At 48.8% G+C, this 113,860-nt stretch carries 124 protein-coding genes, 1 tRNA gene, 1 rRNA gene and 2 pseudogenes (1 of these 128 cut by a window edge); 35 read left to right on the top strand and 93 right to left on the bottom strand.

The genetic code is table 11. From position 1 onward, the window contains the following. Positions 1–556 (bottom strand): 16S ribosomal RNA (locus tag WN59_RS07960); the annotation flags it as partial. A 451-nt stretch (positions 557–1,007) separates the two neighbouring features. Here WN59_RS07960 and WN59_RS07965 point away from each other — a divergent pair. Further along, positions 1,008–1,418 (top strand): DUF2614 family zinc ribbon-containing protein, encoded by a 411-nt coding sequence (locus tag WN59_RS07965; protein WP_046515426.1) that lies wholly within the window; start codon positions 1,008–1,010, stop codon positions 1,416–1,418. Positions 1,419–1,474: 56 nt separating this feature from the next. Here the strand turns inward: WN59_RS07965 and perR are convergent, their stop codons facing one another. The 3 genes from perR to bcp form a co-directional block, all read right to left on the bottom strand. After that, the gene (gene perR / locus WN59_RS07970) at positions 1,475–1,909 is read right to left on the bottom strand and encodes a peroxide-responsive transcriptional repressor PerR (RefSeq protein WP_046515792.1); all 435 of its coding nucleotides are present in this window, start codon (positions 1,907–1,909) and stop codon (positions 1,475–1,477) included. A 90-nt stretch (positions 1,910–1,999) separates the two neighbouring features. Continuing rightward, a complete protein-coding gene (locus WN59_RS07975; protein WP_046515429.1) occupies positions 2,000–2,944 on the bottom strand; it encodes a D-2-hydroxyacid dehydrogenase in 945 nt (314 codons plus the stop codon). Positions 2,945–2,948: 4 nt separating this feature from the next. Beyond that, positions 2,949–3,395 (bottom strand): thioredoxin-dependent thiol peroxidase, encoded by a 447-nt coding sequence (gene bcp / locus WN59_RS07980; RefSeq protein ID WP_046515434.1) that lies wholly within the window; start codon positions 3,393–3,395, stop codon positions 2,949–2,951. Positions 3,396–3,540: 145 nt separating this feature from the next. Here bcp and WN59_RS07985 point away from each other — a divergent pair, with 145 nt between their 5' ends. Continuing rightward, positions 3,541–4,833 carry a glutamate-1-semialdehyde 2,1-aminomutase gene (locus tag WN59_RS07985; protein WP_046515437.1) on the top strand — a complete coding sequence of 431 codons (1,293 nt, stop codon included), beginning with the start codon at positions 3,541–3,543 and terminating at the stop codon, positions 4,831–4,833. A gap of 11 nt (positions 4,834–4,844) precedes the next feature. Further along, entirely contained in the window at positions 4,845–5,957 is a 1,113-nt protein-coding gene (locus WN59_RS07990; protein WP_046515440.1) for an FUSC family protein, read from the top strand. Positions 5,958–5,989: 32 nt separating this feature from the next. Here WN59_RS07990 and WN59_RS07995 read toward each other — a convergent pair whose 3' ends face one another. The 4 genes from WN59_RS07995 to mutY form a co-directional block, all read right to left on the bottom strand. Next, the gene (locus WN59_RS07995) at positions 5,990–6,607 is read right to left on the bottom strand and encodes a DNA-3-methyladenine glycosylase (protein WP_046515444.1); all 618 of its coding nucleotides are present in this window, start codon (positions 6,605–6,607) and stop codon (positions 5,990–5,992) included. A 25-nt stretch (positions 6,608–6,632) separates the two neighbouring features. After that, on the bottom strand, positions 6,633–8,369 hold the full coding sequence (locus WN59_RS08000; protein WP_046515447.1) for an ABC transporter ATP-binding protein: 1,737 nt from the start codon (positions 8,367–8,369) through the stop codon (positions 6,633–6,635). Positions 8,370–8,421: 52 nt separating this feature from the next. Continuing rightward, positions 8,422–8,967, bottom strand: coding sequence for a nucleoside tri-diphosphate phosphatase (gene ntdP, locus WN59_RS08005; RefSeq protein WP_046515451.1), 546 nt, complete (start codon positions 8,965–8,967; stop codon positions 8,422–8,424). Positions 8,968–9,038: 71 nt separating this feature from the next. Continuing rightward, positions 9,039–10,058 carry an A/G-specific adenine glycosylase gene (mutY, locus tag WN59_RS08010; RefSeq protein WP_046515455.1) on the bottom strand — a complete coding sequence of 340 codons (1,020 nt, stop codon included), beginning with the start codon at positions 10,056–10,058 and terminating at the stop codon, positions 9,039–9,041. Between the two features lie 51 nt (positions 10,059–10,109). Between mutY and WN59_RS08015 the strand changes: the two genes are divergently transcribed. Continuing rightward, positions 10,110–11,087: a metal-dependent hydrolase gene (locus WN59_RS08015; RefSeq protein WP_046515458.1), complete on the top strand. Its 978-nt coding sequence runs from the start codon at positions 10,110–10,112 to the stop codon at positions 11,085–11,087. Positions 11,088–11,099: 12 nt separating this feature from the next. Here the strand turns inward: WN59_RS08015 and WN59_RS08020 are convergent, their stop codons facing one another. The 8 genes from WN59_RS08020 to WN59_RS08050 form a co-directional block, all read right to left on the bottom strand. After that, entirely contained in the window at positions 11,100–11,858 is a 759-nt protein-coding gene (locus tag WN59_RS08020) for a hypothetical protein (protein ID WP_046515462.1), read from the bottom strand. A gap of 10 nt (positions 11,859–11,868) precedes the next feature. Then, positions 11,869–13,365 carry a hypothetical protein gene (locus tag WN59_RS08025; protein ID WP_046515465.1) on the bottom strand — a complete coding sequence of 499 codons (1,497 nt, stop codon included), beginning with the start codon at positions 13,363–13,365 and terminating at the stop codon, positions 11,869–11,871. A gap of 4 nt (positions 13,366–13,369) precedes the next feature. Further along, on the bottom strand, positions 13,370–13,690 hold the full coding sequence (locus WN59_RS08030) for a YfhH family protein (protein ID WP_065232765.1): 321 nt from the start codon (positions 13,688–13,690) through the stop codon (positions 13,370–13,372). After that, positions 13,677–14,456 carry a regulatory protein RecX gene (locus WN59_RS08035; RefSeq protein WP_046515470.1) on the bottom strand — a complete coding sequence of 260 codons (780 nt, stop codon included), beginning with the start codon at positions 14,454–14,456 and terminating at the stop codon, positions 13,677–13,679. The genes WN59_RS08030 and WN59_RS08035 overlap by 14 nt, the downstream gene beginning before the upstream one ends. A gap of 10 nt (positions 14,457–14,466) precedes the next feature. Then, entirely contained in the window at positions 14,467–14,976 is a 510-nt protein-coding gene (locus WN59_RS08040; protein WP_046515473.1) for an acyl-CoA thioesterase, read from the bottom strand. 102 nt (positions 14,977–15,078) lie between these two features. Then, on the bottom strand, positions 15,079–15,234 hold the full coding sequence (locus WN59_RS13735) for a hypothetical protein (protein ID WP_197073401.1): 156 nt from the start codon (positions 15,232–15,234) through the stop codon (positions 15,079–15,081). Positions 15,235–15,304: 70 nt separating this feature from the next. Continuing rightward, positions 15,305–16,537: an aminopeptidase gene (locus WN59_RS08045; protein WP_046515478.1), complete on the bottom strand. Its 1,233-nt coding sequence runs from the start codon at positions 16,535–16,537 to the stop codon at positions 15,305–15,307. A 16-nt stretch (positions 16,538–16,553) separates the two neighbouring features. Beyond that, the gene (locus WN59_RS08050; protein ID WP_046515481.1) at positions 16,554–16,754 is read right to left on the bottom strand and encodes a DUF1128 family protein; all 201 of its coding nucleotides are present in this window, start codon (positions 16,752–16,754) and stop codon (positions 16,554–16,556) included. Positions 16,755–16,908: 154 nt separating this feature from the next. On the opposite strand from WN59_RS08050, the gene WN59_RS08055 reads away from it, so the two are divergent. From WN59_RS08055 to WN59_RS08070, 4 genes are all read left to right on the top strand, one after another. Continuing rightward, positions 16,909–17,229 carry a hypothetical protein gene (locus tag WN59_RS08055; protein ID WP_046515485.1) on the top strand — a complete coding sequence of 107 codons (321 nt, stop codon included), beginning with the start codon at positions 16,909–16,911 and terminating at the stop codon, positions 17,227–17,229. 62 nt (positions 17,230–17,291) lie between these two features. Next, positions 17,292–18,335 (top strand): YihY/virulence factor BrkB family protein, encoded by a 1,044-nt coding sequence (locus WN59_RS08060; protein ID WP_046515488.1) that lies wholly within the window; start codon positions 17,292–17,294, stop codon positions 18,333–18,335. Further along, complete coding sequence (locus tag WN59_RS08065; protein ID WP_046515493.1) at positions 18,319–18,885, top strand: beta-class carbonic anhydrase; 567 nt, start codon at positions 18,319–18,321, stop codon at positions 18,883–18,885. The genes WN59_RS08060 and WN59_RS08065 overlap by 17 nt, the downstream gene beginning before the upstream one ends. A 65-nt stretch (positions 18,886–18,950) precedes the next feature. Next, positions 18,951–19,145 carry a hypothetical protein gene (locus WN59_RS08070; protein ID WP_046515497.1) on the top strand — a complete coding sequence of 65 codons (195 nt, stop codon included), beginning with the start codon at positions 18,951–18,953 and terminating at the stop codon, positions 19,143–19,145. Between the two features lie 93 nt (positions 19,146–19,238). Here WN59_RS08070 and map read toward each other — a convergent pair whose 3' ends face one another. Then, complete coding sequence (gene map, locus WN59_RS08075) at positions 19,239–19,994, bottom strand: type I methionyl aminopeptidase (RefSeq protein WP_046515500.1); 756 nt, start codon at positions 19,992–19,994, stop codon at positions 19,239–19,241. Between the two features lie 106 nt (positions 19,995–20,100). On the opposite strand from map, the gene WN59_RS08080 reads away from it, so the two are divergent. Beyond that, positions 20,101–21,117 (top strand): FUSC family protein, encoded by a 1,017-nt coding sequence (locus tag WN59_RS08080; protein ID WP_046515503.1) that lies wholly within the window; start codon positions 20,101–20,103, stop codon positions 21,115–21,117. 5 nt (positions 21,118–21,122) lie between these two features. Here WN59_RS08080 and dinB read toward each other — a convergent pair whose 3' ends face one another. The 6 genes from dinB to WN59_RS08110 form a co-directional block, all read right to left on the bottom strand. After that, positions 21,123–22,190: a DNA polymerase IV gene (gene dinB / locus WN59_RS08085; RefSeq protein ID WP_046515506.1), complete on the bottom strand. Its 1,068-nt coding sequence runs from the start codon at positions 22,188–22,190 to the stop codon at positions 21,123–21,125. A gap of 69 nt (positions 22,191–22,259) precedes the next feature. Next, positions 22,260–22,766 carry a DUF3267 domain-containing protein gene (locus tag WN59_RS08090; RefSeq protein WP_231577181.1) on the bottom strand — a complete coding sequence of 169 codons (507 nt, stop codon included), beginning with the start codon at positions 22,764–22,766 and terminating at the stop codon, positions 22,260–22,262. Between the two features lie 49 nt (positions 22,767–22,815). Continuing rightward, entirely contained in the window at positions 22,816–23,343 is a 528-nt protein-coding gene (locus WN59_RS08095; RefSeq protein ID WP_046515514.1) for a DinB family protein, read from the bottom strand. 28 nt (positions 23,344–23,371) lie between these two features. Continuing rightward, positions 23,372–24,052, bottom strand: coding sequence for a response regulator transcription factor (locus WN59_RS08100; protein WP_046515517.1), 681 nt, complete (start codon positions 24,050–24,052; stop codon positions 23,372–23,374). Continuing rightward, complete coding sequence (locus WN59_RS08105; RefSeq protein WP_046515522.1) at positions 24,049–25,140, bottom strand: sensor histidine kinase; 1,092 nt, start codon at positions 25,138–25,140, stop codon at positions 24,049–24,051. Before WN59_RS08105 ends, WN59_RS08100 begins: the two co-directional genes overlap by 4 nt. A gap of 21 nt (positions 25,141–25,161) precedes the next feature. Further along, the gene (locus tag WN59_RS08110; RefSeq protein ID WP_052747347.1) at positions 25,162–25,587 is read right to left on the bottom strand and encodes a hypothetical protein; all 426 of its coding nucleotides are present in this window, start codon (positions 25,585–25,587) and stop codon (positions 25,162–25,164) included. A gap of 142 nt (positions 25,588–25,729) precedes the next feature. Here WN59_RS08110 and WN59_RS08115 point away from each other — a divergent pair, with 142 nt between their 5' ends. Beyond that, positions 25,730–26,770: an NAD(P)/FAD-dependent oxidoreductase gene (locus tag WN59_RS08115; RefSeq protein WP_046515528.1), complete on the top strand. Its 1,041-nt coding sequence runs from the start codon at positions 25,730–25,732 to the stop codon at positions 26,768–26,770. Between the two features lie 176 nt (positions 26,771–26,946). Here WN59_RS08115 and WN59_RS08120 read toward each other — a convergent pair whose 3' ends face one another. Continuing rightward, positions 26,947–27,174 (bottom strand): hypothetical protein, encoded by a 228-nt coding sequence (locus WN59_RS08120; protein WP_046515532.1) that lies wholly within the window; start codon positions 27,172–27,174, stop codon positions 26,947–26,949. An 11-nt stretch (positions 27,175–27,185) separates the two neighbouring features. Then, complete coding sequence (locus WN59_RS08125; RefSeq protein WP_046515535.1) at positions 27,186–27,392, bottom strand: hypothetical protein; 207 nt, start codon at positions 27,390–27,392, stop codon at positions 27,186–27,188. A 245-nt stretch (positions 27,393–27,637) separates the two neighbouring features. Here WN59_RS08125 and WN59_RS08130 point away from each other — a divergent pair, with 245 nt between their 5' ends. Beyond that, positions 27,638–29,014, top strand: coding sequence for a hypothetical protein (locus tag WN59_RS08130; protein WP_046515538.1), 1,377 nt, complete (start codon positions 27,638–27,640; stop codon positions 29,012–29,014). A gap of 49 nt (positions 29,015–29,063) precedes the next feature. Here the strand turns inward: WN59_RS08130 and WN59_RS08135 are convergent, their stop codons facing one another. From WN59_RS08135 to WN59_RS08160, 7 genes and pseudogenes are all read right to left on the bottom strand, one after another. Next, on the bottom strand, positions 29,064–29,429 hold the full coding sequence (locus WN59_RS08135) for a hypothetical protein (RefSeq protein WP_046515543.1): 366 nt from the start codon (positions 29,427–29,429) through the stop codon (positions 29,064–29,066). A gap of 223 nt (positions 29,430–29,652) precedes the next feature. Further along, positions 29,653–29,997 (bottom strand): annotated as a pseudogene (locus WN59_RS08140) (family 1 glycosylhydrolase); the annotation flags it as partial. Positions 29,998–30,045: 48 nt separating this feature from the next. After that, a complete protein-coding gene (locus tag WN59_RS13545; protein ID WP_082099222.1) occupies positions 30,046–30,177 on the bottom strand; it encodes a CAT RNA binding domain-containing protein in 132 nt (43 codons plus the stop codon). 147 nt (positions 30,178–30,324) lie between these two features. Next, a complete protein-coding gene (locus tag WN59_RS08145) occupies positions 30,325–30,747 on the bottom strand; it encodes an Ohr family peroxiredoxin (RefSeq protein ID WP_046515549.1) in 423 nt (140 codons plus the stop codon). Between the two features lie 238 nt (positions 30,748–30,985). After that, positions 30,986–31,314 (bottom strand): annotated as a pseudogene (locus WN59_RS13955) (AMP-binding enzyme); the annotation flags it as partial. After that, a complete protein-coding gene (locus tag WN59_RS08155; protein WP_408005400.1) occupies positions 31,301–32,071 on the bottom strand; it encodes an MFS transporter in 771 nt (256 codons plus the stop codon). The gene WN59_RS08155 and the pseudogene WN59_RS13955, both read right to left, overlap by 14 nt. 258 nt (positions 32,072–32,329) lie before the next feature. Continuing rightward, complete coding sequence (locus WN59_RS08160) at positions 32,330–32,911, bottom strand: TetR/AcrR family transcriptional regulator (RefSeq protein WP_197073402.1); 582 nt, start codon at positions 32,909–32,911, stop codon at positions 32,330–32,332. Between the two features lie 142 nt (positions 32,912–33,053). Here WN59_RS08160 and WN59_RS08165 point away from each other — a divergent pair, with 142 nt between their 5' ends. After that, a complete protein-coding gene (locus WN59_RS08165) occupies positions 33,054–36,347 on the top strand; it encodes an efflux RND transporter permease subunit (RefSeq protein WP_046515559.1) in 3,294 nt (1,097 codons plus the stop codon). Positions 36,348–36,532: 185 nt separating this feature from the next. Here WN59_RS08165 and uidA read toward each other — a convergent pair whose 3' ends face one another. Further along, complete coding sequence (gene uidA / locus WN59_RS08170; RefSeq protein ID WP_046515563.1) at positions 36,533–38,347, bottom strand: beta-glucuronidase; 1,815 nt, start codon at positions 38,345–38,347, stop codon at positions 36,533–36,535. A gap of 137 nt (positions 38,348–38,484) precedes the next feature. On the opposite strand from uidA, the gene WN59_RS08175 reads away from it, so the two are divergent. After that, a complete protein-coding gene (locus tag WN59_RS08175; protein ID WP_046515566.1) occupies positions 38,485–39,708 on the top strand; it encodes a helix-turn-helix domain-containing protein in 1,224 nt (407 codons plus the stop codon). Positions 39,709–39,751: 43 nt separating this feature from the next. On the opposite strand, the gene WN59_RS08180 is transcribed toward WN59_RS08175, so the two are convergent. After that, the gene (locus tag WN59_RS08180) at positions 39,752–40,525 is read right to left on the bottom strand and encodes an acetoin reductase (protein ID WP_046515569.1); all 774 of its coding nucleotides are present in this window, start codon (positions 40,523–40,525) and stop codon (positions 39,752–39,754) included. A 147-nt stretch (positions 40,526–40,672) separates the two neighbouring features. On the opposite strand from WN59_RS08180, the gene WN59_RS08185 reads away from it, so the two are divergent. Continuing rightward, a tRNA-Val gene (locus WN59_RS08185) sits at positions 40,673–40,744 on the top strand. 67 nt (positions 40,745–40,811) lie between these two features. On the opposite strand, the gene WN59_RS08190 is transcribed toward WN59_RS08185, so the two are convergent. From WN59_RS08190 to WN59_RS08225, 8 genes are all read right to left on the bottom strand, one after another. Then, positions 40,812–41,651: a YitT family protein gene (locus WN59_RS08190; RefSeq protein WP_046515795.1), complete on the bottom strand. Its 840-nt coding sequence runs from the start codon at positions 41,649–41,651 to the stop codon at positions 40,812–40,814. Between the two features lie 413 nt (positions 41,652–42,064). Continuing rightward, entirely contained in the window at positions 42,065–43,012 is a 948-nt protein-coding gene (locus WN59_RS08195; RefSeq protein WP_046515572.1) for an arsenic resistance protein, read from the bottom strand. 40 nt (positions 43,013–43,052) lie between these two features. Beyond that, on the bottom strand, positions 43,053–43,421 hold the full coding sequence (locus tag WN59_RS08200) for an iron chaperone (protein WP_046515576.1): 369 nt from the start codon (positions 43,419–43,421) through the stop codon (positions 43,053–43,055). A gap of 21 nt (positions 43,422–43,442) precedes the next feature. Further along, entirely contained in the window at positions 43,443–43,970 is a 528-nt protein-coding gene (locus WN59_RS08205) for a hypothetical protein (RefSeq protein WP_046515579.1), read from the bottom strand. A gap of 137 nt (positions 43,971–44,107) precedes the next feature. Continuing rightward, entirely contained in the window at positions 44,108–44,959 is an 852-nt protein-coding gene (locus WN59_RS08210) for an aldo/keto reductase (RefSeq protein WP_046515582.1), read from the bottom strand. An 87-nt stretch (positions 44,960–45,046) separates the two neighbouring features. Continuing rightward, on the bottom strand, positions 45,047–46,177 hold the full coding sequence (locus WN59_RS08215; RefSeq protein WP_046515585.1) for a DUF1722 domain-containing protein: 1,131 nt from the start codon (positions 46,175–46,177) through the stop codon (positions 45,047–45,049). Positions 46,178–46,326: 149 nt separating this feature from the next. Continuing rightward, entirely contained in the window at positions 46,327–47,721 is a 1,395-nt protein-coding gene (rlmD, locus tag WN59_RS08220) for a 23S rRNA (uracil(1939)-C(5))-methyltransferase RlmD (RefSeq protein WP_046515588.1), read from the bottom strand. A gap of 107 nt (positions 47,722–47,828) precedes the next feature. Then, positions 47,829–48,248 carry a hypothetical protein gene (locus WN59_RS08225; protein WP_046515591.1) on the bottom strand — a complete coding sequence of 140 codons (420 nt, stop codon included), beginning with the start codon at positions 48,246–48,248 and terminating at the stop codon, positions 47,829–47,831. A 128-nt stretch (positions 48,249–48,376) separates the two neighbouring features. Between WN59_RS08225 and WN59_RS08230 the strand changes: the two genes are divergently transcribed. After that, a complete protein-coding gene (locus WN59_RS08230) occupies positions 48,377–49,276 on the top strand; it encodes a protein-ADP-ribose hydrolase (RefSeq protein ID WP_052747350.1) in 900 nt (299 codons plus the stop codon). 28 nt (positions 49,277–49,304) lie between these two features. On the opposite strand, the gene WN59_RS08235 is transcribed toward WN59_RS08230, so the two are convergent. The 6 genes from WN59_RS08235 to WN59_RS08260 form a co-directional block, all read right to left on the bottom strand. Further along, on the bottom strand, positions 49,305–50,249 hold the full coding sequence (locus WN59_RS08235) for a VOC family protein (protein WP_046515594.1): 945 nt from the start codon (positions 50,247–50,249) through the stop codon (positions 49,305–49,307). Positions 50,250–50,272: 23 nt separating this feature from the next. Further along, positions 50,273–51,055, bottom strand: a complete 783-nt coding sequence (locus WN59_RS08240) for an ABC transporter ATP-binding protein (protein WP_046515597.1) — start codon at positions 51,053–51,055, stop codon at positions 50,273–50,275. A gap of 88 nt (positions 51,056–51,143) precedes the next feature. Beyond that, on the bottom strand, positions 51,144–52,064 hold the full coding sequence (cysK, locus tag WN59_RS08245; protein ID WP_046515600.1) for a cysteine synthase A: 921 nt from the start codon (positions 52,062–52,064) through the stop codon (positions 51,144–51,146). Positions 52,065–52,137: 73 nt separating this feature from the next. Next, positions 52,138–53,010, bottom strand: a complete 873-nt coding sequence (locus WN59_RS08250; protein ID WP_046515603.1) for an ROK family protein — start codon at positions 53,008–53,010, stop codon at positions 52,138–52,140. 9 nt (positions 53,011–53,019) lie between these two features. Beyond that, the gene (locus WN59_RS08255; protein ID WP_046515604.1) at positions 53,020–53,700 is read right to left on the bottom strand and encodes a FadR/GntR family transcriptional regulator; all 681 of its coding nucleotides are present in this window, start codon (positions 53,698–53,700) and stop codon (positions 53,020–53,022) included. Further along, positions 53,681–54,391 carry a FadR/GntR family transcriptional regulator gene (locus WN59_RS08260; RefSeq protein WP_046515607.1) on the bottom strand — a complete coding sequence of 237 codons (711 nt, stop codon included), beginning with the start codon at positions 54,389–54,391 and terminating at the stop codon, positions 53,681–53,683. The genes WN59_RS08255 and WN59_RS08260 overlap by 20 nt, the downstream gene beginning before the upstream one ends. A 184-nt stretch (positions 54,392–54,575) precedes the next feature. On the opposite strand from WN59_RS08260, the gene WN59_RS08265 reads away from it, so the two are divergent. The 3 genes from WN59_RS08265 (at position 54,576) to WN59_RS08275 (ending at position 57,764) form a co-directional block, all read left to right on the top strand. Continuing rightward, on the top strand, positions 54,576–55,445 hold the full coding sequence (locus tag WN59_RS08265; RefSeq protein ID WP_046515610.1) for an N-acetylneuraminate lyase: 870 nt from the start codon (positions 54,576–54,578) through the stop codon (positions 55,443–55,445). Positions 55,446–55,540: 95 nt separating this feature from the next. Continuing rightward, positions 55,541–57,085 carry a sodium:solute symporter gene (locus WN59_RS08270; RefSeq protein ID WP_046515613.1) on the top strand — a complete coding sequence of 515 codons (1,545 nt, stop codon included), beginning with the start codon at positions 55,541–55,543 and terminating at the stop codon, positions 57,083–57,085. Positions 57,086–57,230: 145 nt separating this feature from the next. Further along, positions 57,231–57,764 (top strand): dihydrofolate reductase family protein, encoded by a 534-nt coding sequence (locus WN59_RS08275; RefSeq protein ID WP_046515801.1) that lies wholly within the window; start codon positions 57,231–57,233, stop codon positions 57,762–57,764. A 35-nt stretch (positions 57,765–57,799) separates the two neighbouring features. On the opposite strand, the gene WN59_RS08280 is transcribed toward WN59_RS08275, so the two are convergent. The 4 genes from WN59_RS08280 to WN59_RS08295 all read right to left on the bottom strand — a co-directional run bounded on the left by WN59_RS08280 (position 57,800) and on the right by WN59_RS08295 (position 62,638). Then, positions 57,800–58,771, bottom strand: a complete 972-nt coding sequence (locus WN59_RS08280; RefSeq protein WP_046515615.1) for a tRNA dihydrouridine synthase — start codon at positions 58,769–58,771, stop codon at positions 57,800–57,802. A gap of 122 nt (positions 58,772–58,893) precedes the next feature. Next, positions 58,894–59,430: a DUF1697 domain-containing protein gene (locus WN59_RS08285; protein WP_046515618.1), complete on the bottom strand. Its 537-nt coding sequence runs from the start codon at positions 59,428–59,430 to the stop codon at positions 58,894–58,896. A 59-nt stretch (positions 59,431–59,489) separates the two neighbouring features. Next, positions 59,490–60,845, bottom strand: coding sequence for a 23S rRNA (uracil(1939)-C(5))-methyltransferase RlmD (rlmD, locus tag WN59_RS08290; RefSeq protein WP_046515805.1), 1,356 nt, complete (start codon positions 60,843–60,845; stop codon positions 59,490–59,492). An 11-nt stretch (positions 60,846–60,856) separates the two neighbouring features. After that, entirely contained in the window at positions 60,857–62,638 is a 1,782-nt protein-coding gene (locus WN59_RS08295) for a 5'-nucleotidase C-terminal domain-containing protein (RefSeq protein ID WP_046515621.1), read from the bottom strand. 114 nt (positions 62,639–62,752) lie between these two features. Here WN59_RS08295 and WN59_RS08300 point away from each other — a divergent pair, with 114 nt between their 5' ends. Then, the gene (locus WN59_RS08300) at positions 62,753–63,538 is read left to right on the top strand and encodes a glucose 1-dehydrogenase (RefSeq protein ID WP_046515622.1); all 786 of its coding nucleotides are present in this window, start codon (positions 62,753–62,755) and stop codon (positions 63,536–63,538) included. A gap of 91 nt (positions 63,539–63,629) precedes the next feature. Here the strand turns inward: WN59_RS08300 and WN59_RS08305 are convergent, their stop codons facing one another. The 5 genes from WN59_RS08305 to WN59_RS08315 form a co-directional block, all read right to left on the bottom strand. Then, positions 63,630–64,055 (bottom strand): hypothetical protein, encoded by a 426-nt coding sequence (locus tag WN59_RS08305; protein WP_231577183.1) that lies wholly within the window; start codon positions 64,053–64,055, stop codon positions 63,630–63,632. An 11-nt stretch (positions 64,056–64,066) separates the two neighbouring features. Continuing rightward, entirely contained in the window at positions 64,067–64,228 is a 162-nt protein-coding gene (locus tag WN59_RS13830; protein WP_231577185.1) for a hypothetical protein, read from the bottom strand. Between the two features lie 119 nt (positions 64,229–64,347). Next, a complete protein-coding gene (locus WN59_RS08310) occupies positions 64,348–65,274 on the bottom strand; it encodes a diacylglycerol kinase (protein WP_046515625.1) in 927 nt (308 codons plus the stop codon). Then, positions 65,271–65,438 carry a hypothetical protein gene (locus tag WN59_RS13745; RefSeq protein WP_197073403.1) on the bottom strand — a complete coding sequence of 56 codons (168 nt, stop codon included), beginning with the start codon at positions 65,436–65,438 and terminating at the stop codon, positions 65,271–65,273. The genes WN59_RS08310 and WN59_RS13745 overlap by 4 nt, the downstream gene beginning before the upstream one ends. Next, on the bottom strand, positions 65,431–65,937 hold the full coding sequence (locus WN59_RS08315) for a GrpB family protein (protein WP_046515629.1): 507 nt from the start codon (positions 65,935–65,937) through the stop codon (positions 65,431–65,433). Before WN59_RS08315 ends, WN59_RS13745 begins: the two co-directional genes overlap by 8 nt. 125 nt (positions 65,938–66,062) lie before the next feature. On the opposite strand from WN59_RS08315, the gene WN59_RS08320 reads away from it, so the two are divergent. After that, positions 66,063–66,809 carry a hypothetical protein gene (locus WN59_RS08320; protein WP_046515631.1) on the top strand — a complete coding sequence of 249 codons (747 nt, stop codon included), beginning with the start codon at positions 66,063–66,065 and terminating at the stop codon, positions 66,807–66,809. Positions 66,810–67,427: 618 nt separating this feature from the next. On the opposite strand, the gene gatB is transcribed toward WN59_RS08320, so the two are convergent. From gatB to gatC, 3 genes are read right to left on the bottom strand one after another with little or no spacing between them, the layout of a single operon-like run. Next, entirely contained in the window at positions 67,428–68,858 is a 1,431-nt protein-coding gene (gatB, locus tag WN59_RS08325; protein WP_046515633.1) for an Asp-tRNA(Asn)/Glu-tRNA(Gln) amidotransferase subunit GatB, read from the bottom strand. Further along, a complete protein-coding gene (gene gatA, locus WN59_RS08330; RefSeq protein ID WP_046515635.1) occupies positions 68,858–70,333 on the bottom strand; it encodes an Asp-tRNA(Asn)/Glu-tRNA(Gln) amidotransferase subunit GatA in 1,476 nt (491 codons plus the stop codon). The genes gatB and gatA overlap by 1 nt, the downstream gene beginning before the upstream one ends. A gap of 11 nt (positions 70,334–70,344) precedes the next feature. Further along, positions 70,345–70,635, bottom strand: coding sequence for an Asp-tRNA(Asn)/Glu-tRNA(Gln) amidotransferase subunit GatC (gene gatC / locus WN59_RS08335; RefSeq protein WP_046515636.1), 291 nt, complete (start codon positions 70,633–70,635; stop codon positions 70,345–70,347). A 295-nt stretch (positions 70,636–70,930) separates the two neighbouring features. Between gatC and putP the strand changes: the two genes are divergently transcribed. Beyond that, positions 70,931–72,499 carry a sodium/proline symporter PutP gene (gene putP / locus WN59_RS08340; RefSeq protein ID WP_046515638.1) on the top strand — a complete coding sequence of 523 codons (1,569 nt, stop codon included), beginning with the start codon at positions 70,931–70,933 and terminating at the stop codon, positions 72,497–72,499. Positions 72,500–72,559: 60 nt separating this feature from the next. Here putP and WN59_RS08345 read toward each other — a convergent pair whose 3' ends face one another. The 10 genes from WN59_RS08345 to WN59_RS08390 form a co-directional block, all read right to left on the bottom strand. Further along, on the bottom strand, positions 72,560–73,771 hold the full coding sequence (locus WN59_RS08345; protein WP_046515640.1) for a CamS family sex pheromone protein: 1,212 nt from the start codon (positions 73,769–73,771) through the stop codon (positions 72,560–72,562). A gap of 2 nt (positions 73,772–73,773) precedes the next feature. Continuing rightward, the gene (ligA, locus tag WN59_RS08350) at positions 73,774–75,744 is read right to left on the bottom strand and encodes an NAD-dependent DNA ligase LigA (protein ID WP_046515642.1); all 1,971 of its coding nucleotides are present in this window, start codon (positions 75,742–75,744) and stop codon (positions 73,774–73,776) included. Between the two features lie 9 nt (positions 75,745–75,753). Further along, positions 75,754–77,925 carry a DNA helicase PcrA gene (gene pcrA / locus WN59_RS08355; protein WP_046515644.1) on the bottom strand — a complete coding sequence of 724 codons (2,172 nt, stop codon included), beginning with the start codon at positions 77,923–77,925 and terminating at the stop codon, positions 75,754–75,756. Between the two features lie 15 nt (positions 77,926–77,940). Continuing rightward, positions 77,941–78,609 carry a heptaprenylglyceryl phosphate synthase gene (pcrB, locus tag WN59_RS08360; protein ID WP_082099228.1) on the bottom strand — a complete coding sequence of 223 codons (669 nt, stop codon included), beginning with the start codon at positions 78,607–78,609 and terminating at the stop codon, positions 77,941–77,943. 128 nt (positions 78,610–78,737) lie between these two features. Then, positions 78,738–79,424 (bottom strand): M15 family metallopeptidase, encoded by a 687-nt coding sequence (locus WN59_RS08365; RefSeq protein WP_046515649.1) that lies wholly within the window; start codon positions 79,422–79,424, stop codon positions 78,738–78,740. Between the two features lie 35 nt (positions 79,425–79,459). Next, positions 79,460–80,755, bottom strand: coding sequence for an adenylosuccinate lyase (gene purB, locus WN59_RS08370; RefSeq protein WP_046515651.1), 1,296 nt, complete (start codon positions 80,753–80,755; stop codon positions 79,460–79,462). Between the two features lie 115 nt (positions 80,756–80,870). Further along, on the bottom strand, positions 80,871–81,065 hold the full coding sequence (locus WN59_RS08375) for an NETI motif-containing protein (protein WP_046515809.1): 195 nt from the start codon (positions 81,063–81,065) through the stop codon (positions 80,871–80,873). Then, a complete protein-coding gene (locus tag WN59_RS08380) occupies positions 81,034–81,678 on the bottom strand; it encodes a DUF2179 domain-containing protein (RefSeq protein ID WP_156172418.1) in 645 nt (214 codons plus the stop codon). Before WN59_RS08380 ends, WN59_RS08375 begins: the two co-directional genes overlap by 32 nt. Positions 81,679–81,713: 35 nt before the next feature. Next, positions 81,714–82,553 carry an ammonia-dependent NAD(+) synthetase gene (nadE, locus tag WN59_RS08385; RefSeq protein ID WP_046515653.1) on the bottom strand — a complete coding sequence of 280 codons (840 nt, stop codon included), beginning with the start codon at positions 82,551–82,553 and terminating at the stop codon, positions 81,714–81,716. Between the two features lie 6 nt (positions 82,554–82,559). Then, positions 82,560–84,011 carry a nicotinate phosphoribosyltransferase gene (locus WN59_RS08390; RefSeq protein ID WP_046515656.1) on the bottom strand — a complete coding sequence of 484 codons (1,452 nt, stop codon included), beginning with the start codon at positions 84,009–84,011 and terminating at the stop codon, positions 82,560–82,562. 105 nt (positions 84,012–84,116) lie between these two features. Between WN59_RS08390 and WN59_RS08395 the strand changes: the two genes are divergently transcribed. From WN59_RS08395 to WN59_RS08410, 4 genes are all read left to right on the top strand, one after another. Beyond that, positions 84,117–85,298 (top strand): MFS transporter, encoded by a 1,182-nt coding sequence (locus tag WN59_RS08395; protein WP_046515658.1) that lies wholly within the window; start codon positions 84,117–84,119, stop codon positions 85,296–85,298. A 61-nt stretch (positions 85,299–85,359) separates the two neighbouring features. Continuing rightward, positions 85,360–85,911, top strand: a complete 552-nt coding sequence (locus tag WN59_RS08400) for a cysteine hydrolase family protein (protein WP_046515660.1) — start codon at positions 85,360–85,362, stop codon at positions 85,909–85,911. 62 nt (positions 85,912–85,973) lie between these two features. Beyond that, the gene (locus tag WN59_RS08405) at positions 85,974–86,897 is read left to right on the top strand and encodes a manganese-dependent inorganic pyrophosphatase (protein WP_046515662.1); all 924 of its coding nucleotides are present in this window, start codon (positions 85,974–85,976) and stop codon (positions 86,895–86,897) included. 15 nt (positions 86,898–86,912) lie between these two features. Next, entirely contained in the window at positions 86,913–87,176 is a 264-nt protein-coding gene (locus tag WN59_RS08410) for a GNAT family N-acetyltransferase (protein ID WP_046515665.1), read from the top strand. A 142-nt stretch (positions 87,177–87,318) separates the two neighbouring features. On the opposite strand, the gene WN59_RS08415 is transcribed toward WN59_RS08410, so the two are convergent. Further along, entirely contained in the window at positions 87,319–87,606 is a 288-nt protein-coding gene (locus WN59_RS08415) for a hypothetical protein (RefSeq protein ID WP_046515668.1), read from the bottom strand. 1 nt (position 87,607) lies between these two features. Then, positions 87,608–88,627, bottom strand: a complete 1,020-nt coding sequence (locus WN59_RS08420) for a lactonase family protein (protein ID WP_046515670.1) — start codon at positions 88,625–88,627, stop codon at positions 87,608–87,610. 149 nt (positions 88,628–88,776) lie between these two features. Between WN59_RS08420 and WN59_RS08425 the strand changes: the two genes are divergently transcribed. Next, on the top strand, positions 88,777–89,160 hold the full coding sequence (locus tag WN59_RS08425; protein WP_052747352.1) for a YolD-like family protein: 384 nt from the start codon (positions 88,777–88,779) through the stop codon (positions 89,158–89,160). A 51-nt stretch (positions 89,161–89,211) separates the two neighbouring features. Here WN59_RS08425 and WN59_RS08430 read toward each other — a convergent pair whose 3' ends face one another. Together WN59_RS08430 and rpmG are read right to left on the bottom strand one after the other, a co-directional pair. Continuing rightward, a complete protein-coding gene (locus WN59_RS08430; protein ID WP_046515672.1) occupies positions 89,212–90,084 on the bottom strand; it encodes a bifunctional 5,10-methylenetetrahydrofolate dehydrogenase/5,10-methenyltetrahydrofolate cyclohydrolase in 873 nt (290 codons plus the stop codon). A gap of 147 nt (positions 90,085–90,231) precedes the next feature. Beyond that, on the bottom strand, positions 90,232–90,381 hold the full coding sequence (gene rpmG, locus WN59_RS13550; RefSeq protein ID WP_046790732.1) for a 50S ribosomal protein L33: 150 nt from the start codon (positions 90,379–90,381) through the stop codon (positions 90,232–90,234). Positions 90,382–90,729: 348 nt separating this feature from the next. Between rpmG and WN59_RS08435 the strand changes: the two genes are divergently transcribed. Beyond that, complete coding sequence (locus tag WN59_RS08435; RefSeq protein ID WP_046515675.1) at positions 90,730–91,686, top strand: metal ABC transporter solute-binding protein, Zn/Mn family; 957 nt, start codon at positions 90,730–90,732, stop codon at positions 91,684–91,686. A 631-nt stretch (positions 91,687–92,317) separates the two neighbouring features. Here the strand turns inward: WN59_RS08435 and WN59_RS13750 are convergent. Beyond that, positions 92,318–92,488, bottom strand: a complete 171-nt coding sequence (locus tag WN59_RS13750) for a hypothetical protein (protein WP_197073404.1) — start codon at positions 92,486–92,488, stop codon at positions 92,318–92,320. A gap of 213 nt (positions 92,489–92,701) precedes the next feature. After that, positions 92,702–93,100, bottom strand: a complete 399-nt coding sequence (locus tag WN59_RS08440; RefSeq protein WP_046515678.1) for a secondary thiamine-phosphate synthase enzyme YjbQ — start codon at positions 93,098–93,100, stop codon at positions 92,702–92,704. 68 nt (positions 93,101–93,168) lie between these two features. Between WN59_RS08440 and WN59_RS08445 the strand changes: the two genes are divergently transcribed. Then, complete coding sequence (locus tag WN59_RS08445; RefSeq protein ID WP_046515681.1) at positions 93,169–93,585, top strand: DUF2188 domain-containing protein; 417 nt, start codon at positions 93,169–93,171, stop codon at positions 93,583–93,585. Between the two features lie 136 nt (positions 93,586–93,721). On the opposite strand, the gene WN59_RS08450 is transcribed toward WN59_RS08445, so the two are convergent. Further along, a complete protein-coding gene (locus WN59_RS08450; RefSeq protein WP_046515684.1) occupies positions 93,722–94,114 on the bottom strand; it encodes a (deoxy)nucleoside triphosphate pyrophosphohydrolase in 393 nt (130 codons plus the stop codon). Between the two features lie 277 nt (positions 94,115–94,391). Then, positions 94,392–94,568, bottom strand: a complete 177-nt coding sequence (locus WN59_RS13755; protein ID WP_197073405.1) for a hypothetical protein — start codon at positions 94,566–94,568, stop codon at positions 94,392–94,394. 102 nt (positions 94,569–94,670) lie between these two features. Here WN59_RS13755 and WN59_RS08455 point away from each other — a divergent pair, with 102 nt between their 5' ends. Further along, complete coding sequence (locus WN59_RS08455; protein ID WP_046515686.1) at positions 94,671–95,567, top strand: helix-turn-helix domain-containing protein; 897 nt, start codon at positions 94,671–94,673, stop codon at positions 95,565–95,567. 28 nt (positions 95,568–95,595) lie between these two features. On the opposite strand, the gene WN59_RS08460 is transcribed toward WN59_RS08455, so the two are convergent. The 4 genes from WN59_RS08460 to nagE form a co-directional block, all read right to left on the bottom strand. Next, positions 95,596–96,090 carry a GNAT family N-acetyltransferase gene (locus WN59_RS08460; protein ID WP_046515688.1) on the bottom strand — a complete coding sequence of 165 codons (495 nt, stop codon included), beginning with the start codon at positions 96,088–96,090 and terminating at the stop codon, positions 95,596–95,598. A 16-nt stretch (positions 96,091–96,106) separates the two neighbouring features. Next, positions 96,107–96,340 carry a protease inhibitor I9 family protein gene (locus WN59_RS08465; protein WP_046515691.1) on the bottom strand — a complete coding sequence of 78 codons (234 nt, stop codon included), beginning with the start codon at positions 96,338–96,340 and terminating at the stop codon, positions 96,107–96,109. 71 nt (positions 96,341–96,411) lie between these two features. Continuing rightward, positions 96,412–97,524, bottom strand: coding sequence for an iron-containing alcohol dehydrogenase (locus WN59_RS08470; RefSeq protein WP_046515694.1), 1,113 nt, complete (start codon positions 97,522–97,524; stop codon positions 96,412–96,414). An 89-nt stretch (positions 97,525–97,613) separates the two neighbouring features. Next, positions 97,614–99,092 (bottom strand): N-acetylglucosamine-specific PTS transporter subunit IIBC, encoded by a 1,479-nt coding sequence (gene nagE / locus WN59_RS08475; protein WP_046515697.1) that lies wholly within the window; start codon positions 99,090–99,092, stop codon positions 97,614–97,616. A gap of 136 nt (positions 99,093–99,228) precedes the next feature. Here nagE and nagA point away from each other — a divergent pair, with 136 nt between their 5' ends. Then, entirely contained in the window at positions 99,229–100,368 is a 1,140-nt protein-coding gene (nagA, locus tag WN59_RS08480) for an N-acetylglucosamine-6-phosphate deacetylase (protein WP_052747354.1), read from the top strand. A gap of 51 nt (positions 100,369–100,419) precedes the next feature. On the opposite strand, the gene WN59_RS08485 is transcribed toward nagA, so the two are convergent. From WN59_RS08485 to WN59_RS08495, 3 genes are all read right to left on the bottom strand, one after another. Beyond that, the gene (locus WN59_RS08485) at positions 100,420–100,947 is read right to left on the bottom strand and encodes a TFIIB-type zinc ribbon-containing protein (protein ID WP_046515705.1); all 528 of its coding nucleotides are present in this window, start codon (positions 100,945–100,947) and stop codon (positions 100,420–100,422) included. A gap of 93 nt (positions 100,948–101,040) precedes the next feature. Beyond that, positions 101,041–102,657: a BCCT family transporter gene (locus tag WN59_RS08490; RefSeq protein WP_046515708.1), complete on the bottom strand. Its 1,617-nt coding sequence runs from the start codon at positions 102,655–102,657 to the stop codon at positions 101,041–101,043. Positions 102,658–102,765: 108 nt separating this feature from the next. Beyond that, the gene (locus tag WN59_RS08495; RefSeq protein ID WP_046515711.1) at positions 102,766–103,068 is read right to left on the bottom strand and encodes a TIGR04104 family putative zinc finger protein; all 303 of its coding nucleotides are present in this window, start codon (positions 103,066–103,068) and stop codon (positions 102,766–102,768) included. Between the two features lie 141 nt (positions 103,069–103,209). Between WN59_RS08495 and exaC the strand changes: the two genes are divergently transcribed. Together exaC and WN59_RS08505 are read left to right on the top strand one after the other, a co-directional pair. Next, positions 103,210–104,730, top strand: a complete 1,521-nt coding sequence (gene exaC / locus WN59_RS08500; RefSeq protein WP_046515714.1) for an acetaldehyde dehydrogenase ExaC — start codon at positions 103,210–103,212, stop codon at positions 104,728–104,730. A gap of 1 nt (position 104,731) precedes the next feature. Beyond that, the gene (locus WN59_RS08505; protein WP_046515718.1) at positions 104,732–105,070 is read left to right on the top strand and encodes a DUF779 domain-containing protein; all 339 of its coding nucleotides are present in this window, start codon (positions 104,732–104,734) and stop codon (positions 105,068–105,070) included. 177 nt (positions 105,071–105,247) lie between these two features. Here the strand turns inward: WN59_RS08505 and WN59_RS08510 are convergent, their stop codons facing one another. Then, positions 105,248–105,553 (bottom strand): thiamine-binding protein, encoded by a 306-nt coding sequence (locus WN59_RS08510; protein ID WP_046515721.1) that lies wholly within the window; start codon positions 105,551–105,553, stop codon positions 105,248–105,250. A 115-nt stretch (positions 105,554–105,668) separates the two neighbouring features. Here WN59_RS08510 and WN59_RS08515 point away from each other — a divergent pair, with 115 nt between their 5' ends. After that, positions 105,669–105,857: a hypothetical protein gene (locus tag WN59_RS08515; RefSeq protein ID WP_046515726.1), complete on the top strand. Its 189-nt coding sequence runs from the start codon at positions 105,669–105,671 to the stop codon at positions 105,855–105,857. 35 nt (positions 105,858–105,892) lie between these two features. On the opposite strand, the gene WN59_RS08520 is transcribed toward WN59_RS08515, so the two are convergent. From WN59_RS08520 to WN59_RS08550, 7 genes are all read right to left on the bottom strand, one after another. Next, positions 105,893–107,035: a CapA family protein gene (locus WN59_RS08520; RefSeq protein WP_046515729.1), complete on the bottom strand. Its 1,143-nt coding sequence runs from the start codon at positions 107,033–107,035 to the stop codon at positions 105,893–105,895. An 18-nt stretch (positions 107,036–107,053) separates the two neighbouring features. Beyond that, complete coding sequence (locus WN59_RS08525) at positions 107,054–107,929, bottom strand: DNA-3-methyladenine glycosylase family protein (RefSeq protein WP_046515733.1); 876 nt, start codon at positions 107,927–107,929, stop codon at positions 107,054–107,056. After that, positions 107,926–108,801 (bottom strand): peptidoglycan DD-metalloendopeptidase family protein, encoded by an 876-nt coding sequence (locus WN59_RS08530; RefSeq protein WP_046515746.1) that lies wholly within the window; start codon positions 108,799–108,801, stop codon positions 107,926–107,928. The genes WN59_RS08525 and WN59_RS08530 overlap by 4 nt, the downstream gene beginning before the upstream one ends. Positions 108,802–108,870: 69 nt before the next feature. Next, positions 108,871–109,791: a TroA family protein gene (locus tag WN59_RS08535; protein ID WP_046515750.1), complete on the bottom strand. Its 921-nt coding sequence runs from the start codon at positions 109,789–109,791 to the stop codon at positions 108,871–108,873. Between the two features lie 114 nt (positions 109,792–109,905). Further along, the gene (locus WN59_RS08540) at positions 109,906–110,298 is read right to left on the bottom strand and encodes a hypothetical protein (protein WP_046515754.1); all 393 of its coding nucleotides are present in this window, start codon (positions 110,296–110,298) and stop codon (positions 109,906–109,908) included. 12 nt (positions 110,299–110,310) lie between these two features. Beyond that, positions 110,311–110,874 (bottom strand): VanZ family protein, encoded by a 564-nt coding sequence (locus WN59_RS08545; RefSeq protein ID WP_046515758.1) that lies wholly within the window; start codon positions 110,872–110,874, stop codon positions 110,311–110,313. A 19-nt stretch (positions 110,875–110,893) separates the two neighbouring features. Further along, positions 110,894–112,642: an ABC transporter ATP-binding protein gene (locus WN59_RS08550; RefSeq protein WP_046515762.1), complete on the bottom strand. Its 1,749-nt coding sequence runs from the start codon at positions 112,640–112,642 to the stop codon at positions 110,894–110,896. A gap of 98 nt (positions 112,643–112,740) precedes the next feature. On the opposite strand from WN59_RS08550, the gene WN59_RS08555 reads away from it, so the two are divergent. Continuing rightward, positions 112,741–113,640 carry an ABC transporter ATP-binding protein gene (locus WN59_RS08555; protein WP_046515765.1) on the top strand — a complete coding sequence of 300 codons (900 nt, stop codon included), beginning with the start codon at positions 112,741–112,743 and terminating at the stop codon, positions 113,638–113,640. Next, positions 113,633–113,860, top strand: the 5' portion of a protein-coding gene (locus WN59_RS08560) for an ABC transporter permease (RefSeq protein WP_046515768.1). 993 nt of this gene lie beyond the right edge of the window; only the first 228 of its 1,221 coding nucleotides appear in the window; it begins with the start codon at positions 113,633–113,635; its stop codon lies off the right edge, out of view. The genes WN59_RS08555 and WN59_RS08560 overlap by 8 nt, the downstream gene beginning before the upstream one ends.

The raw sequence follows: 113,860 nt of genomic DNA on the forward strand, positions 1-113,860 counted from the left end.
CTTGCCACCTACGTATTACCGCGGCTGCTGGCACGTAGTTAGCCGTGGCTTTCTGGTTAAGTACCGTCACACAGGTAGCAGTTACTCTACCTGTCGTTCTTCCTTAACAACAGAGTTTTACGAGCCGAAACCCTTCTTCACTCACGCGGCGTTGCTCCGTCAGACTTGCGTCCATTGCGGAAGATTCCCTACTGCTGCCTCCCGTAGGAGTCTGGGCCGTGTCTCAGTCCCAGTGTGGCCGATCACCCTCTCAGGTCGGCTACGCATCGTTGCCTTGGTGGGCCGTTACCCCGCCAACCAGCTAATGCGCCGCAGGCCCATCCATCAGCGACAGCCGAAACCGTCTTTCAACTCCCCACCCCGCGGTGGAGAGGATCATCCGGTATTAGCCACGGTTTCCCGCGGTTATCCCGGACTGATGGGCAGGTTGCCTACGTGTTACTCACCCGTCCGCCACTCGATCAGAGGGAGCAAGCTCCCTCCTCTCGCGTTCGACTTGCATGTATTAGGCACGCCGCCAGCGTTCATCCTGAGCCAGGATCAAACTCTCCATAATTGGAAAGCCCATCTTGAGCTCGTCTTGATACTGAAATCAGTATCGTTTGCGTTTGTATTGTCCGCCTCAATCTGTGACACACGATGTGTGTCGCTTTCTCGGAATTAAACGTTGACATATTGTCATTCAGTTTTCAATGTTCTCTCTTTTTGTGTTGCTCGTTTTTCTCACTCTTAGTATGTTACATCAGCCACAAGTTTTATTCAAGCGTAATTTTTACACTTTCGAAAAACTTTTTTGCTGAAGAAATACTGTCTTGTTGCTGAGTTAAAAAATTTACGCCGCTCAAATCAGCGACAAGATATATCATAACAAGTGTGCATTTTAATGTCAACAACTTTACTGAAGAATTTTAAATTCTTTTTTCGCGTCTGCTTTGTTCATCAAATGCTAAATATTAGGTTATCATAATGGGCCATAATTGTATATAATGAATTTCAGAGGTGAAAGTATGAAAAAGAAAGGCAATAAGATCCAGCGGATCCGCGGCTATGCTCTGGCCCTTGTGTTCATAGGCATGGGAATCATGTATCTGGGAGTATTCTTCAGGGAGTCGCCGATCATTTTCAGCATCTTCCTTATAGTAGGACTGCTTCCGATAATGCTCAGTTTCATCATATACTTCTGGGTGGGAATGATCAGCACCCGGACAGTAACCGTCCAGTGCCCCAATTGCGAAAAGCACACGAAGATACTCGGTCATGTCGACTTCTGCCAGCATTGCAAGGAACCCCTTACGATCGACAAGGAACTGGAAGGCCAGGATTTCTCACTGGATTACAATGTAGAACACAGAAGGAACCAGGCAATCGATGAAATCAATAAAGAGACCGGTCAAACCGACCGTCCACAGGACAAATAGGAAAAGCGGCCATGCGGCCGCTTTTCCTATTTTCTGTATGAATCTGTTTTTGCATTCTAGACCTGTTCCCTGCATTCCGGACAGAGGCCGTATATCTCGAGTCTGTGGTGACTCACATCATATTCAGTCACAGAACCGGCAAGCTGTTCCACTTCTTCGAGTCCCGGATAATGGAAGTCTGTGATCTTGCCGCAATTACTGCAGATGATATGGTAATGCGTATCTGTTATGAAATCGAACCTGCTGGATGAATCCCCGTAGGTGAGTTCTTTTACCAGGCCGGTATCCTTGAAGAGTTTCAGGTTATTATATATTGTCGCTACACTCATATTAGGATATTCACTGGACAACGCTTTGAATATATCATCAGCAGTCGGATGTTCTTCAGTTTCTATCATATACTTGAGCACTGCTTTTCTCTGTGGTGTAATTCTGACACCAGTCTCCTTGAGTGCATCAATCGAATCAGTGAACTGTTCATTGGCATCCATCATCTTCATATTGATACCTTCTTTCCTATATCAGACTACTGTATTACATTTATTGTACTTCGTTATTAAATTGTTTGTCAAATCAGATTTTCAGTAGCCGCGGGCATTATCGATGATATTCTCCATGGAATCGAAATCATCAGCCCGCCTCAGGTTATATATGAAGATTTCGAATGCACGTGTTAAATATTCCGGCGTTTTGGATGACGCGTGCGGTGTTATTGTCAGATTGTCATACTCGTAGAATTTATGACCTGGCGGCAGCGGCTCCTGATTGAACACATCCAGGATCATGTGCCTGATATATCCTTCTGACAGAACCGCATTCACGGTATCATCTGTCATGATATCCCCGCGTCCGATATTGACGAAGACGGCTGTGTCTTTCATTTTCCTGAACGTTTCTTCATTGAGCATGCTCCGGGTGGATCCGGTGCTCGGGAGGATGTTGATCACTATATCCGCTTCGCCGATGTGTGCATGCAGTTCGTCAACGGGGAGGGTCCGGTCGAAATTTTCAACTTCCCTGCCCTTTGTATTGTAGCCTGTCGTTTCTGTGCCGAATGCCTTCAATACGCCCGCCAGATGCGAACCGATGCTCCCGGTGCCGAGGATATGGACGGTTTTACCGTATATCTCCTCAGTCACTGCCTGTTTCCTCCAGTACGCCCGCTCCTGCTCAAGGTTCAGCTGATGGATATCCTTGTAGAAATTGAGCAGGAGTCCTATCGTATATTCCGTCATCTGTATCTTATGGATGCCTTTGGCATTCGTGATGTGGACGCCCTCCATCTCCGACAGCGGCATATCATCCAGACCGGCACTCATCACCATCACCCATTTCAGGTTTTTGAAAGCTTGCATATCTTCTGCTTTCATATCAGAGCCGTAAGTGACGAATATATCCGCCCATTCCCGGTCCCTGTCTGTCACTTCACGAGATTTCACAAAACGGAATTCATATCCGCCGAATTCATTTTCAAGCTGTTCCAGCATGTCTTCCCTGAGTCTTGTTGTCGAGAGGATATTCTTCATCAGCCTAAACCTCTTGCAGAAATTCTTTGAGGGAGTCCATATGCTCTTTCGCTTTAACATTGTCATAACGCTTCAGGATGTTGCTGTTTTCATCCACGACAAAAGTGGTCCGGACGATTCCCTTCGATTCTTTGCCGAACACTTTCTTCATCCTGTATACATCAAGGCTCTCGGCCAGCTTGAAATCCTCGTCCACCAGGAGGTCGAAGTTCAGACCCTGCTTCTCGATAAAATTCTGATGTTTCTTCTTAGAGTCGCCGCTCACCCCGTAGACCGTTACACCAAGGTCGTTGAGGAAATCCATGTTATCCCTGAGATCGCATGCCTGTGTGGTGCATCCGGGTGTATTGTCTTTCGGATAGAAGTAGATGACCGTCTTTCCTTTCAGGTCTTCATTGGAAACTGTTACCCCGTTCTGGTTTTCAAGCGTAAATTCCGGAAATTTATCCATCTGTAATCCTCCTAGATAGTTTTATATATACTGATGATAACGGACTTCTGCATAACTCACAACACAATGAGCCTCGCTTAATAATAGAAGATATGTATGATAGAATAACTAGTATAAAAAATTGCAGTTAAAAGGATGAAAACGAATGTTCAGTCACGGAAAATCAAAAGCACTCAAAGATGAAGCGGATAAAGTCATACTGGGCGGTGTCAACTCCCCTTCCAGATCATATAAGGCAGTCGGTGAGGGCGCACCAGTCGTGATGGAACGTGCAGAAGGCGCATACTTCTATGATGTGGACGGCAACAGATACATAGATTATCTCGCTGCCTATGGTCCGATCATTACAGGCCACGGCCATCCCCGTATCCATGAGGCCATTGCCGAGCAGAGCAGCAAAGGCATCCTGTACGGCACTCCGACGACTCTCGAAATAGATTTCGCCAAAAAGATCCAGGAAGCAATTCCTTCACTGGAACGCGTAAGATTCGTAAACTCAGGCACCGAGGCGGTAATGACCACGATCAGAGTGGCCCGCGCCTATACCGGCCGCAACAAGACCATCAAATTCGAAGGCTGCTACCACGGCCACTCGGATCTCGTTCTCGTTGCTGCAGGAAGCGGCCCTTCCCAGCTCGGCACACCGGACTCCGCGGGAGTCCCGCAAGGGGTGGCCGAAGATGTAATTACGGTGCCGTTCAATAATATAGAAGATTTCAGGACCGCGATCAGCCATTTCGGTGATGAAGTCGCCGCAGTGCTTGTGGAACCGATCGTCGGCAACTTCGGCATCGTCGAACCGTTCGACGGTTTTCTTGAAGAGGTGAACCAAGCTGCACACGACAACGGTTCACTCGTCATATATGATGAAGTGATCACAGCATTCCGCTTCATGTACGGCGGTGCACAGAACTTCCTCAACGTGGATCCGGATCTGACTGCAATGGGTAAGATCATCGGCGGCGGAACACCTATAGGCGCCTATGGCGGACGGCTTGATATAATGGAAAACGTAGCCCCTCTCGGACCGGCCTACCAGGCAGGTACGATGGCCGGCAATCCGCTGAGCATGGCAGCCGGAATCGCATGTTTGGAAGTGCTTGAGAAGCCGGGGGTCTATGAGGAGCTTGAGCGACTCGGAAAAATGCTTGAAGACGGGCTCACAGAACTGATTGGAAAATACGGGATCAAAGCCTCCATCAACCGTCTTGTCGGCGCACTTACAATCTATTTTACAGACAGGACGGTCACCGACTACAACATGGCTGAGGAAAGTGACGGGGAAGTATTCTCAAAATTCTTCAATGGCCTCATTCAGAGAGGCATCAATATTGCACCATCCAAATACGAAGCCTGGTTCCTCACAACAGAACATACTGAAGACGATATCAGAGAGACGCTTTCCATCGTCGAAGAAGTTTTCAAAAATGATTTATAGGAGATGGTGCCATGCGTTTTGGTGCTAGAGTTTTTAAAACCGGAGTCACCGTTGTATTCACTCTCATGATCACCAAACTGCTGAATCTTGAACCCACACTGATTGCAGCCATTGCCGCGGTCTTTGCTCTGCAGCCGAACGTGCACCGCTCGGCAAAAAGGCTGTGGGAGCAATTCCAGGGAAACACCCTCGGTGCTATATCAGCAATTGTGATGGTCCTCTTATTCGGCAATAACATCATCATCATCGGACTCACGGTCATACTGGTGCTTGCCGTCCTGCTGTTCTTCAATCTGCAGAGCGTCTCGACGCTTGCAGTAGTGACGATGATCGCCATCATGGATGCACCCCAGCTGATGGGTGAGACGACAACATTGGAGTTCCTGGAGGCGGCGGGCATCAGGTTTTCACTTGTGATGATCGGCGTATTCTGTTCACTCGTCGTCAACCTGGTCTTCATTCCGCCCAAGTATGAAACGAAGATGTATCACAACTGCTTTAATATCACGAGTGACATTTTCAAATGGATCAGACTTGAGTTGAATGCCGTAAGTGAATATCAGGTGGTAAAGAAGGATATCGAATCACTCAGGACGAGAGTAGTGACACTGGAGACTATGTACCTATGGTACCGGGAGGAAAAGAACTATTTCAGCAGAAGGTATTTCGCGGAGGCGCGCCGCAAGATTTTATTCCAGCAGCTCATTTCCTCCACGAGAAGGGCATTTGAACTGCTCCGCAAGATAAACCGGTTCGAAAATGATTATAACCACCTTGATGAAGACTTCAGGTACAGGATCAAATATGAACTGGAACAGCTCATGGCCTACCATGAGCAGATATTCATGAAAATAACCGAGAAGATCAAACCCGAAGTCCCGGCTGACGTTTATGATGTCGATGACCAGTTCGAGTATTCCATGATGGACAACTTCGTCACGCTGTATAATGAAGCTGAAACTGACGAGGAGAGGATCCAGTATGAAAATATACTGGAAGTGATCTCCTCCATCCATGAGTATTCAAATTCACTCGACAGACTCGACAGGTTGACCTCCAGCTTCTTCAGGTTCCATGCCGATAACAATAAGATCAACATCCAGGATGAAACGCTCGATATATAAAAAAACAGGTATCCTTTCTGGATACCTGTTTTTTAGTGCTTCCATCCATTGTTTTCGGACGCCCGGCCTTTGAATCTGCTGATATGCGGGTTCCCTTTTACAATGAAACGGTAGGGGAAATCGACCGCCTCTTCCTTCGTGTCGATACCGATGCGTTTTGTCGCTTCGATGACTGCCGGCGTCCTCCCCTCTCTCAACGTCAGTATTCCATTGTTCAGTTCCATACCATTATGAAGGTCCCTTTTTATGCCAAGCGCCTTAGTGAGTTTTCCCGGCCCGGTTGTGAGATCATTCTCCCTGCTGCGGCGGCTGGCCATGATCTCCTTTCCGATATTCGGTTCGATGCCGCGGATCAGCACCCCTTCAGGATGCTCTTTTTCACGGGTCAGGAAGTTCATGCAGTTGTGACCGTGCATACTGTAGACATATATATGGCCGAAACTGTTGAACATCTTCTCATTTTTCTTTGTCCTCCTGCCGCCGAAAGTATGCGCCGCCCTGTCGTCCAAACCGAGGTAGGCCTCCACTTCGGTGATGAAGCCGCTGGTCGCTTCGCCATCAATTTCGGTAATGATTTCCTTTCCCAGAAGTGCTCTTGCCGCTTCCAGGGTATCATGCTGCAGGAATGAAATATCTGCTTGTCCGCTCATGAACTCATCCTTTGGATATTATATATTATAAGTTTTGAATGCTGTAAAGGTCATAGTATGCGCCCTGTCTGTTCATCAGCTCATGATGTGTGCCGGATTCTTCTATCTCACCGTTGCTCATGACGAAGATCCGGTCTGCATGGGTGATTGTCGAAAGCCTGTGTGCCACTATGATTGTCGTCCTGTTATTTGACAATTCAAGGAGGGTTTCCTGTATTATGCTCTCACTCTCAAGGTCGAGTGCGCTCGTCGCCTCATCCAGTATGAGGATCGGCGGATTTTTCAGAAACACTCTGGCAATCGCGATGCGCTGTTTCTGTCCGCCGGATAATTTGACGCCGCGTTCGCCCACCTCTGTGTGGTATCCATCTGGCAGCCCCATTATGAATTCATGGGCATTCGCCCGTTTGGCTGCCTCGACAACTTCCTCTTCAGTCGCATCCGGTTTGGCAAGCATTATGTTTTCAAGAATTGAGTCCGAGAAGAGGATGTTGTCCTGCATCACGAGACCGATGTTATTCCGGAGGGACTCTATCGTATAGTCCCTGATGTCCTTGCCATCCAGCATTACCCGGCCCTCTGTCACATCGTAGAACCTCGGTATCAGGTTGACGAGGGTGGATTTACCCCCGCCGCTCATGCCGACGAACGCGACGGTCTCTCCGCTGCCGACATTGAAGCCAATATCTTTCAACACACCCGTATCCTCGCCGTTATAGTCAAAACCTACGTTGCTGAACTCGATATTGCCGTCCGTACGGTCGAGTTCTTTTGCACCTTTGCGGTCCTGGACGTCATATTTCACATCATAGAGCTGGAACACCCTGTCCATAGAAGCGATACTCTGTGTCAGAGTTGTAGAGGATGAAACGAGCCTGCGGAGCGGGCCGTACAGCCTGTCGAGATAAGCGATGAATGCCGCCAGCGTACCCACCGTCAGATTCCCGTTTATCACCTGGTAGGCACCATATCCCACGACCAGCAGCGGACCGATGTCAGTGATCGTATTGACGACTGAGAAGCTTCGGGCAGTCCACTTTGCGTGGTTTGTCGCCTTATCAAGGAAATTGGAATTCCTTTCATTGAAACGGCCTTCCTCATTCTTTTCGACAGCAAAGCTTTTGATGACGTTTATACCCTGGATCCTCTCATGCAGGAATCCCTGCACTTCTGCAAGCGCCTGGGACCTTTCCCGTGTCAGCCGTCTCAGTCTGCCGAAGAAATACCATACACCGAATATATAGAATGGGAAAATGACCATGGACACGACCGTCAGCTCCCCGTTCATGCTGAACATGATTACGAGGGCGATGATGATCGTCACGAGATCGAGCCAGACGTTCATCAGCCCTGTCATGATGAAATCCTTCGTCTGTTCCACATCATTGATGACCCGCGAAATTATCTCCCCCACTTTACTGTTCGAATAAAATTTCGCACTCAGCATCTGCAGGTGGCCGTACATTTTCTTCCTGATATCATACAGTATCTTATTGCTCGTCCACTGGGCAAGATACTGTCTGAAATATTCGACCGGCGGCCGGATCACCACAAAGATGAAGGAAAAGATCAGAAGGACCCTGATCAGCATGTTCATCTGGTCTTCAACCGTCAGACCGTCAGCAAGAATAATGCTGTCAATTACGTATTTGATCAGCAGCGGCAGAAGAAGCGGAATCCCGAACTTCAGGATGCCGATGAGGATCGTCAGTACAATCAGCCACGTATACGGCTTTACAAATTGCAGATAACGTTTTATCAATTAAAAACTTCCTTTTCAAAAAAACAATCAACCGTCCCCAGTTGATTGGTCTTCAGTATGATTTGAAATCGTTGTTGAATCTCTGCTGCCACACTTTGATGAAATCCGGAGCGAAAGGCCCCTTCTTCCTTTCGATCCATTGCTGGAGTATATCCACATTGCGCCTTAAAATCTTGTCTATGTCATCCGGGTACTTCATGCGCTGCTTATGGACACGGTATTCGTCTTCATCGAGCAGATGATACTTGCCGTCAGGATACACTTTTATATCCAGATCGTAATCAATGTATTTCAATGCTTCTTCATCATAGACAAATGGCGAGGAAAGATTGCAATAGTAGTATACGCCATCTTCACGGAACATGCAGATTACATTGAACCAGTAATCCACATGGAAATAGACAATCGCAGGTTCGCGGGTGACCCATGTGCGTCCATCGCTTTCAGTGACCAGAGTACGGTTGTTGCCGCCGATCACAACATGATCCGTCCCTTTCAGGATGGTCGTCTCGGACCATACGCGGTGGATGTTCCCATCATGTTTATAGCTCTGGATCTTGACCCTGCTGCCTTCTTTGGGTATGGATTCGAAACCCATATTCCACACCACCTTTATAATAATACTTCTATATTATATCATAGACGCATTTATAATCACATTTTTTGGTACTACATTTCCAGCTGCCTGTATATCTTCTGCATGGCCCTGCTCATGGGCAGCTTTGCCACCTCCGCCCGCGGTACGAAATCCTCATGTGCCCCTTTTGTATATAAAACATATCCTTCCATATACCAGACCTGGTGGGTGAACACATGCTTCACACTGCCTGTGTGGATGTTCGGGTGATCAAGGGGCACCCCCAGCTCCTCTTCGATTGTTTCAATAGAAGTATCGATATCATATTTAGGCAGTTCGTACATTCCGCCGAGCAGTGTGCCTTCCTGCTTCCTGAGCATGATTTCCCCCTTATCATTGAGGATGAAGTAGACGTTGTAGTATATCTCCTTTTTGCTCTTCGCCCTCTTTTTCACCGGCAGTTCGGACACCTGCCCCTCTTTGTATGCTTCGCAGTGTTGCTGTACAGGGCACATGATGCATTTCGGAGTTCTCGGCGTGCAGATCACTGCACCCAGTTCCATCAGAGCCTGGTTGAAATCCCCCGCTTCAAGCGGCAGGACCGCTTCAATGTCCTGCTTCACGGATTTCTGGACGGAGGCTTTGGTCATATCCCTGTAGTCCAGGTTCAATCTAGCCATGACCCGGAGCACATTCCCGTCCACGGCGGCGAGCAGATTGTTGAAAGCAATGCTCTGCACCGCCCCCCCGATATACGGTCCGACGCCTTTGAGACTGAAAAAGGCATCGGGATCGTCCGGTACCGTCGAATCATATGTATTCTGCACTTCCTTCACTGCGGCATGGAAATTGCGTATCCTGTTATAATAGCCGAGCCCTTCCCAGTCCTTCAATAGACTTCCCTCATCCGCATCGGCCAGAGCGTCAAGATCCGGGTAATTGGTTATGAATTTTTCAAAATAGGGTATAACAGTAATAACCTGGGTCTGCTGCAGCATGACTTCACTCAGCCAGATGTGGTACGGATCGCTCGTCCGCCGCCATGGCAGGTCTCTTTTATTTGCCTGGTACCATGCCAGTAGGTTATTATTAAAATCTGAAATGTTCAGCATCGTGACATCTTCCTCTACATAAATTTTCTCGATTGAATGGGGAGTCTTAATATGGATACTCTAACACATACCCTGATGGGCGGGACCATAGTCGGCCTGGCCGCAATGGATCCTGCAATCGATCCATTATCCGTCGGTTTCATCACCACTGTTGTGGGCGCCTCACTCGTCCCCGATGTGGACACCATCATGAAGATGAAAAACAATGCAGTATACATCACACACCACCGCGGAATCACCCATTCCCTGCCCTTTACATTCTTCATCTGGCCGGTCCTGCTCACAGCCCTGTCTGTGCTGCTGTTCGATCTCCCGGCATTGAACATGTACCTGTGGATACAGTTTGCGGTCTTCCTGCATGTTTTCGTCGATATATTCAATTCTTACGGCACACAGGCGCTGCGTCCGATAAATAACACCTGGATACAGCTCGGTGTCATCAATACCGTCGATATTCCCATCATCATAATGCATGTACTCTACTTCATACTGTGGTTCCTCGGCATGTCACCGGTCGCGCTCTTTTTCATACTGTACGGCGTCATGCTGGTCTACTACATTGCACGCGCGGGCATGCAGCGGTTCATCAACAGGAAAGTGGAACGGCAGCTCCCCGGGGAATATATAACGCGGGTCTTCTGCATGCCGACCATCCACTTTTTCGAATGGCGGCTCGTCGCCGTCACACAGAACGCATACTACGTTGGCAGGAGTTTCCGCGGAAACATCATCTTTTACGACCGTTTCAATAAGAGCGCACGGATCGATGAAGAACTGTTCGAAGCGGTGAAGAAGGATCTGAATTTCAAGGCCTTCACCTTCTTCTCCTCAATATACCGCTATGAAGTGAAGGAACTTTCAGAGGACCTGGCTGAAATAAGGTATGTCGATCTCAGGTATCTGAAAGACGGCCATTACCCGTTCGTCTGTATCATGCAGATAGATAAGAATGATAAAGAGATCATACACAGCTATACCGGCTGGGTCTTCTCGGAAAGCAAACTTCAGCGCAAACTGATAAATAATTAAAACGACAGGATGTCAGGCATCCTGTCGTTTTTTTCTGTACTGGTAGAGATTGAACTTCATCTTGCTGTAGAACCCGAGCATCCACAGGTATAGGAATGCAGCCTGTGAAAAGAACAGTATATCATGCGGCAGCCTGTCGATATTCCAGGCAAGCTGCACAGCGTTCGACTGAAGTCCGTTCACTACATAGTAGAAAGGGTTCAGGCTGAGTATGTTCTCAAACACATCGGGTATCGATTCGGGCAGATAGAGTACCGGCACGACCAGTACCAGCACTGTAAATACCGCCACATTCACCTTCCCGAGGTTCGGAGTCTCCACTGTCAGGAACAGCAGGATGAAAGGTATGATCAATATGACACCGAGAACCGTGTAATACAGCAGGGAGAATATATCGATCAGCCAGTCATCCACCACAAGTGCTGTGAATGCACTGTACAGAACAGTGAACATCACGAAGATGAAAGTCTGGAAAATGACTGTCGGAAGCATTCTGAAATACAGCGGGACATAACTGACTTTGACCACTGAATCTTTATAGAAAGTGGCGTTCCTGTTCAGGACCACCATACTGAAGAGCCATACAGCACCCATCAGACCGACTACGGTATACAGATAACGTATGATCCCCTCCGGTCCCATGAATGTCATCGCCACGAGCAGAAATACAAGTCCGATGGCATAAAACAGGAGGGGCGTGAGATTGTGCTTTGAGAAATATCCTGTCTGATCCAGGAACTGCCTCCACAAATACCTTACTTTGTAATTCATCTTTCCCCTCCTACTGGTCAATGTACAGCCATGTTTCATTCGATGCATCCAGGATCATGAAGCCGCCATCCTGCAGCCTGAATATGACATCTTCGGACTTAAGTCCATATTCTTCACGGAGTCCGTCGATATCGGAAGCAGGCATGGTCATTGAAAATACGTAGCCGTTCCTGAAATGATACGTAACAGGAAAGCCGGAAACCGTTGCATGCCGCTCGTCGGATGATGACAGGCTGAAACCGTCCGTCACTTCCTCCGCCTTTCTTCCCACATACCGTGTATAGAACTGATAGGACTCCACGAATCTGTCACTGGTGTAAGGCAGGAGTGACTCAAAAGCAGCTTCAGGATAGAGGCTCGCCGGATTGAAATAGATCAGACTGTCCTCACCGGCCTCATACTCCGCGCCTCCCATCAATACCGTATATCCATCCTGGTGGTCAGAATCCACTTCAACAAGGCTCATGTGGGAGAGCACCCGGCTGCCGAACTCCATATCATCTTCTGCAGTGATTGCATAATAAGTCCGCGCGTTCTCTTCCTCTTCCGGCACAGTCACTGTCTGATCCTCGTTGCTGTTCGCCTCACCGGTAAACGAGATATCCATGAATATGACAAAGCTTGACATCAGCATCATGAACAGCAATACAACAGACAATATGATCTTCCGGATGTTCAGTCCGTCGATGATGCCGGTCTGTTTACGGCTCAGCCGCTTCAGGGAGTGTTTATATCTTGCGTACTCGGAGACATTCTGTTTCCATTCAAGATCAAAAAGGGCCTCTTCATCCACGCTCTTCAGCTGGCTTTTCTTACGCATATACTCATTATATGTATCCACGCCTTTTTTGACGCTGCCATCATAGCGTATCTGTCCATAACTGAGCCATAGGAAATAGTTCGCAAGAATGCTGATCGGTTCAATATCGCTCTCAAGCAGAAGGATGCCGCGCTCCGAACGCTCCAGATTGTTCACGGTACCCCTGAACATCTCTTTATCCCGGCCGCTCAGATGACGGTACATATTACAGTAGATGATGATATCCGCATCAGTGACTTTGGACATCTCAATCAGTATCAGCGCGATTTCCCTGCGCGGCAGGTCTCTGAGGGGCGTGGTCCATCTTTTTCTGAACAACGGCTGCTCTTTGAGTTCCTCCATCACTCTCAATGCAGCATCCGGCCGCATATATTCATCCAGAAGCTCCGAGACGAAAATATTCACAGGGTGCCTGTGATGGACATGATCCATGACATCCAGGCTGAGTATGGAACTCCTGGTTTTCACTTTCCCTTTTGTCGCATCCAGCGTGCCGCTGACAACCTCTTTCAAATAATAGAGAGACTTATAGTCCGACAGAATGCCGAGCACTTCTCCCTTGTAAAGATGGAAAGTGACATCCTTCAGCATCAGACCTTCAGCACGGCTGAGCATCCGGTCCTTGAATTTCACCGGTTCTTTGGCATAAGTCAGGTCCCGTGCCCTGAGCAGAATGATGTCGTGCATTGAATCAACCCTTCCTGCTTAACTGGAGCATGCTTACTGGAATCCCTGTCTCTTTGTCGTTGCCGCCAAGGTAGAAGCCCCATGCAAAGACCCCTTTTATATATTCCACTTTAAAATAAAAATCCTCGTTGCTGACAATCTTATATATTTTCCCCGGTTCGATCTGTGACAGATCGATCAGATAGCTCTCTGCAATCAGCACCTGGCGTTCATACACCCGGTATTCATTTTCGATTCCCATCATTTCTGACTTGCGCATCTTTTCCCGTTTATCGACAATGTACGCTTCTATTTCACGCCTTGTCATTTTGTTAAATGAACTCATCATCTATACCGCCTAACTTTTTCTGGATCATATCGTAATTATAGCCTCTCCCCATCAGCGCCTGTACCAATTTCTGCCTGGATGCATACGAGCCGTCCTTTTTCATATGCTTATTGTAGTACTTTTCAAAGTCTTTCTCAAAATGGGAAGTCTCATCGAATTCATCATCATCAAATGTAATCATGTCCATATGGTCTTGATTATACCCTTTTTGATAGAGCTTCTCCTGCAATTTCATCCTGAACTGACGATAGGCGCCCCTGTGCTTTTTCAGTTCCCTGGCTTTTATCCGGTTCATGCGCTCACGGTCGATTTCAGAATCGAACGCATCCGCCATACGCATGATGATATCCTGGTCGACCTGATGCTTCTTAAGTTCACGCACAAGTGAGCCCGGGCCTTTGTCACTGGTGTTCAGCATCGTATTCTTCAATGCTACAGCATAGTGATTGTCATTGAGATAGCCTTCATCCTTAAGCCTGTGGATGGTCTCTGAAATGACCTCGGGGCCGTAGTCCTCTGACAGATATTGATGCATTTCACTGATGGAACGCAGTTTATAACTGATATATTTAAGCGCCTCTACATAAGCCTGGTCATATTGGATAGCCTGCATGATCCGCTCGTATTCCGCCTCGTCAAGTTCGGTGCCCTTCATCAGACGGTACCGGACGAGTGATTCCTCATGTGCCTTGAAGGAATCACCATTGTCCATGACTATTTTGAACATGCCGCCCTTTTGTTCAACAACTTTCTCAATCTGCATTCAACTCACCCTAATCAAAAAGATCATTCGCAAAGAATTCCCTGAGCGCCTTCGATCTGTCACGCCTGTGCTTACGGTGTTCAGCCCTTTCCTCTCCGGTTTCGTCCAGCCACTTCAACCTGTCATTATCCGGTATGAGCGCCGGCACACTGATTGGTTTTTTGTCATCACTGAGTGCCACGAAAGTCAGGAAACTGAAAGCTGCGAGACTGACCTCTCCCGATTCTTCCAGTTCCTCTTTTGAAATCTTGACCAGCACTTCCATCGATGAGGTACCGGTATGGGTGACCATCGCCTCCAAAATGACGACATCACCCAGATTGATCGGTTCCAGGAAATCCACCGAGTCGATGGATGCTGTCACCACTTTCGATCTCGAATGGCGCCTCGCTGCAATCGAAGCCACATCATCTATGTATTCCAACAGCCGGCCGCCGTAAAGTGTCTGATGATTGTTCGTATCAGGCGGAAGTACATTCGAAGTCTTTACTGTATATGACTCTGACATTTTCTTTTCCATGCTATCCCCTCCATGTTCAGCAATACTATAATAGCATATTTTGAGCATAAAAAAAGAAGGGATAGACGATATCCCTTCCTGAAAATCATCGGTGTGGATGATTTATATTTTACGCTCCAGCGCTTCCTCCGGAGTATCGACGACCAGCGCATCCTTGCCGGGGAGCGCTTTGGTCAGAAAGTACGACAACACTGCCGAAAATGCGAAAATGGCAAAGAGAAATGCTGCAAGTACTAGAAACATCATTGCAAAACTCATAGGTATCCTCCTATTGGACTTTTCTTATTAACTCAATTTTATCATATTTTCAGCTTTTTGCACCAAGAATTTAAAACGCCCAATTGCCTTTTTCGAAGATTTTCTCTTCTCTTCCATCTTCATCGACGCCGTATATATTGAGTTTTTCAGAACCGATCATGAAATCAACATGGCTGATGGAGTCATTGAGTCCGGCGTGCTCAAGCTCCTCCCGCGACATCGACTTGCCACCTTCTATGCAAAAAGCATACGCGCTGCCGAGTGCGATATGACACGAAGCATTCTCATCAAACAATGTGTTATAGAATAATTTACCCGTATTTGAGATCGGTGAATCATGGGGGACGAGTGCAACTTCGCCAAGATACCTTGCCCCCTCATCGGTGTTCAGCAGATTTTCGAGCACGTCATAACCTGTGTCCGCTTCAAAATCCACCACTTTCCCATCCTTGAACGTAAGTTTGAAATCATCTATTATGTTGCCGCCGTAGCTGAGCGGCAGCGTATTCGAAACATATCCGTTCACGCCTGTCTTTTTCGGGACACTGAAAACTTCCTCCGTTGGCATATTCGCCATGAAACGTTCGCCGTCTTCATTCACACTGGAAGCCCCTGCCCAGAGATGACCTTCAGGCAGTTCCATTACAAAATCTGTGCCCGGTGCCTCATATCGCAATGCTTTGTATTTCCTGCCGTTCAGATAGTCCACTTTCTCGTGCAGCGAACGGTCAAGTTCTTCCCACGCTGCAACCGGGTCCTCAACATCCGCCCGCACAGTGTAGAGTATGAGGTCGAGCAAAGCACTGACAGCTTCATCATCATCTTTATCCGGATAGACAAGCTTAGCCCATTCGACAGAAGGATACCCTGCCACACACCAGCTGTGGTAGTCGGACTGGATTCTGTTCGAAAAGTCCTTGAATGCCCGTCCTGACGCAACCTGCATCGCCTGCAGTTTTTCAGGATCCACACCTTTCAGCAGTTCAGGGGAAGATGAAGTGATGCTCAGGAATCCTGCTTTTTCATCCGAGTAGTACATCCTTTCATCAATCGTCCACTGATGGATGGTACTCAATTCCTCCCTGGACTGATTCTCTGCATGCATGCGTGTCAGAGCATCATCAGTCATACTCACTTTGACTTCTTTGGCACCCTTTTCATACGCTTTTTTTGTCACAAGTCTGATAAGGGGCAGTGCATCCACGCTGGATCTTATAAAAACCCTTCCGTCCTTTTGTACATTCAGACCGGTCTCCACAAGCAGACCGGCATATTTTTCGAGTTTTTCCTCAAACTGTTTCAATGTTGCATCCCCCTTTTTATGAATTTCTGAGTTTGGAAAGTTCTTCGATGATGGCGGACTGTTCAATCGCTGAAATCGATGTCCTTCCGGTCACCATGCTGTGGATTTCTTCAATTTCACCAAGGCTTTCGTCGTTGAAGTCCTCCGGCTTGAACATGCCTTTGTTCACCACATTCAGTTTATCTTCAATATCATTGAGCATTGTACCTTTATCCATATGTAAGCCCTCCGTTTCGTTTCTTCGACATATTCATATTAACAAAGTTCTTATGATAATAAAATTTAAAATCGCGTTATTGGATGAATATAGTTTGAATTTGTTTTAAAATGGTTATAAGCAACTATATCAGTACTCATAAAGGAGAATTTACATGAAAAACAAACTTATTCCCGCAATCCTGATCGGTGCCGCTGTCGGCGCAGGCCTCAGTCTGATTGACAAGGGCACCAGGGACTCAGTGATCAGCGGCTCCAAAGATCTTAAATATTATGCCCAGAACCCGGATGAGGCAAAACAGAAATTCTCTTCCAATTCCGGTCAGCCATCGAAATTCGATTCCCTCAAAGAGGAAGTGATGTTCTGGAAAGATACAATCGAGGAAATCAGACAGAAAAACCCTGAACTTGAGCAATCCATCATGGATGCCAAAGATACATTCATGAAAAAGCGTGACCAGAAACACCTGAATTAAAAAACCGGATATCCGGAGGGCTGACGGCAGTTGGCCCTTTTTTGTTAAAGAGGTGAAATTTCATGACAGAAAACAAGAGCAGTTCAAACTATCTGAACGAGGCGAAGATGACGGAAAAAGAGAACAAAGCTAAAGACGCCGGGGGAAACAGTGACGACATATTCGTCGATGAAGTGAAGTTCAAATCCAAGGCTCCCAAAAATCCCGATGAGGAAATATATGTTTCCAAAATCAACAAGCCCGCAAAGATAAAAGGTGATCCAAATTTCTTCCAGAGCCTGATGTTCCAGTTTTCAAAAGATAATACGTCGGGGATGGCGGCACAGCTTGCCTACTATTTCCTGCTGGCAATCTTCCCGCTGCTGATCTTCCTTCTGACACTGGTGCCTTTATTCCAGATTGACCAGGCCACACTAACTCAGATGATCCAGGACTATGCACCCGCTGATATTGCCGGCACGCTGGAAGGAATAATCAGCGATGTCATGACATCATCAAGCGGCGGTCTGCTTTCTGTCGGCCTGATCGTTACCCTATGGTCCGCTTCAAACGGCATGACAGCCCTTATGAATGCATTCAATGTTGCATATGACATAGAAGATAACAGGAATTTCATCGTCGCAAAGCTCCTATCCATAGTATTCACAGTAATACTCGCCCTGTCCGTCATACTGACTTTCGTACTTATTGTATTTGGTGAGCAGATTGGTAATCTCATGTTCGGTGTGATTGGCCTGGACCAGCAGTTCCAGACACTATGGAATCTTATCAGGAGCGTTCTGCCGCTACTTCTCGTGTTCGTCGTATTCCTTGTCATGTATACGACAGCACCGAATATCAGGCTGAAAGTGAAGTCGGTCATCCCCGGCACATTGTTTACGACAGTCACTTTCCTTGTGGCTTCATGGGTCTTCAGTTTCTACATTTCCAATTTCGGAAACTACTCAGCGACGTATGGCAGTATTGCCGGTGTAATCATTTTAATTTTATGGTTGTACATCACTGGTGTTATCATTATATTAGGCGCACAGATAAATGCGATTATGCATAAGCGTACTTTACGAAAAGAGAAAGAGGAAGACAGACAAGATGAGTCTATTGCATGATTTACTCGAGTACAACCAGCAGTTCGTAGAAAACAAAGAGTACGAGAAGTACACGACGACGAAGTCACCGGACAAGAAGATGGTGCTTGTATCCTGCATGGATACAAGGCTCACCGAATTATCCACGAAAGCACTTGGCCTTAAGAATGGGGACATCAAGCATATCCAGAACGCCGGCGCCATGATTGCCCACCCTTACGGCAGTACTATGAGAAGTATCCTTGTGGCAGTCTATATGCTTGGTGCGGATGAAGTCATGATCATGGGCCACCATGACTGTGGTTTCGGAGCCCTCCAGCCTGAACCGGTAATGGAGGAGATGGAAAACCGCGGCATCAACCCAGGTGTCATCGACACATTGAAACACTCAGGCATCGATATAAAAGAATGGCTGAAAGGTTTTGACAGTGTGGAAGAGAGTGTGACAGAGAACGTTGCGAAAGTCAGGCAGCATCCGCTCATGGTCCCTGACATCCCTGTACACGGGGTCGTCATCAATCCTGACGACGGCAAGATCGACCTGGTGACAGACGGCTATGAATACAACTAGAAAATCGAAGGAAAGTGTTATTTTATACCGATTTGAGGTATAATACAGTTAAGGAGGGGATGAAGATGAACTTCAAGGAAAGAGGCACTCCTGAACGCGGCATCGACCGCATGCAAAACGAAGGCGGCGGAGGCTCTGCTCTTAAAGACTTGCTTGAAAGACATCCTGATGAAGAGACTCCCCAAAATACCGATGTCCTTCCGGAAAGTCAGAAGTCTGAAGAAACCGGCAGGCAGGACGACAGGAAAAACCCCGCCTGAACAGGCTGATTTTACAGAAGGACGGCAAAAAGGACTGGAGACTCTGGTATTGACCAGGTCTTCAGTCCTTTTTGTGTACGTTTTGGTCTGTTATCAGTCTTCAACCAGTGTGAGTAGTTTCGGCCCCGCAGCAGTCACAAGGATCGTATGCTCCTTCTGGGCGACGAAACTGCCGTCTTTTGTCTCAAACGCCCAGTCGTTCTTGCCGTCGGTGACGAATGATGCATTGGAGGAGATGAACGGCTCCACTGCTATGACCATGCCCTCCTTCAGCAGGTCATGGTTTGTCGGATCGAAATAGTTCATGATATGCTGCGGCGCATCATGCAGACTTTTCCCGACTCCGTGTCCCGTAAGGTTCTTTATGACATTCAGGCCGTTTTTGCGGGCGACTTTGTGTACTGCGCGTCCGATCTGGCTCACTTTGGTTCCCGGTTTGATCTTTTTGATCGCTTCATCCAGAGCCTCTTCACATACATCGACCACTTTCTGTTTCATCGGATCCTCACTTTCACCCACGATGAATGAAATGCCTGTATCGGCAAAGTAGCCGTTCTTTTTGGCGGACACATCGATATTGACGAGATCCCCCTCTTTGAGCTCCCTTTTTCCGGGGATACCGTGCGCCACTTCCTCGTTGACGCTTATGCATGTAAACCCGGGAAAATCATATTCAGAAACCGGTGCACTCTCTGCCCCCATCTCTTTCAGGAGCTTTCCGCCACGCTCATCTATCTCCTTTGTAGTCATCCCCGCCTTTGTGGATTCCACAAGGGATTTCAGTACTCTGCCGCAAATCTGGCCAATCTCTTCAAGATGTTTCAGTTCTTCATCTGTTTTGATAATCATTATATTCCCTACTTACTTTTAAAAATATGTTTTCAGTTTTTATTATAACAAATTCTTCATGCTATACTGACTATACCGCTTAAATTTAAGAGAAAGAAGTTATGATATGAGTTTAGATATCCGTAAGATCATTGGACCGCGAATCATAAAGACAGGGATTTCCACTTTCCTCACAGCAGTGATATGCATTGTACTGAATCTGCCACCAATATTCGCGGTGATCACGGCAATCGTTACCATAGAACCGACCGCCTACGCTTCTTTGAAAAAGGCATACGTAAGGTTTCCCGCCTCGATCATCGGTGCATTTATCGCAGTCGCTTCCCTCTATCTGTTCGGGGAGAGCGCATTGACATATTCACTGGCTGCAACACTGACCATTTTTGTCACCTACAGATTGAAACTCCATGCCGGCGTCCTCGTCGCTGCCCTCACAGCCGTGGCCATGGTGCCTTCTGTCGGCGATGCGTATTTCTACAATTTCTTTTCACGTCTGGCAACGACTACAATCGGCCTGGCTACCAGTACACTGGTCAATTTTTTTATACTGCCGCCGAAATACACAGATCAGATAGAAGAAATGACCAAGGCAACCACCAAAAAGACGCATCAGCTGCTCGTCAAAAGGATCCGTGAACTTACAGAAGGCCGATTCGTCTCAAAAAGATCCGAGAAGGAATACAGCAGCATCCAGAAGCAGATTACCGAGTCCGAAAAACTGCTGAAATATCAGCAGGATGAATTCAAATATCACAGATCCAACCGCAGTGAAATGCGTCTCATGAACCGTCTTGAACGTGAGAGCCAGTTCAAAAAGCTCTATTTCATCCATGTCGGCAATCTGATCTACCTGCCGGAAAATATAACCATGGACTTCTCTTTCGAGGAGAAGGAGGCGATGGAAGACATTGCACGATGCCTCGCGGGCGATCTCTCCACACTGAAAATGACGAATCCATCCATTCGGTCGTTAAGACGCTGTATCAGAAGGATGGACGGGGAAAATGACGCTTTCAAAATTCATGTCCTCTATGAAATCATCATCATCTACCAGATGATTGTCCAGCATGAAAGGGCCTCCGGGGAAAATAGAAAGGTGAATACTCAAATAAAAGCGGATTAAATGCACTATAGGAAGTCATATATTGTCAGGTTCCGGTATGTCCGCTCTGACAGATGGGAGACTGTCACCCCGATGAGCCTGATGGGCTCATCGGGGCTTTTTACATCATGATAGAGCGAATATGCGTAATGGAATATTTCCTCACCACGGAAAATCGGGTTGTCCGTCATCATCTGTTTTGTATGCGTGGCATAGTCCGCCGTCTTCGTTTTCACTGTGACGACCCTTCCCGCGAACTGGTGCCTGTCGAGGTTGCGGCTCACTTTCCCGCTCAAAGTCTCAAGCACCCTCAGAATTTCAGTATCATCATTGATATCATAATTGAAAGTTGTTTCTTTCCCCACTGATTTCCTGATCCTTTCGACTCTGAGCTCCGCTGTACCGATGCCCCTTGCCTTCTGGTAGAGGCCGGAACCCCGCTTTCCGAACTGCTGGATCAGCTCATCTTCCGGCCAGTTGTAGAGATCCTGTCCTGTGTGTATCCCCAGGTCTTTCATCTTCTGTTCCGTTACTGTTCCCACCCCCGGGAACTTTCCAATCGGCATCCCGTTCAGCACGTCCTGCACGTTTCCGTAGTGCAGCACTGTAGTACCTGCAGGCTTATTCATCCCGGAAGCAATCTTGGCCAGATATTTGTTATAGGAAACACCGCTTGAGGAGGTCAGCTTTGTGGCATCATAGATCTCCTTTTGTATGCTGAGGGCAATCGAGCGTGCCGTCCGTTCCCTGGAGACGAGATGGGTGATATCAAGGTAGGCTTCATCAAGCGAGAGCGGTTCAACCACCTCGGTGTATTTCAGGAAAATTTCCATGACCGTTTTTGATATTTCCTTATATACCTCGAACCTCGGAGGCAGGTATATGCCGTCCGGACACAGTTTATGCGCCTGTTTCGTCGGCATGGCAGAGTGCACGCCGTATTTACGCGCTTCGTAACTGGCAGTGGAGACCACCCCCCTGCTCCATGATTTTCCGCCGACGATGACCGGTTTGCCGCGATACTCCGGGTAGTCCCGCTGCTCAACCTGGGCGAAAAATGCATCCATATCAATATGAATAATTCTTCTCTCCATTTTTCTCACCTGACATTAATTCTTTATCACTTCATTATAACACAAAAGCGAACTTACGTTCGCTTTTGTTCATCCATTATCAGGCTGTGCTTCATACAGCGTCATGCCGACATCCGTATCTTCGGCATATTCCAAATTCCTGTATTTCATCATCAGGTACACATAATAGAAGTCACCCGCGCAGCCGCCTGTGTGTATGGCCAGTATATATTTAATGGAAGGATGCAAAAATGCAAACATCAGAAGAAGCAGCAACGCTGTGATTACGATGAATGGCATTAAAATGATGACCATATACTGTTTCCTTGTATACACCGAACCCGGTGCTGTGGCATAAAGCATCCCTGATGTGTAGCCGAATTTGATCCGGGAGGACGGGGAAAACAATTTGAAGAACAGCCCGTGTATCCCTTCGTGTACAGTGAACACCGCAAACAAGAGTGCCAGCGCAAGCAATATTCCACCGAAGGCGATCCGGAACTCCACACCGCCGTCCGCCACCTGAGACAGGAACGCCCTTCCGTCCACAAAGATTGGTGGTATCAGCATGGCGATGGTGATGACAAGCGAAATCACCGCTATTTTGTTCAGTGTCTTCCTGTCTTCAAAGATGTCCAGTACATACTTATCTATTTTCTCTCACCCTTTCCAGCACGATACCGTAGTGATGCGCTTCGTGTATCTTTGCCAATTTCACTGACTGTATGATATTCGGGCAGCCGGCTACCGGATCTGGATATCTGACCCGGTAAAGCGCGTCGCTGTCCAGACCGTCCAAAGTCTTTTTAAGTTTCTCTGTCTCATCTTCAAGCATCATGCGGAGCTCGCCTTTGGAATATTCCCTCTTCATTTGCGGTACCAGGATGGCCGGTGACTTCATCGTTTCCCCTGCGTATATATTCTCCATATGCGCGTCATACTCAGCCGGAGATTGACGGTACAGCTTTAAAATTGCACGCGCCGGCGGGTTGTACATACCCGAAAGCATACGGAAATACTTTAAAAGCAGCCAGCAATGGTAGATCACCTCTCCCACACTCCACTTATCCGGCACGTCTCTTCTGTACAGATCATCATTGAACTCGACGGTGCTGAAATAATCGTTGCGCAGTGCTTCCAGTTCTTCAAAAATCTCTTCAAGTTCCCTGTGCATCGATACCACTCCCTGTATTTTATGGAACTCAGTCCAGAAACTTATAACCGACACCCCACACCGTTTCTATGAATTTGGCCTCAGGACTCTCGATCTTTTCCCGGATCTTTCTGATATGGACAGTCACCGTGCTGATATCCCCAACGGCCTCAACACCCCATAGCCGGTCGAAGAGATGTTCCCTTGAAAAGACCTGATTGGGGTGTGTGGCCAGAAAATTCAGCACATCGAATTCCTTTGCAGTGAGACTGACTGTTTCACCATAAAGCGTGACCATCCTTGATTCCGCGTCTATGGCCAGACCGTTTGTTTCCGTACTTCCATCTGGTGAATATTTATCTTTTATCCGTTTAAACCTCGTCAGATGGGATTTCACCCTGGCGACGAGTTCAGTGGGACTGAACGGCTTGACAATGTAATCATCCGCCCCAAGATTCAGCCCCCTTACAATATCGATATCCGATTGTTTGGCTGTCACCATCAGAATCGGCACATCCACTTCATCGCGTATCTTTTTGAGTATTTGAAAGCCATCCATATCCGGCAGCATTATATCCAGCACAATCAGGTCATAACTTCCGGTATAGATCATACGGACGCCTGCGTTCCCACTCAGTGCGATATCTGCATGGATACCGCCCACTTCCAGATAATCCCGTTCAATTTCGGCTATGCTCTCATCATCTTCAACAATTAATACCCTTGTCATTTTATACCCCCGCTCAAAGGAAGTCCGACTGTAACCTCTGTACCTCTTTCCGGCTCGCTTTCAATATCTATATACCCGTCATGGTTCTCTATGATGCTTTTTACAATTGAAAGACCAAGACCGCTGCCCCCTGTATTCTTATTGCGGGAGGAATCTTCCCTGTAGAATGGCTGGAACACTTTGGACAATGCCTCCCTGCCGATTCCTTTTCCGTTGTCGCTGACTATGACCCGGGCATGATCGTCTGCAGTACTGAGCTGGACTCGGATACTATGTTTTTCATGCATCCTGTATTTGATACTGTTATTCAGTATGTTCACAAATACCCGGAAAAGCTTCGACCTGTCTGCCGGAATGATGGTTTCACCTGCAATATTTTCAAACGACAGTTCAATGCCTGACTCCTCCAATTCAAGTTTCATCTCATCAATGATGTGGCTCAAAAGCTGGTCCAGTCCGATATTTTCGGTAAGAAGTCCAGCACGCCCCTCATCCAACCTGGAAAATAAGGATAACTCGTCAATCAGAGTATCGAGTTCATCCGCTTTGGCAGCAATCGTCTTCAAATATTTCTCCCTCTTTTCAGGAGTTTTGGCCACGCCGTCTATGAGCCCGTCCACATAGCCCTTCATGGAGGTTACGGGCGTTCTGAGATCGTGGCCGATACCCGCAATCATGTGTCTTTTTTCTTCTTCATACGTCTCATTCAGTTCTTTCTCCATCTTCAATCTACGGCGCATCTCATCAAACTCGCGGGCGAGTGCGGAAATTTCATCCCTTCCTCCGGTCTCCACTTTAACATCAAGGTTCCCCTCCCCCATTTCCTTTGTTGCAGCACTCAGCCTGTCAAGGGGACTGATGATGCTTCTTGCAAGCATGAGGATGAGCATGGTGTTGATGAGGATGACTGAAAGTACGAAGAGTACAAATCTCACCGTTGTGAATTGACCCATGTTTTCTTCATTTATATCCATCCCCGGAGCGATGAAAAATAGATAGCCCAGACTTATTTCAATGACAAAGAAGGCTGACACAGGCAGTATGATCAGCAGTACACTGGAAAGCGCCAGCCTTTGTTTTATCGTCATTGTGAATCTCTCCCTTTTGTACTATCTTATCAACTTGCGTATGATGAATGCCACCCCGCCGAGCAGAACTCCCATCATTGTACCTGTCACGAGGCTGCTTACCACAGCCGCCGTCCGGGTAACGATTATGCTGATGTAATCCGGAGCGCCTGCGAGATTTCCCCCGAGTTTCAGCACGTCAGGGAAATAAACAGTCCAGAATATCTGATGAACCAGCGCCAGCATAATGCCAAAGACGATGCCTGCAGCGAGCAGCATCCTGAATGGATGTGCATCTTCACACCAGACCGCCATCGCAACCCAGATGAGAACCGGAACAAAAACAAACAATGAATTGATAAATGTACCTTCCGTCAACCATCCCAAATCATGCAGGACAACGCGCGGCACAGCGAGCAGTGCCAAAAATATAATTCTCCAAAATGATATACCCGTAAATTTTCTCATGATCATTCTCCTTTTATTATGCTTTAAACAAAGGATAATCGATGAAAATGATCAAATTCTGAAGTATATATTAAATATTTCTTAAGTTTTCCACATACCATCATTTCAGTTTGCGTTATAATGTTCCACGGGAGTGATTTACATGTCAACATACACAATTGTTGGAGGCGGTATTGTGGGTGCCTCCATCGGCTATCATCTTGTGAAGGCAGGACATACGGTTACATTGTATGACCGTGCGGATTCCGGGCAGGCCACTGCTGCTTCAGCAGGCATCATCGCCCCATGGATCAGTCAGAAGCGCAATAAGGACTGGTACCGGCTGGTGACTGCCGGAGCGAAATACTATCCGGAATTTGTTAAAAAGATTGAAACTGAGACCGGCGTCTCGACCGGGTACAAGCAGGAAGGTGTACTCTCTTTGTTCAAAGATGATACGGTACTCGAAAAAGGATTCAAACGGATCCATTCGAAGAAGGAAAATGCCCCTGAGATGGGGGAGGTCTATAAAGTGTCACGGGAAGATGTTAAAAAGATGCATCCCCATCTTACCGACCTCTATCCCGGTGTCTATGTGGAAGGCGGCGGCCAGATAGAGGGAGCCAGCCTGCTGAAGGCTCTCAAAGCGGGATTCCTCCATCATGGCGGCCGGTGGATCAATGAGGATTTTAACTCAAGTAAGACTGAAGGACTCCTGATCTACGCTTCAGGCGCCTGGGCCGTCGAGCAGGGCTACGCGCCAAAGATCCGTCACCAGCGTTCCGAAGTGTTCCACTTCGAAGTCGATGAAGCGGAGAAAGTGACGGATACACCTGTCGTCATGGCGCTCGGGCCCATCTATCTTGTCGAACTCGGTGCAAACAAATATGCAATCGGCACGACGCACACAGAAACTGAAAGTTTCTCCACTGAACCCTCCAGGGAAAACTATGACTATTTGAGAGGGCTCGCACAACGGTATTTTCCCGGTTCAAACATCAGAGATATCAGCATGATGGTCGGTCTCAAACCATTCGCACGCGATTATATGCCATATATAGGGTATGCCGAAGAGAACGTGTTCATAGTAAACGGTCTCGGCTCTACCGGACTCACAGCAAGCCCGGTGCTCGGAAGGGAAATCGTAAAGTTCCTGAATGGTGAAGAGACAGAACTTGACTTCGGTGACTATTCATATATCTAAATGAGGCTGGGGCATAAGTCCTGAAGATATAAAAATAATCGATTATACTTTAAAAGCCGGACGTTGGACTTCTGGGGGAATGGCATCTGCGTGAGACTACAGGCTCACACAGATGCCCCGGAAAAGCTAACGTCCGGCTTATTTATGACGGGAATAGTATTGTCCCAGCCTCGTTTTCATATCAAAGTGATGGTCACGGTAATAACGTAATATATGAGCAATACTGCATTTATGACGAGCAGTACTGTCGACAATGTATTTTTTCTGAACCTGAAATTCACCGTGCTGAATAAAGTCCCCAGAATCGAGAGCAGGGAATTCAGGACCCAGATATACGAAGGTTCGAATAAAACCGCAAGGATGACGACCAGTAATGGAATCACTGCACAGAATATTATCAGCATAAGATCCCCCCTTATGCGTTCGAACAGCCGGGTTGCCATTTGCTCCTGAATTCATCAGTAGGCATCGCATGCCTCTTAGCGAAAAATGCCCCCTGCAGTCGCATTTTGATCTCACCGTAATTCATCAGTTGTGACGGTCCAGTACGGAAAGCCCCCTCATACAGCTTTGCCGGCATTTCAGCAACCTGTTTGAATATTAAATATGGATTGACGGCCATTTAACCTTCCCCCTTCAAAAGTAAAACAATATTCCTGAAGAACCCCTTTAAACATTTTTTCATCATTCAGAATATTACAGTATTTTCAAAATAAAATCAATATGCCGTCCCCTGCATGCTTCAAATATACCGTGTCTTATCTATTTCAGAAAATTAACTTTGAAATCCATGCTCCCTTTGGACTATAATGGATGGAAATAGTTTAATCTTGAACGTATCTGGTCCTTGGAAAGAAGGTAGGATATATGAGTATTTTATACAACCAGAGCATTCTGAAAAACTTCTTTTATCTTTACGCAGCACTTTTCATACTGTTCTTATTTAATTTCTTTACAGATATTGCAGCTTTAGGAACCATTGTCAGCATCACGGCATTCGCCGTGCTTTTCATCTCATGGCTTTTTGCATCCCGCCTGTTCAGGATGATTGGCGCCGCATTCGTATCAGTGGGTGTCATTTTGAGCATCACTGCCGGGGAGTCACTGATGACGGTCGTTACCAACACGACGAGCAATCTGCCGCTTTTATTCTTCTTCAGTATACTTCCATGGATTGGTACTGTTGTCAAAGTCGGCGGTCTTGATGAAAGCATCACTGATATGGTCCAGGATGAACAGAACAGGGTCGAGAAGATATACGGCAGAAGTCTGTTCACTACGTACTTTCTCGGTGTGTTCCTGAATCTTTCCGCGATATACATAATCCAGCAGGTGATGAGTGACCTTTTCAAAAAGGCGAGTGTCAGCCTGAGGCACGAGTTCATCATAAAGTCCACCCTCCGCGCATTCTCACTGGCAGTGATCTGGAGCCCGCTCGAAGTCATTGTCGGATTGACCGTCGATTCCACGGGGCTGTCCTATTTCACATTGCTGCCGTGGCTTATATTGTGTTCACTTGTGACCTGCCTGTCCGAAATCTATATTTCGCGCAAAGAGTTCAGGGACGTGACACTCGATGCGCCATTCAAAGATGTAAACAAAAAGGAACTAAGACATTCGATCCTGAAAATGATCGTCCTTCTTGCCAGCTTCATGTCACTCGTAATGACACTCAACATCTTTTCTAACCTGGGGTTCGTAATGACGGTGGCACTGATCATCATTCCGTTTTCGTTCATTACCGCCCTCATAATGCAGAAATTTGAACTGTTCCTAAAAGGCGGCTGGACAGCATGGCGAAACCATAACAACACGCTGCAGAACTTTGCCGTGCTGTTCCTTTCCCTCGGAATTTTTTCCGAAGGATTCAATGTCAGCCCACTGCCCGGACTGATGCAGCAGGTGTTCGGCTACATCGATTCCTTTGTAGTACTGATACTCATTCTGATCATGCTCGTCATTTACGCACTGGCCATGTTCGGCGTCCACCCGATTGCCACACTTGCCATTCTTTTTGAAGTCTTAAGCCCCATCATCAATGCGGACAATGTGCTGAGCATCGCAATCGTCATGATAGTATGCGGCCTGTCCATTGCACCCGCAGCACCATACGGCCTTAACGCAACGATGACTTCACAGTATCTGGGTATCAACCCTTACAGGATTACTAAAACAAATATCGGGTTCGCATTCAGGATGGGCTTCATCACAATCACCATCGCCATGATTCCAATGCTGTTCTGAGCCATGCAAAAAGCCGGGAACCCCCGGCTTTTTGTGTTTCCATATCCAATTACGCCATCAGACCCTGATACATGTATATGAAGATGAACAGGAGCAGCAGGCCGATGATGACAAGGTTCAATATCGCGGCGAGCATCAGCACCACCATCTGCCATCCCTCATAGTTGCGGATGTATTTCACCAGTTTGTAGCCGATGAAAAAGATGAATGGCGCGACGAACAGATAAGAGAAGATCAGCGGTGCATTCGTCTCCGGCTCCAGTTGCAGGACGAACACGGACAGAAGGAATGCGAGCGTCAGGACGATGAAATATGCAAGCGAAATGATCCGGATCATCCGGTGCTCATTACTCCCGAAGAAATACACCACCCCGAGAATAGCTGCTATGTAGATCAAAGCGACAAAATAAATCATGTGTGAATCTCACTTTCGTAAAAATTATATGATTTTCCGGCGTTCAGACAGACCGTAAACCATCAGCCAGAGCGCAAGGACCAGTATGACCGGCAGCATCCATAACTCAAAAGCCGTGCCATAAATATCCGTCTCCCCCGATAATTTGACCTTTCTCAGTATACTATATCATTCCTCATAAAGAAAAACTGCAGACCTCCACGCGGTCTGCAGCATATACTATTTAATAGTCAACATCTGTATCCAGATCTTCACCATTTGTTTCAATCACCTGCTTGTACCAATGGAAGGACTTTTTCCTGTACCTGTCGAGCGTGCCGTTGCCGTCATCATCCTTGTCCACATAAATATATCCATACCGTTTGGACATCTCACTTGTAGACATGGATACGAGGTCGATTGGACCCCAGGACAGATAGCCCATCAGATCCACACCATCTTCGATTGCCTCACTCATCTGCTCGATATGCTTTTTGAGGTAATCGATACGGTAGTCATCGTACACCTTTTTGTCCTCAGTCAACTCGTCATACGCACCGAGACCGTTTTCGACGATGAACTTCGGTAATTATTCGTACTTCCTGGTTTTCCTCCCTCTGATTCCAAAAATAAAAATCTATTTCTCATAATCAACAAAGTCGCCTTTCTTTTTACCAAAAACGATCCCTCTTCCGGATATGATGACTTCTTCACCTGCGTCATTCAGAGCGCTGGCTATATTGTTATTATAGATTTTTTGAATTTTCATAGCGCCAAACTCCCCGTTCACTTATTGCACATTTTAGTTTGCCGTTCCTTTTAAATATATATGTATCTTAACAGAAAATAAAGGTCCGATAACTAAAAAGAGGGAGGCAGTTTTCTGCCTCCCTTTCGTATCAGTTGTCGGAATTGATTATTTTACTGTTGCTTTGACATCCACAGGAATGCCATTCTGGGTCATTTTGGAATAAGGGCATGCCTTATGCGCATCCTGCACATACTGATCGGCATCCGATTGCTCCACACCTTCAAATTCTACTTCGATTTCAGCAGCGAGTTTGAATCCGCCATCAGATTCGTCCTTCTGCAGTTTGGCAGTGGCAATGACCGTTCTTTTTACATCATCTGCACCGGCTTTCTTCAGCACGCCATCAAGTGCACTGTTGTAGCAGGCACTGTATGCCGCTGCAAACAGTTGTTCCGGGTTCGATTCATTCGTATCCTCTCCGGACATTTCTCTAGGCTGTTTCACGTTCATCTTAAATGAATTGTCTTCACTGTGCACTTCGCCGCCGCGTCCACCGGTGTTAAACACTTTTGCTTCATAAATACTCATCTATAATTCAACTCCTTATTAATTGTACATTCAGTCTATTCCTTTAAAATCCCAACCTTAAACATGTTGGATCTTCAGTCTGCGGATAGAATGATTGCTGAATCTTCCAGCGCTGCAGCTGCGGGTCGATCCAGTTCTCGATTACGCCAATGCTCCTGACCTTATTCCTTCCGCCAATGTATTCACGAACTCTTTTGTTCCAAAGACGGGTGCAATGTGTGCAGAGCTGCCGGCATCGTCAAACGGCGGTTCCCCCGCTGTTTTCGATTTCCTGTTTTTTCAGTTCCCTTCTTAAGATCTTGCCACTGATGGTCGTTTTGGGCAACTCTTCCATGACCTCGATCTCTTTGGGTGCAACATGGGCGGCAAGATTGTTCCTGACAAACACCCTTATTTCTTCAAGCAGACCCGGAGTCTGGACGAAACCGTCGCGGAACACGATGAACGCTTTGACGATTACCCACGGACAGGGTCAGGCTTACCGATGACTCCAGCCTCCTGTATCGCTTCATGCTCGATCAGTTTACTTTCGACTTCAAACGGACCGATTCTCTCACCGGAGGAATTGAAGCATCTGCAGTGCCCGGTTGCGTTTCAGTACCGGCCAGTAGTCCCTGAACCTCGTCTGGACATTGATTTCTGCGATGCCGTAGAATTCCTTCCTGTCCTTGGTCCGTATCGCAAATACAGCGAGTACTGTAAACAGCAGTCCGACAGCAGCAAAGGTGAATGACAGTTCTATGAAATAACTGTAAGTGAAATCACCGTACTTGCCGATCAGATACTGTGATGCGTAAATCTGTCCGAACGTGAACAGTGACAGTGTGAATATCGCATCAAAAATCGAGAACAGCGGCCGCTGCCTCGGATGGTTGGTAAGGACGGTCTGTGCGGCGCGCGTCACCGTCGTCTGCATCGTATAGCCGATGATATACAGGAGCTGCAGCAGCACAAAGACGATGAGCTGCAGACTTTGCGGGAAAAGATGCAACACGTTGAACATGAGAAGGAATGTCACCAGCAGTATGATGTTCCCGATGACCATGATTGGTCTGAACTTGCCGAATTTAGTCTCTGTCTTATCCAATATAAAGCCCAGTATCGGGTCCGTGATACTGTCAAAAACACGCATAAGCCCGAGTATCGTACTTACGGTCATGACCGCAAGTCCTGCGACACCGGTGGCATAATATGTGACAAATCCCATACCGAACAGGAACAGATTCGTCGCACTGTTGTTCAGTGCAAAAAACGCAATCTGCCATAATTTCGCTGTATGATATTTTTCTCTTGAGAATTCCCCTCCCAGTTTCGGTCTTGCCATAGAGTCCCACTCCCCTTATTGAGTTACTTTCAAAGCATTTAATTTACAAGTTAAACTAATTAATGGTTTGAATATATCATAATGAAAACCCTTACACAACGCTTTTAACTGATTTTTCGGAATAAGATAAATATTTTAATTTAATGGATAAACAAAAGTGTTTCCAAACAGGGGTTTTGAATATATTTCAGCCATAATAAAAACTGGTTCCCGGTATTCCCGGCAACCAGTTCCATAACTCTCTGCTGTATAGTATATTTACCTTATATCATTCAGCATCCGGTTGATGACCGACAGCGCACCTTTGTATGCTGTTTCTTCATATACATGCCCCAATGATTCTTCATCAATATTCTGTCCTTTTTCCAGCCACAGCTGGTACAGGCTGATGAGTCCGGCGACATGATATTCGATGACATACTCGAAATCTTCCACTTCTTTGATTTCCAGATCCTTTGCATAGCTGATGATGATTTCTCTGAGGCGGGCTTTCAGTTCATGTACAAATCCGGGATCCCCTTTCGGACCGAGCAGCACTGCTATTTTCTCACCGTTCTTTTTGAGATAGTCATTCGTCCCCTCTATGGGCTCGATGATTGTGCCGTCGTTTTTCTTCAGTTCCATGAAAGGGTTGATGATCATTTCTTTATCCGGCATCAGTGATGCTTTCAGTATTTCCAGCGCCTCATTGATATCTATGAAGTATGTGTAAAACGTACCTCTGTTATACCCCGCCTTGTCCGTGATTTCCTTTACTGTAATTTTTGCCATGGGCTTTTCTTTATAAAGTTCCCAGAAGGCATCAAGAAGATTGTTTTTCGTTTCTTCTTTTCGACTCATTTTAGACATATTTCCCCACTTTCAACACTTTCGCCTGGATTGTTTATTGATACAAGCCTGTAATTTAATTAACATATAGTATTGTACAACACGTTGTTGGATTAGTAAAAATAAATATTTTTATATAAGGAGAGAATATATTTTGAAGCTATCGGACTTTTCCATAAGGCGCCCGAACTTTACCATTGTAGTCATGATCATCCTGCTGCTGCTCGGCGCTGTTTCCCTTACCCGCCTGCCTCTGCAGCTGATGCCGAATATTGAACCGCCGGTTGCGGCTGTTGCCACTACGTATCAGGGCGCCGGACCTGAGGAGGTCATGGATGATGTGACCAAGCCCCTTGAGTCGGAGCTCTCCTCACTCAGCGGACTGACGAATATTTCATCACAGTCCCAGGAAAGCTCATCAATCGTCATACTGGAATTTGATTATGACACCAAAATCGAAGATGTAGAGAACGATATCACCCGTGCAATGGATTCTGTCGATCTGCCGGATGAGGCTGGTGAACCGTCTTTCCTCAAATTTGATATTTCCATGATGCCAAGTATTCAGATGGCAGTTACATCGAGCGGTGAAAGCGTCGCTGAATATCAGGATCAGGTCGATGACCTGATCACCGAACTGGAAAATGTCGAAGGAGTCGCCTCAATCACCGAAAATGGCTCGGTTACCGAAGAAATCCAGGTCAACCTGGATACGGAGGCACTGTCCCAATATAACATGAGCCAGAGCGATATCGCCGGCATCATCGAAGCGAACAATATATCCATACCGAACGCCACCGTGACGGATACCGAGGACCGCACGTCCATCTCGACCCGGACAGTCAGCGAGATTGACGGCGTGGAATCCCTGCGCGAGCTTGTTCTTGCGGATCTGCCGGATGACGCCGGTACGGTGACACTCGATGATGTGGCGGAAGTGTCCATCGAAGAACAGTCAAGCGATACTCTCACAAGGATGAACCAGGAAGACGCACTGTCGATTGACGTCATGCTTTCATCGGATGCCAATGCTTCTAGCGTTAATGAAGAGTTCAACAATGTACTCGATGAAAAACTGGATGAAGAGGAATTCAGCAACCTGACAGTGGAAACTCTGTATGATGAAGGGGAATACATCGACATTGCGATAAACAGTGTCTATACATCACTGATTTCAGGCGCCATACTTGCGATGGTTGTCTTGTTCGCCTTCCTCAGAAATCTGAAGGCGCCGCTTATCATCGGCATTGCCATCCCCTTCTCTGTCATCACTACGTTTGCGCTGCTGTTCTTCACTGACATCAGCATCAATATGATGACACTGGGCGGATTGGCACTCGGTATCGGGATGCTTGTCGATAACGCCGTCGTCGTAATAGAAAATATATACAGACACCTGTCCATGGGCAAAAACCCCAAACAGGCTGCAAGTGAAGGCACGAAGGAAGTTGCCTCGGCGATCATTGCATCCACTCTGACGACAGCGGCTGTATTCCTGCCTGTCGTGTTTGTCAGCGGCCTTGTCGGACAGCTCTTCACACCGTTTGCCATAACTGTTGCATTCAGTCTGTTCGGTTCATTATTCATTGCGTTGACCGTCGTACCTATGCTGGCCAGCAGAATTTTGAAAGCACCGGATGAAGACCTGGAGAAGGCCCGCAGCGAAAGATCATACATGAAAACGCTGAGGAGATTCACCAGATGGTCATTGAACCACCGCATACTCGTAATCGTGCTTACGACACTTCTATTGATTGTCAGTGCACTGGGCATTTACAACCAGGGCATCAACCTGCTGCCTGAAAGTGACGAAGGTGCACTTACCATTGAAATCGAAAAGGAACAGGGCACGATTTTTGAAGATACTTTTGAAACAGTTGAAAACATTGAAAATGAGCTCAAGGAATATTCCGAAGTCGATACTTACCTGAGCAACATCGGTTCCACATCGCCGATGATGGCGATGTCGGAAGAACCCAACAAAGCCAGCATAACCGCAACACTTGTCGACCCGGACAGCCGGAGCCTCACCACGAACGATTTCATCAACGAAATCGAGGACGACATTGAAAGCATTGATGAGTCTGCCGAGATAAACATTGTACCGATGTCGCAGTCAGGCATGGGCGGAGAACCGAACACCCTGACCCTCAACGTCTCCGATGATTATGCAGACCGCCTCGCAGAATCCGAAGCCACAATCATACAGGCGCTTGAAGATGACGATCAGATTGAAAGTGTCGAATCCAGCCGTGAAGAGATGGTGCAGGAACTGCAGGTGCAGGTGGACCGTGCAGCAGCCAGGGAAAACGGCCTCCAGCCGGCCCAGATCGGTTCCGCATTGTACGAAGCTTCGAATGGTGTACAGGCATCGACAGTAGAAGATGGCAATGAATTCATATCCATTAACGTGAAGTATCCGGATGACATACTCACAAGTATGGAAGAATTTGAAAATATCGAAATTGCAAACAGTGAAGGTGAGTATATCGCCTTAGAAGAAGTCGCCAATCTCGAGGAAGTGGACATGCTGCCGTTGATCACCAGGGACAGCATGGAGGAAACGAGCGAGCTTACAGTTACGTATGCCGAGGACATGTCACTTAACGAAGCAGGAGCCTACGTGGAAGATATCGTGGCCGACGCTGATTTCAGCGATAATACGCACTATTCCGTCGGCGGAGACCTCGAGATGCTGACAGACGCCATGCCGCAGATGCTGCTGGCGCTGATACTCGGTATTGCATTCATCTACCTCGTGATGGTTGCCCAGTTCGAGTCATTCAAACATCCGTTCATAGTAATCATGGCTGTGCCACTCAGTATCATCGGAGTGATGCTTTCACTGGTCATTACGAATAATCCGCTCAGCATAGTGTCATTCGTCGGAATCATAATGCTGCTCGGCATTGTCGTGAACAACTCCATCCTGCTGGTTGACTATACGAACCAGCAGAAAGAAAAGGGCTATCCTACACTGGAGGCTCTTGAGATGAGTGTGCAGCACCGTTTCCGTCCAATCGTGATTACAGCGCTCACAACAGCACTCGGCATGCTGCCTCTTGCCATGGGCATCGGCGAAGGCGGAGAAATGGTCGCCTCCATGGGTATTGTCGTAATCGGCGGTCTGACAAGCAGTACGGTCTTCACACTCTTCATCATTCCTATCTTCTACAGCTACGTTGACAAGGAAACACGTAAAATGCATAAGAAGTACATGACACCGGACGGGGATGTCATCACCCAGAAGGAAATCGATGCAAAAAAACGTGAGGAAGAACGCAGCCAAAAAGAAGATGCAGACAGCGAATACGATTACGAATCAAGGAACACTGCGCAGAATGCAGACCCCCGGGCACCTGAAGTCGAGGAAAATCAGAATGAAAACTACATCAATGAAATGCAGAAACTGCTGGATAGAATGAAGAATGACAAATCTGATGAATAACTGATAATTAAAAGCCGTCCGGGAAATTTCCCGGACGGCTTTTCGGGATGGATAATATAGTATTAATCAAGCAGGATTTATCTTTGTCTGTCACTTTATAATACTTTGTTCAAAAAAACTGTTATCTGAAAATAAAAAATGACGGTTCCCGGAGGAGCCGTCATCAAATATGCTGTTTGAATTTCCTATTTTTTATAACCGAAGTCGGGGATGCTGTTCCAGCGCTCACTCAGGTAGCGGGCTGCCATCTTCGGTTCCCTTTCTCTTGTGAATACTCCCTTCTTGTTCCCCTGGACACGGTTGATGCCGAATTTCGTCTGGAAATCAGCAAAGTTCCATAGCTGTTCGCCGACGAAATTATCAATCTCATCAAATACTTTGCTGTTCATCCTGTAGTAGTCTTCCTGATATTCCTCGCTGAAAGGTTCTCCGTACGGGCTGTGGAAGCCCGCCACTGTGTCAGCACCGTATTCGGTGTACATGATTGGTTTATCAGGGTATTTTTCCTGCCATGCAAGCAGTTCTTTGCGCGTCTTCGCTTCTGCGGTCTTAAGATCACCGGTATCCAGATACCAGCCATAATATCTGTTCAGCGCAATGACATCCAACAGATCGGAGCATTGATCCGATTCCGGCGTCGCCATCATGATGTAGACATTCGTGAGCGGCCGTTTCTGTGGATCCAGTTCACGTGCCAGATTGAACAATGGCTCAAAGTATTCATGTGCCCCGTTGGCATAGGTAGCTGCTTCATTGGATATCGACCACATTACGACGCTTGGATGGTTCTTATCCCGGTCGATTAGTTCACGTATGACCTGCTCATGTGCATCGGAAGTGTTCATCACTTCCCATGTGCCATCCTTGCTGTCCGCTCCATTCTCGAGTATGGAAAGGTCGAAACTGAAGGAGCCGAACAGACCTACGGCAGGGGTTTCATCGATGACGACGATGCCTTCACGGTCGCACAGACGCATCATTTCATCGGAATACGGATAATGTGAGGTCCGGAATGAATTCGCCCCCATCTTTTTCATCAGGTTGATGTCGAGCACATTATAGGCTTCATTTAGCCCCCGTCCGTTGACATAGGTGTCTTCATGTTTACCGAAGCCTTTGAAATAGAAGGGCTCTCCATTGATCAGGAACCTTCCACCTGCGACTTCCACTTTACGTACACCAAACTGTTCGTCATATACATCGGTTGTCTCGCCTCCCTTGATTCCTTCCACTTTCGCAGTGTAGAGATAGGCATCAAGCGGCTGCCAGAGAGCAACGTCATCAATAGCCACGCTGACGGTGTTGCCTGAGCTACGCCCTGCCTCATTGCCCTCTTCATCGATGATCGTCACAAGCACCTCATCAAAATCACCTGCTGTTTTTACATCAACTTTTACATCAGCACGCCTTTTGTCAAGATCGACCTCAGGTGCAATGGAAATATCTTTTATATAATCTTTCGGCGTTGTATAGAGGTGTACGGGACGATGAAGGCCGGCATAGTTGAAGAAATCGAAGTTTTCATCCACTTTCCTTACCAGGTTCCCCTCTTCATCACTGTGCTCACTGTAGTTACCCACAGGCAAAGTCGTGTAATCCAGCAGATTAGAAAGCCGCACCGTAAGCCGGTTCGTTCCCTGTTCAAGGAATTCACCGATTTCAACTTCGAATGGTGTGAATCCACCTTTATGATGCGTCACCTCTCGGCCATTCACGTATACCCATGCTTCATGGGTCGCTGAACCAAAGCGCAGAACAACACGTTTTTTCATCAGGGGGGTTGCAACTTTGAACTCCCTTTCATACCATGTATAACCACTGTGTTCCCGTATTTCCTTTGTCACTGTCTGATCATTGAATGATGCAGGCACTGCCATGACCTCTTCCGCCGGCAGCGGTTCTGCCGGATTGACTGCTTCCACTTCTCTGTCGATCATGAATTTCCATACGCCGTTCAGGTTCATCACTACACGGCTTTCAGTATCAATTGGATACAGCATTATTCATTTCCTCCATTCAGGTTTTGAATTATTCTCTCTACTGTTATTATAGAATACCCACCATCTTGTGATTAGCATTTTATTTGCTATAATAGCATTTATATTACTTATTTTTTTGAAAATAAGGAGGAATAAGAATGACCGATGATATACATGATGATTTTATGAAATCCAGCCGAATCATACACCATACAACAAAAATGGATGTCACCCTGACAGACAGAAAGGGTAAAATCATGCAACAATACAGTAATCATGCCATCCCATCCGTCCTTGGCAGAACCGCAGATGATTATGTATATATCAATGGAGTGCTCATAGATGAATCTCCCAATAAATACCTGCACTACACCAATCTTTACGGTATCGAATATATAGCGGCCGGCGTATACAGATCCGATGGATACATTGGCGCCATGATAATCGGACCATTCATCTCCGGCATTTCAATCCTCGATTTTGTACAGGAGGTCATCGCCGAAAATAACCTGCCGATCGGGGAGCGGAAAGAACTGGAACAGTTCTACCAGTCACTGTCTGTTTTGGATGAAATGGATACAAACCACTTTGGAAACCTTTTGGTAAACCTGGTAACCGGAGGTTATATTGAAGCGCAGCCAGCCGGTACCAGTGCTACTCATCCGGTCATCGATTATGAACAGGTAGAATTGACCAGAGAGGAATACAAAGAAACCATTGAAAAAAGATACCATCATCAGAATAAGATGATGGAGGCCATCCAAAGAGGCGATAAAGAAGGCGTGGAAAAGGAACTGGACACCATGATGGATATATTCGTGGGCTTTTCCGACCGGATACCCGGCAGCCCCATACGATCATCCAAAAATATGGCACTGGTGTCCAACACAAGTTTCAGGGTCGCCGCAGAAAACAGCGGTGTGCATCCCATTTATCTTCACATCATCTCTGAAAGATTCGCCATACTGATAGAAAAGACTGACACACTGACCAATTTAAAAAAACTGATTACTTCCATGGCGAATGAATACTGTGATCTTGTCCATTCCTTTTCAACAGGCGGCTACAGCCCCCATGTCAGAAAGGCGATGGATCATATCATGATGAACCTCGGAGAAACGCTCACTTTATCCGGTATTTCAGAAAAGCTGCATATCAATCCCTCCTACCTCTCCAGAAAATTCAGGGAGGAAACAGGTATTTCCATGACAGGATTCATTACGGAGAAAAGGATGGATGAAGCGAAGATCTATCTCAGGAAGAGAAAACACTCCATAACGCATATCGCATTGCTGCTTGGATTCAATGATTTGAATTATTTCAGCAGAGTCTTTAAAAAACATACCGGACTCTCACCGAGGCGGTATGCTGCAAAGGCATAGAAATACCGCTTTGATGTGCATCAAAGCGGTATTTGAGAGCCGATCATCTGAACACCAGGCCGCCGTCAGTGACAATAGCCTGACCGGTTATATAATCAGAATCATCGGAAGCCAGGAATGACACCAGGTTTGCCACATCTTCCGGCTCCTGCGGCCTTCCGAGAAGGATATCTCCCGAGAATTCCCTGAAAGCATCACCGGGTTTCATATGATCGTAGTATTTGACCATTTCCTCATCTATCCGGTCCCACATGGCTGTACCTGCCACACCCGGACAGTAGGCGTTGACCCTGATATCATATGGGGCAAGCTCCTTCGCCGAAGAATGGGTGAACGATTTTACGGCGTGCTTTGTTGCCGAATATGTCGAGAGCATCTCATATGATTCATGCCCCGCGATACTGCAGGCATTGATGACTTTTCCTTTAGTCTTCTGTTTCCTGAACTGTTCCGCAGCCGCCTGGGTGCCGAATACCACACCGTTCACATTGATGGAGAATGCCTTGTTCAGCTGCTCTTCATCCACATCAAGAAACGGCGTGACAACATCGATACCTGCATTGTTGACGAAGACATCAAGCCTGTCGAACGCCTCCACCGCCCGTTGCACAAGCAGAAACTGATGTTCCTTTTTGGAGACATCTCCCTGAACACCAATCACATCAAGTCCTCTCCCCTTGATCTCCTCCACTGTGGAATTGACCGCTTCTGCATTGATATCATTGACGACAACTTTAAAACCATCTTTTGCCAGACGTTCTGCAATCCCCTTACCAAGACCACCGCCCGAACCGGTTACAACAGCAACTTTAGACATAATGATCCCCTCCGTTTTTTTATCTTCCAATTCAATTATAGTCAATAATGCCCATTGCCTCAATGATATATCAGAAAATTCCGCCAAAATAAGTATTTGACATTTTCATCAATACCATGTAAATTAGAGTCTAGTGATTTACATAATGACTCCGTAGCTCAGCGGGAGAGCGCTTGCTTGACATGCAAGAGGTCGGTGGTTCGAAACCACTCGGAGTCACTAAAGAAGCATCCGGAAAAATTTCCGGATGCTTTTTCTATTGAATCGGCTATTTAAATTAACAGGGTCAGACAAACGAGTTGCCGAGCACGCTGTTTACATCGTTTACGACGACGAAGGCATTCTCATCGTACTTTTTGATCAGCCTTTTAAGCCTGACCAGCTTGGATTTGTTGATGACGACGTAGAGGATATCCTTTTCCGTCCTTGTATAGAAACCTTTGCCGTTAAGCATTGTCACACCGCGGCCGATTTCACTGTTGATCAGTGTACCGAGTGCCTCGGGCTTTTCTGAAACGATTGTAACAGCCTTTTTCGGATTCATGCCTTCGATGATGAAATCCATCACTTTGACCGCAATATACATTGCAGTGACAGTGAGGAGCACTTTTTCGACTGTAAGGACCGTCAGACTGAGCAGGATGACGATGAGATCGACCACCAGAATGGCAGTTGCTATTTTTACATCCAGGAATTTATGGGCGATCCGCCCGATTATTGCCGAACCGGCCGTCGTTGCGCCGATACGGATGACAAGACCATTGCCAAGCCCAATGAACAGGCCGCCGAATATGACGTTGAGCATGATTTCATCCGATTGGATCGTCCATGTTTCAGTCAGTCCCAAAAACATGGACATCATGATCACTGCAAATATCGTGTAATACATCGCACGTCTCGAAAGGTACCTGAAACCCACTATGAGCAGGAGGCCATTGAGTATCAATGTGGATATGGCCGGTGATATATCAAACGCGTACAGAAGGATAATTGCCAGTCCTGTGACGCCCCCTTCACCCAGATTACCTGCAATCATAAAAGTATTGACACCGATGGAAAAAAGGAATGAACCCAATATCACGACAGCAATATTTATCAACGTCTGTACCGTGACCCTCGGTGTCATGTAGATCCTCATCTTTTCAAAATTGATTCTTCTGCGTTTTCTTCTATTCTTCACAATTACCCTCCTTTAAATCGCTTGAGTACCGCCGATTCATGATAAGGGAGAATGCATGTAAATTGCAACTCTTTTTTTGTATTCCTAATTGTTTATATTTTCAATAAAACAACCACCCAAAATTTTATCGCCTTTCTTTGACAAATTCTTCGATTGCTTTTATACCGATGAACTGCATTTTTAATTTGTTCATCGATGGTATCAGGAAGTTCAGGATTTTGGTATTAAACGCGAACCTTCCGTATCGAGCACCGTCTCGTCATTCCATCTCATATTTTCCTCCCACCAATCATTCTTTAAATATTAATCCAATTCATTCTCATCTGATGAATTGAGAATTCCCTTTTTTCATATCCCCTCTATCTGTTTGAACTATTTAATATTCGTGCCGTCACAGAAAGGACAGGCAGTTCGATCAGCGGTCCGATGACAAGAGCGAGGGCGATCAGTGGTTCGTCAGCAAATGCAGTGACGGCAATGGCCAGTGCAATCGGTGAATTCCTCGCCATGGTGGTCATTATCAGGCTGACAGTATCGGCCCGCCCGAATTTCATCAGGCGTCCGGCCAGACTGCTTACGAAAAATGTCACCAGGAAAAACAACAGGACCGGAACGAGCAGCAGCAGGACAATACTTGGATTGCCTGTCAACGCATCCCTTTCTGATGCAAACATGGCCATTACGGCAAGGGCCAGAAAAATGATATTGAACTGTCCGAAGAATGGGGAAACCTTTTCTTCGATAACATTTTTTCGTCTGCCGGAAAGGGTGAGTCTGGCGGCTGACGCGAGCACCATCGGCACAACGAGCACAAGCAGTATGCTCCCCAGTATATCTCCCGGCCCGACTGTTTCATATGTACCGAAAAACATATAGAGATATACAGGCAGAAGTATGACCTGGATCACCAGGTTGACCGGCAGCAGGGACGTGGACAGTGCAGTATTGCCTTTCGCCACTTCCGTGAATACCAGATACCAGTCGGTGCACGGTGTGACCATGAGCATGATGAAGCCGATCCAGAGCATAGGGTGGCCAGACAGGAACACCGCTCCGATACCGTAGGCAAGAAGAGGTGTCCATATAAAGTTTATTATCAGTGAGGTCCAAAAAAACCGCACTTTTTTAAATGACAGCACAATGTTTCCAAAGGGCATCATTATGAAAAGCCCGAAAAGCATGATCATCAGAAATGGTAATATAAAAATCCCTGCATACTTCTGTATGACAGGGATTCCTCCGACCATCAGCCCCATAAGCACTGCCGCCATGATGATGAATGACTGATATTTTTCAAGTGTCTGCATGGTTACCCCCGCTTCTCCGATTGATGAGGCGCATCACTGGTCATCTCCAAAATCTGTCATTATCTTTTTTATCTTCAATATTAAAGTCGACCAGCTTTCTGATCAGTTCATAATTCATCGGTTCATTCCATGTCATCCTGATGACATTATCCGTGTAACTGTGACCAGCTTCTTTGATTTCCGGTTCAAAATGTTTGATTGCCACAGTTTCCGGCGCAACGGATACATGTTTTTTGGATACGCTGAAAGCGATGATGAAGGTGCCGTGATCTGTGAACATAGGCTGATTCCATTTAACCGTCTTTCCCAATCCACGATATTCATCCGAAATCCACTGCAGCACTTCCTCAATTTTGAACCGCGCTTGCTGATCATCCAACTTGTCCAGAAAATCTTTGAATTCTTCCATCTTCTTTCCTCCCTGCTACTTTTATGAAAGCAGTTCTTCTATGTGCCATGACTCTCTTTTGTACAATTTAAACATGAAGAACATCAGTATCACCACTGCAAAAATCACGCCGTTTTCTTCTATTTCATCGTCCATTGCTACGGTAATCTTTTCAGGTGAATATTCAGTGATTACAGCGGCTTTTCTGCGGTCGATGAAAACATCCATGTCGCCCTCTTCATCCTCTTTTATATACATATGGCGTTCCCCGATATGCCCCTTCACCCTGAATCGCAGCAGGTTTTTTCCCGCCTTTTCCTTGAGGAACATTGCCGTTTCTCCGGCAGCAATAATGTAGTTGGCGATATTCAAATCCCTGAACTTGCGCCGTTTCAACCCGACAATCACTTTGGAGCCCTCTTTGGAAGTAAAAGAATACGTATGTTTTTCTTCACATTTCCTCAGTACGTCTTTCTCAATGGACCCGGCTGACCCGCCCTTATCATCGACTATCTGGACAAGCCTGTGATCGTCCGCTTCAATAGTGGCCTGGAACTGGTATTCTTTCATAGCTGCCTCCTCAAACCTTTAACCTGTTATTCATCAGTTGCTTCAATTATAAACATATTGTCCCGGGCTTCAAAGCCTAATCACCGACAAAAACAAAAGAAGTCCGGCCGTATTTTCGGCCGGACACTGGCGCTATATCATACAAACTCTTCGTACTCATTCGGATGCTGACCTTCCACTCTTCCCTCTTCACCTTTATCAAGGGAATCAATCTCTTTTACATCTTCGTCGGTCAGCTCAAAATCGAAGACATCCAGGTTCTCCCTCTGATGCACCGATGATGATGACCTCGGAATGACGAGTACATCATTCTGTACATTCCAGCGTACGATGATCTGGGCAGGCGATTTACCATGCTTTTCTGCAATTCCCCTGATTGTCTCATTTTCCAGAACATCATTGATTTCCCGGCCGAAGGGACTCCATGCCTCCGGAACGATTCCAAGCCGCTTATTATCTTCAACAAGTTCATTATTGTTGAAGTAAGGGTGTCTTTCGATCTGGTTTGTGGCAGGTGTGACGCCTGTCTCATCAATGAGTTTCTCCAGATGTTCCGTCAGGAAGTTGGATACACCGATGGTCTTTATGAGACCGAATTTCCGCGCATCTATCAGGGCCTGCCATGCTTCCACATATTTCCCCTGCTTCGGCAGCGGCCAGTGAATCAGATATTTGTCGAAATAGTCGATGCCGATACGGTAAAGGGATTCCTGAATCATCCGGATTGCCTGATCGTAATCATGTGCCGCACCCGGCAGTTTTGAATTGATGATCAGCTCTCCCCTCGGGACGGTCGTGCGGCGGATCGCCTCTCCGACAGCCCCTTCATTATTATAATTGGTTGAAGTGTCGATAAGACGGTATCCATTCTCCTCTATCGCAGTCACAATACTGCCGACGCCCCGCGCTCCTTTCAGGCTGATGGTGCCAAGACCGATCGCAGGGGTGCCAGTGCCGTCATTCAACGCATATCTTTTTATATTTCCCATTGTAGATCTCCTTTCTAATGACTATGATGAGATAACTCTGCTGTTTATATTAATTCCTCAGAATCTGTCCTGCTAAACAACATCTTCCTATGTCTTTCCCCTGGTCTTTACCATTGTGGAGTTAAGCAGGTAGGATTCTTCATACTTCAATGCCAAATCAGCAATGAAGATATGAACAGATTCAGGTTCAAGCCTTTCAAGCAATATCCGGTAAGATTCTTTTTCCGAAGCGTCTGCCTTATATTTGAAGTGCCCCCATGCATGCTGCAAGAAGTTCCTCATATGCTTCTCGTCATATTTCTTTTCATATGCCTCATCAAGCAGTAGTCTGAACCTGGCAACGGACATGTTTTCCCTCTCTTTTAACAATTCACGGATTTCATCGTAGATTTTCCGGCTTTTTGATAGAACAAAATACTTCTCTTCTGCCCAAACCTGTTCTATCATACTGACATCTTTCTTTGTCAGCCCCACTTCCATCATACGACCGAGAAAAGAACGCATGTACATATAATGACGGAGAAGGGGCATATTTCCATTTGGCTGATATCCCAACGGCGCATTCATGGGGTCCAGGTATTTCACTTCCCCGCTCCCCGGCCCGGGTCCTACATTTATATACCCCAGATATGTTTTATTCTGTGGTTTATAATCTGTGTGATTCATGTCTTTTTCCGCATACAAAGAAAGCCGCCCATGGTCCATCTCGTAGCGTACTCTGAACTTCAGGTACTCCTTACCATAACTATGGGTCGAATAGTACATCTGGTTCATGCCGGTTTTCTTCGGCATACACCGGATGATCCTGCCAAAATGCCTGTACAATTCCCCGGTTCTGAATATATCGATAAAACGGCGTGGCGTCCTATGCTTCAGGAAAAAATGTATTCTGTAGAATAATGCAACCGCCTCTTTTGGCGAATCAAAAGGGAAATAGGGAAAGTTGACAGCAATGATATCAACCGGCCTGAGTGGGTGATGGAATCTTATAGAACATCCTTTGATATTGACAAGCCGAGCCGGCATACGGCTGGAACTGGAGGCGTTAGACAGACGGATGAGCGCATGCGCAACATCCCCGAAAATCGCCATTCCCGCATCATTCAGTATCACTTCCCCCTTATGATATTTCCCTTGGGCATGTGCCCTTTTTGCACCAAAATCGTGTACATTGAACCTCTCCACCAGATCGATAATGATATCTCCTGAGGTTTTCATCTGCATCCCTCCTCTTTATCCGCTTTTATGACGCTCTCCTTATTGTATATTCATTTCTACCCTTTCTGTTATCGTCTACTCCCACGGGTACTAAAAAACGGATTGCCATAAAAAAACAGGCCAAAACAGGCCTGTTCGTATTTCCAAAGCTATTCATCAATTCTTCTGAGCAGCGACACAACCTCCACATGTACAGTATGAGGGAACAGATCCACCGGCTGCACCTGTTCGAGTTCGTATCCGAACTCTCTGAGCCACGTAATGTCATCTGCAAAAGATTCCGGATTGCAGGAAACATAAACCACCCTGTCAGTCTGGAGTCTCCCGATTCTTCTCATCACTTTTCCGCCGGCACCGGAACGCGGCGGGTCAAGCATAAGCAGATCCGGCCTCCCCCACGTTTCAAGTACTTCGTCCATGCCGCGCCTCGCATCTTTGGCCAGGAAGAACGTATTCTCTATGCCATTGTCGGCAGCATTCCTTTTTGCGGATTCGATGGATGTTTCCACGATTTCAATGCCGGCAAGCTCTTTCACCCTCGAAGCAAACGGGAGGGAAAAGGTTCCGACTCCGCAGAACAGATCGATCATGCGTTCATCTTTTCCAGCATCTGCCATCCCGATCGCCAGATCCACAAGTTTCTCTGCCTGTACCGGATTTGTCTGGAAAAATGTATCGAACCAGATCCGGTATTTATAACCGTACATCTCATCATTGATGTAATCCCGGCCATAGAGTATATGGGTTTCCTCGGACTGGGCCATATCCGCCCATTCCCTGTTTTCCATCCACATCAGACTTTTGACGTTGTCAAACTTCTCCGTAATCCTTCTGATCAGATTGTCCACCGCTGCCTCGAGCGGGCCACCTGGTGATTCGGTCGCAAAGACGGCCAGCATGAGTTCATCCGTCTTCTGCGACTGTCTGACCATCAGATTGCGCAGAAGTCCAGTATGTTCATCTTTATCATAGCCGCTCAAATTGAATTCTTTCCGCCACCTTGACACTTCGAGCATCGCTTCAACCATTTCGTTTCCAGCAATCAGGCATGTATCCAGATCAATCACTTTCCGGAAATTACCGAGTTCATGCATGCCGAGAGAACCATCACTGCCGAAAGTGAACTCCATCTTGTTCCGGTATTCCCACGGGCTTTCTGCACCGATTGCATCTTTGACGACCCCGGTATCAAAGCCATGCCGGCTGAGGAAGCGCTTGACCTCTTCTGTCTTATACCGCAGCTGGCTGCCATAGGACCAATGCTGCCAGACACATCCACCGCACAGTTCAAAATGCGGACAGGCCGGTTCGATCCTCTCGGGGCTGGCCTTTACAATTTCATCAGGCAGGACCCGCGCTTTCTTGCGGTTTGGGTTCGAAACCGTCACCTTCACCTCTTCACCTACCAGCGTCTGGGGCACGTTCAATTTAAGCTTCCGGGGATTGTTACCCCCTGTATCCCGCCAGACTGCGCCCATGCCGGATCCCTTTTTATCCAGTTTCTCTATCGTCACAGTATGAGTTTCAAAATCCTGTTTCGCCACACCAGCAACTCCTTAATATCAATTGCTCAACTTTATGTTCAACTGCTCTATCCATTTTATAGAGTACAGGCTGTATTGGCAATACGTTTCCGCCTGTTTCACCATCCCTAGATCCAGAATCTAACCAGCAGGCCGATCGCAAGGCCGAACACACCATGGCCGAATGTCCAGTAGAACCATGCGGAAGCATCATTCCAGGCCGGTGGTGTCTCTGTGAGTGCGCTGAGGAAATAAAGAATTCCGCCGCCTGCTGCAAAAACCAGTATATACGGCCACACTGCCATCTCCCAGCCGAAAGGGATGAGGAGATAGAAAAGTATGACAGCGCTGGCGATGCAGGTCGCATAATGGAACAGGATGCCGGTGATCCAATAATCACTCCATTTTTTGAGGAACGGCATATAATCCATATTGTAGAGCAGTATATCCGCCCTGCTCCCGGTCATCAGGCGGACGGCTTTCATTATACCAGCGAGAATGACACCGGCAATGATCCCTATAAGAATGAGTTTTATAAAAATAATCATCTCAAGCCTCCAAATTAAAGTATAGTTCAAATATACCCGCCGGAAACCATATTTATCGTACAATCAATCTGATTTTTGGATTATTTACTTTATAAATGCCAAAATGGAAATAAGAGAGGTGATTTCAGTTGGGACAATTGAACCTTGATGAATATGAGGATAATATAAAGCTTTTTGATCCATTCGTGCCGGAAGAAAGTGACATCACGCAAAAAACCGGACTTACAGACGATATACTTTTCATCCTGAGGAATGAAAAGGCGGGCACGCAGGATATTGAAATACCTGAAGACTACAAAGCAAAAAGAAGACTGGTCAGGGCTTTGCTGAATATCAGACAGCCGCTGCCGCTGGACAAAGAAATGATGGCGAAACTGGATACACTGCTCCAGATTGAACTGGAGGAAAAAGCGCTCATTGAAACAGAGCAGATTGAGACGGTCCGGAAGCAATATCCTGATTCCTCGATATCCCAGGCCGATAAAATGGCACTCTGGACGGGCGATATTACCGCTGTGCGTGCAGATGCAGTGGTCAATGCCGCAAACAAAGCGCTGCTCGGCTCCATGCAGCCGCTCGGTGCCAGTGTGGATAATGCCATCCATTCAGCCGCCGGCCCCATGCTCCGTGATGACTGTGCGGAAATCATCCATCTCCAAAAGAATGAAGAGCAGACCGGTGATGCAAAGATTACAAGAGGCTACAACCTGCCTGCAAAATATGTCATCCATACTGTCGGTCCTGCCGTAGAACAGGGCGGCGGCCTTACGGAAGGGCATCAGGAACTGCTCTCTTCAAGCTACATTTCCTGTCTTGAACTCGCAACGCAGATGGATGATATCAGGACACTCGTTTTCCCTTCAATCTCAACCGGCGAATCGGGTTTCCCGGTGCAGCAGGCTGCAGAAATTGCAGTCGGCACTGTAAATGAATGGCTTGAGAAAAACGATCATCATTTCAGCAAGATCATATTTGATGTGGATGGAGAATTTCACAGGGAGATATATTTGAATATACTGGAAAAATGATGAACCTCCGGGGCTCCCGGAGGTTCATTCACGTCCATTCTTCGATAGGCCTCAGCTTTGCTTCTATCTCCCCGCGCTCCGGCTCCAAAAACGGCGGCAGATCCAGGTGATCCCCCAAATCTCCGACAGATGAATCTGCAGTGAATCCCCGTGCTTTTGGACCCACGATTTCAAACATGACACCGTTGTCTTCCCTGAAATACAGACTTTCGAAATAATATCTGTCCTTCACTCCGGTCGTCCTGTACCCTTTCTCCTTCAAAAGCCTGTCCCATTCTTCAAGCGGTCTGTCTGCCGAATGGATGGCCAGGTGATGGACACTGCCTTTTCCCGGGCGTTCTTTATCAGCGCGGGATTGCCTTATCAGTATTTCCCCGAACACTTCACCTTCCACAGACTGCATGACTGCGGTCTCATCATTTTCTCCGGCCTTCTTATATCCAAACAGGTCCTCAAGCAGACTGACGAGGGATTCTTTATCCTCCACAGTCATTTCAACTGTGCCCATGCCAAGGATCCGGTGTTCCGCTTCAACATCATTTCCTCCCCACGGGGACCATTCATCGGGGACGAGGTCTCCCTCATGGTTGATCAGGATGAGTTTCAGCCCTTCCCGGTCTCTGAAAACCAGTGAATCCCTGCCGGCATAATGGCCGATGCCCTCATTTTTCACTTCAAGCCTGTCCAGCCTCTCCTGCCAGTACAGAAGTGAATCATGGGAGGGGACGAGCAGCGCGATTCCGGAAATCGAGTCCGTCCCTTTGCGGGTAGCTCCGATATTCGGTATCTCGAAGAATGTCAGGTCATTGCCGGCACTGCCGGTCCTGTCACCGTAGAATACATGGTACATTCCCGTATCCCCCTGGTTCACAGATACTTTCACCCGCCTCAATCCGAGCACTGCCGTATAGAAATGATTATTTTCTTTCAGATCTTTTGTAAACATGGATATGTGATGATGTCCTCTGATCATTGAACGACACCTGTCCTTCCTTGTTATTTGGTGATGCTCATCCACGGCCGTCCGTTCTCCCAATGCACTTTCACAGGAATCTTATATACTTTGGACAGCAGCGTATCGGTAAGCACTTTCCTTTTCGGACCGCCGGCCGTAATTTCCCCGTCGCGCACAAGGAGGACATGGGTGACTGCATTTGTTATTTCCTCAATGTGATGTGTCACATACAGCAGATGGCTGGATTTCCGTGCGACGTGTTCAGCAATATCCAAAACATCCTCACGTGCCAGGACATCAAGCCCGGAACAGGGCTCATCAAGTATTAGCAGTTCCGGGTCCGCCATCAGTGCACGGCCGATCAAAACTCTCCGCTGTTCCCCCTGTGAAAGCAGATTATAGGTCTTATCCTTCAAATACAGGAGCCTGAGCTCTTTCAATATCTTTTCCGCACGCTTCCGGTCTTCTGCAGTAATTTCACGGTACAGGCCAAATGAGGCATGCTTCCCGCTGATGATGATATTCATTGCCGTTTCACGGTCCATTGTCTGGGCAAAGCGGCCAAGAGAGCTGCTGACGTAGCCGATCCTTTTGCGCAGTTTTGGAATACTCGCTTTGCCGAATTCAGTATCCAGCACTTTGACCTTTCCTGCAGTCGGATAATTATAACCGGTGACAATGTTCAGGATGGAGGTCTTACCGGAGCCGTTCAGGCCCAGGATCGCCCAGTGTTCACCCCTGTCCACAGTCCAGTTGATATCCTTCAGTATTTCAGCGCCGCTTCTTCGCCAATAAACATCTTCCATGGTGATGATCCTGTCCATATCGAGCACTCCCGCTTCAAATCAGATTCACATCTTAAACTTCAATATACATAAAAAGACGGCAGAATCAAAGTCTGCCGTCTTTCAATCATTCATCAAATAAGTTCATGCTCAAATATCGCTCTCCTGTATCCGGAGCTATGGCCAGGACACGTTTCCCCGGTCCCAGTCTTTTTGCGACCTCGATCGCCGCAAAGGCGGAGGCGCCGGCCGATGGTCCCACGAAGATGCCTTCCTCCCGTGCCAGCCGTTTGAACATGTCCACTGCATCTTCGTCTGCAATCTGTATGATCTCATCGAAAACATCCGTATTCAATATATTCGGAATGAACCCCGGACTCGTTCCCACAAGTTTATGCTTCCCGGGTTCACCGCCCGAGAGCACCGGTGACCCTTTCGGCTCCACAACCGCAATATGGAGTCCCGGAAGATGTTCTTTCAACGTCTCACCCGTCCCCGTGATCGTACCGCCTGTTCCTGCCGTCGCGACGAAGGCCTCAAGATCACTGTCCATCTGATCCAGTATCTCAACGGCAGTGGTGGTCCGGTGAACATCAGGGTTCGCAAAATTCTCGAACTGCTGTGGAATGAAACTGTTGGGTATATCTTCCTGCAGTTCTTTCGCCTTTTGGATGCAGCCGGGCATCTTCTCTTCGCTCGGTGTGAGCACCACTTCTGCACCGTAGGCTTTGAGGAGGTTTATCCGTTCGTTTGTCGAGCTGTCAGGCAGCACAAAAATCGCACGGTATCCTTTTGCTGCGGCATTCATCGCAAGACCGATGCCGGTGTTGCCGCTGGTCGGCTCGATGATGGTCCCGCCCGGCGCCACCAGACCGTCCTCCTCCGCTTTTTTAAGCATGGCGAACGCCGCGCGGTCCTTGACACTCTTGCTCGGATTGAACATCTCCAGCTTGACGAAAACGTCAGCCGCGCCTTCCGGCACCACTTTATTGAGTTTGACAACCGGGGTGTCCCCGATCAGATCCACTATACTATCTACTCTGTTCATGAATTGAACCCTCTTTCACGTTTAATTCCTATTACCATAGTATATTATAAAACTGTGAATGGTCCAAGCAACATTATTTATCCGGCTGCATAAACAGGCTGACCGCCCCGTACAGGGCGGCATCATTGAACAATTCTGCTATTTTAAATTCCGTTTTCAAAAAATCCGGCGGCAGGAATGATTCTATGTGCCTCTTTATGATATCGAGCAGGAAATCCCCCTGCTGTGATATGCCGCCGCCGATGATCACATGCCCGGGATCGAACATGATGATAATCTGCGCCAGCCCTTCTGCCACGTCATGGGCCCAGTCATTGATGATCTTCCTGCTTTGTTCATCTCCGGCTCTGGCCCGTTCAAACAATTCTTCCGTCTCCATTCCAGGTCCCAGGCTCTCCTGCAGCCTCAGCTTGAGTGCGGACGTGGCGGCGCGCTGTTCATAATTCAAACCGGACGGATCTTTGAGCAGATAGCCCACCGCATTTGCCTGGTTGTGCGCGCCGCCGGTCAATCCGCCACTGTAGAAGGCTCCGCCTATACCCGTGCCTAGGGTGATGCAGAAGACGCCATCCTTGCCATGCCCCGCCCCTTTCCACATCTCACCCAGGAGCGCTGCATTCACGTCATTTTCAACATGGACAGGCAGGCCGAACCGTTTGCTCAGATGTGCTTTGAACGGCGTCCCTTTATAACCCGGAATCGTCGGTCCTGCATAGATGATTTCGCCCTTTTCCCTGTCGACGATTCCCGCCGTACTGATGCCGATGCCTCTGATGTCTTCACCCCGGTCCAGTTCCTCCCTGACGAGGGATTCAACTTTGTTGAGTATGCCGTTGTCTTGATTACCGCCCGTTTTTATCTTGTCCCGTACCGAGAGACTGTGATCATCATTCACCACTGCACTCTTGATGAATGTCCCTCCGATATCTACAGCCAGATAGCTCATCGTTTCCACCTAGTCTTTCCTGACGTTGCCGAGGTGCCCAGACAATATCTTTTTGGCACCCTCCGCATCCTTATCAATGATTTTTTCTATGATTTCCCTATGCTCTTTGAGCATCTTCTTTATCTCTTCGCTGCTCAGGTCGATGGATGGTGCAACCTCGAAGAAATAGTTCGTAATGATGCTGGTCATCTGTATGAACAGATCGTTGCCGGTCGACCGAAGGAGCTGCTCATGGAATTCCCGGTCTATTTCCCGGAACCTGGCTGCTGAATCCACTGTATCATACCGTTTCAGAACTGCCTCCAGTGCAGCGAACTGTTCTGCTTCATCATTCCTGATGATTTCATCAATAGCACTGGATTCAAAAATCAGGCGGAGGCTGAGAACTTCTTCGAAGTCACCCCCGTTGATCTTCCACAGAAAGAAGAAATTGCTGAGGAGCTTGTCGATATTCGACCGGCTCAGCGTCGCCCCCTGGCCCTGCCGGATGCTGATCACACCGGTATTCTCCAAATAGCTGAGCGCTTCACGGACGACCGAGCGGCTGACGCCATACATTTCTGTAAATTTACGCTCGGTGGGCAGTTTATCCCCCTCCGAGAGGCCATGCTCTATGATATAGCTTTTTATCTCCTGTATGACAGTCTGCTTCAGGGACTTCCTTTCCGTATTACTGATGGGTTCCATCATCACGGGCCTCCTCCACTTGCCGGATGAATGTGAACACAGGTTCGAGATGTTCTGCGATTAGGCTGTGGGCGCGGACAAGATCCTTTTGCACCAGCGCGGCTATGATATCCTCATGTTCCTCATATGATTTTATGAGAGAATCCCTGGACTGGACCAGATCGATTTTGACCAGCGAGAAATACTCCTGGATCACTTCGGCGAAGTTATAGAAAGTATCATTTCCCGTCTCTTTCATCAGCTGCTGATGGAACTGCTGATCGTACTTCTTGGTATCCTTGCCGGCCAGGATCGCCTCATGGTACCTGCCGTTGATCTCTTCAAAACAGGCCCTGTCGATCTGCAGATCATTTTCTATGATGAGACGGACGGCCCCGAGTTCAATGACCTTCCTGATGTCTGCCAGTTCCCTGAGTTTCACACCGTGGAGCGCATGATGATGTTCCAGTATATTCTTTATCGAGTCGAAACTCGAGTGGCCGACATATACACCGCCCCCCTTGCGCACTTCTACGATACCGATTGAAGAGAGTGACCTCAGTGCTTCCCGGACGACTGTCCTGCTGACTTCAAGCTGCCGAGTCAGTTCTTTCTCCGACAGGAATCTATCTCCCGGCCGCAGGTTGTTCTCTATTATATTCTGCTTTATCCTCTCCGCTGCTATTTCTACCAGAGAAGTCTTTTTAATGACCATATGTCCTCACTCCTGTAATAATCCCATCATACCACACCGTTTTTTGTAAAAAGCGATTTGAAAACGGTTCCTCATTTCCCCTTGACAATATATCAGAGTCACTCTAATATGGGAATTATAAATTGGTCTGACAATATTATATCTTTTAGCGATTGATTTTATCAACTCATAGGAGGAACCAGTGATGAAAGGTTTGTTTACAGCATTGCTCATCCCGTTTGATGAAAACGGACAGATTAAAGAAGAAGGTCTGAGACAGGTCGTAAGACATAACATCGATGTTCAGAAAGTCGACGGCCTGTACGTCAACGGAAGTACAGGTGAAAACTTCCTGCTGACTACAGATCAGAAGAAGTTCATCTTTGAAACAGTCAAGGATGAAGCGAAGGATTCAGTGAAACTGATCGCACAGGTCGGATCCCTGAACCTCGAGGAAGCGGTTGAACTCGGCAGGTTCGCCACAGAACTCGGATATGACAGCCTGTCAGCTGTTACACCATTCTACTATCCGTTTACATTCGAGGAGATCAAATCCTACTACAACACGATCATTGAAGAAACAGGCAACGACATGATCATCTATGCAATTCCCGCCCTCACAGGTGTCGCAATATCCATGGAACAATTTGACGAACTGTTTGCCAACGAAAAAGTGATCGGTGTGAAATATACCGACAGCAACTTCTTCGCACTCGAAAGACTCCGCAACCGCTATCCTGACAAACTGATCTACTCAGGTTTTGATGAAATGCTCGTATACGGTCTGCTTTCGGGAGTCGACGGCGCAATCGGCAGCACGTACAACGTGAACGGTCTGAGATCGCGCAGAATCATGGAGCTTTGCGAACAGAATAAATTCGAAGAAGCGTATGAAGTGCAGCATGAAGCAAACGATATCATCGAAAAGGTACTTGAACTCGGTATCTACCAGACACTGAAAGAAATACTGAACGTCAAAGGCATCGATGCAGGAACGACCAAGAATCCTTTAAGCTCATTCGACCCTTCAAAACGCGGGAAAGTTGAAAAGCTGGTTGAAGATTTCAATCTCTAAATTTTAAGCAAGCCCTACACTCACAGAGTCGGGGCTTTCATAAAAAGCCATATGTAAGCGGTTTATAAAGCTGTTAATGACAGGGGGAACTTAACATGGAAACAACAGGCCTCGGTGCAATAAACTGGCTTGTCATCATTGTTTATCTTATCGGCATGCTCGGTGTCGGCCTTTATTTTACAAAGCGCGCAGGTAAAAGTACGGATTCATTCTTCACAGCAGGCGGAAGGATTCCGGCATGGGCTGCAGGTTTCAGTATTTACGCAACAACATTGAGTGCCATCACATATATGTCCACACCGGAGCAGGCGTTCCTCTCCGACTGGTCATATGCGGCAGGCAACATCGCAATCTTCGCAATCATCCCGATACTGATCTACTTCTATATCCCGTTTTTCAGGAAATTGAATGTGACCAGCGCGTATGAATATCTGGAAGCACGTTTCGGGATATCACTCAGGACGGTCGGAAGTATCCTGTTCATACTCTTCCATATCGGCCGGATTGCGATCGTCGTCTACCTTCCGACACTTGCCATCACGTCCGTTTCCGATATCAATCCGATGCTCGTCGCATCCGTTGTCGGACTGCTCTGCATCATCTACACATTTCTCGGCGGAATCGAAGGTGTCATATGGAGTGATGTCATACAGGGCATCATCCTGCTCGGCGGCGCAGTGCTCATACTGATCCTCGGAATCACATATATCGACGGTGGATTTGGCACGCTTGTCGAGGATGCGATGCGGGATGACAAACTGATCACAACGCAGAACTTCCAGTTCGGAACTGCCGCTGCAGCGATACCGATCATCTTCATCGGATCGATATTCAACAATCTGCACCAGTACACAGCGAGTCAGGATGTCGTACAGAGATACCAGACGACAAGCTCACTGAAAGAGACGAGCAAGTCACTGTGGACAAACGGTGCACTCGCTCTGATCACCATTCCTATCTTCTATGGTATGGGGACAGTGCTCTACAGCTACTTTAATGACATGGGTGGGCTTCCGGAATCCGTCAATACATCAGCAATCGTGCCCTATTTCATCGTGACCACACTGCCTGCAGGCGTGGCGGGACTTCTGATCGCTGCCATATTCGCTGCGGCGCAGTCGACCATTTCATCCAGTCTCAACAGTATTTCAGCTTGTGTCGTCACTGACTTCAAGGGACGTTTCATCGGCAAGAACCAGGCAGTGGATGTAAAACTTGCAAGATGGGCAATCATTCTCTCCGGTGTACTCGGCATGTCCGCCGCCCTCTTCCTCGTATCCACCAACAGGGAAGAGACATGGAATCTGTTCCTCAGCATCACAGGCCTGTTCGGAGTACCGATTGCCGCAGTGTTCGCACTCGGCATATTCACAAAACGTGCCAATACAAAAGGTGTCTGGGTCGGACTCATCGGAGCCGCAATCGCTTCATACTTCATCGGACAGACAAACATGACACCGTTTGCCGTAAGTACATTCGCATTCCTCATCTCATTCGCACTCGGATATGTTGCGAGCCTTATGTTCTCTGCATCACCGAAAAACATCAAAGGCCTCACGATCTACACACGAAATGATGAGTATGCAAAAGAAGAAAAAGAAATCGAAGAGAATATGACAGTCAACGTGGAGAACACATAATCAAGAGCAGGAAGCCGCCTACCGGGCCGACCGGTAAGCGGCTTCTTTTTCTCAAAAATGAGGATCAGCTGCGAATCTGTTCGCTTTATCCAGTCAGCTGTAAATTGTTAAAATGGAAATGAAAAGATGTGAAAGGGATGATTCCATGGCTTCAGACCGCAAAGTGGTCCTGTTCATTGCAGCAACGCTCGATGGCTATATCGCAACGACTGATGATTCATTGGAATGGCTGTTCAAAGTGGAAGGTGAAGGGGATAACGGCACGTCAGAATTCTATGATACGGTGGACACTGTCATCATGGGCAGGCGCACCTACGACTGGCTGCTCGATCAGGAGATAGAGGAATTCCCGTACAAGGACCGCGACTGCTATGTCTACACAAGGTCCGATATGCCGGACAATGAAGATGTGAAGTTCATAAATGGACAGACAAGCGAACTGATCCATTCACTGAAGGAAAAAGAAGGCAGGAATATTTGGATCATGGGCGGTGGCGAACTGATCCATGAATACCTGCAGCAGGGGCTGGTTGATGAAATCACGGTCACAGTGGCGCCAGTCATTCTTGGTGACGGCATCCCTCTGTTCAGGAGCGGGGACTATCATCATGAACTCGAATTCAAAGGCTCCAGGGAATTCAACCAGTTTGTAGAACTGAACTATACAGTCAAAAAGTAGCGGGATAAAAAAATCCAAGGGGGATCCTTGGATTTTTACTGTACAATCATATTTTCTGAAAAGCTTTTGAGCAGTCCGCGCGCTTCATCTGTCGATTTCGTATTCATGAGCGCATTCCTTAACTGCCCCGCCCCGCGGAAGCCTTTGATATATATTTTAAAGAACCGGTGGAGCTGGGTGTAGTTCCGTAGTCCGAGTTCTGAATACTTGTCGTGAAGATCCAGGTGCATTCTCAGAAGATCGAGCAGCTCCTCACTCGTGTGCTCTTTTTGTTCATGTTCGAATGCGAATGGATTTTTAAATATCCCGCGTCCGATCATCACACCATCCACACCGTATTTTTCAACAAGTTCCATGCCTGTCTGGCGGTCCGGGATATCCCCGTTGATCGTGAGCAGCGTATCCGGCGCCACTTCGTCACGGAGCTGCTTTATCGCGGCGATCAGTTCCCAGTGTGCATCAAACTTGCTCATTTCCCTGCGTGTACGCAAGTGTATCGAAAGGTTCGCGATATCCTGCTCCAGAACGTGTCTCAGCCAGTCATGCCATTCTTCGATTTCAGTATAGCCGAGCCGCGTCTTCACACTGACCGGCAGACCGCCGGCCTTGGCCGCCTGTATCAGTTCAGCTGCAACTTCAGGCCTCAGAATCAGCCCGCTGCCCTTGCCGTCTCCGGCAACATTCGGCACCGGACAGCCCATATTGAGGTCGATGCCTTTAAATCCCCGATTCGCCATGCCGATGCTCATCTCGCGGAAATGTTCAGGTTTGTCCCCCCATATATGTGCAACTATGGGCTGTTCATCCTCTGTGAAAGTCAGCCGGCCGCGCAGACTGTGTATGCCTTCAGGATGGCAATAGCTGTCCGAATTCGTAAATTCTGTGAAAAACACATCCGGTTCCGCCGCTTCCGCCACCACATGACGGAACACGACATCCGTCACATCCTCCATCGGTGCAAGCACAAAAAAAGGCCGCGGCAATTCCTGCCAAAAATTCTCTTTCATAACCAAATTCCTCTCCCCGTCATATCCATCCGGTGATTTCAATCATTATATTTTACCTCAGATGCAAATAAAAATCCAGATTCTGAAATCCGGATTTTCATTATTCTATATACCTGTTTTCTTTATATCTGCATCAGCTCATATATCTTACGCACCGTATTCACATTCCTGATGGTCATTTTTTTGTAGATGGTGGTCCCCACCACTTTCGGCAGGCCGCTTTTTGAAAGGTTGGTTTTGGCCACTGACCACAGGAGGGTTCCCGGAATATATTTCACCGTATCCATATCTTTTCGTACCTTCAGATTTTCGAGTATGGAAGCATCATCGATTTCATTCCAGAGGAACATGACATCGCTTCTCATTTCCCTGTCATTTTTCCAAGTATCGGGAAGTGCTCCGATAACCTTTCCGATCTCTTCTCTGCTCCGTATCAGTACTTTGATGTCCAGATCGAAATCGTCAAGTATCGCTGCTTCCAATTTAGAGGCGAGTCCTGATTCCGTCAGCTTGGCATGCGAAAAAATTATATTGCCCGAATTGATATAAGTCACCACATCAGTCATTCCGGCAGTCTCGAATGTCTCCTTGAGCATTTTCATATCTATCTTGTTTTTACCGCCGACATTGATGCCGCGGAGCAGTGCCACATAGATCATACACGGTTCCCCCTTCGTTTTTGGAGCCTGCACGTCTGGCCTGATTGGACATCGCTTTATTATTTTAATTCCAGTGCTACGACGCCCTCCACATGATTCGTCTGTGGGAACATGTCGACCGGCGTGACCGGACTGATGTCATACCCTTGCTCGTTCATATATTTCAGGTCGCGCTGCAGTGTACTCGGGTTGCAGGATACATAGATGATCTTCTCAGGTCTGACTTCGGCAAGTGCTTCCAAAAACTCAGGATGGCATCCTTTCCTCGGTGGATCGACGAAGACGACGTCGGGTTTCACTCCCTCTTTGACGAGTTTCTTCATCACTTCCTCCGATTTGCCCAGATGGAACTCGGCATTCTCCGCGCCGTTCAATCTGGCATTTTCCCGCGCATCCTCCACTGCGGAATCAACAACTTCTATACCGATGATCTTCCCTGCATGGTCTGTTGCCGACAGCCCGATCGTTCCGATGCCGCAATACGTATCGATGATGATCTCGTCACCTTTCAGATCGGCCGCTTCCAGTGCTTTCCGGTAAAGTTTCTCCGTCTGTTCATGATTCACCTGATAGAAGGATCTCGCCCTGATCCGGAACTTTTTCCCGAGCAGTGTATCTGTGATGTAGTCCTCTCCGTAGAGGACGTCCGTCCTGTCACCGAATATCACGTTCGTCTTTTCCGGGTTGATGTTCTGGACGATGCTTGTGACCATCGGGAACGTTCCGATGATGGCTTTGTTGATGTCGGTGAAGACATTTTTCCTGCCGTTGGTCACGAATGCGACCTGCACTTCCGAGTCATCGTTGTTGGAACGGATGATGACGTGGCGCAGCAACCCCTGATGCATGGCTTCATCATAGACGGACACTTTCTCTTTGTTGAGCAGTTCTTTTATGAAGACCATCAGATCATTGTGGATCTCCTTTTGGATCAGGCAGTGTTCAATGTCGACGATATCGTGGCTCCTCGGCTTATAGAATCCCATCTCCACACTGCCGTTGTTGAATTTCACAGGAATTTGGGATTTGTTGCGGTAGTACATCGGTTCATCCATGCCGACGGCGGGGTTGATGTCTTTACCCAGCCCTGCCATACGGTTGATGCTCTTGTCCATCGTCCCTTTCTTGAAGGCAAGCTGCTCCGCATAGTTCAGCGTCTGTATCTGGCACCCGCCGCACTGATAGTAATACGGACACGGGGGATCTATGCGGTTTGCAGACGGTTTGATGAACCTCTTGACTCTGCCGAAGCCGAATTTCCTATTGGCTTTTATGACTTTGACTTCAATTTCCTCCCCGACGAGTACGTCGGGCACGAAGATCGGATAGTGGTCCACTTTGACCACTCCCATGCCTTCATGCGTATAGTCCGTCACTGTTTTTGTATAATATTCATTCTTGGTTACTGCGGTCATATTCATCCCTCTTACTCCAGATTGATTTCATAGTGGCTGAAGCCGTTTTCCGTTTCCTTCACATGCTTGATCGGCTGGCCTTTCATTATATAATCCTTCGCCTTTGTCGCTGTGTCCATCCTGTATATGCCCCGAGGCAGAATCCTCATGGGGTCACGCAGTTCAAACTGCGGGCCGCTCCTCATGTAATCGATGACGATGTCGCGCACACTGGCCTTTGATTCGTGCAGTATTTCAGCATCCCGCAAAAAAGGTGTATAGGATACGCGGTAATTGTTGGCGGGGACGATGAATTCATCATCATCCTCGACCCCCCTGCCCATATACTTCACTTCAAACACCCGCCGCGAGTCATTGATCTGTTTGGCTGTACTATCATACTTGGGCGGATGGGTAATGTCAAAGGCATAATCGAGGTCAAAGAACGTATCATAGTTATAACCGGGGAAGCCGTCCCTGGAACGGTTCGACCTCAATAAAAACCCGTCCCCGTCCGGAATGATGAACTGCGATGCACTCCACTCCAGCCATTCCCTGAGCGTGGTCCCGTCAATTTTGATGATGATCAGGGCATTTGCATGCTTGTACAGATCGATCGCTTCCGCCAATGTCACCGGCCCTGCTTCAAGCACTGTAAAGTCATGAGGGCCGTCCCGCCCCGCTTTGACAGCGGCATTGAAGCCGAGGACCGGCAGGTTTTCAAGCTCACCGGTTTCAATCAATCTTTTTGTATATGCTTTACCCGCTTCCGCCACCACCTGGACTGCTTTTGAAGGGAACAGTCTCGAGAAATAAGTATGCCAGGTGCTGTCGATCTCTCCGATGGGCGTAGACAGGTACTCCAGCACCTTTTTGTGGAAAGGTTCATATTTATCGGTGAGGCGTGGGTCCAACTGTGTTTCTTGAGTATCGATCAGGCAGGCCGACCGGTGCCTGATCTGCCAGCCCTCCGCTGTCCTTTCGACTTCAAAACTGAGCTTTCCGGCATGACTTCCGTACACGCCGGGCTGGACCATCGGTTTGTTGTTGATTGTCCCTCTTTTGAAATCGATGGTGCCGATCGATACATCAAAGTCCCTGTCCGGAAAGAATTCATGTGTGTGACCGAACACGATGCCGTCCACATCCCGGATCATGGTCATCAGGAGCGTCTGGTTCTCACCGTATTTTTTCAAGTGGTCCGGATTTTTACTCAGGCCGGAATGCGAAAGGAGTATTGTGAGATCGGCGCCGGCCGCTTTCATCTCGGCGGCTGTTTTTTCCACCGTCGTCCGCATATCCGAAACATTGAGCCGGCCTTCCAGATGGAACGCATCCCACTTCAGGATCTGTGTCGGCACGACGCTCAGGAAGCCGATCTTTATCATCCCCTCGGGCGTCTCCTTCTCAAGGATTGTATAGGGCAGTACCCGTTCCTTCAAGGGATGATCCATGAAATCCACATTGGAGTTTATGATTACAGGTCTGAGGCCCCCGTAGACAGAATGGAGGTAATCCAGTCCGAAGTTGAATTCATGATTGCCGATGCCGATTACGTCGTAAGTATCATTTATAATCCGGGGCAGGAGCCGGTGGCCATGACCTGCTTCAAAGTCATAATCGTTCCAGACGTCGCCCTGCAGAATGTCACCGTTATCGACAGTCAGGACCATCTCATCGGGACGCGCCTCCCTGTAGCGGTCGATATAGGATTTAATATGGAGAAGACTTGTATTTTTCTCTTTGCCGCTGAAATAGTCATATGGATAGACGGCGCCATGGACATCCGTCGTAGCGAATACTGTCAGCTTCATAATGCACCTCGAAAATGTAGTAGTTCCCATTATATCAGATAGGGAAGTATATAGGCATACCATCCCCGATAACGGGTATAGACCAAATGATCAAAACTGAAAGTGGTGAGCTATTTGTATAAGGATCTGTTTGGCAGGACCGCAGTGGTGACCGGCGGCTCAAGCGGTATCGGAAAGGCGGTTGTTGAACGTTTTGCCGATGAAGGCATGAATGTGATGTTTTCGTATCACAGTGACAGTGAATCGGCGGATAGGATAGTGGATTCCCTCGATGCTGACAGGGTCAGAACGATGAAGTGTGACGTAACTGAAGAGGAGGAAGTGATTGCCCTAATCAGAGAGACAATAGGACATTTCGGCGGTGTCGATATCATGGTCAACAATGCCGGCATCCAGGCCGATGTGCCGAGCCATGAACTGTCAGTCGACGATTTCGACAAGGTGATCAGTACAAATCTGCGCGGTGTCTTCATCGGTTCCAAAGAAGTGATCAGACATTTCCTGGATACCGGCAGGAAAGGCAGCATCATCAACATATCAAGTGTCCATGAAATCATCCCGTGGCCCCATTATGCGCATTACACTGCAAGCAAGGGCGGTGTGAAAATGCTGACCCAGACGCTCGCCCTCGAATATTCAAGGCTCGGCATCCGGGTAAACAACATTGCACCGGGCAGCGTCAACACACCGATCAACGAAGATTTCTTCTCCAATCCCGAAGAAAAGAAAGGGGCGGATGATTTCGTGCCGATGGGATTCGTCGCAGAACCCGAGCACATTTCCAGCATCGCGGCATTCATGGCATCTGATGAATCAGTCTATATCACCGGCCAGTCCATTGTCGCTGACGGCGGACTGAGCCTGTATCCTTCCCACCGCAACCCGGAACATGATGGATAGAATGATATTGTAAAAAGTATTTTCGGTGTTCAGACTGAAGGTGCTTTATCAATTTCTTTTATTTTCTTTTTTCTTTCTCGCTTTTTCTTTCTTATGTTTTTTTTATTTTTGTTTTCCTGTCCTTTTCCTCCTGTATTTTCTGGTCGACTTCATGCATTTCATTCTGATAGTTCTCTTCTGTGTCTCCGGTGGCGGGCAGGAACGGTGTTTTGTTATGGTCCACCCTTCTGCCGAACCTGATGAGGTTATACATGACCATCCCGTTGTTCGGCATGCCGTTCAGTGTCTTCATCGGAATTGCATCAAACAGCACGTAATAGAATGCATAGAATATGAAACGGTTCCAGAAAGTATCATGCTCCGCCATATAACCATTGGCGAGCAGCGCATTTATTATGACACCGACGATGACATTGGCCATGATCGGACTGGTATACAAAAAGATGTGTCCATATTTTCCGTTCCATTTCATGCTGTCATAGGAAAACCAGCTGTACAGCTGGTAATACCTGCGCATAGCAAATATGCCTATCTTGAACAGGCGGGGCATGTCCCCAGGGTAATCCTCGGATTTTTTGCACCGAGCAGCATCGCTGCGAACAGATATCCAATTTCCCTGAGCAGCACAATGACCGGCAGTATGAAAAATATTGATATTACGAGAGAAATCAGTTCGGATATTCCGAACATATACGACACCCCTGCTCTCCGTATACTTGTGCCCTCTCTGCTGCGATGTATGTCAGTTATATCCCACCCCGCAGCCCAGGTGAAACCATTAAAAAAGATCCCCTGCGGGATCTTTTGACTCAATAGCCGTATACATCTTTTTGTATATGTACTTTATAGAATGATTCCGGCACCCTGACTTCCAGGTGCTCTTTCATATTTTCGAAATGGGCCGGCAGGACGCCACCGAACTCTCCGTCCAGATTGAGCTGCACTTCCTCATATGAGGAGATATGGACATCCTGGGCTTTGTACACATGAACTTTGGGATGCTTCAGATGTTCGCCCCGTGTGGCCAGGGTCAGTATATGACCGAGTTCCGCAAGGCTTGCCTCCTCTACGATGATCAGTGAAAAGTATCCGTCATTGAACTCCGCATCCGGCACCAGTTTGTCAAAACCGCCGATCGAATTGGTCAGTCCCAGCAGGAACAGCATGACCTTGCCTTCAAAAATATTGCCGTCATAATCGATCCTTACATTGGAGCTTCTGATCTGGGGCAGCATTTCAATCCCCTTGACATAATAGGCAAGCGGTCCGATGATTGCCTTCAGTTTACTCGGCGCTTCGTAGGAGACTGCGGTGATCTTGCCGCCCCCGCCGATATTCATGAAATATTTGCTGTTCATCCGCCCCAGGTCGATCCGGGCGGTCCTGCCGTCCACGATCGTATCGATCGCATCCAGTATGCCGGACGGGATATGCAGCGCTTTGGCAAAATCGTTCACAGTCCCCGTCGGCACGATGCCGAGTGCCGGACGATCCTCAAAACCGGCCATGCCGTTGATCACTTCATTGACCGTACCGTCTCCGCCTGCGGCAACGATGAGGTCAAAGTCCATCTCACATGCTTTCGCGGCAGCAGAAACCGCATCCCCCTCTCCGGTGGTCGCGTGCGCACTCGTAATATATCCATTCATTTCCAGCCGTTCAAGCACAGCTGCCAGTGATTCTTTGAATATCTCTCTGCCGGAGGTCGGGTTGTATATGATTCTCGCAGTTTTCATTTCTTTCTCCTAATTTCATGTTTTGAATATGAGTAGAACAAATAGACGCTGAGTAAAAACACAACAATCTGCAGTATGCGGGTCAGAGCAGGCATATCGAGTGCTGACATGAAAATCATGAGTCCGATCAGCACAAAGTTCAGGACGAATAAAAACCTATACAAATTCAGCATCCCCGGGCTGGCCGGTAATCGCGAGGAACAACCTTGACTTTTCCGCCTGATACTCCGCCCTGCTGATCCTGGATTCCAGGTAATCATCTTTGATCTCTTTCAACCGGCATGCATACGATGGATTTTCATTGATGCAGTCCCTGCAGTAAAGGATGTCATCCTTCCGCTTTGATCCGTACTCCATCAGTATGAAGTTCACCGCAAATTCTTCATAGGGACAGCGGAGAATCGTCACCCCCTTATAATAAGGACTGACTTCTTCGACGACTTCGTACCCTTCCTCGATCATATGTCCCGGGAGTTCTACCGGCAACTGGCTGTTTTTGACAAGCAGCAGTATATCTATATCCCCGGGAAGTGCGGCCGGCCCGAGACTTGTCGACCCGACATGGTGAACTTCCATCGCCACTGATTTGTAATGATTGAGTATATCGAGTGTCGCCTTAATATAACACTCTGATGCTTTTTCATATAATAAGCTGTCATTCATTGTTTATCATTCCTATATATCATTCACAAACAGATTTGTGTATAATTAATTTGACAATTTTTTTATTTTTCATATTATACCATATACCATTGAAAGTATGAACATCCCATATCAAGGAGGCCACCATGAAAAATGTATTAATCGTCATACTGCTCATCGTATTTGGCGCCGGGCTGTATGTAAACTTTGGCATGAGCCAGAATATTGATCAAACAGATATCATCTCCGGGACCTCACAGGAGGAAACAGAGGAAAACAGTGAAGACAGCGGCTCTGAAACATCCGGTGAAGATGGAAACGCCAGTGATGAAGCCGGTGATGACCTCGCTTTCAGCCAGGAACCACTGCAGGAACGCTACACCCAGGCCGTGGAAAATAATGAAGCGCTCATCATCGACGTCCTTCTCCCTTCGTATTATACAGATGGTTTCATCGAAACGCTTGCGGGGCAGTTCGGAAGTGACCACATCGAGTTCAACCGCATCGACGTAGATACCAACACCGTCGGCCTGACAGAACTTACAGTGAGCGACAACAGCGACGCCGTCATCATGGATGCGCTGCAGATCAGGGACTACAACGACGAGGTCCTGCCCGAGCGTGATACAGACAACCTCACCAGCGCCTACATGAATATCTACAACAGCGGCAAGGTCGTATACATTCTCGGCAATCCGAACGTACACGAGCATGAAAATCTCGCAGCTGTCCTTGCAGAAGATCAGACGTATCTTACGGAAAACGACTACTTCTACATCGACAACCAGAACACTGCGCCAGACGGCGAATTCTACGATTACGATGCCGGCACTCTTACAGAAGAAACAGAAAGCATCATTGCAGAAAACATTTATGGATATATGACCGAATAAAATTGAAGAAACGACGATGAGGCACCGGATCCGACTGGATCCGGTGCTTTTATGGCTGGTGTGGAACTGGAATTCTTGTTCTCTTATTGTCGTTTTTGATTCGATGACAAGAGACGGTCTTCTCTTATTATCGATCGGCAATCGATGATAAGCCGGGACGTTCTCTTATTTTCGATTTAATTTCGAAGACAAGAAACACCCCTGCTCTTATTGTCGTTTTTGATTCGATGACAAGACGAGCGGTTCTCTTATTACCGACCGGCAATCCATGATAAGCCGGGACGTTCTCTTATTTTCGATTTAATTTCGAAGACAAGAAACACCCCTGCTCTTATTGTCGTTTTTGATTCGATGACAAGACGAGCGGTTCTCTTATTACCGACCGGCAATCCATGATAAGAGCTGCTGCCTCTCTTGTTTTCGATTCCATATCGATAAAACCCCGCCTCTCACATCAATGAATAAAAACCAATAATGTGAGCAGCATCCTCTCACCTCAATGAGTCTGAAACGTTGAGGTGACCCCGCACGCCTCACCTCAACGAAAATCAGCCGATGAGACGACCCGCCGCCAATATAAAAACGCACACCGGAAAGGTGTGCGTCTCTATGACAAATCTATCTTTTGTTGATTTCTTCAAGCAGGATCTGATTGACCATTTTCGGGTTGGCCTGTCCTTTGGATTTCTTCATGATCTGTCCGACGAGGAAGCCGATTGCACGGTCCTTCCCGTTTTTGAAGTCTTCGATGGACTGTTCGTTGGCATCGAGTACCTCTGTGACCATTTCACCGAGGATCTCAGGGTCTGAAATCTGTTCCATGCCAAGGTCCTTGACGGTCTTCTTGGCATCTCCGCCTTTTTCAACCAGTACAGTAAATACCTTTTTTGCCTGTTTGCTGGAGATTGTGCCGTCTTCGATGAGCTTGATCATGTCTGAAAGGTTTTCCGGTGTGAGTGCGGTATCACTTAGCTCCACCTGGTTTTTATTCAGGTATTCACTCACGCCGCCCATCAGCCAGTTGGATGCTAGTTTCGCATCTGCCTGGTTGGATTCGACCATCTCATTGAAGAAGTCCGATGTCTCTTTTCTGAGTGTCAGAACGTGTGCATCATACGCCGGCAGTTCATATTCGTTGACGTATTTTTCCTTGAGCGCATCCGGGAGCAGCGGGATGCTTTCACGGATCCTGTCTTTCCAGTCCTGGTCGATGTGGATCTCCACAAGATCGGGTTCCGGGAAGTATCTGTAGTCATCTGAGCCTTCTTTGACACGCATGAGAATCGTTTCGCCTGTTTTCTCATCAAAACGGCGTGTTTCCTGTTCGATGGCACCGCCCTTCATGAGGACTTTCTCCTGGCGTTTCTCCTCATGCTCGAGGCCCTTCCTCACAAAGTTGAAGGAGTTCAGGTTCTTGAGCTCGGCTTTAGTGCCGAATTCCTGTTGTCCGTAAGGGCGCAGTGAAATGTTGGCATCACATCTGAGTGAGCCTTCTTCCATCTTCACATCGGATACGCCTGTGTACTGGATGATCGCCTTGAGTTTTTCAAGGTATGCATAAGCCTCTTCCGGTGTACGGATATCGGGCTCTGAAACGATCTCCACAAGCGGTGTGCCCTGACGGTTCAAATCGACAAGTGAATGATCGTCCTTATGCGTGGATTTCCCCGCATCCTCCTCCAGATGGAGGCGGGTGATTCCTATACGCTTCATTTCACCGTTCACTTCGATGTCGATCCAGCCGTTCTCTCCAATCGGTTTGTCGAATTGGGATATCTGATATGCTTTCGGATTGTCCGGATAGAAGTAGTTCTTACGGTCGAATTTTGTAACATCAGCGATGTCCATGTTGAGCGCCATGGCGGCTTTCATACCGAAGTTGACCGCTTCCTTGTTCGGCACCGGGAGCGTGCCCGGATATGCCAGATCCACGACACTCAGGTTGGAGTTTGGACCGGCACCGAAATGTGCAGGCGCATCTGAGAACATCTTCGTGTTCGTTTTCAGTTCAACGTGGACTTCAAGCCCGATTACTGTTTCGAAATGCATCATCGCACCTCCAGCTGCAGCTTTTTCAATTCTTCATGAAGATTGAACTGCTCTTCGAATTTGAATGCCGCATTATATATTTTCTTCTCATCAAAATGATTGCCGATGAGCTGCAGTCCGATCGGACGCCCGTCCCTGGAAAGACCACTCGGAATGGAGAGTGCAGGCATGCCTGTCAGGTTCGCCGGCACTGTCAGGATGTCGTCCTTGTACATCTGCAGGCTGTCATCACTCTTCTCACCGATGTCATATGCCGCCGTCGGTGTCGTCGGCCCGATGATAAGATCGTATTCAGAGAATAACTGTTTCATTTCGCCTTCAAGCAGACTGCGCAGTTTCTGCGCCCTGATGTAGTGCTGGTCATAATGGCCGGCACTGAGTACGAAAGTTCCAAGGAGGATCCTGCGTTTGACCTCGGAACCGAACCCTTCGGAACGTGTTTTCTTATAATGCTCTTCAAGGGTTTGTGCGCCTTCAGCCTTATAGCCGTAACGGATGCCGTCGAATCTTGCAAGGTTCGCACTCGCCTCACTGGATGCAATAAGATAGTACGCGCTGACACCGTATTTGGTATGCGGGATGGAGACTTCCTCCACCGTTGCACCGAGTGACTCGAATATTTCGGCCGATCTTCTGACCGATGCACTCACTTCGTCATCGATACCTTCACCGATAAATTCCTTCGGCAGCGCAATCTTCATACCGCTCAGGTCGCGGTCGATGCCTTCGAGGAATTCAGCTTCGACACCGGGCATGCTCGTTGAGTCTTTGCCGTGGCTGCCCGAAATGATTTCAAGAATTTTTGCATTATCCCTGACATTACGTGTAATCGGGCCAATCTGATCCAAGGAAGATGCGAATGCCACAAGGCCGTATCTTGAAACGCGCCCATATGTCGGCTTCATGCCCACAACACCGCAGAATGCAGACGGCTGGCGTACGGATCCGCCGGTATCAGAGCCGAGTGAGAACGGCACATATCCGGCTGCAACTGCTGCTGCAGACCCGCCTGATGAGCCTCCCGGCACTGCTTTTGTATCCCACGGGTTGCGTGCAGGCTTGAAATAGGAATTTTCAGTGGAACCGCCCATGGCAAACTCATCCATGTTCTGCTTGCCCATCATCACCGGGTTCTCTTCATTCAGCTTGTCCATGACGGTTGCATCATAGACAGGGTTGAAATCTTCCAGCATGCGGCTCGCACACGTCGTCAGAATATCCTTGGTGCAGATGTTATCCTTGATCCCCATCGGGATACCGAACAGTGCACCATCCATCCTGTCTTCCGCCTGCAGACGGTCCAGCTCCTCCGCCCGCTTCAGCCCCTCTTCTTTATTGACAAATAAAAAAGAACCGATTGTCTCATCAGACGCCTCGATCCGCTCGAACAGCGCACCCACAACTTCTGAGGGCTTTATCTCTTTCGCTTGTATCTTTTCATACAGTTCTTCAACTGTCAGTTCATGAATATTCACGTTAAACCTCCCTATAGCATTTTCGGCACTTTGAAGTAGCCCTCTTTCGTTGACTTGGCATTTTTCAGTGCCTCTTCCTGTGTAAGCGGCTCTGCCACTTCGTCTTCACGGAGCACATTGTTCAAGTCCAGCGCGTGGAACATCGGCTCTGTGGAGCTGAGGTCCAGATCATCCAGAAGATGTGCATAGTTGACAATTCCGTCAAGCTCCTTGGTAAATGCTTCCGCTGCCTTTTCATCTTCAAGCTCGATCCTTGCAAGATTGGCGACATGCTTCACCGTGTCCTTATTAATCTCAGACATTCCGTTCCCTCCATTTCTAATTAGAACATTTAAATTTTATCAAATATCCCGGTAAAAATCTATCCAACCGGCATTTTCCCATATCCCAGGACAAAAGTGTATTATTTTACCATTATTTTCTGAATATTCGTTGTAATACAAAAACTCTGTAGTATAATTAAGTTGTGTAATTTTATCCCGCTATAATCGTTATTATGTCAGGGGATACAGCGTATCGGGTGCGAGAAATACACAAATTCAATTTGCAATACAAAACCAGTTTTTGTATTGTGACTAAGGGGAGGAGATTTATAATATGATTTTAAACGCAGCGTTAAGTTCTGAATTTACCTTTACAGCCGGCTGGGAACAGTATTCGATGATGGCTGTATACTTTCTGATCCTGATTCTGATCGGCTATTATGCCTACAAACAGTCCACATCGAACCTGAATGAGTACATGCTGGGCGGACGTAGCATCGGACCATGGGTCACTGCCCTGTCTGCCGGAGCATCAGACATGTCCGGGTGGATGCTGATGGGGCTTCCGGGAAGTATGTACAGCGTCGGCCTGTCCAGTGTATGGATTGCCATCGGCCTTACAGCCGGTGCCTATGTAAACTATTGGGTTGTTGCTCCAAGACTGCGCGTCTACTCTGAAGTATCGAAGGATTCGATTACGCTTCCTGACTTTTTCGAGAACAGATTCAGGGATAGCAGTCACATGCTTAAAATTGTCTCAGGTCTTGTAATTGTCATTTTCTTCGCTGTTTATACAGCGAGCGGCATGGTCTCCGGAGGAAAGCTTTTCCAGAGTGCATTTGATCTTCCGTATCACTGGGGATTATTTGTTACTGCCATTGTGGTCGTTGTCTATACATTCTTCGGGGGATATCTGGCAGTCAGCCTGACGGATTTCTTCCAGGGTACAATCATGTTCATCGCAATTGTATTGATTCCGATCGTAACCTGGATGAATCTTACTGGACAGGGCATAGAACCATTCGTCAGAATTGAGGAGCTCGGTGCACTTGCTGACATCGACTATCTATCGTTCATCAGCGGTGTTTCAATCATCACTATACTGAGCAACCTGGCATGGTTCTTCGGATACTTCGGACAGCCGCATATCATCGTCCGTTTCATGTCCATCAGATCACATAAGATTATTCCACAGGCCCGTCGTATTGGCATAACTTGGATGGCAATTTCATTGATCGGTGCCTGTCTGACCGGGCTTTTGGGCATTGCGTTCACTGACGCTACACGTCATGCTGTCGCCGATCCGGAGACGATCCTGATACTTATGAGCCAGGTGCTCTTCCATCCACTGATCGGCGGATTTTTCCTGGCAGCAATTCTTGCAGCAATCATGAGTACAATCTCTTCACAGCTCCTTGTCACTTCCAGTTCACTTGTACAGGATTTCTATAAATTGATCCGTGCCAAAGTGATCGGAAAAGAGACAAAATCCGATGAAGAACTGGACAAACTGTTCGTTCTCATGGGAAGACTTTCCGTTATCCTTGTTGCGCTTGTTGCAATCATAATCGCATGGGATGACGAATCTGTAATTCTGAATATCGTTGCAAACGCATGGGCAGGATTCGGTGCTGCATTTGGACCACTCGTTGTACTTTCCCTGCATTGGAAAGGCATGACCCGTTCAGGTGCGGTAGCAGCAATTGTAGGCGGTGCAGCAACAGTAATCATATGGGTCGCAGCAGGCACTTTTGGTACCGAACTCTACGAAATGATTCCGGGTGTCATCGTTTCAACACTTGCAGCTATTATTGTGAGTAAGATGACGCAGGATAAAGGGGTCACTGAGGAGATCAAAGCAGAGTTTGATGAAACAGAACGAATTCTGAAAGAAGAAAGATAACACAGGAATATTGGAAAAACGCCCGCCGGAATTGTTCCGGCGGGCGTTTTCTGTACTATCCTATTCGTATATATGGACATCCATCTCATCATCCTCATTCTTAGTGATGAGTGCATAGCTTTTACTCTTGTCTTTGATTGAAATTTCCACATTGGTGTTCCTGAAATGCTCCTGGACGAGTTCACTGACATACTGGGTCAGGCCGATGATTTCACCCCGCGAAGTGTATTCAACAGGTATTTCTATGGACAGATGTTCAAGATTGCCATCTTTGAAATATCCCTGGCCGATGGAAGTTGTGAAACTGTCGAAGTATGATTCCAGCTTTCTGTTGAAGTTTTGGTAGTCACTGTTTATCTCTTCGCTGATACTGCCTGCTTCGGAGGAAGGCAGGAGCACATAGTTCTCCTGTATTTCAGTGAAGGATGAAATTTCATCGCTTCCCGGTTCAACGGTGGCGGTGGAGAGGAAATGTCCGGGTGTAATATCCGTTTCACCGGACTGCATGAAGATGCCGAACACGATCGTCATATCCTGATACTGTTCGTTCGCACGGATCCGTTCCAGGATTTCAGCCGCCATGCGCTCGCCCTGCTCCCTTACTTCCTGCTCATCAAGCGTTTTGGTGTATGTTTCGCCGTACTCCTCCTTCTGGTAGTAGTACTCGCTGTTCATCGCCAGTCCGATAGTCATGCCGGAAAAGTCCATGTTGCCGTCCTCATCCTTGGTCATGTAGTTCTGTTCCAGTATATGGGAGAGATAGAGCGGTGCCTCTTCCGCGATCGTTTCAGGGTCTGTCTCGCCTTCTGTGGAAGGGTTGAGTCCAAGGTTGCTGAATGCATTGTTATCCGCCTTCTCCTCCTCGCTCATCGCATCAATCTCTTCTGATGTATAGCTGCGGTTCAAAAAGCCGCGGACCATCTCTTCGGTGAAGACCTGGCCTTCCCGGAATACATAATCATCCGTGCTAAAAACAGATTTGCTGATGTCGAAAAGACCTTTTTCGAATGTCTCAATATTGTAGCTTGAGACCATATTGGAACTTGTCAGCCCGCGTGATGGTGAAATCTGGTAGGGAATCACCGTCTGATAATAGCCCGGGTTCTCCCCGACTTCATTTGTCACCGTCTCTTCCTGTTCCTCTACAGGTGCTGTGTTCATTTCCTCTTCATCCGATGCCGTCTGCGTCTGATCCGCCACCTCGCTTTCCGGTGTCCCGCAGGACGCCAGAAAGATCAGCAGCAATGGAGTAAGGATATATAACTTTTTCATAATCACTGCCTCAACTTCTCAATGAATTCGTTCTCGTCCCAGACTGCAACACCCAGTGACTGGGCCTTCTCGAGCTTGCTTCCGGCCTCTGCTCCCGCCACCACTACATCCGTATTGCCTGAAACGCTGCCGGTCACTTTGCCGCCGGCATTTTCAATCATCTCTTTTGCTTCCGTGCGTGTCAGCTCTTCAAGCCTGCCCGTCAGAACGAAAGTCATTCCGGAAAATTCAGAGCTTCCTGCTTCGGACTTATCCTCCGTCATATTGACGCCGGAGCCCGCCAGCTTATCGATGAGGGCTGCGAAATCGGGATTCTCGGTATATGTCACGATAGAGCTTGCAATCTTCTCACCGATTTCAGGTATTTCCATGAACCGCTCTGCCGGCTGCTTCATGATTTCCTCCATGGAGCCGAACTCCCCGGCAATGAGCTCCGATGCTTTCGCCCCCAAAAACCTGATGCCGAGACCGACAAGGAGTTTTCTGAGCGGGTTTTCTTTGGAAGCTTCTATCGCGGACAGCAGATTGCTGATTTTCTTATCGCCCATACGCTCGAGCGGAATCAGATCATCATATGCCAGTGCGTAAATATCACCGATATCACGGACGAGCCCTGCATCGAACAGCTGACGGATCACTTTCTCACCCAGCCCGTCAATATTCATTGCGCCTCTTGAAACAAAGTGGATCATCCCTTCGACCAGCTGTGCCGGACACTGGGGATTGATGCAGCGTATCGCTACTTCATCTTCAAGCTTGACGGTTTCATGGCCGCACCCCGGACATTCGGTCGGTGCTTCGTACACTTTCTGGTCGGTACGCTCTTCAAGTATCGGGCGGACCACTTCCGGTATGATGTCGCCGGCCTTCCTGATCACGACCTTGTCATTGATACGGATGTCTTTCTGCTCGATCATTTCATGGTTGTGGAGTGATGCCCTTGCGACAGTCGTCCCGGCCACCTTCACCGGTGTCAGGATCGCCGTCGGGGTGATGACCCCGGTGCGTCCGACTGTGAGTTCGATGTCTATGATGTCAGTGACCACTTCCTCGGCCGGGAATTTATAGGCGATCGCCCAGCGGGGAGATTTCGCTGTGAAGCCCATCTGTTCCTGTTTGCTGATTTCATTCACTTTGACGACGATGCCGTCAATGTCATAATCGAGTCCGTTGCGGTGGTTTGTCCAATATTCTATGTACTCGAGCACCGCTTCGATATCATCCGCGAGCCTGCGCTCATGGTTCGTTTTGAAGCCTTCCTGATCAAGCCTGTCCATCGCTTCGCTCTGGGACACTGCTTCGAGTTCAGTCAGATCGTTGACACTGTACAGGAAGACGGACAGGTTCCTTCTGGCTGCAAGCTTCGGGTCCAGCTGTCTCAGCGACCCCGCCGCTGCGTTTCTCGGATTCTGGAACAGCCCCTCTCCCTTACCCTCTTTTTCCGCATTCAGCTTTTCAAAAGAGGCTTTGGGCATATAGGCTTCACCGCGGACTTCGAAAGACAGCGGGTTCTTTATCTCAAGAGGGATCGCCTTGATCGTCCTGAGATTCGATGTGATATTCTCACCGACTGTGCCGTCGCCGCGTGTTGTCCCCTGGACAAAACGCCCCGCTTCATATTTCAGGGAGACGGCGAGGCCATCGATCTTAAGCTCACACATATAATCCACTTCACCGACCATGTCACGAACCCTTTTATCGAATGCCCGGAGTTCTTCAGCGTTGAACGCATTGGAGAGACTGAGCATCGGCGTGTCGTGCGCCACTTTCTCAAAGCGGCTCATGACCTCCCCGCCGACCCTCACTGTCGGGGAAGTATCCGTCTTCGATGCCGGATACTGCTCTTCCAGGGCGATCAGTTCGTGCAGCAGCCTGTCATACTCACTGTCGGGAACGGAGGGGGTATCAAGCACATGATATTCGTAGTTATAGCGATTCAGTCTGTCCTGGAGCTCCTTGATTTTCTCTTCCATAAAATTTACCTACTCCTTCTTTGTCAACGGTGCAAAGTTTGCAAGCAGCCTTTTGACGCCGACAGTCGTGAATATTATGTCGAGTTCCTGGCTGTCCCCTTCTCCCTTTATGCCGGAGATGATGCCTTCGCCGAACTTCCTGTGTTCGACCTTATCACCCACTGTGAAGCTCGTGCCGCTGTTGTTGGTGATGACGCGGCTCCTTTTCTTCGGTCCGCGCCTGTTCATCTGGAAGCTTCCAGATGCAATCGGCTGCGGTGAGTCCTCCTGGCCGCCGAGGACAAGTTCTTCCGGTATTTCAGAGAGGAAACGGCTGCGCTTATTAGACTCCGTCTTGCCGTAGATCATGCGGCTGTCCGCACGTGACAGGAACAGCATGTCCTCGGCACGCGTCAATGCCACATACATCAAACGGCGTTCCTCTTCAAGTTCCTTGTCATCAAACATCACTCTCCTTGACGGGAATATCCCCTCCTCGAGTCCGACGATGAATATGACTTTGAACTCAAGACCTTTTGAGGCATGCATCGTCATCAGCGTCACTCCGCTGTCCTCCTCGACGCCGTCCTGGTCGGATACCAGGGCCATATCGCTCAGGAACGTGAATAGAAGTTCATCGGACACTTCATTCTCCTTGTCGAATTCACGGGTCACCGTCCTGAACTCCTCCAGGTTTTCGATGCGGCTGCGTGACTCAAGCGAGTTCTCCTTCTCGAGCAGGTCGAGGTAGCCGGTATCCGCCAGTACTTCATCCACGAGTTCTGTGACGGACATGTACTTCGACTTCTGCTTGAGATTATCTAACATATCGTTCAGGTTCATGAGTTTGACGACGGCGTTCTTTGATATGCCGATGAAATCGGACTCCCCGATCGCTTCATATATGCTCGCTCCCGTGTGACGGCCGTGCTCTTTCAGCTTGTCCACCGTCTTCGGCCCGATGCCGCGTTTCGGCACGTTGATTATCCGTTCAAATGAAATGTCGTCATTCGGGTTCTGAATGACTTTCAAATAGCTCATGAGGTCCTTTATCTCCATGCGGTCGTAGAATTTCATGCCGCCGACCATCTTGTATGGAATATTGGATTTCACAAGCGCATCCTCAATTGCACGGGACTGCGCGTTGGTGCGGTACAGGACGGCCATATCATCGTAGGAATACTTTGATGAGAGGTCGAGGACGTTCCTGACGACTTCCTGGCCTTCCCCGCGTTCCGAATCAGAGACGATGCTCGTAAGCTTCGGTCCGCCGTCCCGGTCGGTGCGGAGAGCCTTGGGCTTGCGTTCGGTATTGTTGCCGATGACGGCATTTGCCGCATCCAGGATGTTTCTGCTGGAGCGGTAGTTCTGTTCGAGCTTGATCACCGCCGCTTCCGGATAGTCATCCTCGAAATTCAATATGTTCGTGATATCCGCCCCGCGGAATTTATAGATTGACTGGTCGGAGTCACCGACCACGCATATGTTGCGGTATTTTTCAGCGAGCATCCTGACCAGCTGGTATTGGGCATGGTTGGTATCCTGATACTCGTCCACATGGATGTACTGGAAAAGGTTCTGGTAGCGCTCAAGAACCTTTTTTTCCTTTTCGAACAGCTCGATTGTCAGCATGATCAGATCATCGAAATCGAGGGCGCTGTTGCGGTAGAGGATCTGCTGGTAATCATGATAGATTTCGCTGTAGAGCGTATCCAGGTATCCTTCGGCCTCTTCAGCACTCTGTTTCGGCCTGATCAGGGTGTTCTTCTTATCGGAGATGAACCCGATGATGCTCCTCGGATTATGCTGTTTGACATCGAGATTGCGCCGCTTCAGTATATCCTTCACTACAGAACGCTGATCTGTCGGATCGAGGATGGAGAAGCTGTTTTCATATCCGAGATAATTGATGTTGCTGCGCAGTATGCGCACGCACATCGCGTGGAAAGTGGAGACCCATATGTCAGCAGCACCGTCACGGATGAGCGCAGCCACGCGGTCCCGCATCTCGCGGGCCGCCTTGTTGGTGAAAGTGATGGCCAGTATGTTCCGTGCCGGCACATCCTTCTCCTCCATCAGATAGGCGACGCGGTGCGTGAGCACACGCGTCTTCCCGCTGCCTGCACCCGCCATTATGAGCAGAGGGCCTTCGGTCGTCCGGATGGCCCGTTTTTGTTCTTCATTCATTAAGCTTAAGTCCATTTTAAAAACCCCAATTTACTTGATAATTGTCCTGAGTGCCTTTTTCGTACTGTCATAGATTACATTGCCGACCACTATCGTGTCGGCATACTGCGCCATCTCCCGGGCCTCATCGCGCCCCCCGATGCCGCCGCCGTAGATGACATGGGAATGCGCCGCATTGTCACGCACCATCCGCATGACCTCCGGGTCTCCATATGTGCCACTGTATTCTATGTAAATATAGGATGTCTGGTAGAGCTTGTCCAACATGTTGATGTAATGCGGCACCATTTCATGTGTCACCCGCTCTGCATCCGATTTTTCAAATGCCTTGCATTCTTCGTTCATGATGATATACGGCAATAGCGACATCTCACTGTAATCGATCAGGTGGCTGTATTCAGCCAGTGCCTGGAGCATCAGGCCGTGCTGCCATCTGATGTCCTTCGTGTTGAACACGGCGGGTATGAAGTAATGATCGAACCCCGGTACGACAGCTTCCGTCGAAGTCACTTCCAGCGCCACCGGCACGGAGAATCTCCTCACGCGGGCCATCAGGTTCAGCACATTGTCTTCCGTGATGCCGTCCGTGCCGCCGACGATGATGGCATCAGTCTCCGATTCGCAGATTTTCGCGAGTGCCTCGTCAGTAATATCCTTCGCAGGATCCAATTTGAATACATGTCTACATTCCTTCAGCATATAGAAAACTCCCATTAAATTTCATAAGGATATTATATCATTTTTAAGCCTTCACTGTTTTATATTATGTGTGAAAACCATGGATTTTGCGAACAAAAAACGCGGCTCGATGAGCCGCGCCAAAGTATTCAGTCTATCCCTAGATACTCTTCAAGTGTCAGGCCGCTCTCATAGATGGCTTCCGCCTCGTTCCCGACATATCTCAGATGCCAGGGCTCGTACTGATAGCCTGTAATTTCTTCCTTCCCTTCCAGGTATCTTACGATGAAGCCGTATTCATGTGCAACATCCTTCATCCATTCATATTCAGGTGTATCACCGAATTTTATGCTGAGTGTCGTGGCACTGTCTTCTGACCCCACATCAATGGCAAGCCCTGTCTGATGTTCGGAATGGCCGGGTCTCGCACTGTACTTATCAGCTGCCTCACGTCCGTCCCGCGCAACATAGTCATTGTACAGGCCGGCCTGGTAATCATATGTTCTGAAGTCGCTGACCAGCGTGAAATCAAGGCCTTGCTCCGCACCGTCGGCAAACATTTCGGTGTAGGCATCGATCACTTCCTCCTGGAGCCCCGGGCTATAGTCCGGCGGCAGCGGAATTTCCTTGTTGACGACCAGTATGCCGTCGACGTATGTGACGCCATTTACAACCTCGATGTCCGGCAGTGCATTGAGATTGCCGATGACCACCGGTGCATACTGTTTTTCAAATGTTCCATGGGAGGCAGTCTGCGCTTCATCCAGCGTAATGCTGCATGCCGACATAAGGAGCGCTGCTGACGCAATCAGCCCTGTTAACAGCTTTCTACTCATACAATTTCCCTTTCTGCACCGGCACGGCCGGATATTTATTCGAGCCCGGCACGCTTGAATATGATATCCACACGCTTCAGGTGATGTTTTTCATCAAAGCACCCTTCAATCTCCTTTGGTGTCAGCAGTTCCCTGATCCGCTCATCCTTTTCGACGAGTTCCCTGAACGGCACCTTCGTCTCCCATGATTCCATCGCTTTCGGCTGCACAAGGTCATACGCCTCTTCACGCACAAGCCCCTTGTCTATGAGCGTGAGCATGACCTGCTGTGAATACACGAGGCCGAATGTCTTGTCGATGTTGGCTTTCATGTTCAGTTCGAACACCGTCAGGTTCTCGATGATGTTTGCAAACCGGTTGAGCATATAGTCCAATGCGATGGTGACGTCCGGCAGCATGATGCGCTCGGCGGATGAATGCGAGATGTCACGCTCATGCCAGAGCGGCACGTTTTCATATGCCGTGGTGATGTAGCCGCGAATGACACGGGAGAGCCCGGTGACATTTTCACTGCCGATCGGATTCCGTTTATGCGGCATCGCACTGGAGCCTTTCTGGCCCTTGCCGAACGCCTCCTCCACTTCCCGTGTTTCCGTTTTCTGGAGGCCGCGCACTTCGACGGCGAATTTTTCGACCGATGTCGCAATCAGCCCGAGAGTGGCGATGTAATAGGCATGGCGGTCGCGCTGCAGCGTCTGTGTGGAGACTTCCGCAGCACCAAGCCCCAGATGTTCACACACATATCCCTCAACTTCCGGCGGGATGTTCGCGAATGTACCCACCGCCCCGCTCATCTTGCCGACCTCGATTTCCTTCCTGACATTTCTGAAACGCTCAAGGTTGCGCTTCATCTCCATGTACCAGAGCGCCATCTTGATGCCGAATGTCGTCGGCTCCGCATGGACCCCGTGTGTGCGTCCCATCATCAGTGTCGTCTTATGCTCTCTCGCTTTTGCGGCAAGCACATCGATGAAACGCTCAAGGTCACGTTCGATGATCTCATTCGCCTGTCTGATGATGTAACTCTGCGCCGTATCCACGACATCCGTCGAAGTGAGACCGTAATGCACCCACTTCTTCTCCTCGCCCAGCGTCTCCGACACCTGACGGGTGAAAGCGACGACATCATGGCGGGTTTCTGCTTCTATCTCCTTGATGCGGTCGACATCGATTTCAGCATTCTTCCGAATCAGACCGACCTCATCCGCCGGGATAAACCCAAGCTCCGCCCACGCTTCCGATGCCAGAATCTCCACTTCAAGCCATGCTCTGAATCTGTTCTCTTCTGTCCAAATCTTTGCCATTTCCTCACGGGAATAACGGGAAATCATGCATACACACTCCTTAATTATCAGTTCGGTATCATTATAACAAACATCAATAAAAACGAACATTGAAATTATAATTAATTTCAATGTTCGCAAATAAGTACGAGGGGCCGCCCGCCTATTCTTCTGTCAATTTTCCTTCAAAGATTATCTCCTGGTAGTCGACGACCTTTTCGCCGTCCTTTTCTGTGAATACAGGCCGCTCGGTGCGCCGCACCGGGGCGTAGCCTTCGGCACGCATGCGCGCCAGGCAGTCGCCCAGACTTTCCCCGCCTGCGACTTTAAATTTTTTCTTCTTTGGCTTCTCCGGCATCTTCCCGTTCCTTTTCTTCATAGATTTCCTCCAGCACCTCTTCCACGTTTTCCGGTTCATAGTTCTTCAGGCGGCGGCGTCTGACGCCCTTCGTCCAGAATCCGCCGTTGATGTTCTTCGGTTCGTGGGTGATAATGAACGCCTTCTCATCCAGTTCCTTGATGGTCGCGATGAGCTTGCGCTCATATTTCCTCGGGGTGAGGATCTGCATAGTAGTCCGTTCCCCGTCCCGTCCGTACTGATAGCCGTGTGTGACGCCGTATCCCAGGTCTCTGATGTTCGTCGGCAGGTCGCGGTCCTTCTCCGCGGTGATCACATTGACGACGAGATAGCCGAGCGCCAGACGCTCTTCGATCTTGAGCCCCACAAGGATACCTGCCCCGAAACCGAGCGCATATGCCACGACATTCTGGAACTGGTCCAGGTTCTCAAGCACAAGCCCCAGTCCGATGACGTAGACGAATGTCTCCATGATGCTGAAAGTTGCTGCTGTGTAACGGTACCCTTTGAGTGTTGCAATGGTGCGCATCGTCAGAAAGCTCACATATATGATATTGATGACGAATATGACAAGCACCATCAGCCAGGGGTTCGTGGAAATGGCTGTTATCATGCTAAATTCCCTCTCTGATTACAATTTCTGAAATTCTATTTTTCTTCCGCTTCATATTTCGGTAAATTATGCCTGTGGTACGGCAGGTTACGTTTATGCCGGGATTTCCTGTACCATTTTATGATTGTTTCATAGTCTTCATCGGATACATCCCCGCCCTCAAGGAAGTCGTCAATCGCTTTGTAGGTGACACCCAGTGCCTCCTCATCACTGATCATCGGCTTGTCATCCTCAAGGTCTGCCGTCGGCACTTTGCTGAGCAGATTCTCCGGCGCACCGAGATACTCCATCAGCAGCCTGCCCTGGCGTTTGTTGAGTCCGAACAGCGGCACCAGATCGCTCGCCCCGTCCCCGTATTTCGTATAGAAGCCCGTGATGGCCTCTGCGGGGTGACCGGTCCCAAGCACAATGCCGTTCCGGCTTGCCGCAACCGCATACTGTGCCTTCATGCGTTCACGTGCCTTTTCATTCCCTTCGACGAAATCGTTCATTTCATATCCTGCCGACTCCAACGATCTGACACTCGCATCGACACTCGGCCTGATATCGATGGTTGCTGCATATGACGGGCTGATGAACTCCATTGCATCAAGCGCATCCGCCTCATCATTCTGCCTGCCGTAGGGCAGACGGAGGGCATGCAGTGCATAGCCGCCGCCCGATTCCTGATTCAGTTCATCGACAGCCATCTGCACCATCTTCCCGAGCAGGGTTGAATCCTGGCCGCCCGAGATGCCGAGTACGAACGATTTTATGAATGGGTTGTGTTTCACATATGTCTTCATGAAATCGATGATTTCCCTGATTTCCGTTTCCGGATCTATTTCGGGTTTTACATGAAATTCATCAATTATTTCCTGCTGCAATGGTCTCATACATAATCACTCCAATGTTTTATTACTTGCCTCTTCAATAAGGTCCTGTTTGATCTGCCACAGTTCAGTGGACAGATCCACCGGATATGCCTCCGGATTCAGGAACCTCTTATACTCTTCCCAAAGGATGGAGAGGTTACTCTCAAGGCGCTGTTTTATCTCAGCTATCTCTTCCCTTTCATATACGAGCTCCCCGTTCCTGAAGATATCCTTCAGGAGCTCCACCTTCTCGAATGAACGGATCAGCTTCCGCTTCATCGTATGGACGGGATGGAACATGAGCAGCGGTGCGTCCTCACTCACCTCTTCACCGGCGTGGGTGATGTATTCCCCTTCCGACATGCCGGTATACTTATTGATGATGCGGTACACATCCTTCTTGCCCGGGGTTGTGACTTTTTCCGGATTGCCGGAAATCTTGATGCGGTTCTCGAGCGTCCCCGATTCGTTTTCCACGGCAACCAGCTTATAGACCGCACCGAGCGCCGGCTGGTCATACGCTGTGATCAGCTTCGTGCCGATGCCCCAGCTGTCCACCTTTGCCCCCTGCGACAGCAGTGACACGATCGTCACTTCATCAAGGTCATTGGAGACGACGATCTTCGCATCAGGGAACCCGGCTTCATCCAGCATCTTGCGCGCCTCCTTGGACAGATAGGCGATATCGCCCGAGTCGAGCCGTATGCCGATGAAGTTGATCCGGCCGCCGTATTCCCTGGCCACCCTGATCGCGTTCGGCACACCCGACCTCAGCGTGTCGAAGGTATCCACAAGGAACACACAATCCCTGTGCGTCTCGGCGTAGGCTTTGAACGCATCATAGTCATCGCCGTATGCCTGGACCATCGCATGGGCATGGGTACCGCTTGCGTTCAGGCCGAACAGCTTCGCCGCCCGCACGTTGCTGGTCCCGTCGAAACCGCCGATGATGGCAGCGCGTGCGCCCCATAGTGCCGCGTCGAATTCATGCGCGCGGCGGGTGCCGAACTCCATCAGCATGTCATCCGGCACAAGCTGGCGGATCCGGCTCGCCTTCGTCGCAATCAGCGTCTGGAAGTTGACGATGTTGAGCAGTGCCGTTTCAATCAGCTGCGCTTCGATGATCGGTGCTTCAATCTGCACGAGCGGCATGTTGGCGAATACGAGACCGCCCTCCTCCACCGCACGCACATTGCCCGTGAACCGCAGGTCCCGCAGATATTCCAGGAAGTCCTCCCCGTAGCCGAGGCTCCTGAGATATCTAATATCCGACTCTGTAAAGCGGAGATTCTCCAAAAAGTCGATGATGCGCTCCAGCCCGGCGAATACGGCGTAGCCGTTGCCGAAAGGCACCTCCCTGAAATAAAGGTCGAACACCGCAGTACGGTCCGCCAGACCCTGCTCCAGATATGTCTGGCTCATGTTGATCTGGTACAGATCCGTGTGGAGCATAAAGCTGTCGTCTTCAAATTTATACATCCTTGCCAATCCCTTCATGTATGCTGTAAATCAGTTATAATTATTTATAATCAGTTTAACACAAGAATATACTGTACCATTACTATAATCGTCTGGAGGCATAACATGAAATCAGAGAGCTTCAGGGCACGCTTCATCATCCTGTCCGTCATCGTCTGCATATCCGGGTTCTCCCAGGGTATGCTGCTCCCCCTCATATCATTCATTTTCGAAAACCGGCAGGTCAATGCCACCATCAACGGGCTCCATGCATCGGGCCTCTATATAGGTGTACTCCTGTCGGCATTGTTCATCGAAGCGCCGCTTAGAAAATACGGTTTCCGTCCGATGATCATCACAGGCGGCGCCATCGTGGGCCTGTCACTACTCGCATTCCCGCTGCTCGATTCGATATGGCTGTGGTTCATACTGCGCCTCATCGTCGGCATCGGAGACAACGCACTGCATTTCAGCACGCAGACATGGCTGACCACAAGCACACCGCAGCACAAACTCGGCAAAGTCATCGCCTTTTACGGCCTGTTCTTCTCGGCCGGCTTCATGATCGGACCAAAAGTGAGCGAACTCGTAACAATATGGGAGCCGCTGCCATTCCTGGCCTCAGGGGTGCTGACGATGATGGCATGGCCACTGATTTTCCTGCTGAAGGGGGCGGAGGATGCCAAACCGGAAGACACCGGCGTACAGGCCAGCCTGTTCAATACACTCAAAAACTTCAGGGATGTGCTGAAAACGAGCTGGGTCGCATTTTTATTCCCCATGCTCTACGGGGTACTCGAGGCCTCCCTCAACAGCAACTTCCCCGTGTTTGCCATCCGGCATGATTTCGAGCTGTCGGAAATCACATGGATCCTGCCGGCCTTCAGCCTCGGTGCCATACTGCTCCAGGTGCCGATCGGCGGGCTCGGTGACAGGGTCGGACGGGGGAAACTCATCAACATACTGCTCGCTCTCGGGGCCGCCGTGTTCCTCATGATGGAGATGTTCAGCGGGTCATTCATCATGCTGCTCCTCTCCTTCACACTGGCGGGCATCTTCGTCGGCTCCATGTACTCACTCGGCATCAGCTATATGACCGACATCACACCGAAAACAAACCTGCCGGCAGGCAACCTGATGGCCGGCATCATGTTCAGCCTCGGCAGCATCGCCGGGCCGGTGGCGGGCGGTGCGATCATCGGCATGACCGGCGGCGCGCACTACTTCACATTCTTTGCATGCCTCATCCTTGTGCTGGTCATCATGAATATTCTGTTCATGCAGAAAGGAAAAGCTGCCGTACGATAGAATTCTGCACCGTTTAATGGAATAATGGACGTAACAGACCATTCAGGAAAGAGGGATCAATATGTCAGAAGCATTGCTCGTCATCGACTATTCCTACGATTTCGCCGCACCGGAGGGAAAACTCACCGCCGGAGAACCCGCTCTCGAAATCGAAAGTGCACTGGTGGACAAGATCAGTGAATTCCATGGGACCGGGCGACCGGTGTTCTTCATGATGGACATCCACCACGAAGGGGACGAACACCACCCTGAAACAGAGCTTTTTCCGCCGCATAACATTGCCGGTACGAAAGGGCGTGAACTGTTCGGCAGAGTGAAGGAAATCTATGAAGAGATCGAATCTGCGCCAAATGTATTCTTCATAGACAAGACCCGGTACAGCGCGTTTGCCGGCACCAATCTCGGACAGCTGCTCGCGGAGAGGGGCATCGATTCGCTCACCCTCACCGGCCTCGTCACCGACATCTGCATACTGCACACCGCAGTGGATGCGTATAATAAAGGGTACCGGATCACAGTGCCTGCATCGTGCGTGGGTTCATTCAACCGCGACGGCCACATATTTGCGCTGGAACATTTCAAAAATTCACTTGGAGCGACAGTTGAACGATAGAAGAATGAGTGGCTGAGTGATAAAATGGGAATAGTAATAACATATCAAAGGAGACATTAAATATGAGTGCAGTTAAAATTTTTGGACATCAGAATCCGGACACGGACACGATCACATCCGCGATTGTTGCAGCAGACATCGAAAGCCGTCTGGGCCGCGACGCAAAAGCTTTCCGCCTTGGCGAAATCAATGCGGAGACAAAATATGCGCTTGAATACTTCGGCGCCGCATCACCGGAGGCGCTCGGGACACTCGACGCGGGCGATCCGGTCATCCTAATAGACCATAATGAGTTCCAGCAGTCTGCGGACAACATCGAAAAAGCGGAGATCCTGAAAGTGTTCGACCACCACCGCATCGCAAATTTCCACACAGAGTCCCCGCTCTACTACCGCGCGGAGCCTGTGGGATGTACAGCGACAATCCTCAACAAGGTCTACAAGGAGAACGGACTTGAAATCACAAAGGAAATGGCGGGACTGATGCTTTCTGCAATCATCTCGGATACACTGCTGTTCAAGTCACCGACAACGACTGAAGAGGATATCGATGCAGCGTCGGAACTGAAGGAGGTTGCAGGCGTCGATCTTGAAGCGTACGGAATCGACATGCTCAAGGCGGGGGCTTCCACCAGGGACAAGTCCGCCGAGGAACTGATTACAGGGGATGCGAAGTCCTTCGACATGGGTGTCAAGACGACGCGCATCGCCCAGATCAATGTCGTGGATGTGGATGAAGTCTTTGAACGGAGAGAAGAAATCGAAGCGGCGATCAACAACCAGATTGAAACGGACGGCTACGATCTGTTCGTACTCGTTGTGACTGATATCCTTAAATCCGACTCCAAAGTACTGTCACTCGGCAAGGAATCCGGTGCTGTGGAGAAAGCATTCGATGTCGCCCTTGATGACAACACTGCAGTATTGGAGGGAGTCGTCTCCCGCAAGAAGCAGGTTGTGCCGAACATCACCAAAGCTTTGTCATAGAAAGGAGCAGGTTTCATGCTTAAGAAGGAAGACGGAAAACTTTTTCTCGAGGAAGAGCACAACATCATCGCCGAACTCATCTACGAAGAGCATGACGACTACTACGATGTGACCAGCACGTTTACAGAACCGGAATACCGCAACAGGGGTCTCGCCAAAGATCTCGTCGATGAGATTGTCGAGATGGCACGCGAGAATGACAAGAAGATCCAGCCGACATGCCCGTATGTGGCGGCTGCCATCAAAGATGATGCCTACGACGACGTCAAAATAAAATAGGCCATTAAAAACGCCCCGCGATCGCGGGGCGTTTTTAATGGAAGGCAATTCCAAAAAAATAATAGTTGAAAGAATGAAAAAATGGTATGACTAAATAATACCATCAGTTTTCTGAAAAATCAATATAATCTATCATCTTTTTCTAATTAAATATTTTACTTATTACACTTTCCCTGCCTTCTTCCAGATACTGTTTGGAACATTCATCCTCCACCGTATATCCGAGTTCCTCTGTGGCCCTTGAATAGGACACTTCATCGATATAGTTGGTGAGCCCCGCCTGGTCAAAACAGGAGGGATGCACAATTTCCTGGAGCGTATTGTCTATGATGACCCGTTCCGAGCCGCTCGTCTTGTCCGCAAGCGGCAGAACAAGCAGCAGGACGGCCGCGAGGATGAATATGATGATGATCACTGTACTTTTTTTCATCTTACAGGAATCCGACGAAGACGCCTTCCGGTGCCTCCGCTTCGCTTTCACGGCGAGTGAGCGTGCCGTCTTCATTCACATCGAACAGCACGAGGTTATGGGACCGCTCGTGGGCACAGATAAGGTATTTTCCATCCGGTGTAATGTTGAAGTCACGCGGCCAGTCGCCATGGGTCGGTTCAATCTGAATCCTCTCAAGTTTCCTGCCGCCATCGTCCACTTTGAATACCACTATGCTGTTGTGTCCCCTGTTCGACACATACAGGAATTTCCTGTTTGGATGCCTGCGGATTGCCGCCCCCTGTGAATGGCCGTCAAAATCCTCAGGCAGGGCGGAATAAACCTCCTCCGGCGTGAAGATTCCGTCTTCATAGGATGCGCCGATCACTTCATTGGACAGTTCGGTGAATATGAAAGCATAGTCCCCCGCTTCGTTGAACACTAGATGGCGCGGACCGCTGCCCGGTGCCACACTGCACTCCGCCACCTGCTCCAATTTTCCTTCATCGATTTTCAGCGTGACCAGCTTATCCGCGCCGAGGTCCACCGCCACGAGATACTGCCTGTCTGGAGTCTCCGTTACAAAATGGGCATGCGGCCCGTCCTGGCGTTCGTGGGGACCGCCCCCCTCGATCTGGAAGACATCCAGCCGGTCGGTCACAACACCTCTGTCATCCACTTCGTAAAGGCGGACCTCCCCGGATCCGTAGACGGTGTCCACCAGATGATTCTGGTCCGACGTCAGCATCAGATGGCATCCAGACCCGCCCTCTTCCAGGCAGTCGTCGATGAACCTGAGTCCGCCCGTTTCAAGGTCGGCGATTTCGTACGTTGCCACGCCGCCTTTCGTCTTGCCTTTTTTGATCGCATAGACGCGGTCATTCTGAACGTCCAGATAAGTCGCATTCGGTGTTTGTGCAGCGACTTCGACAGATTTAAACTCCCCTTTTTCAGAATCCAGCTCATACCGGTATATCCCCTGGCCGTTCTCTTTGGTGTAGCTTCCAATATATCCGATCATTTATTCTTCCTCCTAATTTCACTTTTTAATAATCTTAGCATACACGTCCCCATTCCCTAAATGAACAGTTTGATAACTCCCCATTGAAAAATCGAACGTATGTTCGTATAATGGAGGTGACAAAGTTTATTGAAGAAGAGGCGATGCAAATGGATTATCGGGATATACCCATAGAAAAACTGGACTCCAATATTCCACAGGGCAGAGGAATGATCAAATGGGCCCCCTTTGCCACGATGCCTGAACAATTCGAAACAGTCGAACGGCTGGTCGGCGACCAGACAAAGATCAGCCGTCCGGAGCTCTCCGACGACCGGCTGGAGGAGATGGACCGCATACTGAAAAAAGCACGGCAGGATAAACGAAGGATAAAAGTCGAATACTATTATGACGGCAGACGCTTTCACATCGCACTCGACATCATCACGGCAGACAGATGGAGCATGATGCTGATCGGACAGAAGGCAGACAGTCCGGCGGATGACATGGTTTTCATCTCCTTCATGGACATCCTCGATATAGTGATGCTGTAAAAATTGCGGATTCAAAAAAAGCCGGGGAGATCCCCGGCCGGTCCGCGCCGGTCAGTCCTCTAGGAACAGTACCGGTTCTTTTTGGAAATCTGTCGCCATCATCAGATGATAGGCGAGCACGGTCGTGGTGATCGCACCCACACCACCCGGCACAGGGGTGATGTATGACGTCTTGTCCTTGACCGCTTCGTAGTCCACATCACCGACCATCCTGCCTTCCTCGGTGAAGTTGATGCCGACATCGATGACGACCGCGCCCGCTTTGACGTGTGCGTCGCCGATCAGGTTTCTGGCGCCTGCTGCACTGATGATTACATCCGCGTTCCTGCATTTGTCCACAAGGTCATCGGTATAGAGGTTGCACGTGGTCACCGTCGCTTCCCTATTGATCAGCGACAGGGTGAGCGGTTTGCCGACAACCGCGCTCGCGCCGACCACGGTGACATTCCTCCCCTTGAGGTCGATGTCATAGAATTTCAGGATTTCCATGACCGCAGCGGGAGTGCATGGTTCAAGCCGGTCCGGCTCCCCCGTCAGCACCTTCCCCATATTGACCGGGGTCATGCCGTCGATGTCCTTGATCGGGTTCATCAGTTCCACGACGCGCTTCATGTCGATGTGCTTCGGCACCGGCTGCAGCAGCAGGATGCCGTTGACCGAGTAGTCCTCATTGATCTCCCTGAATTTCGTCAGGAACGCCTTCGCGGAAACATCCCCCGCAAAGTGATACTGCTCCGTCTCTATGCCAAGCTTCTCAAGGCGTTTCACTGCCGCATTTTCATAGGAGATCGCATCCGTCAGTTCCCCGATCCTGACAAAGGCCACCTTCGGATTGATCCCGTGCTTATGGGATTCCGCAAGTGCATCCGCGATCTCCCCGGAAAGATAGGCAGCAACTTTCTTACCTTCCATAATCGTCGTCATTAGCAAGTTCTCCTCCATGGATTTTTTATGAACACAAACGGTATACTCCTTCCCTTCAATCATAGCAGAATAAACACGGCAACTTCCACTAATCATATATGCGCATAAAAAACGACCGCCTGTAACCAGGCGGCCGGAAAGCGGCACTTACTTCGTTTCACGGTGAAGTGTGTAGCTGTTTGATCTAGGGCAGTATTTTTTCATTTCAATACGCTCAGGATTGTTTTTTTTGTTTTTAGTCGTAATATAGTTACGATCTCCACAGTCAGTGCAAGCCAAAGTTACATTTACTCTCATCAGTTCCGCCTCCTTTGCTATACGTGTTTCTAGTTCGATTTGCGGTGATGGATCTGCAAAATTGGAACAATATTAATATTATACCATGTCAGACAGCACTCTGAAAGTACTGCCGGGCTACTTTTCAACTGGCCAGTTGATCATCCCGCCTGTGGGATGAAACGATTGCTGTACAATATCAGCCAGATCCCCGTATTCATTAAACCGCCTTAACCATTTTAAGCGTTTCTGCTGTTTTTTTCAATACTTTTATAAAAATAACGATTCTCCCTTGTGCAATCGTAACCGTTACGATATAATTTTAAATCGTAATCATTACGCTATGCTGGATAAAAGGAGCACACATACATGAAAAAATTGATGACAGTCATATATACGACTCTGCTGGTGCTCACACTTGCCGCCTGCGGAAACGAGGGGGACGGCGGCAGCGGTGAAGATGAGGCGCTCCAGATCCATACCACCGTCTTCCCGCTGAAAAGTTTCGCCGAGCAGATCGGCGGGGACACGGTTGATGTGGAAACCATCTACCCGAACGGCGTCGACGTCCATTCTTATGAACCTACACAAAAAGAGATGATCGACTTCGCCGGCGGGGATTTATTCCTCTACACTACCGATGAATTCGATCCCGTCGCTGAAAAGATCAAAAATGCAGTCGCAGACCACAGCAATTTCTACGCGGCAGGCGGGGTCATTTCAGAAGATGATTTCATGGCAATGCACGAGGGGCATGACCATGGGGATGAAGGGCATGACCACGATGAGGAGGGGCACGAACATGGCTCGGAAGATCCTCACATATGGCTCGATCCGATGTTTTCCCTTCAGATGGCCGAATCGATAAAGGACAGGCTGGTGGAGATGAATCCGGAGCAGGAAGCGCTCTACACCGAGAACTTCGAGACTCTCGCGGATGATATCGAAGACATCGATGCAGAATTCAAATCCATAACCGAAACACCTGTGCGCGACACCATCTACATTTCACATGAATCCCTCGGTTACCTCGCGGGCCGATACCATTTCAACCAGGTCGGAATCACCGGCATGAACAATCAGGAACCGTCCCAGCAGGAACTCGTCGAAATCATAGAAAACGTCGAAGCACAGGACGCCCCCTATATACTGTATGAACAGAACCTCACATCCAGGATTGCCGACACCATCCGGCGGGAAACCGATACCGAACCTCTGGAATTCCACAACCTTTCCGTCCTGACCGACAGAGATCCGGACGATGCGACCTATCAGTCGCTTATGCGTGAAAATATCCAGGTGATCGACAGAGCATTGAACGAATAGATTTGTACCGGCAGAGCGTCCCTTCGGGGGCGTTTTTTGATGAGTGTGTAATCGTCGTTATCCACGGGACGATGAGATGCAAGAACCTGCCGGTGCGCCGTGCTTATTGTCGATCCGGTTTCGAAGATAAGAGAACAGCTCCGCTTATCATTGATTTTATTTCGATGATAAGAGGACCCCGTCTCTTATTGTCGATCTCCGATCGAAGACAAGCCAGGTGGTTCTCTTATTGTCGATCCGGTTTCGAAGATAAGAGAACAGCTCCGCTTATCATTGATTTTATTTCGATGATAAAAGGACCCCGGCTCTTATTGTCGATCTCCGATCGAAGACAAGCCGGCCGTTTCTCTTATTATCGATCCGGTTTCGAAAATAAGAGAACAGCTCCGCTTATCATTGATTTTATTTCGATAATACCCCGGCCTCACATCATCGAATAAAAACCAATAATGTGACCAACGCTGTCTCACATTATCGAAACCAAACCGTTAAGGCGACCCCGCCCCTCTCACCTCACCGGATGAAATTCATTAAGGCGAGGCTCCCCCTCTCACATCATCGAATCGGGAACGATGAGCGGCGTCGGCCAGAAAAAACGGAACACCATAAGTGTCCCGCCCCGCAAAACCGACTATTCATTTTCCGTGTTGATTTCCCGTTTCAGGTTCTCCGTGAACTCCTTGATTTCATCCACGTCTTTTTTCAAAAAGAATGCCAGAACCGCAATTCCAGCTGTTGCAACGACGAGCAGCACAACGAACAATTTAAAAAGAAATACAAATAATGATCTGATGAATTCCATAACTGCCTCCAATATCCTTTTGCCATCATTTACCCAATACCGAAAAAATAAACCGGAAAAATGAAATAAGCCCTTGCAATTAATCTGAAAATTCAGTATTATGAAGATAGTTAATTAACATTAACTACAACCTATTCCATTTTCTTAATAAAAATTTCTCCTATTTTTCCTGCACTCACCCGGTGCAGGTTTTTCTGTGTCTGCGCAAATCAATTATCCTTTGACCACTTTAATATAGACCGTTCTCCTGCGCGGACCGTCGAACTCTGCGAAGTATGTGCTCTGCCATGTGCCATAGACCACTTCGCCATTTTCCACAATCAGCGTCTCACTCGCACCCACGAGCGATGATTTCATATGGGAGTCTGAATTGCCCTCGGCATGCCGATACGCCTCTTTGTTGTCGAAAGTGGCATTCATCCCGTAGACCAGATCCCGCACGACATCCGGATCTGCATTCTCATTGATCGTGATGCCTGCAGTGGTATGCGGTGTGAAGACAACCACCACTCCGCCTTTCAGCTTGGATTCCGCGAGCGCTTCCTGCACGAGTGAATCGATGTTGACGAAAGTTTCCCGCTTATCGGTTTCCACTTCATACTTGAATAGCATTTTATCACCTTTAATCTTCAGTATTGTGGGTACTATATTACTAGAGATTGATGAAAGGAGAAATCGGAATGCCTTATACAACGAATGATTATCCGGATTCACTGAAGAATATGGAAAAGCTGGAACGGAGAAAAGCGATTGATATCATCAATGCACTGCTCGAGGAAGGGTATGACGATAACCGGGCAATCCCGATCGGGACCGAACAGGCTCAGGATTGGTATAAAGACGCAACAGATGAAGAATTAAAAGAACTCGAAGATAAAGACATCACCCAGCATGAAGACGACCCCGATGTCCAGGGCGGCAAGATAGCTGATAACGACGTCGAAGTCTTCTATGAAGATGACGAATGGAAAGTACAGACAAAAGGGGCGAAACGCCCGAGCAACACGTACGACACGAAAGATGAAGCCGTGAAGCGGGCAAAAGAGATTGCCGACAACCGCGGCGCGGAAGTCATCACCCATAAAAAGGATGAATAGCTGAATTGCCCCGATCAGAAGACCGGAGCAATTTTCATATCTGTGCATTCAGTTCCATCCGACCGCCGATACCGGAATCACCAGCCGTCCGTCCCTCCTGCATGAAACAGGCACAATGTACCTTCCCATGTAAAAACTATCCTTTTTTGATCAGTTCAATCGCCGGAATGTCGGCAGGCGCCCACTCCAGCACATCGATGACATCCCTTTTGAGCCATTTCATATCGACGTGTTCGAGCAGCCGGATTTCACCGGATGTCACTTTGGAGTAATAGGTCGTCAACTCGACCACCCCGAAATCATATTCATGGACAGTGGTGGTAATTTTGTCGCCGACTTCGATCCGGCAGCCCATTTCCTCTTCCAGTTCACGCATCAGGGCATCCAGTGGTTCCTCCCCCTCCTCGATTTTACCGCCGGGGAATTCCCACATCAGCTCAAGACTTTTCCCTTCGGGGCGCTGGGCACATAGAATTTCATCATTTTCATTTACGATGACAGCTCCGACCACTCTTATGTATTTCTTCATGTCTTCCTCCGAAATCTTTTTCCCCAATTATAACAAACTGCTTCAAAAATGAAATTAAATCGTGTCATATGTATAATTATGATAAATAAATTTAACTTGGACATTAAAGTATTTCAAATCTGGGTATGTTAATATGAAAACGAGATGATTTACATGCATCCGGCATATTTTGGGCATAAAAAAGCCCCTGCCTGAAATTATTAAGAGGTCGGGTGCATTTCTTAGGCAGGGGTAAATCCAATTAAGGGTAAGGAAAAAATGAACTTACTATAAGTTGCTAATAAACATCGATCGGGCGGGGTCTACCATCAGACATGTATGGACCGCCGTTCATGACACTGTATACCGGCTCATCCGACTTAACAATACTCGCTTCTACTGTTTCCGGACTGCTGAATGTCACTGCGCCAAACAGCATCAGGCTCACAATCAATACGCTGATAAGTTTTTTCATCCCTTCACCACCAATCAATGTCTATAACCACATTATGTAGTATTCTAAATATTTAATCAATATTCACATATGCAAAAATTGTGAACAAACGGGAGGATGTTCATGGAATATTTTGAGCGGTTCAAAAAAATACGCCAGCTGAAAGGCCTGACCCATAAAGATCTCGCAGAAGGCATATGCGGCATGACGACCATCTACAGATTTGAACGCGGGGACACTGCAATTACGGCAGAGGTCCTCTATCAGCTGTGCCAGCGCCTTGGCATCAGCATGCAGACTTTATTCGTCGATGAAGACTCAGAGTATGCGATGATCGATTATTATTTGGAAAAATTGCGTGAATACGTATATTTCAGACATCCCGACATGCTGAAGATGACCCTGAAGGATGCCGATGAAACTATAAACAGGCACGCCGGTTTCGACTTGAAATACAATAATTTCGACAGGCTCTTCAGGACGTACTCTGCCATCACATTCAGAAACGAAAAGAAGTACGATGAAGCGGAAAAGATTCTGGTGGAACTGATGAGAACAAAGAAGAACAAGTCTGATCTCGAACTTGAGATCATCAATTCACTTGGGGACCTGTACCTTATCCAGGAAAAATATGATGAGGCACTTGAACTGTATACCCGCTACAGGACACGCATCCTGGGACATGAGGATATCCATTACTTCGATCATTATATGCTGATCCAGTTATACTATGGCTACGCGAACAGCCTGTACAGTAACCACGATTACATACAGGCACTGGACATATGCTACAAACTGCTGATCAGGATACAGGAACACAACACGATGTATTATCTGGGCAGGACCCATCATCTCATGTGCCTCATCTACACAGCCCTGGATGATCCGGATAATGCGGAAGAACATTTGAGTAAAGCTGAATCCGCCTTCCATCTTGAAGACATCAGCGAAAAAGTGGCAGACCACGTTAAAGTGGCGGAAACAGAAATTGACAATCTCCGTAAAAACAAAAGCCTGTGAGTGCGTAACAAGACGCACTCACAGGCTGCTACAGTTCCCGCCTGTACCGGTGGGATACCTGCACCTCGCCGGTTGCGGTCTTCGTCTTCCTGTCATGCTGGTATACGAAGCCCCTCGCTTCGTAAAACGGCAGGCCGTAGTCATTCCCTTCCTGCACGGAGACCCATTGACAGACTGCCCCCCGCTTCCTGTGGCTCTCTGTAATTTTTGCGAGCAGTTCTTTACCGATGCCCCGAAAGCGGTAATCCCGGTCTACATAAAAGACGAACACTTCGGATGTATCAAGTGCCGTCATGCCCCCGCCGATGACGCCTGCGACCACACCATCCACCTCGGCAACATAGCTGTAACTGCCGCGTCTGATATCGCCGGCCACTTTATCCTCTGTGTACCAGAAGGAAATGATGCTCCGCTGGAAAGGTTCGGACATCGTCCCTTCCACCGTCTGGCGCCAGCCTTCACTGCATATTACGGCGACCTTCAGCGCATCGGAAACCTCCGGTCTCCTGATTACAAGCGTCATCCGCACGCACCTCCGGTCACTCTTCCTCCCCGCCTTCTTCCGGGGTTGAAACTTCTTTATCCTCTTCGACATATTTCACATTTTCATGGGACTCGAGTTCAGCCACCTGGTTTTCATTGAGGGAAATCAGGTACATATCCATAATCGAATATTCATGTTTTACGTCATCCGCGGCAATGTCCAATGCCTCAAACTCATCTTCTGTGAAAGGCGCTTTGACGCTTACCAGATAATCCTTTTTCTCTTCCATACCGCCACACCCCGCAAGTAGAATCAGCACAGCACAAACGCCCGCCGAAAACAGGGACCTTCTGATAAAGATCACCCCTCTTTTCGTTCAAGCAGCTGCACTATTTCAGATTTGTCCAATTGTGCTATGTTGTTTTTCATGTTCGCCTGCTTCAGTGTCTCCTCCGCGATATCCTCCATCGCTTCCTGGCCGATGCCAAGTTCCTTCAAAGTCAGCCTCAGCCCTACCTTGCCCTTCAGTTCATTGAACCGGCGGACGAGGTCCCCGGCATCTTCGAATCCTATGTCCTTTGCATGCTGATGCAGCCGGGAATCCGCCTCCGCGTTGATGACGAACCATTCATCCAGTGAAAAGGCGCACGCTTCCCCGTGGGGAATGCTGAAATGTGAAGTCAGATAGTAACTCATTGCGTGTGATGCCGTCGTGCCGGTCTGGCTGAAGGCCACGCCGGCAAGCATGCTGCCGAGCGACATATTCCTGCGCGCTTCCCTGTTCTCGGGTTCCAGGAATGCCGCCTCCAGATTGCGGAACGCAAGCCCCGCCGCACGGACAGCAAGCGCATCGGAGATCGGATTGCTCTTGATTGATCCAAGGCAGTCAAGCGCGTGGCAGATGACATCGATGCCCGAGACAGCCGTAACATTGGGCGGACATGTAAATGTAAGCTCTGGATCCACGACCGCAAGCTTCGGGTAGAGGCCTTTTCCTGCCAAAGGCACTTTCAAACCGTTTTCCTTGTCACTGATGACACTTGTCGGCGTCACTTCCGAAGCGGAGCCGCTCGTAGACGGAATCGCAATGATCGGCAGCGCTTCTGTGAAATCCGTATGCCCGAACAGTTCATCGGCACCGATGCCCTGCATATATGACGCCGCCGCTGCTTTTGCTGCATCCATCACCGAGCCGCCGCCCGTTGCAATCACTGCATGCGCATCGTGCTCATACATTGCGCTGGCAATCGATTCGACATTGGTGAGCGTCGGATTCGCCTCAATGCCTGTGACCACCTCGCGCACCTTGCTCCCGAGCAGTGATTCGATCAGTTCCACCACACCATTCTTCACCTGGGACCCCGATGCCGCGACGACAATCCGTTCATAGCCAAAGTCTTCAACAAATTCATTCAGCCGGGTGAAAATACCTTCCCCGAACTTTATCTCTACTGGATTATTAAATGAGAACATGATTCCCCTCCTTTGCCGTCATTATATAATAAAATTACCGCCACCACTAAAAAAAGCATTCCGGAAACCCGGAATGCCTGAAAAAAATTCTAGAGCATACGTTTCATTTCTTCAGCCACATGTTCAACTTCCGTACCTACGACAACCTGAACATTGTTTTTGCCCGGTTTGACCACACCATGGGCGCCTGAAGTCTTGATCTGGCCTTCATCGATCTTAGAGTCATCGTGGACATTTATCCTCAGTCTTGTCGTGCAGTAATCCACTGTGTCGATGTTCTCCTTGCCGCCGAGTCCGATGAGGATCTTGTCGGCCTGCTGTGAATACTTGTCGTCGAACTTACCGCCTGAGCTGCTCTCAGGCGCGCTGTCATCAGAAACAGTGGAGGCACCGTCTTCAGCCAGCACAGACGCGTCACGGCCCGGTGTCTTGAGATCGAGCATCGTGATGATCGCCCTGAAAATCACATAGTACAGGACGAAGAACACCAGCCCCTGCACGATGAGCATGTACGGCTGATTGGCGATCGGAACCTGCGTACTCAGCACAAAGTCGATCAGACCGGCACTGAAACCGAAGCCGGCCGTCCATTCGAACAATGCTGCAACGAACATGGACAGTCCTGTAAGGAATGCATGGACAACATAGAGCAGCGGAGCCAGGAACATGAATGAGAATTCCATCGGCTCAGTCACACCCGTAAGGAATGCTGTCAGAGCGGTTGCCAGAAGGACCGATCCTGCCGCTTTCTTATATTTCGTTTTTGCTGTGTGGTACATTGCCAGTGCCGCACCCGGCAGCCCGAACATCATGATCGGGAAGAAGCCGGCCTGATAGCGTCCGGTGATGCCCTGTTCTCCTTCGCTGGCCCAGAAATTCCCGATATCATTGATGCCGACAGTATCGAACCAGAACACTGAGTTGAGTGCATGGTGCAGTCCCGTCGGGATGAGCAGCCTGTTGAAGAATCCGTAGATGCCGGCGCCGACCGCACCGAGGCCGCTGATCCACTCACCGAAGTTGAAGAGCAGATTATAAAGCAGCGGCCAGGCAACATAAAGGATGCCTGTGACTGCGAGCATCACGAATACCGCAATGATCGGCACTGCACGTCTGCCACTGAAGAAAGCGAGGTACGGCGGCAGTTTCGTTTCACTGAACCGGTTGTAAAGCGCAGCACTGATCAGACCGGTGACGATACCGATCAGGACGTTGTTTTCAATGACGCCGAATGCCTCACCAACCTCCTCAGGCGGCACGCCCTGCAGAAGTGCCACAGATTCCGCATTCAGAAGATTCGTGACTACCAGGAATGAGACCAGCCCTGTAATTGCCGCGGCCCCATTCTTATCCTTGGACATGCCGAACGCAAGCCCTACTGAAAAGATGATTGCAAGGTGGTCGAGTATGGATCCGCCGGCGTTGATGAAGAATCCGGCGATGACACTCTCGCCGCCCCATCCCGTCGGGTCGATGGCATATCCGATACCGAGCAGCAGTGCTGCAGCCGGCAGCACCGACACAGGGAGCATGAATGATCTCCCCATATTTTGAACATAGCGTAACATAATTTTTCCTCCCTTTTCCCCTTAATATATGTCATCGCTTACAATATAGCATATTTTGCCATATCTTTGATATACTATTTTTATCCACACTTAAAGTTTTATGATAAATTATATTTTTTAACAAGGAAGCGATCTGATGAAATTACTTATAAAAAATGCACACATTGTCACCCATGAGAATGTTCATGAGAATCATTGGCTGCTCGCAGAAAATGGAAAAATCCATTCTTTCGGACTGATGGAAAACTGCCCGGAAACTGACAACACGATAGACGCGGAACACAGCTATCTCCTGCCCGGGGCCATCGAGATGCATATCCACGGTGCAGATGGCGTTGATGCGATGGATGCGGACATGGAATATATCGAGAAAATTTCCGCCCACCTGCCGAAGACGGGATCCACATCTTTCCTTGCGACGACGATGACTTCAACCATCGAGAATGTCGAACGGTCGCTCATGAACCTTGCGGATTACACTTACCAGTCCGGTGCCGAAATGCTCGGCATCCATCAGGAGGGCCCCTTCATATCCAAAAAGCACCCCGGCGCCCAGCACCCGGACCATATCATTGCGCCTGACGCGGAGATGATCCGCCATCTCCAGGATATTTCCGGCAACAGGATCCGGCAGATAACGTTCGCACCGGAGGAAGATGAAAACGGCACATTCCTCGAGACTCTGAAGGAACTCGGCATCATTGCGTCCGCCGGCCATACCGATGCGCTGTATGAAACACTGACTGAAGCTGAAAAAAATGGCGTGAGTCATGTCACCCATCTGTATAACGGCATGCGCGGCCTCCATCACCGGGAGCCCGGCGTGGTCGGATTCGCCTATATGTCCGATGCATTCGTTGAAATCATCTCCGACGGCATCCATTCACGTCCCGAAATGGTGAAACTTGCCTACGACAACATCACTTCCGACCGGATGATCATGATCACCGATGCGATGCGTGCCCAGGGACTGCCCGACGGCCGGTATGACCTCGGCGGCCAGGAAGTCAATGTGGTGGGCAATGAAGCCCGCCTTGCCGACGGAACACTTGCCGGCAGTGTGCTGACGATGGATCAGGCAGTGAAAAACATGCTCGCCTTCACCGGCTGCGGCTGGCCGGATATCGTGAAGATGTCATCCTACAATCCAGCAAGGGAACTCGGTATCACAGATCAGAAAGGCGTCATAAAAAAAGGCGCAGATGCGGATCTCGTCCTGTACGACGGGGAAGCCGTCCTGAAGCGGACAATCATCAAAGGTAAATTATTCTCATAAAAGAATGGGCCCGGCCAAAGGAAATCCTTTGGCCGGGCCCATTCGTATGCATCACCGGGACTCGGGCAGGCTGACCTGGGCGATTTTCCCGATTTCATTGCATAATGCATCCCAGCTGTCCGGAAATCCGTTATTCCCTGAACGGATCAGCTCACCCGCTTTCCTCTTCAATGCGATTTCCCACTGTGTGCCTTCCAGCACGAACGGGTTATCATAGCTCCGTTTCCAGTTCAGTATATCCACTTCCCGGAGCACATCCATAAGTTCCTTCACTTCATTGTCCCCGAGCGTCGCCACGGTCTTTTCAACCCTGCTGCGGGTCGATCCCAGCCGGACTCCTCCGGTCTTCAGGTCGATTTCTATTTCATTGAATCCCCCGTGGAATCCGCCATAGGATATTTTCACGGCATTTATCTCTCTGTAGGCAGCTTCAAAAGCTTCCGTCCTGTCCCATGTCCGGCCGCATTCACTGCAGACATATTCATTCATGTTCAACTCTTCTGTTTTGCGCGAGCCACAGTCCACACATTTCCTGTACATGATCACTGCACTCATCCTTTCAAAATACTGTGCATCCATTGTCTCACTAAAGCTGTTTTTGTGCCCGGCCCTGGGTTTATTGCATAAAAAAACACTTCCCGGAACATCCCGGGAAGTGTTCTTTCTAAAAGACTATTCCCACCATCTGTCACGCTTGGCGTGAGTGATGGAGAGTGTCTTCCGCTCTCTTTCCTTATATGCATTATGCCTTGCTTCGAGTTTGACCCGGTCTTCGCCGAGCGTACGGATGAAGGACACCATAAGCATGATGAAAATGGCTATCAGCGGCACCCCTGCAACGATGGAAGTCGTCTGAAGGAGACTCAGTGAATCTTCCCCGCCGACCACAAGCAGTGAAAACGGCAGAAGGGATAATGCGAATGCCCAGAACAGCCTGTTCCACCTGTACGGTTCGCCATCAACCTTGGTCTGGGTTGTGCCGGCAAGTATATAGGAGCCCGAATCGAAAGTCGTTGCCAGGTAAATCAGTGCAGTCACCAGAAATAGTACAGTGACGACCTCTCCCATCGGCAGCTGTCCGATGATTGCCATGATGGCATCTTCACCGCTATGGTTCTGCAGAACTTCAGTAATCGAATACGTGCCTGAAAGTTCAAGCCATAGACCGTAATTGCCGAGTATCCCGAAAAATAGTATGGATCCCAGCGTTCCGTATACGAGCGTACCAAGCACTACTTCCTTCAGGCGCCTGCCCTTGGATATGCGTGCGATGAACAGTCCGACAAATGGTGCATATACTAGCCACCATGCCCAGTAGAACACTGTCCAGTCCTGCGGGAATGACGTTTCCGGAATATTTCCGTGTCCGCCGAATGGTTCAAGCCATGTTGCCATGCGGAAGAAATCTTTGAACATCAGTCCAACACTCGATACTGTCGTCTCCATGATGAAAATTGTCGGTCCGACAATGAATACAAAGGCAAGCAGTATGAACGTCAGCCATATATTGATGTCACTGAGGAATTTTATACCGCGTTTCAGGCCGGAATACGAACTGAAGGCAAAAATCAATGTTGCGGCCACCAGTATGCCAAGCCGCAGCATCAGGTTTTGTCCGTCAACTCCGAATAATGATTCAATACCTGCAGCAATCATCGGTGTGGCAAGCCCGAGTGTCGTCCCGGCCCCGCCGAGCAGCCCGAATATGAACAGGATATCGATGAGTTTGCCCGGCCATTTTTCCGTATATTTCCCGAGCACCTTTTCACATGCCAGACTGATTTTCAGTATCGGCGTCTTCTTCACATACAGCGAATAGGCAATCGGCAGTGCCGGAAGGACATATATTGCCCAGGCGATCGGTCCCCAGTGGAACATGCCGTAAGTGCTGGCATAGTTGATCGCCTCTTCGCTTTTCGGTTCCAGATGGAATGGCGGCGCCTCATAATAGTACACCCATTCGATGACTCCCCAGTAGAGGATGCTTGAACCGATACCCGCGCAGAACAGCATGGCTGCCCAGCTGAGTGTCTTGAATTCCGGCTCTTCGTTTGCCTCACCGAGAGTCACCTGGCCGTATTTGCCGAATGCGATATAGAGTACGAAAGCAAGTACGGCAACCCCGAGGGCCAGGTAGACAGCCCCGAGCCCTGTCGTCACAATGTTATTCAGAGCAAGTATGATCATATTGCTCGCTTCAGGAAACACCATGAGTGGTATGACAACAGAAAGCAGTATCAAAAGTGACACGACAAACGTCGGCCAGTCCATCAATCTGTATTTTTTCATTTTTCCCCACCTCTTGTAAGTTTCTGATACGTTGGATAAAGCAACTTTCTCATCTTAACACACCTGGATATTAAATCAACCGGCCGGACGGTGAAGTTTGGTATGAATTCATTTATAATGGTATTTTTTGAACCTGACGGTAAGCGGCAGAAAGACCACAAGATAGATTACCAGCAGGGCGATGCTCATCAGGATGGATATGACGGCCGGCAGATGCATGACGGGTATCAGGAGGAACACCATCAGTGCCACGCCGATCACGGCGATGTAATCATAGAAGATTGAAAGTGTCGAAGGTTCTATGTATTCACGGCATTCGGGACACTTTATACGGGTCCTCGGCTTTATTGCATAGCCCAGCAGTTTCTCTTTGTAAGTCCAAACGTGATTGCAATACGGGCATTTCCCCATATCTTCACCCCCTCTTTTTTACCATTCCATTATAAAGTAAATATTCCCTTCAACCAAGTTGTTTTCAGAAAGTTTGAAAGCCTTTACAAAAGGCAGAGTATTCAGATAAAATTAAAGTATCACTATTAGGAGGTAAGATAGATGGTATACGAATTTCCGCACAAAGAGAATGCACAGTACAAGGTCAAAGCGCAGTATGAGAACTATATCGGAGGCGAATGGGTACCGCCTGCAGGCGGACAGTATTTTGACAATGAATCACCGGTGATCGGCAAAGCCGTGTCCAAAGTCCCGCGTTCCACGAAGGAGGATGTCGACAAGGCGATTGAAGCGGCCCACGAGGCGCAGAAGTCATGGGGACAGACTTCCCCGACCGAGCGCAGCAACATCCTGCTCAAGATTGCCGACCGTATCGAGGAAAACCTCGAGGAACTCGCAGTGCTTGAAACATTCGAGAACGGCAAGGCTGTCCGCGAGACCCTGAATGCCGATCTGCCGCTTGTGGTCGACCATTACAGATATTTTGCCGGTGCCATCCGTGCTCAGGAAGGCGGCATTTCCCAGATTGACAATGATACAGTCGCCTACCACTATCATGAGCCGCTCGGTGTCGTCGGCCAGATCATCCCTTGGAACTTCCCGCTGCTCATGGCGACATGGAAGCTCGCACCGGCGCTTGCGGCGGGCAACTCCGTCGTACTGAAACCTGCGGAACAGACGCCATCAACCATCCTCCATCTGATGGAGCTTGTCGGCGACCTCATCCCGAAAGGTGTCGTGAACATCGTCAACGGTTTCGGTTCAGAGGCCGGCCAGGCACTCGCCACCCACGACAGGATCAACAAGATCGCCTTCACCGGCGAGACGACTACAGGGCGGATCATCATGCAGAATGCCAGCCAGAATATCATTCCAGTCACTTTGGAACTCGGCGGTAAATCCCCGAACATCTTCGCCAAAGACGTAATGGATGCCGATGATGATTATCTGGACAAGGCCATCGAAGGGCTTGTAATGTTCGCCCTGAACCAGGGTGAAGTGTGTACATGCCCGTCGCGCGCACTCATCCACGAGGATATTTTTGATGAATTCATCAAGCGTGTCATCGAACGTGTCGAAAAGATCCAGGTCGGCAACCCGTTCGATGAAAATACGATGATGGGTGCCCAGACTTCGAAAGAGCAGAAGGAGAAGATCAGCTCCTATCTTGAAATCGGCCAGAAGGAAGGCGCGGAAATACTGACGGGCGGTGGTATCAAGGAAGTGGACGGCGACATCGAAGGCGGATACTATTTCGAGCCGACCATCTTCAAGGGCGACAACACGATGCGCATCTTCCAGGAGGAGATCTTCGGACCGGTGCTCGCCGTCGCAACATACAAGGACGATGACGAAGCCATCGCAATCGCCAATGATACATTATACGGACTCGGTGCCGGTGTATGGACCCGCTCGCAGAATAAAGCCTACAGATTCGGACGTGCAATCCAGGCCGGCCGTGTATGGGTGAACACATATCATGACTACCCCGCCCACGCTGCATTCGGCGGCTATAAGATGAGTGGTATCGGCCGCGAAAACCACCTGATGATGCTCAGCCATTACCAGCAGACCAAAAACCTGCTCGTCAGCTACAGCGAATCTCCAAAAGGATTCTTCTAAAATGGAAACGCTGAACAGTATTGATGCAACAGAAGCGGCCAGATCCCTCATCAGGGAACTGAAAGAAGAGCACGGTCCACTCATATTCCACCAGTCCGGCGGGTGCTGCGACGGGTCAAGCCCGATGTGCTTCAGGGAAGGCACGATGATCATCGGGGACGCCGACGTCAAACTCGGCGAAGTCGAAGGCGTGCCGTTCTATATGCACCACAGACAGTACGAATATTGGAAACATACACGGCTCACACTGGATGTCGTGGAAGGCATCGGAGGCATGTTCAGCATAGAAGGTCCGCGCGGCGTCAGATTCCATATCCGCTCGGAACCGATAGAAGGATAGATTTCGACAGAAACCGGGGAGACCCGGTTTTTTGATGGAGTTTTGCGTGCAGCAGGCGGAATGTCATGTCCATGTGGCTATTTTTATGCCCGCCTGTGCCACGAAACTCATCTGATGGCACAGGCGGGCATAAAAAGCCCGGGACAATCGTCCCGGGCTCCCCACTCGCGTCCAAAACTACTCGTCTTCGTCGAACTCGTAGTAATCTGCAAGTATTTCCTTGATTTTGATCGGCTGTTCCGACTGGATGAGCTTGATGTTGGAAGTCACCTGGTCGCACCCCTCATTCTCGAGATGGCGGTTGAGTTTCTTCACAATGTTCATCAGTTCATCAATCGATCCTTCGATCGTTGTTTCCATCGGGCCGACGAAATGGGTCAGTCCGCTTTCTTCGATGATTCCAATCGCCCCGTTGACATGGGACTGATACTCGCTTGTTTTGGGATGATGCGGCACCAGCTGTATTGCCATAATGTAGTTCATATTCCATTCCTCCCTGATAAATGATGCTTCTGACTTTCAATTTTATGATAACATTGCCGTAAGCGCTTTTAAAGCAAACGCACTGTTGCCAATAATATTCACAAGGAGTGTTCCAATGAATTTCAAAGGGATGAAATGGCTGAATTTCACACTGACCATCATCGCACTGTTTGCTATCTACATATTCCTCAGCGGCCGGGTGGATCCAGCCCTCTCCAATATCCTCCTCGTCGTTCTCATCATCATCGGACTCCTATCCCTCATACCCGTCCTGAAAAAAACAAAAAATGACCGTGGACAATGAAGACTGCGAAAGCCGTTACGGGCTCCGCAGTCTTTTTATTCCATGTAGTCGACTATTTCCACCTCGTCGGAATACTCCGTCATATGGGAGCTGACATCTTCGTAGACCGATGCCGCATCGGATAATCCATACTTTCCGGCATCAGCAAGCGGTACGAGCTGGAAATTGTCATATTCCTCACTCGCCACATAAGTCGGCATGAATTCCACATCGTCCACGGTGGTCTCCCCGCCCGCTTTCGTCACATCGAAGCCGATGATGCCCCCGAGCTTCGTTTCAAGTGACTGCTGGGCGCTGAAGAAGTTACCGAGAGAATAGGCGATGACCGCTTCCCTGCCGTCCTCTGTCTCATTGATCTCGATCGGCTGGAGCACGTGCGGGTGATGACCCAGAACAACGTCAGCCCCGCGTTCTGTCATCTCGATCATCTGCTGCCTGTGGGCATCCCGCGGGTATTCTTCATATTCCACACCCTGGTGCATGCTGACGATGAGCAGGTCGACCTTCTCATCAAGCGCCTCGATATCCTGGTTGATCGGGCTGCCGTCGATCAGATTGACCAGATAGTCTTTGCCCTCAGGCACCGGCATCCCGTTTGTCCCGTATGTATATCCCAGGAAGCCGACTTTGATGCCGTTCACCTCAAGTATCCTGTCCCGTTCTGCGTCATCTGCACTCTTGTTCGCGCCGACATACTCGATCCCTTTATCTTCGAACAGATCGATGGTCCGGAGTATGCCCTCCTCCTTCTTGTCGAGGGTATGGTTGTTCGCATTCGAAACGATATCCGCGCCGAACTCCAGCAGCAGATCGCCTGCTTCAACCGGCGAATTGAAATTCGGATAGCCGCTCAGTCCCAGCGCCTCCCCGCCGATCGGCGTCTCCTGGTTCAGGAAAGTAAGGTCCTTATCATTCATGTAAGGCGCCACTTCGGACACCCGCGAAGCAAAATCATAGCCGTCCGCCGTCTCCACATCCTCATACAGGTGATCATGGATCAGCACATCACCCGCACCCGCGAATGAAAAACTCTGTGAAAAATGCTCCGCAATGACCGATTCCACAGCCGACGCCTCCACGGGTTCGAGTTCCTTCCCGAATGTCCCGTTCGGGCCCGCGTCCGCACCGCCGCCTCCGAACAGTCCCAGAAATAACAATACCGGCAATAAAAACTTCATATCCATCCCCCTCTATTTTTATCCAAGTACGCGCCACATATAGAGCGTCGCATATGCACCGAATTGACCCCAACCGCTGATGATGTCCTCCATATAGCGGGCGTCGGGCTTCCCATTCAGCCCGTCCGTGATTTTGAACGCATTCCGGAGCCCGGCATCACCGATCGGCACCGCGTGCCTGGACTTGATCGTCCGCATCAGCACAACATTGGCACTCCAGGGACCGATGCCCCGGACACCGGTCAGATGCGCTTTCGCTCTGCTGTAACTGTCAAAACCCTGCAGATATTCCTTTGACAGACTCCCATTCTGCACCCCTTCGGCGCAGGCCAGTATATACTCCGCCTTCCGCCTTGAAATCTGCATCTCCCGCATATCCTCCACAGTGAGCGTGAGCAGTTCCCCCGCGTTCGGTATGATCCAGTATTTTTTACCTTCGTACTCGATGAAATGGCCGAAATACTCCACGAGCCGCCTTTTCAGTTCAAAGGCGAATTTCATGTTGATCTGCTGGCCGATGATCGACCAGACCAGCACATCGGTGATATTGACATAGGAGAGCATGCGGAACCCGTAATACTCGCGGGTCACCGTCTCAAACCGCCTGTCCCTGCGCGCAAATGTGTAAAAGCGCTCCAGATCATAATCCAGATCGAACCAGTCCGCCACATATTCACTGACCATGCGTTCTCCTGCACCCTCGTCATGTAAAATCTCAACCTCAACTGCGTCCGGCTCCGCCGACTCCGACACTTCGAATAAAACCCGCCTGCCGTCAAAGATTTCCGCGCGGCGCACTTTTTTATCCTTTGTCCGATACAGGCAGTCCTCCTGATGCTCCATGAAATCATACATCACCCCGAAATCGAGGGGGCCGCAAGCTCGCAGAATCATATTCTCATGCGCCCTTTCACAGCGTCTCCCTGTTTCGGTTCGCGTCCTTCGGCGAACTGTATCCGGATGGAATCCGACTCATATGGATGGGAGCCGTTCATCACGTGGAAATGAAGGTGCGGCGTATCCGAAGCACCGCTGTTGCCGCACTGTGCCAGCTTATGGCCCCACTCCACCTCATCACCGACTTCCACCGTGATGGAATGCTCGCGGAGATGCGCAAGCATCGTATATTCATCATAGCCATGTTCCAGGATGATGCAGTTGCCTTCCGGCGATACCATGCTCATCCGGTGCGGCGCATTGTCCTCCACATCCTTTATGACATGGACGACTTTGCCCGCCCTCGGTGCCACAACTTCCTCCCCGTATGCATGATAGGACAACAGCTCACCGGGATCTCCGGAAAATGCACTGCCGTCCACTTTTTTGATGAAGTCATAGGCGTATCTCTGGTGCTTATGGGAGTAGTGGTAGTTCAGGAAACTGTCCGTGCCGCCCCAGAGGACGAACCATTCCCCCGTAAACGGCACGCGGTAGCTGTTGATCGTCGATTCCCTGTCGGTATCGAATTTCTCGTAAACGTCAAACTGGATGCCCACAATCTCCCCTTCATTGTTGAAGGCGGTAACAATCATGCGGCCGCTTTCCTCAGCCACCCACTGATAGCGTTTGATGCCCGGCTCCAGCTGATTTGTCCGCTTCAGGGCGAACGGCCCGGCCCCGTCGTTGAACTCTGACGCGGCCGCGGTAAATTCGTCCTCCCTCATGCTCAGCCGGAAATCCCTGATCGTCTGGTTATATATGCGCTTGAAGTTGCCCTCCGAGAAATGGTATCCGAACTCTTCCGGAAATACTCTGTCCTTCGCCATCTGATCATCTCCATACGTCGTTTTATTACCTTAATCATACCGAAAACAGGCATGCCCGTCACGGCATGCCTACTTTATCTTCTCCATGATTTCCTCTGTCTGCTTCCTGACCGATATCAGATCGTTGAGCCTGTAGGTGCCGTAGTCCAGCAGAATGACATTCTCACGAGGCACTCCGAGAGTCTCCGACACCTCTTTTTTGACACCATCCTCTCCGCCTTCCCTGACGCTCACAAATACATAATCCGATTCCAGCCCTCTGAGCTCTCCGAGTGCTTTCGGACCGGATCCCCGCTCCTCGAACTCGGCCTCAAGCGTCTCGTCAACCCCGAATTTCAAAACATCATAGACCGCCTCCGTCCCGAAACTCGCATATTCCTCATACAGGAAATAGCCGTCATCCTCCTTTGACAGGACCATGGCGGTATTGCCCGCCACAATATCTGCGGCCTCGCGCTGCAGCCGGGTCGCTTCCTCCAGCCACTCATCACCGATCTTTTCCGCCTTCTCCTCTTTGTTCAATATGACGCCGAGGTTGAACAGATGCGTCAGATACAGCCGCTCCTTGAAAGGGCTGAATGTGGAAGTGCTGTAGTTCACCTGCACGGTCGGAGCGATTTCCTGGTAGTCAAACAGATATTCATCCGGCGTATACGTCACAATCAGATCCGGGCCGAGCCCTATCAGTGACTGGATGTCCCCGCGCTCGAGATACGCAGCCTCACCGCCTGTGAGCTCCCTGGCATACCGGCTGTCCTCGACAATGGCCGTCACAGCCCGGGTGTCGCCGCCGAGCAGTTCCGCGTTCCCCGCGTCAATCCCGCGGAACAGGACGACGCGTTCTGGATCGGCGGGCAGTTCGATCTCCTCACTATGTTCGGTCATGATCTGCCTGATTTCACCATCGTCGGAAATCCCCGTTTCCCTGAAACTGCTGCAGGCCGACAGCATCAGTACCGATAGCATCACCATCATCAATCTCATTTTCATTTTTACATATCCCCTACATTCAGATCAGTTTCAATTATACACCAATCCTCCACCGGTTAAAATGACACAAAAAGAGACCGGGGAGCCCCGGCCTCATTCCTGTACCATATCCCTTTATCCTGCATTGCTGTTTTGTTCCATTTCCAGATGAAGTTCCCGTGTCCTGTATTTATAGAGGAACTCGAGCGTCCGGTCTATGTCACCATCCGACACGCTTTTCAGACTGACTCCGATATGTCCCCCTATCCAGAAATGAATCACTGTACCAAGCATCAGCAGTTTCTCCTCACTGATCCCTGTGATGTCCTCATAGAACACACCCCTGCTCTCGATCTCCCTTTCATTGATGTAGATCCTTATAAACAGGCGATGGGTTGTCGGAATGATGGCGCCGTAAAATTCATGTCGGCCATCCTGTTCATACTCGATGGTACCGACAAGCGCTGGACCGACCACTTCATTCTCAAAAAGCTCTATGCTTCCCATGTCTTTCAAGCGTTTGTACATCTTCCATCCCCCTTAATGTTTGTCGTTATCATTACCCTCCCCTTTAATATAATAAACAATTCCAAATCTTGAAAATATTGCACCGCATATCATTCCCACACACCCGCCGATGGTGTTGAGTATAACGTCATCCACATTTGAAATCCTTCCAATCGGCAGGCTGTACTGAAGGAATTCTATGGACACCGACGTGAGAAACGCGAGGAACACTGTCCAGAACGCCCGCCTTAAAAGCAGGTATACGAAAAACCCGAAAGGGACAAAAAGCATGATGTTCATCAATAGTGAGTTGATGATCGCCCTGGTCGTCGCGTATTCCCACGTCTCGATGATACTCAGAAACGGAATGAATGATGTGACTTTTTCGGGGTTATTGCTTGGCAGCATCGTCACGAGCGCCATGCCGACCAGGGTCATCACAAGCCCGACATACGTCAGATAGCCCACGATCTTCTTCCTGTTATCCAATTTGTATCCGCTGCGGCTGTTGATCAGGAGTGTGATGAATATCACCGCAAAGAACAGTATGATGAAAACCGGGATGACCGGTTCAAAAGCGTTGTAAAGTTCGTACATTTTCCATTCCTCTTATCTATCAGCCAAATTGCTGTTCTGTAAATATCCTGTACATTTCATGGGTCTCCATGAGCTCCCGGTGCGTCCCGCTCCCTGTCAGATACCCGTTATCGATGAAGAATATTTTATCTGAGTTTACAACAGTTGAGAGCCTGTGTGCAATCACTAACACAGTCCGCCCCTCCATCAGTTCATCCAGCGCTTCCTGGACATAGCGTTCCGAGCGTGAGTCGAGGCTTGCCGTCGCTTCATCCAGCATGAGCAGTTTCGGGTTTTTCAGGAATGCACGGGCGATGCCGATCCGCTGCCGCTGCCCGCCCGAGAGTTTCACCCCGCGCTCGCCGACTTCCGTATCGAGGCCGTCCTCAAGCGCATCGATGAACTCTTTCGCATATGACTTCGCCACCGCCGACTCCACTTCTTCACGTGTGTAGTCCGAAGCTTCAAGGCCGTATGTAATGTTCTCAAGTATAGTTCCTGAAATGATGGCACTCTCCTGGGCCACGTAGCCGATATTCCTGCGCAGCGGCCCGAGCGGAATGCCGCGGATGTCCATGCCGTCGATTTCAATCGCGCCGGAAAGGACGTCATAATACCTTTCAATGAGCGCGAAAATCGTTGATTTCCCGCCTCCGCTCGGTCCGACGAACGCCACTTTCCGGTTATGTTCCGCCCTGAAATCTATGCCGTGCAGAACGGGGGTATCCTCCCCGTAGCCGAAGTGGACATCCTTGAATTCGAGCGTCCTGAACTGCAGTTTCTCCTCTGCAGCCATTTCCGCTGCGTCCGCTTCCTCGTCGCGGTCGAGTATGCCGATGATCCTGTCGGTGGCGCCGAGGGCTTTATTGTACTCGGTGAAAAACATGGCGAACATCGTCATCGGCATGATGATCTGGAACAGGTAGAGCAGAAACGCCACCATCGTGCCGACGGACAGCGTCCCTTCTGCGACACGCAGTCCGCCGTAGCCGATGATCAGTATGATGACAAACATCATCACTGTACCCATGATCGGCGAAAGGAATGCATTGATCTTCGCCTCCTGCATGCCGTAGTTATAGAGCCTTCTGATGCCGGATCGCCCTTTCTGCCGTTCATACGCTTCGCCGTTGAAGGATTTCATGAGGCGGATCTCACTCAGCGTCTCCTGGACACTGCCTGTGAATTCCGCCGTCTCATCCTGGAGTGCCCTGGAAATCCTGCTCATTTTCCTGCCGAGCGGCATGATGATGAGTATTGAGACCGGTACGGAGATGAACATGATGAGCGACATCCGCCAGTCCAGGACGAAAAGGATGACGACCGAACCCGCCACCGACATGATGCCGCCGATGAGCTGCGGGAAGTGGCTGGTGATCAGATCTTTGATGATGGCAGTATCATTGACCACCCTGCTGACGGACTCCCCGCTTTTGGTCCGGTCGAAATAGCTGACGGGAAGCCTGAGGAATTTATCCCACACAATCTCGCGGAGCCGCGAGATGATTGTCTGGCCGACACGCGCGAGTATATAGTATGAGACTCCGTCAAGTATGGCACTGAGGAGGAACACTGAGATGATGAGGGCGATGATGCCGGATGAAAACATATCGGTATCAAAGCCGTCAATGAACTGCTGTGTAAGAAGCGGTACGATGAGGCTGCCGATTGTGCCGAACAAAGTGAGCACGATTGCGAATATGAAGAGACCTCTGTTGAGCCGTGTCCGCCGGAGCAGCTGCATGAAATCCGTGAATGATGCGGACTTTTCCTGTAATTTTTCTTCCATGGATTATAACCTCATTTTCTGATCGAGTATTATCCATTATATAGTAACAACAGGCATTTCACTATGGTAAAATCGATGTAAGAGAAGGAGGAAATCCCATGTCACTTGAACTGAACCAGCTTACCAAGAAATTCAACGAAAATACTGCAGTTGATGACATCAACCTCACTGTACCGACCGGCAGCATGTACGGCTTCCTCGGTGGAAACGGCGCGGGCAAGACGACGACATTCCGGATGATCCTGGGTCTTCTGAAACAGACGGAAGGCACAATCACCTACAACGGGAAGCCAATCGACTACAGCGTCACGAACCGTATCGGCTACCTGCCGGAGGAACGCGGGCTTCATCCGAAACTGAAGGTCGAAGAGCAGATACGCTATCTCGCCCAGCTCAAAGGAATGTCAAAGAAGGACATCGATGTAAAACTCGATGAGTGGCTCGAGCGTTTTGAAGTTCCGGAAAACCGGGACAAGCGCATCGAGAAACTGTCCAAGGGGAACCAGCAGAAGATCCAGCTGATTGCATCGATCATCCATGAGCCGGACCTCATCATACTGGATGAACCGTTCAGCGGACTCGACCCGGTCAATGTGGAGATCCTGAAAAGATCCGTGAAGGAACTCAATAGTAACGGCGCGACGATCATCTTCAGTACGCACCGCATGGAGCATGTCGAGGAAATGTGCGAGGAACTCTGCATCCTCAACCACGGCGCCCAGGTCGTCAGCGGCAATATCGACAAGATCAAAAGCGACTTCGGACAGAAGGAGATAATCATCGAAGGGGATCATGACATTTCATTCCTTGAAGAAATGCCGGGTGTCCTGGATATGAAACAGGTGAGGAAGAAAACGACGCTGAAGATTTCAGACGAACAGTATGCCGATCCGATTTTCAAGGAAATCATCAAGCTCGGATATTTCAAACGATTCCAGGTGAATGAACCTTCGCTGAACGATATCTTTATTTCGAAAGTGGGTCGTAAATATGAATAAATTCATGACGACGTTCCTGCAGACATATGTTTCCAAAGTACGCGCGAAGTCATTCATCATCAGCACGCTCATCATCGTCCTCCTGATATTCCTCGCAGCAAATATCGACAAGATCATCGACCTCTTCGATTCGAGCGAAGAAGTGACCACGCTGCAGGTCGACGCCCAAGAGGCGCAGTACGCAGGGATCGAATCGATGTTCGAATCCATGGATGCGGAA

This window comes from Salinicoccus sediminis (assembly GCF_000986795.1).
Classification (GTDB): Bacteria; Bacillota; Bacilli; order Staphylococcales; family Salinicoccaceae; genus Salinicoccus; species Salinicoccus sediminis.

Coding starts and splice junctions, on each gene's coding strand:
- WN59_RS08225 (WP_046515591.1), bottom strand. CDS start 48,248: ATGATTATTTTTATAAAACTCATTCTTATAGGGATCATTGCCGGTGTC.
- WN59_RS08510 (WP_046515721.1), bottom strand. CDS start 105,553: ATGAACTACATTATGGCAATACAGCTGGTGCCGCATCATCCCAAAACA.
- WN59_RS08305 (WP_231577183.1), bottom strand. CDS start 64,055: ATGCGCAGGTATTACCAGCTGTACAGCTGGTTTTCCTATGACAGCATG.
- WN59_RS08040 (WP_046515473.1), bottom strand. CDS start 14,976: ATGGAAAAGAAAATGTCAGAGTCATATACAGTAAAGACTTCGAATGTA.
- bcp (WP_046515434.1), bottom strand. CDS start 3,395: ATGGATAAATTTCCGGAATTTACGCTTGAAAACCAGAACGGGGTAACA.
- WN59_RS08110 (WP_052747347.1), bottom strand. CDS start 25,587: ATGAGAAAATTTACGGGTATATCATTTTGGAGAATTATATTTTTGGCA.
- WN59_RS08135 (WP_046515543.1), bottom strand. CDS start 29,429: ATGATTTATTTTGTCGCTTTGATCTACATAGCAGCTATTCTCGGGGTG.
- WN59_RS08030 (WP_065232765.1), bottom strand. CDS start 13,690: ATGAGTTCATTTAACAAAATGACAAGGCGTGAAATAGAAGCGTACATT.
- WN59_RS08270 (WP_046515613.1), top strand. CDS start 55,541: ATGGAAACAACAGGCCTCGGTGCAATAAACTGGCTTGTCATCATTGTT.
- WN59_RS08180 (WP_046515569.1), bottom strand. CDS start 40,525: ATGTCTAAAGTTGCTGTTGTAACCGGTTCGGGCGGTGGTCTTGGTAAG.
- dinB (WP_046515506.1), bottom strand. CDS start 22,190: ATGGAGAGAAGAATTATTCATATTGATATGGATGCATTTTTCGCCCAG.
- WN59_RS08415 (WP_046515668.1), bottom strand. CDS start 87,606: ATGAAAAAAAGTACAGTGATCATCATCATATTCATCCTCGCGGCCGTC.
- pcrA (WP_046515644.1), bottom strand. CDS start 77,925: ATGGACTTAAGCTTAATGAATGAAGAACAAAAACGGGCCATCCGGACG.
- WN59_RS08195 (WP_046515572.1), bottom strand. CDS start 43,012: ATGCAGACACTTGAAAAATATCAGTCATTCATCATCATGGCGGCAGTG.
- WN59_RS08285 (WP_046515618.1), bottom strand. CDS start 59,430: ATGATCTATGTGGCACTGCTCCGCGGCATCAATGTCGGCGGTAAAAAC.
- WN59_RS08125 (WP_046515535.1), bottom strand. CDS start 27,392: ATGGCCGTCAATCCATATTTAATATTCAAACAGGTTGCTGAAATGCCG.
- WN59_RS08205 (WP_046515579.1), bottom strand. CDS start 43,970: ATGAAAGAATACCAGTTCCAGGCCACTATTGAAGCGGACGATCACAGG.
- WN59_RS08505 (WP_046515718.1), top strand. CDS start 104,732: ATGGAAACGCTGAACAGTATTGATGCAACAGAAGCGGCCAGATCCCTC.
- WN59_RS08440 (WP_046515678.1), bottom strand. CDS start 93,100: ATGCTATTCAAGTATGAAGTGGAAACCGATAAGCGGGAAACTTTCGTC.
- WN59_RS13755 (WP_197073405.1), bottom strand. CDS start 94,568: ATGAAAAAACTTATCAGCGTATTGATTGTGAGCCTGATGCTGTTTGGC.
- WN59_RS08160 (WP_197073402.1), bottom strand. CDS start 32,911: ATGAGTCGAAAAGAAGAAACGAAAAACAATCTTCTTGATGCCTTCTGG.
- WN59_RS08215 (WP_046515585.1), bottom strand. CDS start 46,177: ATGAAAACCTCAGGAGATATCATTATCGATCTGGTGGAGAGGTTCAAT.
- WN59_RS08060 (WP_046515488.1), top strand. CDS start 17,292: ATGACAGAAAACAAGAGCAGTTCAAACTATCTGAACGAGGCGAAGATG.
- map (WP_046515500.1), bottom strand. CDS start 19,994: ATGATTATCAAAACAGATGAAGAACTGAAACATCTTGAAGAGATTGGC.
- WN59_RS08200 (WP_046515576.1), bottom strand. CDS start 43,421: ATGGAAGAATTCAAAGATTTTCTGGACAAGTTGGATGATCAGCAAGCG.
- WN59_RS08540 (WP_046515754.1), bottom strand. CDS start 110,298: ATGTACAAACGCTTGAAAGACATGGGAAGCATAGAGCTTTTTGAGAAT.
- uidA (WP_046515563.1), bottom strand. CDS start 38,347: ATGCTGTATCCAATTGATACTGAAAGCCGTGTAGTGATGAACCTGAAC.
- WN59_RS08405 (WP_046515662.1), top strand. CDS start 85,974: ATGAGTGCAGTTAAAATTTTTGGACATCAGAATCCGGACACGGACACG.
- WN59_RS08390 (WP_046515656.1), bottom strand. CDS start 84,011: ATGTATAAATTTGAAGACGACAGCTTTATGCTCCACACGGATCTGTAC.
- WN59_RS08295 (WP_046515621.1), bottom strand. CDS start 62,638: ATGAAGCTGACAGTATTCGCTACGACGGATGTCCATGGCGCCGTCTAT.
- WN59_RS08315 (WP_046515629.1), bottom strand. CDS start 65,937: ATGAATGACAGCTTATTATATGAAAAAGCATCAGAGTGTTATATTAAG.
- nadE (WP_046515653.1), bottom strand. CDS start 82,553: ATGAGACCATTGCAGCAGGAAATAATTGATGAATTTCATGTAAAACCC.
- WN59_RS08425 (WP_052747352.1), top strand. CDS start 88,777: ATGGATTATCGGGATATACCCATAGAAAAACTGGACTCCAATATTCCA.
- WN59_RS08130 (WP_046515538.1), top strand. CDS start 27,638: ATGAGTATTTTATACAACCAGAGCATTCTGAAAAACTTCTTTTATCTT.
- WN59_RS08240 (WP_046515597.1), bottom strand. CDS start 51,055: ATGGACAGGATCATCACCATGGAAGATGTTTATTGGCGAAGAAGCGGC.
- WN59_RS08250 (WP_046515603.1), bottom strand. CDS start 53,010: ATGAGCTATCTGGCTGTAGATATCGGAGGGACATTCATCAAGAGTGCA.
- WN59_RS13545 (WP_082099222.1), bottom strand. CDS start 30,177: ATGAAAATTCAAAAAATCTATAATAACAATATAGCCAGCGCTCTGAAT.
- nagA (WP_052747354.1), top strand. CDS start 99,229: ATGAAATTACTTATAAAAAATGCACACATTGTCACCCATGAGAATGTT.
- WN59_RS08020 (WP_046515462.1), bottom strand. CDS start 11,858: ATGAATTACAAAGTAAGGTATTTGTGGAGGCAGTTCCTGGATCAGACA.
- WN59_RS08400 (WP_046515660.1), top strand. CDS start 85,360: ATGTCAGAAGCATTGCTCGTCATCGACTATTCCTACGATTTCGCCGCA.
- WN59_RS08435 (WP_046515675.1), top strand. CDS start 90,730: ATGAAAAAATTGATGACAGTCATATATACGACTCTGCTGGTGCTCACA.
- WN59_RS08070 (WP_046515497.1), top strand. CDS start 18,951: ATGAACTTCAAGGAAAGAGGCACTCCTGAACGCGGCATCGACCGCATG.
- rpmG (WP_046790732.1), bottom strand. CDS start 90,381: ATGAGAGTAAATGTAACTTTGGCTTGCACTGACTGTGGAGATCGTAAC.
- WN59_RS08115 (WP_046515528.1), top strand. CDS start 25,730: ATGTCAACATACACAATTGTTGGAGGCGGTATTGTGGGTGCCTCCATC.
- WN59_RS08175 (WP_046515566.1), top strand. CDS start 38,485: ATGACCGATGATATACATGATGATTTTATGAAATCCAGCCGAATCATA.
- WN59_RS08490 (WP_046515708.1), bottom strand. CDS start 102,657: ATGAAAAAATACAGATTGATGGACTGGCCGACGTTTGTCGTGTCACTT.
- WN59_RS08155 (WP_408005400.1), bottom strand. CDS start 32,071: ATGGCAAGACCGAAACTGGGAGGGGAATTCTCAAGAGAAAAATATCAT.
- WN59_RS08035 (WP_046515470.1), bottom strand. CDS start 14,456: ATGCAGATTGAGAAAGTTGTTGAACAAAAGGGCGGCATGTTCAAAATA.
- WN59_RS13830 (WP_231577185.1), bottom strand. CDS start 64,228: ATGTTCGGAATATCCGAACTGATTTCTCTCGTAATATCAATATTTTTC.
- WN59_RS08555 (WP_046515765.1), top strand. CDS start 112,741: ATGTCACTTGAACTGAACCAGCTTACCAAGAAATTCAACGAAAATACT.
- WN59_RS08465 (WP_046515691.1), bottom strand. CDS start 96,340: ATGGAAGAGAAAAAGGATTATCTGGTAAGCGTCAAAGCGCCTTTCACA.
- WN59_RS08445 (WP_046515681.1), top strand. CDS start 93,169: ATGCCTTATACAACGAATGATTATCCGGATTCACTGAAGAATATGGAA.
- WN59_RS08105 (WP_046515522.1), bottom strand. CDS start 25,140: ATGACGATAAAACAAAGGCTGGCGCTTTCCAGTGTACTGCTGATCATA.
- WN59_RS08485 (WP_046515705.1), bottom strand. CDS start 100,947: ATGGATGCACAGTATTTTGAAAGGATGAGTGCAGTGATCATGTACAGG.
- ligA (WP_046515642.1), bottom strand. CDS start 75,744: ATGGAAGAGAAAATCAAGGAGCTCCAGGACAGACTGAATCGCTATAAC.
- WN59_RS08365 (WP_046515649.1), bottom strand. CDS start 79,424: ATGAGTAGAAAGCTGTTAACAGGGCTGATTGCGTCAGCAGCGCTCCTT.
- WN59_RS08120 (WP_046515532.1), bottom strand. CDS start 27,174: ATGCTGATAATATTCTGTGCAGTGATTCCATTACTGGTCGTCATCCTT.
- WN59_RS08550 (WP_046515762.1), bottom strand. CDS start 112,642: ATGGAAGAAAAATTACAGGAAAAGTCCGCATCATTCACGGATTTCATG.
- WN59_RS08320 (WP_046515631.1), top strand. CDS start 66,063: ATGAAAAATGTATTAATCGTCATACTGCTCATCGTATTTGGCGCCGGG.
- WN59_RS08260 (WP_046515607.1), bottom strand. CDS start 54,391: ATGGTCATTAAAAAGACTTCTCTGGTAGAAATAGCAGCGGAGAGGATA.
- WN59_RS08410 (WP_046515665.1), top strand. CDS start 86,913: ATGCTTAAGAAGGAAGACGGAAAACTTTTTCTCGAGGAAGAGCACAAC.
- exaC (WP_046515714.1), top strand. CDS start 103,210: ATGGTATACGAATTTCCGCACAAAGAGAATGCACAGTACAAGGTCAAA.
- WN59_RS13750 (WP_197073404.1), bottom strand. CDS start 92,488: ATGGAATTCATCAGATCATTATTTGTATTTCTTTTTAAATTGTTCGTT.
- WN59_RS08255 (WP_046515604.1), bottom strand. CDS start 53,700: ATGATGGAACCCATCAGTAATACGGAAAGGAAGTCCCTGAAGCAGACT.
- WN59_RS08080 (WP_046515503.1), top strand. CDS start 20,101: ATGAGTTTAGATATCCGTAAGATCATTGGACCGCGAATCATAAAGACA.
- WN59_RS08095 (WP_046515514.1), bottom strand. CDS start 23,343: ATGCACAGGGAACTTGAAGAGATTTTTGAAGAACTGGAAGCACTGCGC.
- WN59_RS08310 (WP_046515625.1), bottom strand. CDS start 65,274: ATGAAAACTGCGAGAATCATATACAACCCGACCTCCGGCAGAGAGATA.
- WN59_RS08420 (WP_046515670.1), bottom strand. CDS start 88,627: ATGATCGGATATATTGGAAGCTACACCAAAGAGAACGGCCAGGGGATA.
- ntdP (WP_046515451.1), bottom strand. CDS start 8,967: ATGGGTTTCGAATCCATACCCAAAGAAGGCAGCAGGGTCAAGATCCAG.
- WN59_RS07995 (WP_046515444.1), bottom strand. CDS start 6,607: ATGAGCGGACAAGCAGATATTTCATTCCTGCAGCATGATACCCTGGAA.
- WN59_RS08055 (WP_046515485.1), top strand. CDS start 16,909: ATGAAAAACAAACTTATTCCCGCAATCCTGATCGGTGCCGCTGTCGGC.
- rlmD (WP_046515805.1), bottom strand. CDS start 60,845: ATGACCGCAGTAACCAAGAATGAATATTATACAAAAACAGTGACGGAC.
- WN59_RS08530 (WP_046515746.1), bottom strand. CDS start 108,801: ATGGCGAAGGACAGAGTATTTCCGGAAGAGTTCGGATACCATTTCTCG.
- purB (WP_046515651.1), bottom strand. CDS start 80,755: ATGATTTCCCGTTATTCCCGTGAGGAAATGGCAAAGATTTGGACAGAA.
- WN59_RS08145 (WP_046515549.1), bottom strand. CDS start 30,747: ATGAGTATTTATGAAGCAAAAGTGTTTAACACCGGTGGACGCGGCGGC.
- WN59_RS07990 (WP_046515440.1), top strand. CDS start 4,845: ATGCGTTTTGGTGCTAGAGTTTTTAAAACCGGAGTCACCGTTGTATTC.
- WN59_RS08520 (WP_046515729.1), bottom strand. CDS start 107,035: ATGAAGTTTTTATTGCCGGTATTGTTATTTCTGGGACTGTTCGGAGGC.
- WN59_RS08280 (WP_046515615.1), bottom strand. CDS start 58,771: ATGAAAGAGAATTTTTGGCAGGAATTGCCGCGGCCTTTTTTTGTGCTT.
- WN59_RS08545 (WP_046515758.1), bottom strand. CDS start 110,874: ATGTACGAACTTTACAACGCTTTTGAACCGGTCATCCCGGTTTTCATC.
- WN59_RS08470 (WP_046515694.1), bottom strand. CDS start 97,524: ATGTTCTCATTTAATAATCCAGTAGAGATAAAGTTCGGGGAAGGTATT.
- perR (WP_046515792.1), bottom strand. CDS start 1,909: ATGGATGCCAATGAACAGTTCACTGATTCGATTGATGCACTCAAGGAG.
- WN59_RS08380 (WP_156172418.1), bottom strand. CDS start 81,678: ATGATAACAGCCATTTCCACGAACCCCTGGCTGATGGTGCTTGTCATA.
- WN59_RS08100 (WP_046515517.1), bottom strand. CDS start 24,052: ATGACAAGGGTATTAATTGTTGAAGATGATGAGAGCATAGCCGAAATT.
- WN59_RS08275 (WP_046515801.1), top strand. CDS start 57,231: ATGGCTTCAGACCGCAAAGTGGTCCTGTTCATTGCAGCAACGCTCGAT.
- WN59_RS08495 (WP_046515711.1), bottom strand. CDS start 103,068: ATGGGGAAATGCCCGTATTGCAATCACGTTTGGACTTACAAAGAGAAA.
- WN59_RS08345 (WP_046515640.1), bottom strand. CDS start 73,771: ATGAAAAAGTTATATATCCTTACTCCATTGCTGCTGATCTTTCTGGCG.
- WN59_RS08025 (WP_046515465.1), bottom strand. CDS start 13,365: ATGCACGACATCATTCTGCTCAGGGCACGGGACCTGACTTATGCCAAA.
- WN59_RS13735 (WP_197073401.1), bottom strand. CDS start 15,234: ATGAGTTTTGCAATGATGTTTCTAGTACTTGCAGCATTTCTCTTTGCC.
- WN59_RS08015 (WP_046515458.1), top strand. CDS start 10,110: ATGGATACTCTAACACATACCCTGATGGGCGGGACCATAGTCGGCCTG.
- WN59_RS08455 (WP_046515686.1), top strand. CDS start 94,671: ATGGAATATTTTGAGCGGTTCAAAAAAATACGCCAGCTGAAAGGCCTG.
- WN59_RS08515 (WP_046515726.1), top strand. CDS start 105,669: ATGAATTTCAAAGGGATGAAATGGCTGAATTTCACACTGACCATCATC.
- WN59_RS08065 (WP_046515493.1), top strand. CDS start 18,319: ATGAGTCTATTGCATGATTTACTCGAGTACAACCAGCAGTTCGTAGAA.
- WN59_RS08535 (WP_046515750.1), bottom strand. CDS start 109,791: ATGAAAATGAGATTGATGATGGTGATGCTATCGGTACTGATGCTGTCG.
- WN59_RS08525 (WP_046515733.1), bottom strand. CDS start 107,929: ATGATTCTGCGAGCTTGCGGCCCCCTCGATTTCGGGGTGATGTATGAT.
- putP (WP_046515638.1), top strand. CDS start 70,931: ATGATTTTAAACGCAGCGTTAAGTTCTGAATTTACCTTTACAGCCGGC.
- WN59_RS08190 (WP_046515795.1), bottom strand. CDS start 41,651: ATGACACCGAGGGTCACGGTACAGACGTTGATAAATATTGCTGTCGTG.
- cysK (WP_046515600.1), bottom strand. CDS start 52,064: ATGAACAGAGTAGATAGTATAGTGGATCTGATCGGGGACACCCCGGTT.
- gatC (WP_046515636.1), bottom strand. CDS start 70,635: ATGTCTGAGATTAATAAGGACACGGTGAAGCATGTCGCCAATCTTGCA.
- gatB (WP_046515633.1), bottom strand. CDS start 68,858: ATGCATTTCGAAACAGTAATCGGGCTTGAAGTCCACGTTGAACTGAAA.
- WN59_RS07965 (WP_046515426.1), top strand. CDS start 1,008: ATGAAAAAGAAAGGCAATAAGATCCAGCGGATCCGCGGCTATGCTCTG.
- pcrB (WP_082099228.1), bottom strand. CDS start 78,609: ATGCTGAAGGAATGTAGACATGTATTCAAATTGGATCCTGCGAAGGAT.
- WN59_RS08430 (WP_046515672.1), bottom strand. CDS start 90,084: ATGACGACGATTATGGAAGGTAAGAAAGTTGCTGCCTATCTTTCCGGG.
- WN59_RS08235 (WP_046515594.1), bottom strand. CDS start 50,249: ATGATCAGAGGACATCATCACATATCCATGTTTACAAAAGATCTGAAA.
- WN59_RS07975 (WP_046515429.1), bottom strand. CDS start 2,944: ATGAAGAATATCCTCTCGACAACAAGACTCAGGGAAGACATGCTGGAA.
- WN59_RS08450 (WP_046515684.1), bottom strand. CDS start 94,114: ATGAAGAAATACATAAGAGTGGTCGGAGCTGTCATCGTAAATGAAAAT.
- nagE (WP_046515697.1), bottom strand. CDS start 99,092: ATGTTACGCTATGTTCAAAATATGGGGAGATCATTCATGCTCCCTGTG.
- WN59_RS08265 (WP_046515610.1), top strand. CDS start 54,576: ATGAAAGGTTTGTTTACAGCATTGCTCATCCCGTTTGATGAAAACGGA.
- mutY (WP_046515455.1), bottom strand. CDS start 10,058: ATGCTGAACATTTCAGATTTTAATAATAACCTACTGGCATGGTACCAG.
- WN59_RS08460 (WP_046515688.1), bottom strand. CDS start 96,090: ATGACGCTTGTAATCAGGAGACCGGAGGTTTCCGATGCGCTGAAGGTC.
- WN59_RS08375 (WP_046515809.1), bottom strand. CDS start 81,065: ATGCCGGAGAAGCCAAAGAAGAAAAAATTTAAAGTCGCAGGCGGGGAA.
- WN59_RS07985 (WP_046515437.1), top strand. CDS start 3,541: ATGTTCAGTCACGGAAAATCAAAAGCACTCAAAGATGAAGCGGATAAA.
- WN59_RS08395 (WP_046515658.1), top strand. CDS start 84,117: ATGAAATCAGAGAGCTTCAGGGCACGCTTCATCATCCTGTCCGTCATC.
- WN59_RS08210 (WP_046515582.1), bottom strand. CDS start 44,959: ATGGGAAATATAAAAAGATATGCGTTGAATGACGGCACTGGCACCCCT.
- WN59_RS08050 (WP_046515481.1), bottom strand. CDS start 16,754: ATGGATAAAGGTACAATGCTCAATGATATTGAAGATAAACTGAATGTG.